General features: G+C 32.9%; 116 protein-coding genes and 4 tRNA genes (2 of these 120 cut by a window edge). 59 read left to right on the top strand and 61 right to left on the bottom strand.

What is annotated here, in order from left to right:
* The 4 genes from DPN68_RS05720 to DPN68_RS05705 all read left to right on the top strand — a co-directional run.
* Positions 1-243 carry the 3' portion of an L-threonylcarbamoyladenylate synthase gene (locus tag DPN68_RS05720; protein ID WP_113988684.1) on the top strand. Its footprint begins 732 nt before the window's first position, so the window shows 243 of its 975 coding nt (coding positions 733-975); the start codon falls outside the window, past its left edge; its stop codon occupies positions 241-243.
* Between the two features lie 3 nt (positions 244-246).
* Complete coding sequence (locus DPN68_RS05715) at positions 247-1,209, top strand: sodium-dependent bicarbonate transport family permease (protein ID WP_113988683.1); 963 nt, start codon at positions 247-249, stop codon at positions 1,207-1,209.
* Between the two features lie 203 nt (positions 1,210-1,412).
* Positions 1,413-2,939: an NACHT domain-containing protein gene (locus DPN68_RS05710; RefSeq protein WP_113988682.1), complete on the top strand. Its 1,527-nt coding sequence runs from the start codon at positions 1,413-1,415 to the stop codon at positions 2,937-2,939.
* A 53-nt stretch (positions 2,940-2,992) separates the two neighbouring features.
* Complete coding sequence (locus DPN68_RS05705) at positions 2,993-3,355, top strand: DUF2200 domain-containing protein (RefSeq protein WP_113988681.1); 363 nt, start codon at positions 2,993-2,995, stop codon at positions 3,353-3,355.
* Positions 3,356-3,385: 30 nt separating this feature from the next.
* On the opposite strand, the gene DPN68_RS05700 is transcribed toward DPN68_RS05705, so the two are convergent.
* Both DPN68_RS05700 and DPN68_RS05695 read right to left on the bottom strand, forming a co-directional pair.
* The gene (locus DPN68_RS05700; protein WP_113988680.1) at positions 3,386-3,622 is read right to left on the bottom strand and encodes a hypothetical protein; all 237 of its coding nucleotides are present in this window, start codon (positions 3,620-3,622) and stop codon (positions 3,386-3,388) included.
* A gap of 11 nt (positions 3,623-3,633) precedes the next feature.
* On the bottom strand, positions 3,634-4,800 hold the full coding sequence (locus DPN68_RS05695) for a THUMP domain-containing class I SAM-dependent RNA methyltransferase (RefSeq protein ID WP_113988679.1): 1,167 nt from the start codon (positions 4,798-4,800) through the stop codon (positions 3,634-3,636).
* A gap of 109 nt (positions 4,801-4,909) precedes the next feature.
* Here DPN68_RS05695 and DPN68_RS05690 point away from each other — a divergent pair, with 109 nt between their 5' ends.
* The 7 genes from DPN68_RS05690 (at position 4,910) to DPN68_RS05660 (ending at position 9,403) form a co-directional block, all read left to right on the top strand.
* Entirely contained in the window at positions 4,910-5,674 is a 765-nt protein-coding gene (locus DPN68_RS05690) for an SAM-dependent methyltransferase (protein WP_113988678.1), read from the top strand.
* Positions 5,674-6,405, top strand: coding sequence for a ZIP family metal transporter (locus DPN68_RS05685; protein WP_113988677.1), 732 nt, complete (start codon positions 5,674-5,676; stop codon positions 6,403-6,405). Before DPN68_RS05690 ends, DPN68_RS05685 begins: the two co-directional genes overlap by 1 nt.
* Before the next feature lie 128 nt (positions 6,406-6,533).
* Complete coding sequence (gene murQ, locus DPN68_RS05680; protein WP_113988676.1) at positions 6,534-7,349, top strand: N-acetylmuramic acid 6-phosphate etherase; 816 nt, start codon at positions 6,534-6,536, stop codon at positions 7,347-7,349.
* Positions 7,350-7,368: 19 nt separating this feature from the next.
* A complete protein-coding gene (locus DPN68_RS05675) occupies positions 7,369-7,836 on the top strand; it encodes a hypothetical protein (protein WP_113988675.1) in 468 nt (155 codons plus the stop codon).
* A complete protein-coding gene (locus DPN68_RS05670; protein WP_113988674.1) occupies positions 7,837-8,067 on the top strand; it encodes a DUF6095 family protein in 231 nt (76 codons plus the stop codon).
* Between the two features lie 157 nt (positions 8,068-8,224).
* Positions 8,225-8,611: a DNA topoisomerase IV gene (locus DPN68_RS05665; protein ID WP_113988673.1), complete on the top strand. Its 387-nt coding sequence runs from the start codon at positions 8,225-8,227 to the stop codon at positions 8,609-8,611.
* Between the two features lie 15 nt (positions 8,612-8,626).
* A complete protein-coding gene (locus DPN68_RS05660) occupies positions 8,627-9,403 on the top strand; it encodes a TerC family protein (protein WP_113988672.1) in 777 nt (258 codons plus the stop codon).
* A gap of 39 nt (positions 9,404-9,442) precedes the next feature.
* On the opposite strand, the gene DPN68_RS05655 is transcribed toward DPN68_RS05660, so the two are convergent.
* From DPN68_RS05655 to ychF, 6 genes are all read right to left on the bottom strand, one after another.
* The gene (locus tag DPN68_RS05655) at positions 9,443-12,148 is read right to left on the bottom strand and encodes a DNA gyrase/topoisomerase IV subunit A (protein ID WP_113988671.1); all 2,706 of its coding nucleotides are present in this window, start codon (positions 12,146-12,148) and stop codon (positions 9,443-9,445) included.
* A 57-nt stretch (positions 12,149-12,205) separates the two neighbouring features.
* The gene (locus DPN68_RS05650; protein ID WP_113988670.1) at positions 12,206-12,826 is read right to left on the bottom strand and encodes a hypothetical protein; all 621 of its coding nucleotides are present in this window, start codon (positions 12,824-12,826) and stop codon (positions 12,206-12,208) included.
* Position 12,827: 1 nt separating this feature from the next.
* Positions 12,828-13,898, bottom strand: coding sequence for a PDDEXK nuclease domain-containing protein (locus tag DPN68_RS05645; RefSeq protein WP_113988669.1), 1,071 nt, complete (start codon positions 13,896-13,898; stop codon positions 12,828-12,830).
* 11 nt (positions 13,899-13,909) lie between these two features.
* Complete coding sequence (locus DPN68_RS05640; RefSeq protein WP_113988668.1) at positions 13,910-15,766, bottom strand: DNA topoisomerase IV subunit B; 1,857 nt, start codon at positions 15,764-15,766, stop codon at positions 13,910-13,912.
* A 168-nt stretch (positions 15,767-15,934) separates the two neighbouring features.
* Positions 15,935-16,612 carry a hypothetical protein gene (locus DPN68_RS05635; RefSeq protein WP_113988667.1) on the bottom strand — a complete coding sequence of 226 codons (678 nt, stop codon included), beginning with the start codon at positions 16,610-16,612 and terminating at the stop codon, positions 15,935-15,937.
* A gap of 275 nt (positions 16,613-16,887) precedes the next feature.
* Complete coding sequence (gene ychF / locus DPN68_RS05630) at positions 16,888-17,982, bottom strand: redox-regulated ATPase YchF (RefSeq protein WP_113988666.1); 1,095 nt, start codon at positions 17,980-17,982, stop codon at positions 16,888-16,890.
* Between the two features lie 249 nt (positions 17,983-18,231).
* Here ychF and DPN68_RS05625 point away from each other — a divergent pair, with 249 nt between their 5' ends.
* Positions 18,232-18,768 carry a hypothetical protein gene (locus DPN68_RS05625; RefSeq protein WP_113988665.1) on the top strand — a complete coding sequence of 179 codons (537 nt, stop codon included), beginning with the start codon at positions 18,232-18,234 and terminating at the stop codon, positions 18,766-18,768.
* 70 nt (positions 18,769-18,838) lie between these two features.
* On the opposite strand, the gene DPN68_RS05620 is transcribed toward DPN68_RS05625, so the two are convergent.
* The 3 genes from DPN68_RS05620 to DPN68_RS05610 all read right to left on the bottom strand — a co-directional run bounded on the left by DPN68_RS05620 (position 18,839) and on the right by DPN68_RS05610 (position 20,976).
* Positions 18,839-20,011 carry a hypothetical protein gene (locus DPN68_RS05620; RefSeq protein ID WP_113988664.1) on the bottom strand — a complete coding sequence of 391 codons (1,173 nt, stop codon included), beginning with the start codon at positions 20,009-20,011 and terminating at the stop codon, positions 18,839-18,841.
* Between the two features lie 97 nt (positions 20,012-20,108).
* On the bottom strand, positions 20,109-20,564 hold the full coding sequence (locus DPN68_RS05615; RefSeq protein WP_113988663.1) for a hypothetical protein: 456 nt from the start codon (positions 20,562-20,564) through the stop codon (positions 20,109-20,111).
* Positions 20,565-20,625: 61 nt separating this feature from the next.
* The gene (locus DPN68_RS05610; protein ID WP_113988662.1) at positions 20,626-20,976 is read right to left on the bottom strand and encodes a 4Fe-4S dicluster domain-containing protein; all 351 of its coding nucleotides are present in this window, start codon (positions 20,974-20,976) and stop codon (positions 20,626-20,628) included.
* A 137-nt stretch (positions 20,977-21,113) separates the two neighbouring features.
* Here DPN68_RS05610 and DPN68_RS05605 point away from each other — a divergent pair, with 137 nt between their 5' ends.
* From DPN68_RS05605 to DPN68_RS05580, 6 genes are all read left to right on the top strand, one after another.
* Positions 21,114-22,169 (top strand): acyl-CoA reductase, encoded by a 1,056-nt coding sequence (locus tag DPN68_RS05605; RefSeq protein WP_113988661.1) that lies wholly within the window; start codon positions 21,114-21,116, stop codon positions 22,167-22,169.
* Between the two features lie 138 nt (positions 22,170-22,307).
* Positions 22,308-23,381 (top strand): 3-phosphoserine/phosphohydroxythreonine transaminase, encoded by a 1,074-nt coding sequence (gene serC, locus DPN68_RS05600; RefSeq protein ID WP_113988660.1) that lies wholly within the window; start codon positions 22,308-22,310, stop codon positions 23,379-23,381.
* Between the two features lie 63 nt (positions 23,382-23,444).
* Positions 23,445-24,401 carry a D-2-hydroxyacid dehydrogenase gene (locus DPN68_RS05595; protein ID WP_113988659.1) on the top strand — a complete coding sequence of 319 codons (957 nt, stop codon included), beginning with the start codon at positions 23,445-23,447 and terminating at the stop codon, positions 24,399-24,401.
* 36 nt (positions 24,402-24,437) lie between these two features.
* On the top strand, positions 24,438-25,010 hold the full coding sequence (locus DPN68_RS05590; protein ID WP_113988658.1) for a hypothetical protein: 573 nt from the start codon (positions 24,438-24,440) through the stop codon (positions 25,008-25,010).
* A gap of 110 nt (positions 25,011-25,120) precedes the next feature.
* Complete coding sequence (locus DPN68_RS05585; protein WP_113988657.1) at positions 25,121-25,522, top strand: DUF6146 family protein; 402 nt, start codon at positions 25,121-25,123, stop codon at positions 25,520-25,522.
* Positions 25,523-25,526: 4 nt separating this feature from the next.
* Positions 25,527-25,856 (top strand): DUF6787 family protein, encoded by a 330-nt coding sequence (locus DPN68_RS05580; RefSeq protein WP_113988656.1) that lies wholly within the window; start codon positions 25,527-25,529, stop codon positions 25,854-25,856.
* Between the two features lie 13 nt (positions 25,857-25,869).
* Here DPN68_RS05580 and DPN68_RS05575 read toward each other — a convergent pair whose 3' ends face one another.
* From DPN68_RS05575 to msrA, 3 genes are read right to left on the bottom strand one after another with little or no spacing between them, the layout of a single operon-like run.
* Complete coding sequence (locus tag DPN68_RS05575) at positions 25,870-26,169, bottom strand: hypothetical protein (protein ID WP_113988655.1); 300 nt, start codon at positions 26,167-26,169, stop codon at positions 25,870-25,872.
* Between the two features lie 44 nt (positions 26,170-26,213).
* Positions 26,214-26,882: a GTP cyclohydrolase I FolE gene (gene folE, locus DPN68_RS05570; RefSeq protein WP_113988654.1), complete on the bottom strand. Its 669-nt coding sequence runs from the start codon at positions 26,880-26,882 to the stop codon at positions 26,214-26,216.
* A 15-nt stretch (positions 26,883-26,897) separates the two neighbouring features.
* Positions 26,898-27,437 (bottom strand): peptide-methionine (S)-S-oxide reductase MsrA, encoded by a 540-nt coding sequence (msrA, locus tag DPN68_RS05565; RefSeq protein ID WP_204673660.1) that lies wholly within the window; start codon positions 27,435-27,437, stop codon positions 26,898-26,900.
* A 252-nt stretch (positions 27,438-27,689) separates the two neighbouring features.
* Between msrA and DPN68_RS05560 the strand changes: the two genes are divergently transcribed.
* The 3 genes from DPN68_RS05560 to DPN68_RS05550 all read left to right on the top strand — a co-directional run bounded on the left by DPN68_RS05560 (position 27,690) and on the right by DPN68_RS05550 (position 29,811).
* Complete coding sequence (locus DPN68_RS05560; protein ID WP_113988652.1) at positions 27,690-28,355, top strand: ABC transporter ATP-binding protein; 666 nt, start codon at positions 27,690-27,692, stop codon at positions 28,353-28,355.
* Positions 28,356-28,377: 22 nt separating this feature from the next.
* Positions 28,378-28,977 (top strand): hypothetical protein, encoded by a 600-nt coding sequence (locus DPN68_RS05555; protein ID WP_133256570.1) that lies wholly within the window; start codon positions 28,378-28,380, stop codon positions 28,975-28,977.
* Positions 28,978-29,052: 75 nt separating this feature from the next.
* Entirely contained in the window at positions 29,053-29,811 is a 759-nt protein-coding gene (locus DPN68_RS05550) for a TIGR02757 family protein (protein ID WP_113988650.1), read from the top strand.
* A 30-nt stretch (positions 29,812-29,841) separates the two neighbouring features.
* Here the strand turns inward: DPN68_RS05550 and DPN68_RS05545 are convergent.
* Together DPN68_RS05545 and DPN68_RS05540 are read right to left on the bottom strand one after the other, a co-directional pair.
* Positions 29,842-29,915, bottom strand: a tRNA-Ala gene (locus DPN68_RS05545).
* A 33-nt stretch (positions 29,916-29,948) separates the two neighbouring features.
* Positions 29,949-30,021 (bottom strand) — tRNA-Pro (locus DPN68_RS05540).
* A 106-nt stretch (positions 30,022-30,127) separates the two neighbouring features.
* Between DPN68_RS05540 and DPN68_RS05535 the strand changes: the two genes are divergently transcribed.
* The 8 genes from DPN68_RS05535 (at position 30,128) to DPN68_RS05500 (ending at position 38,839) form a co-directional block, all read left to right on the top strand.
* Complete coding sequence (locus tag DPN68_RS05535) at positions 30,128-31,027, top strand: ABC transporter ATP-binding protein (RefSeq protein ID WP_113988649.1); 900 nt, start codon at positions 30,128-30,130, stop codon at positions 31,025-31,027.
* A 4-nt stretch (positions 31,028-31,031) separates the two neighbouring features.
* A complete protein-coding gene (locus DPN68_RS05530) occupies positions 31,032-31,883 on the top strand; it encodes an ABC transporter permease (RefSeq protein ID WP_113988648.1) in 852 nt (283 codons plus the stop codon).
* Between the two features lie 16 nt (positions 31,884-31,899).
* A complete protein-coding gene (locus tag DPN68_RS05525; protein ID WP_113988647.1) occupies positions 31,900-33,930 on the top strand; it encodes a T9SS type B sorting domain-containing protein in 2,031 nt (676 codons plus the stop codon).
* A gap of 63 nt (positions 33,931-33,993) precedes the next feature.
* Positions 33,994-35,010, top strand: coding sequence for a DHH family phosphoesterase (locus tag DPN68_RS05520; RefSeq protein ID WP_113988646.1), 1,017 nt, complete (start codon positions 33,994-33,996; stop codon positions 35,008-35,010).
* Positions 35,007-35,558 (top strand): gliding motility-associated peptidyl-prolyl isomerase GldI, encoded by a 552-nt coding sequence (gene gldI / locus DPN68_RS05515; protein ID WP_113988645.1) that lies wholly within the window; start codon positions 35,007-35,009, stop codon positions 35,556-35,558. Before DPN68_RS05520 ends, gldI begins: the two co-directional genes overlap by 4 nt.
* 6 nt (positions 35,559-35,564) lie before the next feature.
* The gene (locus tag DPN68_RS05510; protein ID WP_113988644.1) at positions 35,565-36,656 is read left to right on the top strand and encodes a peptidylprolyl isomerase; all 1,092 of its coding nucleotides are present in this window, start codon (positions 35,565-35,567) and stop codon (positions 36,654-36,656) included.
* Between the two features lie 4 nt (positions 36,657-36,660).
* Positions 36,661-37,746, top strand: coding sequence for a peptidylprolyl isomerase (locus tag DPN68_RS05505; RefSeq protein ID WP_113988643.1), 1,086 nt, complete (start codon positions 36,661-36,663; stop codon positions 37,744-37,746).
* A 4-nt stretch (positions 37,747-37,750) separates the two neighbouring features.
* Positions 37,751-38,839 (top strand): peptidylprolyl isomerase, encoded by a 1,089-nt coding sequence (locus DPN68_RS05500; protein WP_113988642.1) that lies wholly within the window; start codon positions 37,751-37,753, stop codon positions 38,837-38,839.
* A 32-nt stretch (positions 38,840-38,871) separates the two neighbouring features.
* On the opposite strand, the gene DPN68_RS05495 is transcribed toward DPN68_RS05500, so the two are convergent.
* The 7 genes from DPN68_RS05495 to proS all read right to left on the bottom strand — a co-directional run bounded on the left by DPN68_RS05495 (position 38,872) and on the right by proS (position 43,928).
* Complete coding sequence (locus DPN68_RS05495) at positions 38,872-39,303, bottom strand: hypothetical protein (RefSeq protein ID WP_113988641.1); 432 nt, start codon at positions 39,301-39,303, stop codon at positions 38,872-38,874.
* A 42-nt stretch (positions 39,304-39,345) separates the two neighbouring features.
* Complete coding sequence (locus DPN68_RS05490; protein ID WP_239987023.1) at positions 39,346-39,783, bottom strand: hypothetical protein; 438 nt, start codon at positions 39,781-39,783, stop codon at positions 39,346-39,348.
* A gap of 44 nt (positions 39,784-39,827) precedes the next feature.
* The gene (gene typA, locus DPN68_RS05485) at positions 39,828-41,624 is read right to left on the bottom strand and encodes a translational GTPase TypA (RefSeq protein ID WP_113988640.1); all 1,797 of its coding nucleotides are present in this window, start codon (positions 41,622-41,624) and stop codon (positions 39,828-39,830) included.
* 144 nt (positions 41,625-41,768) lie between these two features.
* Entirely contained in the window at positions 41,769-42,020 is a 252-nt protein-coding gene (rpsT, locus tag DPN68_RS05480) for a 30S ribosomal protein S20 (protein WP_113988639.1), read from the bottom strand.
* A gap of 155 nt (positions 42,021-42,175) precedes the next feature.
* A tRNA-Glu gene (locus DPN68_RS05475) sits at positions 42,176-42,247 on the bottom strand.
* 33 nt (positions 42,248-42,280) lie between these two features.
* Positions 42,281-42,352, bottom strand: a tRNA-Glu gene (locus DPN68_RS05470).
* Between the two features lie 97 nt (positions 42,353-42,449).
* Positions 42,450-43,928: a proline--tRNA ligase gene (proS, locus tag DPN68_RS05465; protein WP_113988638.1), complete on the bottom strand. Its 1,479-nt coding sequence runs from the start codon at positions 43,926-43,928 to the stop codon at positions 42,450-42,452.
* A 99-nt stretch (positions 43,929-44,027) separates the two neighbouring features.
* Between proS and DPN68_RS13095 the strand changes: the two genes are divergently transcribed.
* From DPN68_RS13095 to DPN68_RS05440, 5 genes are all read left to right on the top strand, one after another.
* The gene (locus DPN68_RS13095) at positions 44,028-44,987 is read left to right on the top strand and encodes a hypothetical protein (protein WP_133256569.1); all 960 of its coding nucleotides are present in this window, start codon (positions 44,028-44,030) and stop codon (positions 44,985-44,987) included.
* Between the two features lie 46 nt (positions 44,988-45,033).
* Entirely contained in the window at positions 45,034-46,533 is a 1,500-nt protein-coding gene (locus DPN68_RS05455) for an OmpP1/FadL family transporter (RefSeq protein ID WP_113988636.1), read from the top strand.
* A gap of 209 nt (positions 46,534-46,742) precedes the next feature.
* Positions 46,743-48,047: a 30S ribosomal protein S12 methylthiotransferase RimO gene (rimO, locus tag DPN68_RS05450; protein WP_113988635.1), complete on the top strand. Its 1,305-nt coding sequence runs from the start codon at positions 46,743-46,745 to the stop codon at positions 48,045-48,047.
* 5 nt (positions 48,048-48,052) lie between these two features.
* Positions 48,053-48,439, top strand: coding sequence for a hypothetical protein (locus DPN68_RS05445; RefSeq protein WP_113988634.1), 387 nt, complete (start codon positions 48,053-48,055; stop codon positions 48,437-48,439).
* Between the two features lie 77 nt (positions 48,440-48,516).
* Positions 48,517-48,753, top strand: a complete 237-nt coding sequence (locus tag DPN68_RS05440) for a YdcH family protein (protein ID WP_113988633.1) — start codon at positions 48,517-48,519, stop codon at positions 48,751-48,753.
* 35 nt (positions 48,754-48,788) lie between these two features.
* Here DPN68_RS05440 and DPN68_RS05435 read toward each other — a convergent pair whose 3' ends face one another.
* The 5 genes from DPN68_RS05435 to DPN68_RS05415 form a co-directional block, all read right to left on the bottom strand.
* Positions 48,789-49,913, bottom strand: a complete 1,125-nt coding sequence (locus DPN68_RS05435) for a C40 family peptidase (protein WP_113988632.1) — start codon at positions 49,911-49,913, stop codon at positions 48,789-48,791.
* 80 nt (positions 49,914-49,993) lie between these two features.
* Positions 49,994-51,535, bottom strand: a complete 1,542-nt coding sequence (locus tag DPN68_RS05430; RefSeq protein WP_113988631.1) for an acyl-CoA carboxylase subunit beta — start codon at positions 51,533-51,535, stop codon at positions 49,994-49,996.
* Positions 51,536-51,650: 115 nt separating this feature from the next.
* Entirely contained in the window at positions 51,651-53,090 is a 1,440-nt protein-coding gene (locus DPN68_RS05425) for an acetyl-CoA carboxylase biotin carboxylase subunit (protein WP_113988704.1), read from the bottom strand.
* Between the two features lie 155 nt (positions 53,091-53,245).
* A complete protein-coding gene (locus DPN68_RS05420; RefSeq protein WP_113988703.1) occupies positions 53,246-53,731 on the bottom strand; it encodes an acetyl-CoA carboxylase biotin carboxyl carrier protein subunit in 486 nt (161 codons plus the stop codon).
* Between the two features lie 500 nt (positions 53,732-54,231).
* Positions 54,232-56,439, bottom strand: coding sequence for a B12-binding domain-containing radical SAM protein (locus DPN68_RS05415; RefSeq protein ID WP_113988630.1), 2,208 nt, complete (start codon positions 56,437-56,439; stop codon positions 54,232-54,234).
* A 109-nt stretch (positions 56,440-56,548) separates the two neighbouring features.
* Here DPN68_RS05415 and DPN68_RS05410 point away from each other — a divergent pair, with 109 nt between their 5' ends.
* The 4 genes from DPN68_RS05410 to DPN68_RS05395 all read left to right on the top strand — a co-directional run bounded on the left by DPN68_RS05410 (position 56,549) and on the right by DPN68_RS05395 (position 63,777).
* Entirely contained in the window at positions 56,549-60,637 is a 4,089-nt protein-coding gene (locus tag DPN68_RS05410) for a DUF7948 domain-containing protein (protein ID WP_113988629.1), read from the top strand.
* An 81-nt stretch (positions 60,638-60,718) separates the two neighbouring features.
* The gene (gene bshC / locus DPN68_RS05405) at positions 60,719-62,317 is read left to right on the top strand and encodes a bacillithiol biosynthesis cysteine-adding enzyme BshC (protein WP_113988628.1); all 1,599 of its coding nucleotides are present in this window, start codon (positions 60,719-60,721) and stop codon (positions 62,315-62,317) included.
* A 151-nt stretch (positions 62,318-62,468) separates the two neighbouring features.
* The gene (locus DPN68_RS05400; protein WP_113988627.1) at positions 62,469-63,299 is read left to right on the top strand and encodes a formylglycine-generating enzyme family protein; all 831 of its coding nucleotides are present in this window, start codon (positions 62,469-62,471) and stop codon (positions 63,297-63,299) included.
* 58 nt (positions 63,300-63,357) lie between these two features.
* Positions 63,358-63,777 (top strand): nucleoside-diphosphate kinase, encoded by a 420-nt coding sequence (locus DPN68_RS05395; protein ID WP_113988626.1) that lies wholly within the window; start codon positions 63,358-63,360, stop codon positions 63,775-63,777.
* 67 nt (positions 63,778-63,844) lie between these two features.
* Here DPN68_RS05395 and DPN68_RS05390 read toward each other — a convergent pair whose 3' ends face one another.
* Together DPN68_RS05390 and DPN68_RS05385 are read right to left on the bottom strand one after the other, a co-directional pair.
* Complete coding sequence (locus DPN68_RS05390) at positions 63,845-64,141, bottom strand: DUF721 domain-containing protein (RefSeq protein ID WP_113988625.1); 297 nt, start codon at positions 64,139-64,141, stop codon at positions 63,845-63,847.
* 1 nt (position 64,142) lies between these two features.
* Positions 64,143-64,553: a lipocalin family protein gene (locus DPN68_RS05385; RefSeq protein WP_113988624.1), complete on the bottom strand. Its 411-nt coding sequence runs from the start codon at positions 64,551-64,553 to the stop codon at positions 64,143-64,145.
* A gap of 93 nt (positions 64,554-64,646) precedes the next feature.
* Here DPN68_RS05385 and DPN68_RS05380 point away from each other — a divergent pair, with 93 nt between their 5' ends.
* Entirely contained in the window at positions 64,647-65,711 is a 1,065-nt protein-coding gene (locus tag DPN68_RS05380) for a serine hydrolase domain-containing protein (protein ID WP_113988623.1), read from the top strand.
* A 192-nt stretch (positions 65,712-65,903) separates the two neighbouring features.
* On the opposite strand, the gene ftsY is transcribed toward DPN68_RS05380, so the two are convergent.
* The 8 genes from ftsY to DPN68_RS05340 form a co-directional block, all read right to left on the bottom strand.
* The gene (gene ftsY / locus DPN68_RS05375; protein ID WP_113988622.1) at positions 65,904-66,857 is read right to left on the bottom strand and encodes a signal recognition particle-docking protein FtsY; all 954 of its coding nucleotides are present in this window, start codon (positions 66,855-66,857) and stop codon (positions 65,904-65,906) included.
* 120 nt (positions 66,858-66,977) lie between these two features.
* Complete coding sequence (locus DPN68_RS05370) at positions 66,978-67,130, bottom strand: DUF4295 domain-containing protein (protein ID WP_113988621.1); 153 nt, start codon at positions 67,128-67,130, stop codon at positions 66,978-66,980.
* 35 nt (positions 67,131-67,165) lie between these two features.
* Positions 67,166-67,348 (bottom strand): 50S ribosomal protein L33, encoded by a 183-nt coding sequence (rpmG, locus tag DPN68_RS05365; protein WP_011963553.1) that lies wholly within the window; start codon positions 67,346-67,348, stop codon positions 67,166-67,168.
* 28 nt (positions 67,349-67,376) lie between these two features.
* Complete coding sequence (gene rpmB / locus DPN68_RS05360) at positions 67,377-67,613, bottom strand: 50S ribosomal protein L28 (RefSeq protein WP_113988620.1); 237 nt, start codon at positions 67,611-67,613, stop codon at positions 67,377-67,379.
* Between the two features lie 79 nt (positions 67,614-67,692).
* Positions 67,693-68,940: a CinA family nicotinamide mononucleotide deamidase-related protein gene (locus tag DPN68_RS05355; RefSeq protein WP_113988619.1), complete on the bottom strand. Its 1,248-nt coding sequence runs from the start codon at positions 68,938-68,940 to the stop codon at positions 67,693-67,695.
* A 23-nt stretch (positions 68,941-68,963) separates the two neighbouring features.
* Positions 68,964-69,308 (bottom strand): Hpt domain-containing protein, encoded by a 345-nt coding sequence (locus DPN68_RS05350; RefSeq protein WP_113988618.1) that lies wholly within the window; start codon positions 69,306-69,308, stop codon positions 68,964-68,966.
* 1 nt (position 69,309) lies between these two features.
* Entirely contained in the window at positions 69,310-69,921 is a 612-nt protein-coding gene (locus DPN68_RS05345; protein ID WP_113988617.1) for a fumarylacetoacetate hydrolase family protein, read from the bottom strand.
* Between the two features lie 87 nt (positions 69,922-70,008).
* Positions 70,009-70,779: a 3'-5' exonuclease gene (locus DPN68_RS05340; RefSeq protein WP_113988616.1), complete on the bottom strand. Its 771-nt coding sequence runs from the start codon at positions 70,777-70,779 to the stop codon at positions 70,009-70,011.
* Between the two features lie 123 nt (positions 70,780-70,902).
* Between DPN68_RS05340 and DPN68_RS05335 the strand changes: the two genes are divergently transcribed.
* Positions 70,903-72,285, top strand: a complete 1,383-nt coding sequence (locus DPN68_RS05335; protein ID WP_113988615.1) for a Kelch repeat-containing protein — start codon at positions 70,903-70,905, stop codon at positions 72,283-72,285.
* Here the strand turns inward: DPN68_RS05335 and DPN68_RS05330 are convergent.
* The 6 genes from DPN68_RS05330 to DPN68_RS05305 all read right to left on the bottom strand — a co-directional run bounded on the left by DPN68_RS05330 (position 72,282) and on the right by DPN68_RS05305 (position 76,948).
* Complete coding sequence (locus DPN68_RS05330) at positions 72,282-72,626, bottom strand: hypothetical protein (protein ID WP_113988614.1); 345 nt, start codon at positions 72,624-72,626, stop codon at positions 72,282-72,284. The genes DPN68_RS05335 and DPN68_RS05330 overlap by 4 nt on opposite strands.
* Before the next feature lie 3 nt (positions 72,627-72,629).
* Entirely contained in the window at positions 72,630-73,580 is a 951-nt protein-coding gene (locus DPN68_RS05325) for a LamG-like jellyroll fold domain-containing protein (RefSeq protein ID WP_162298400.1), read from the bottom strand.
* Positions 73,581-73,926: 346 nt separating this feature from the next.
* A complete protein-coding gene (locus tag DPN68_RS05320) occupies positions 73,927-75,237 on the bottom strand; it encodes a dihydrolipoamide acetyltransferase family protein (RefSeq protein WP_113988612.1) in 1,311 nt (436 codons plus the stop codon).
* A gap of 84 nt (positions 75,238-75,321) precedes the next feature.
* Positions 75,322-76,446, bottom strand: coding sequence for a glycosyltransferase family 2 protein (locus DPN68_RS05315; protein WP_113988611.1), 1,125 nt, complete (start codon positions 76,444-76,446; stop codon positions 75,322-75,324).
* On the bottom strand, positions 76,446-76,748 hold the full coding sequence (locus DPN68_RS05310; RefSeq protein ID WP_113988610.1) for a type II toxin-antitoxin system RelE/ParE family toxin: 303 nt from the start codon (positions 76,746-76,748) through the stop codon (positions 76,446-76,448). Before DPN68_RS05310 ends, DPN68_RS05315 begins: the two co-directional genes overlap by 1 nt.
* On the bottom strand, positions 76,745-76,948 hold the full coding sequence (locus DPN68_RS05305; protein ID WP_113988609.1) for a hypothetical protein: 204 nt from the start codon (positions 76,946-76,948) through the stop codon (positions 76,745-76,747). Before DPN68_RS05305 ends, DPN68_RS05310 begins: the two co-directional genes overlap by 4 nt.
* 80 nt (positions 76,949-77,028) lie before the next feature.
* Here DPN68_RS05305 and DPN68_RS05300 point away from each other — a divergent pair, with 80 nt between their 5' ends.
* The 9 genes from DPN68_RS05300 (at position 77,029) to DPN68_RS05255 (ending at position 88,385) form a co-directional block, all read left to right on the top strand.
* Positions 77,029-78,891, top strand: coding sequence for an ABC-F family ATP-binding cassette domain-containing protein (locus tag DPN68_RS05300; protein WP_113988608.1), 1,863 nt, complete (start codon positions 77,029-77,031; stop codon positions 78,889-78,891).
* Between the two features lie 93 nt (positions 78,892-78,984).
* On the top strand, positions 78,985-79,833 hold the full coding sequence (locus DPN68_RS05295) for an O-methyltransferase (RefSeq protein WP_113988607.1): 849 nt from the start codon (positions 78,985-78,987) through the stop codon (positions 79,831-79,833).
* A gap of 96 nt (positions 79,834-79,929) precedes the next feature.
* Positions 79,930-80,619 (top strand): ABC transporter ATP-binding protein, encoded by a 690-nt coding sequence (locus tag DPN68_RS05290; protein WP_113988606.1) that lies wholly within the window; start codon positions 79,930-79,932, stop codon positions 80,617-80,619.
* 473 nt (positions 80,620-81,092) lie between these two features.
* Positions 81,093-81,662 (top strand): cob(I)yrinic acid a,c-diamide adenosyltransferase, encoded by a 570-nt coding sequence (locus DPN68_RS05285; RefSeq protein ID WP_113988605.1) that lies wholly within the window; start codon positions 81,093-81,095, stop codon positions 81,660-81,662.
* A gap of 178 nt (positions 81,663-81,840) precedes the next feature.
* A complete protein-coding gene (locus tag DPN68_RS05280; RefSeq protein WP_113988604.1) occupies positions 81,841-82,062 on the top strand; it encodes a DUF2795 domain-containing protein in 222 nt (73 codons plus the stop codon).
* 94 nt (positions 82,063-82,156) lie between these two features.
* Positions 82,157-85,516 (top strand): preprotein translocase subunit SecA, encoded by a 3,360-nt coding sequence (gene secA / locus DPN68_RS05275; protein WP_113988603.1) that lies wholly within the window; start codon positions 82,157-82,159, stop codon positions 85,514-85,516.
* Positions 85,517-86,363: 847 nt separating this feature from the next.
* Positions 86,364-86,936 (top strand): hypothetical protein, encoded by a 573-nt coding sequence (locus tag DPN68_RS05265; RefSeq protein ID WP_113988601.1) that lies wholly within the window; start codon positions 86,364-86,366, stop codon positions 86,934-86,936.
* Between the two features lies 1 nt (position 86,937).
* Positions 86,938-87,339 carry a hypothetical protein gene (locus DPN68_RS05260; protein ID WP_113988600.1) on the top strand — a complete coding sequence of 134 codons (402 nt, stop codon included), beginning with the start codon at positions 86,938-86,940 and terminating at the stop codon, positions 87,337-87,339.
* A gap of 71 nt (positions 87,340-87,410) precedes the next feature.
* Positions 87,411-88,385, top strand: coding sequence for a hypothetical protein (locus tag DPN68_RS05255; RefSeq protein WP_113988599.1), 975 nt, complete (start codon positions 87,411-87,413; stop codon positions 88,383-88,385).
* A 5-nt stretch (positions 88,386-88,390) separates the two neighbouring features.
* On the opposite strand, the gene DPN68_RS05250 is transcribed toward DPN68_RS05255, so the two are convergent.
* Together DPN68_RS05250 and DPN68_RS05245 are read right to left on the bottom strand one after the other, a co-directional pair.
* Positions 88,391-89,788, bottom strand: coding sequence for an FAD-binding oxidoreductase (locus DPN68_RS05250; protein ID WP_113988598.1), 1,398 nt, complete (start codon positions 89,786-89,788; stop codon positions 88,391-88,393).
* A 286-nt stretch (positions 89,789-90,074) separates the two neighbouring features.
* The gene (locus DPN68_RS05245) at positions 90,075-90,983 is read right to left on the bottom strand and encodes an AEC family transporter (RefSeq protein ID WP_113988597.1); all 909 of its coding nucleotides are present in this window, start codon (positions 90,981-90,983) and stop codon (positions 90,075-90,077) included.
* Positions 90,984-91,078: 95 nt separating this feature from the next.
* Between DPN68_RS05245 and meaB the strand changes: the two genes are divergently transcribed.
* A complete protein-coding gene (gene meaB / locus DPN68_RS05240; protein ID WP_113988596.1) occupies positions 91,079-92,164 on the top strand; it encodes a methylmalonyl Co-A mutase-associated GTPase MeaB in 1,086 nt (361 codons plus the stop codon).
* 51 nt (positions 92,165-92,215) lie between these two features.
* Here the strand turns inward: meaB and DPN68_RS05235 are convergent, their stop codons facing one another.
* From DPN68_RS05235 to DPN68_RS05225, 3 genes are read right to left on the bottom strand one after another with little or no spacing between them, the layout of a single operon-like run.
* The gene (locus DPN68_RS05235) at positions 92,216-92,446 is read right to left on the bottom strand and encodes a hypothetical protein (RefSeq protein ID WP_113988595.1); all 231 of its coding nucleotides are present in this window, start codon (positions 92,444-92,446) and stop codon (positions 92,216-92,218) included.
* Positions 92,447-92,479: 33 nt separating this feature from the next.
* The gene (locus DPN68_RS05230; protein ID WP_113988594.1) at positions 92,480-93,901 is read right to left on the bottom strand and encodes an MATE family efflux transporter; all 1,422 of its coding nucleotides are present in this window, start codon (positions 93,899-93,901) and stop codon (positions 92,480-92,482) included.
* A gap of 52 nt (positions 93,902-93,953) precedes the next feature.
* Entirely contained in the window at positions 93,954-94,835 is an 882-nt protein-coding gene (locus DPN68_RS05225) for a PPK2 family polyphosphate kinase (RefSeq protein WP_113988702.1), read from the bottom strand.
* Between the two features lie 146 nt (positions 94,836-94,981).
* On the opposite strand from DPN68_RS05225, the gene DPN68_RS05220 reads away from it, so the two are divergent.
* The 4 genes from DPN68_RS05220 to DPN68_RS05205 all read left to right on the top strand — a co-directional run bounded on the left by DPN68_RS05220 (position 94,982) and on the right by DPN68_RS05205 (position 99,173).
* Positions 94,982-95,515, top strand: coding sequence for an RNA polymerase sigma factor (locus DPN68_RS05220; protein ID WP_113988593.1), 534 nt, complete (start codon positions 94,982-94,984; stop codon positions 95,513-95,515).
* Between the two features lie 2 nt (positions 95,516-95,517).
* Positions 95,518-96,402, top strand: coding sequence for a hypothetical protein (locus DPN68_RS05215; protein ID WP_113988592.1), 885 nt, complete (start codon positions 95,518-95,520; stop codon positions 96,400-96,402).
* 39 nt (positions 96,403-96,441) lie between these two features.
* On the top strand, positions 96,442-98,580 hold the full coding sequence (locus DPN68_RS05210; RefSeq protein WP_113988591.1) for a vWA domain-containing protein: 2,139 nt from the start codon (positions 96,442-96,444) through the stop codon (positions 98,578-98,580).
* Positions 98,581-98,666: 86 nt separating this feature from the next.
* Positions 98,667-99,173: an FEKKY domain-containing protein gene (locus DPN68_RS05205; protein WP_113988590.1), complete on the top strand. Its 507-nt coding sequence runs from the start codon at positions 98,667-98,669 to the stop codon at positions 99,171-99,173.
* 24 nt (positions 99,174-99,197) lie between these two features.
* Here the strand turns inward: DPN68_RS05205 and DPN68_RS05200 are convergent, their stop codons facing one another.
* Positions 99,198-100,838, bottom strand: a complete 1,641-nt coding sequence (locus DPN68_RS05200; protein ID WP_113988589.1) for an amidase family protein — start codon at positions 100,836-100,838, stop codon at positions 99,198-99,200.
* 96 nt (positions 100,839-100,934) lie between these two features.
* Entirely contained in the window at positions 100,935-102,569 is a 1,635-nt protein-coding gene (locus DPN68_RS05195) for an ABC-F family ATP-binding cassette domain-containing protein (protein ID WP_113988588.1), read from the bottom strand.
* A 212-nt stretch (positions 102,570-102,781) separates the two neighbouring features.
* Between DPN68_RS05195 and DPN68_RS05190 the strand changes: the two genes are divergently transcribed.
* Positions 102,782-103,381 (top strand): YceI family protein, encoded by a 600-nt coding sequence (locus tag DPN68_RS05190; RefSeq protein WP_113988587.1) that lies wholly within the window; start codon positions 102,782-102,784, stop codon positions 103,379-103,381.
* 36 nt (positions 103,382-103,417) lie between these two features.
* On the opposite strand, the gene DPN68_RS05185 is transcribed toward DPN68_RS05190, so the two are convergent.
* The 8 genes from DPN68_RS05185 to DPN68_RS05150 all read right to left on the bottom strand — a co-directional run bounded on the left by DPN68_RS05185 (position 103,418) and on the right by DPN68_RS05150 (position 110,688).
* Positions 103,418-103,636, bottom strand: coding sequence for a DUF2007 domain-containing protein (locus tag DPN68_RS05185; protein ID WP_113988701.1), 219 nt, complete (start codon positions 103,634-103,636; stop codon positions 103,418-103,420).
* 10 nt (positions 103,637-103,646) lie between these two features.
* On the bottom strand, positions 103,647-104,279 hold the full coding sequence (locus DPN68_RS05180; RefSeq protein WP_113988586.1) for a DEAD/DEAH box helicase: 633 nt from the start codon (positions 104,277-104,279) through the stop codon (positions 103,647-103,649).
* A 67-nt stretch (positions 104,280-104,346) separates the two neighbouring features.
* Positions 104,347-105,510, bottom strand: coding sequence for a sigma-54-dependent transcriptional regulator (locus DPN68_RS05175; protein ID WP_113988585.1), 1,164 nt, complete (start codon positions 105,508-105,510; stop codon positions 104,347-104,349).
* Between the two features lie 99 nt (positions 105,511-105,609).
* Complete coding sequence (locus tag DPN68_RS05170) at positions 105,610-106,443, bottom strand: mechanosensitive ion channel family protein (RefSeq protein WP_113988584.1); 834 nt, start codon at positions 106,441-106,443, stop codon at positions 105,610-105,612.
* 99 nt (positions 106,444-106,542) lie between these two features.
* The gene (locus DPN68_RS05165) at positions 106,543-107,856 is read right to left on the bottom strand and encodes an ABC transporter permease (protein ID WP_113988583.1); all 1,314 of its coding nucleotides are present in this window, start codon (positions 107,854-107,856) and stop codon (positions 106,543-106,545) included.
* Between the two features lie 2 nt (positions 107,857-107,858).
* Positions 107,859-108,779: an ABC transporter ATP-binding protein gene (locus DPN68_RS05160; RefSeq protein WP_113988700.1), complete on the bottom strand. Its 921-nt coding sequence runs from the start codon at positions 108,777-108,779 to the stop codon at positions 107,859-107,861.
* A 162-nt stretch (positions 108,780-108,941) separates the two neighbouring features.
* Positions 108,942-110,057: a molecular chaperone DnaJ gene (gene dnaJ, locus DPN68_RS05155; RefSeq protein WP_113988582.1), complete on the bottom strand. Its 1,116-nt coding sequence runs from the start codon at positions 110,055-110,057 to the stop codon at positions 108,942-108,944.
* 67 nt (positions 110,058-110,124) lie between these two features.
* Complete coding sequence (locus DPN68_RS05150; protein ID WP_113988581.1) at positions 110,125-110,688, bottom strand: nucleotide exchange factor GrpE; 564 nt, start codon at positions 110,686-110,688, stop codon at positions 110,125-110,127.
* A gap of 208 nt (positions 110,689-110,896) precedes the next feature.
* On the opposite strand from DPN68_RS05150, the gene DPN68_RS05145 reads away from it, so the two are divergent.
* Positions 110,897-111,553 carry a YceI family protein gene (locus tag DPN68_RS05145; RefSeq protein WP_113988580.1) on the top strand — a complete coding sequence of 219 codons (657 nt, stop codon included), beginning with the start codon at positions 110,897-110,899 and terminating at the stop codon, positions 111,551-111,553.
* A gap of 43 nt (positions 111,554-111,596) precedes the next feature.
* Here DPN68_RS05145 and DPN68_RS05140 read toward each other — a convergent pair whose 3' ends face one another.
* The gene (locus DPN68_RS05140) at positions 111,597-112,502 is read right to left on the bottom strand and encodes a TIGR01777 family oxidoreductase (RefSeq protein ID WP_113988579.1); all 906 of its coding nucleotides are present in this window, start codon (positions 112,500-112,502) and stop codon (positions 111,597-111,599) included.
* 82 nt (positions 112,503-112,584) lie between these two features.
* Positions 112,585-113,040, bottom strand: coding sequence for a DUF4442 domain-containing protein (locus DPN68_RS05135; RefSeq protein ID WP_113988578.1), 456 nt, complete (start codon positions 113,038-113,040; stop codon positions 112,585-112,587).
* Positions 113,041-113,205: 165 nt separating this feature from the next.
* On the opposite strand from DPN68_RS05135, the gene DPN68_RS05130 reads away from it, so the two are divergent.
* The 3 genes in view from DPN68_RS05130 to DPN68_RS05120 are tightly spaced (at most 26 nt apart) and all read left to right on the top strand, a layout consistent with a single transcriptional unit that may run on beyond the window.
* Entirely contained in the window at positions 113,206-113,535 is a 330-nt protein-coding gene (locus tag DPN68_RS05130) for a PadR family transcriptional regulator (protein ID WP_113988577.1), read from the top strand.
* A 5-nt stretch (positions 113,536-113,540) separates the two neighbouring features.
* Complete coding sequence (locus DPN68_RS05125; protein ID WP_113988576.1) at positions 113,541-115,208, top strand: PspC domain-containing protein; 1,668 nt, start codon at positions 113,541-113,543, stop codon at positions 115,206-115,208.
* Positions 115,209-115,234: 26 nt separating this feature from the next.
* A protein-coding gene (locus tag DPN68_RS05120; protein WP_113988575.1) for a head GIN domain-containing protein crosses the window boundary here: on the top strand, positions 115,235-115,343 show its 5' portion. 632 nt of this gene lie beyond the right edge of the window; only the first 109 of its 741 coding nucleotides appear in the window; the start codon lies at positions 115,235-115,237; its stop codon lies beyond the right edge, outside the window.

The following is a 115,343-nucleotide window of genomic DNA, read 5'->3' as shown; positions in this document are numbered from 1 at the left end:
ATTGGTGTACTACTTTTCAATCAACCTATTTCTGATTTTGAAGTAACTCACCAAATTGTATTGGCTGCAAACGGAGATTTTGAAACCGCTGCCACTAATTTATATGCTGCCATGCACGAACTCGACAGCTTAAATTTAGACATCATCATAGCCGAACGTTTTCCGGATTACGGATTGGGTTGCACCATCAACGACCGACTAGAACACGCCACACACAAAACAACAACACACTTAAAATTGTAATTCATGAATTTTGATCTTTTACTAGAAAATTTAACCAATCCTGCTTTATTGTATTTTATTTTAGGAATTTTAGCCGTTTATCTGAAAAGTGATTTAGAAATTCCACAAAATTCTTCCAAATTCATATCATTATATTTATTATTTGCCATTGGATTCAAAGGCGGACAAGAACTTTCGCACGAACCCATAACAGGAGAAATTATTTGGGCGATGCTTTTCGGAATCTTCATTTCTGTTGCTATTCCAGTGTATACTTTTTTCATCTTAAAACGCAGATTGCCTGTTTACGATGCTGGAGCTATTGCCGCTGCCTACGGTTCTATTAGCGCGGTGACATTTGTAACAGCAGTTTCTTATTTGGAATCGCACGACATGGTGTTGCACGGTTATATGGTTGCCATCATGGCATTGATGGAATCACCAGCAATTATTGTGGGATTGATTTTGATTTCGATTTTCAATAAAGAAAAAACTACCAAAATAAAGAAAAGCACCATTTTAAAACATTCTTTTACCAATGGTAGTGTATTGTTAATTCTAGGAAGTTTAATCATTGGTTATTTAGCTAGCGCCAAACAAGCGCAAGGCATTGAACCGTTCACCAATGATTTATTCAAAGGATTTTTAGCCATTTTCCTTTTAGACATGGGAATTACCAGCGGAAAAAAACTAAAATCGTTCTTTGCTCACGGTTGGTTTCCGTTTTTGTTTGCCATGATCATTCCGTTAGTCAATGGAAGTGTGTTCACTTGGTTGAGTTCGTATGTAACAGACGACATTTCCAACCGATTCATCTTTGGAATATTAGCGGCTAGTGCTTCGTACATTGCCGTACCAGCTGCGATGAAAATTACCGTTCCCAAAGCCAATCCAGGGTTGTTTTTACCCATGGCGTTAGCGGTAACGTTCCCCATCAACATCACTTTAGGAATGCCTATTTATTTCCTAATTGCCGAATCCCTTTGAGGTTAATGTTTTCTTTTTATAATTTTTTGGTTAGTCAAAGTCGGTTAGTTACAGCTGCCGACTTTGTTTTTTTATGGTGTTGGGATTTTTGTTATATTTGAGGAATGAGATTTTGTTATGCATAAAGACCTAAATTGGGTAGATTTGAATAATAATGTCATATATGAACATATACCTACAAACTTGTCACTATAACTTTATAAATGGAAATACTTAGCACACTTTGGAACTGGTTTTTGAATCAAGGAAACATACTTTTTCAAGGCTTGACAATTACTACAATTATAGCAACAGCTTATAAATTATCTATCACAGTAAAAAACTTTATCAAAGAAAAAAAGGAAGGTCAGGATTTATTCCCATTTTATAATCAACAAACGATTAGCGATGCAAAGAAAAATTATATCAGAACAAAGTGCCAAAATATTGATCCTGCTAATGACCTAAATTACAAAAACTCACATGCTTTTTCAACAAAAGAAGACCTTCTAAACTTCTTTCTAAAAAAGGTTTTCAAAATAAAAGACAACGAAACTAGATTCTATTTAATTCTGGGAGATTCAGGTATGGGAAAGTCAACATTTATGCTTAATTTATTCTCTCGTCATAGTTCAATTTTTCGAATTAGTTTTCACCGCCGTCCAATTAAATTATTACCATTGGGTGAAAATTATAATGTAATTAAAGATTATATTTTAAAAATTGAGAATCCGAGTAAGACAATTTTATTGTTAGATGGATTTGATGAAGTACCATTAGTTGATAATGAAACAATAAAGGAGAAGTTCGACGAAATCATCAATCTCGTTAAAGATTTTCACCTTATAATAATAACTTGTAGAACACAGTTCTTTACTTCTGAAAAAGACGAACCATTTGAACTTAAAATAAAAAAATTTAATACTGATGGAAATGGATATCACATTGTGAAAAAATTATATATTTCTCCGTTCGACAAAAGAAACATTCGGCAATACATTAATAAGACATTTCATTTTTATGAGATTTCTAAAAAGAGAAAAGCGTTTAAAATTATTAACGAAACAAACGATTTAATGGTTAGACCAATGCTTCTATCCTACATCAAAGATATCATCGAAACCGATAAAAAGAATCTAACCACAATATTTGATGTATATGAAGCACTAATTATAAATTGGCTTAAACGGGAATCTAATAAATATGAACAAGAGAAGAGAATTGATTTCAGAATGAATTTAATATTCTTTTCATATGAAGTAGCAAACTATATTTACAATAACTACGAAAGTAATGGAATATATATTCCGCTTGAAGTGGCTCAGAAAATATCCAGTGATTTTAAAATTAATTTAAATGACATCGAAATCAAAAGTCGCTCATTACTAAATAGAAATTCCTTAGGTAACTATAAGTTTTCGCACAAATCAATTTATGAATTTTTCCTTGCATATTTGGCATATCGTGATCGAAAATTAAAAGGTGATATTTACATAATGGAATATAATTTTGAAAACTATGATCAAGCAAAAAAATTTATTAGTGATATAGTTCATTCAAATCGAGTTAAGTTTGCTTTACCAAGACCCGATGAACGCGAAGAACGATATAATGTCGAACTTTATTCAGAAATTGTGAAGAAAAGAAACTTAAAAGGAACAATAGAATTAAAATGGCTAAAAGGAAACTCTTTTATAATCTTAAAAAAAACTGCTGATAATCAACTAGACGACTCTTCAAGCAACCAATAAATTACACCTATAAAATATTCAAACTTAAAACAACAACTACAACCATAAACCAAATGAAACCCACTCCAGAACACAACGAAAGAATAGCAAAAATGACGTTTGCCGCTGTATATCCGCATTATGTTAAAAAAGTGGAAAGCAAAGGCAGAACCGTTGAAGAATTACATGAAGTGATGCATTGGTTAACCGGTTTTGATACCAAAAAACTTCAAGAATTGATTGACGAAAATGCCACTTTTGAAGCCTTTTTCAAAAACGCCAACATAAACCCAAACGCAACGCTAATTACTGGTGTGATTTGTGGTTACCGCATTGAAGAAATCGAAAATCCATTAACCAAGCAAGTGCGCTATTTAGATAAACTTGTAGACGAACTAACAAAAGGCAAAAAAATGGAAAAAATTTTAAGAAAGTAAAGTTTTACCAATTTAAATTTCAACACCATTTCACCCCACTTCCTTTATCCCTTTAGTAAAAAGCCATTTCATGAAAATCTTTTCGCCATCAGCGGTTTTCATGTATTGAAATTTTGGTGATAAAAGTAAGGACACTACAAATGAAGTTCCAGCAATCCAAAATCCTTGTAAATGTGTGAAATTCATAATCAACAGGTACGAAGGGATATAAAAAGCAGAAAATCCGAAAAAGTTGTATAAAAAGGCTTTGGTTTTTTTAGCTAACATAAGGCAATAGTTTAGTTGTCAGTATGAGTTTGAAATTTAGTACGTTTGCTACCGGCATACATTTCGTATTTCACGAATCGGGCTTCTAGTTTTCCATTGAATAACTTAATTTTTCTGCTTGGTTTTAACCCAACAAACTTCAAAGCTTCCAAATTGGCAGTAATAAACCAGGCATTTGTATTCGGGTAACTTTGTTTTAAAGTATCTCCAATTTCTCTGTAAAAACGTTCCAAGTCAATATCCAAACGCTCACCATACGGCGGATTGAACACCACGTGCAACGAACCTTCGGTAGTTTTTTCGGTTTCGAAGAAATTGGCTTGTTTTATCGTAATGTATTCGTCTAAATTAGCATTTTTAATATTGTCTTTCGCTTTGGTAACAGCACTTGGCGCTTTGTCATAACCTGTAATGGTGTAATGAAATTCACGCGTTTTCTTCAATAACGATTCCAAAACCTTATCGAACAATTCACTATCCCAATCGCTCCATTTTTCAAAAGCAAATTCTTTTCGGTTAATATTGGCTGGAATATTACAAGCAATCATTGCTGCTTCTGCCAAAATAGTACCACTACCGCACATTGGATCTAAGAAATGACTGTTGCCATCCCAACCTGATAAAAGTAGCATTCCTGCTGCCAAAACTTCATTGATAGGGGCAATATTGGTAGCCGATTTATAACCTCTTCTATGCAACGATTCTCCCGAAGAATCTAGAGAAACCGTACAAACATCACGATCAATGTGAATGTGAAAACGCACATCTGGAAAATCTTTGTCAATATTCGGACGTTTGCCTGTTTTATCACGAAATTGATCCACTACAGCATCTTTAGATTTCAAAGCCACAAACTGACTATGATTAAAATGTTCCGAATGCAACGTAGTTTCAAAAACAAACGTTTGGTGTTCGTTCATGTATTCCGACCAATCAATTCGCATCATACCGTCATACAAACTTTTGTCGTTAAACGCTTTGAAAGTATGAATAGGTTTTAATATTTTAATAGCAGTTCGTAAAGCTAAATTGGCTTTGTACATAAAACCTTTATCGCCTACGAATGTAACCACTCGCGTTCCCATTTCCACATTTTGAGCGCCCAATTGTCTCAATTCTTTGGCTAATATTTCTTCAAAGCCAAAAAAAGTTTTGGCTACCATTTTAAAGTTCTCCATCGTTCTAATTCAAGTTCAATCGCAAAAATGAATTGCAATTGTAATAATTAAGTATTCTTGTGCAAAAATACATTAAATTTGCAAGTTCAAAGAATTCAATCGCTTTTAAATGTTAGAAAACCAAAAACCTATTACTCAAAACCAATCACCCAACCAAACAAACTGGTTTGCTTCTTGGTTTGACACACCTTATTATCACATTTTGTACAAAGACCGCGATTATACGGAAGCACAATTGTTTATGGACAATATAACGCAGTATTTGAACTTACCCGAAGAAGCTAAAATTTTAGATTTGGCTTGCGGTAAAGGTAGACATGCAATATATTTGAATTCGTTAGGTTATGAGGTTACAGGTGCTGATTTATCTGAAAACAGTATTAAAGAAGCAAGTCAGTTTGCCAATGAAAAACTGCATTTCAAAGTGCACGATATGCGCGAAACTTGCGATGAAAAATACGATGCTATTTTCAATTTGTTCACCAGTTTTGGTTACTTCGAAAATGACGCCGATAACTTAACGACATTAAAAGCGATTCACAACAGTTTGACAGAAACCGGATTTGCTTGTATCGATTTTATGAATGTGGATTATGTGTTGGAAAATTTGGTTCCTGAAGAAACAAAAACGGTTGATGGCATTGATTTTCACTTAAAACGCTATTTAAAAGACGGACATATTTTCAAAGAAATTGCGTTTGAAGCTGATGGACAAAATTTTCATTTCACCGAAAAAGTGCAAGCTTTACGATTGGAAGATTTTGAACAAATGATGGAAGAAGCAGGCATTTATTTATTGGATATTTTTGGCGATTACAAATTGCGAAAATTCTACAAAAACCAATCCGAACGTTTAATCATGATATTCAAATAATGCAATATATCATTACTTTTTTCGCCGTAATTGCAGGTTTTTTGATTGCTTTGTTCTTAAAACCTCAGAAAAAGAAAAACATCAAATTGCTTTTGGCATTTAGTGGTGCTTTCTTATTGTCGTTGACGGTTTTGCACTTATTACCTGAATTATTCCAAGAAGGTCATCACCACCATCACGAAGGCGAACACGAACACCGATTACCTGTTGGTTTGTTTATCATGATTGGAATTTTATTCCAAATTGTTTTAGAATTCTTTTCCAAAGGCGCCGAACACGGTCACGTTCATATTCATACCGATAAAAACGACGAATTGCATCACATTCCTTGGTTGTTGTTCGTTAGCTTGTGTTTGCATGCATTATTAGAAGGGTTTCCTATTCAAGAAAATACGAATTTAGCCTATGGAATTGCCGTGCATCACTTTCCAATTGCCATCATATTGACTTTATTTTTTGTGAATGCCAAAATGGAAAAGAAAATGATTTTCGGTTTTATGTTTGCTTTTGCTTTAATGACGCCACTAGGAACTTTTTTAGCCGAACAAATGCATTTTGCCCAACATTATTCCAAAGAAATTTCAGCAGTTGTAGTAGGGATTTTGTTTCATATTTCTTCCACCATTATTTTTGAAAGCAACGAAGGGCATAAATTTAATTTGGCAAAAATTACCATGATTGTATTGGGATTTTTATTGGCTTTTTTCATGGAAATGGGACATTCGCATTAGTGAAACCAATTTCGAACATAAAAATTTAAGCTATTAAGAATTCTTGATTTTCAACTTTCTTTTTTTCTGAAAAATTCACTTTGTGAGGAACTTTTTTTCCTTTATCTTTGGTTGAGAATTTACAACCCATGAACTTCATTAAAACCACCGAACAAGCTTCCAAATACGAACATTTAGAACAAATGTCGGTTACGGATTTGTTGGCGAATATCAACAACGAAGACAAAAGCGTTCCATTGGCAGTAGAAAAAGCGTTACCGCAAATTGAAGCGGTTGTTACAGCTGTTGTGGAAAAAATGAAATTAGGCGGTCGTTTGTTTTACATTGGCGCGGGAACATCGGGTCGATTAGGAATTGTAGATGCTTCGGAATGTCCGCCCACGTTTGGTGTTCCATTTGATTTAGTCATTGGAATTATTGCTGGTGGCGATACTGCTATAAGAAAAGCCGTAGAATTTGCCGAAGACGACACCCAACAAGCTTGGAAAGATTTACAAGAATGGAATATTAACGAAAATGACGTTGTCATTGGAATTGCCGCTTCGGGAACAACGCCATACGTAATTGGTGGTTTGGAAACTTGCAATTCAAAAGGAATCACAACCGCTTGCATCACTTGCAATACTGGAAGTCCGTTAGCTTTAACTGCAAAATACCCAATTGAAGTCGTTGTGGGACCAGAATTTGTAACAGGAAGTTCGCGAATGAAAGCGGGAACGGCTCAAAAATTAGTATTGAACATGATTTCAACAGCAACCATGATACAATTGGGTAAAGTAAAAGGCAACAAAATGGTAGATATGCAATTAAGCAACACCAAATTAATCGATCGCGGCACCAAAATGATTATGGAGGAAACTGGAATTTCCTATGAAGCAGCCGAACAACTTTTAAAAGAAAAAGGTAGCGTGAGAGCTGCCGTCAATTATTATAAAAACCAATAAACTAACCAAAACATCCAATATGAAAACATTATTTTTTACTATCAGCTTACTTTTTACAAGTTTACTTTTTTCGCAACAAATTAAAATTGAAGACAATAAATTTTATGTGAACGATTCTTTGGTTTACAAACACGATGTAAAGAAAATTTTAATGGCAAACCCAGAAGCTTTGAATATGTATAACAAAGCGAAATCAAGACAATCTTGGGGCGGAATTTTACTTGCAACAGGAATTGGTTTGTGCGTTGCTGATGCCGCTATGGGCTTAACTACTGAAAACAAAACGTATCCAACTGTTATTTCATTAGCAGGAGTTGTTGTAGCTGGAATTTCTATTCCAATTTTAAGCGGAAATCGCGATCGTGTTGCCAAAAGTATTGACTTGTACAACGAAACAGCTCCAAAAGACAAGAATAAATTGGGCTACAATTACGATATGAAAATCATCACCAATCAAAATGGAGTTGGCGTAAACATCCGATTTTAAATGGCTACCAATAGAAAAATACTTTTAAAAGGAATTCAATATTTGGCAGGCGCTTTACCTACGTTATTTATTGGTCCAATTATTATTAATAGTGCTTTTAAGAACAAAGAAAATCCTTTATATCCTTATATTTTAGGATTAGGAATTATGATTTGTGGTTTTGCTATATTCCTAATTTTCAAAGGAATAAATACCATTATTAAAAGTTTGTTTGATGGAGATAAGCAATAGCAAAGTTCAAGTTCAAGTACATGTTCAAAAATCAAATTTCAACATTTAAATAACTTTAAAAGTGAAATTTCTTAGAAGGATTGTCCCCTTGAGGGGACTTTAGGGGTGTAAAATGTTTCTATTTTAAAATTAAAATTCGCTATCAAATAAAGCAACTATGAAAATCAACTTACAACATACATTTTACATTATACTTACAACTTTGCTACTAACTTCCTGCTACAACCAAGAACGCAATTGCAAGGATTATAAAACAGGGAAATTTTCTTTCGATCTAGAAATTGATGAAAAGCTAGAAACTTCCATTTTTGAACGAAATGATTCCTTACAAATTGAAACATTTAGAGGAAAAACTGATTCTTCTTCTGTGCGTTGGGTAAACGATTGTGAATTTATTTTGCAAAACATCAAGCCTAAAAACAGAGAAGAGAAAAAAGGAATACACATTAAAATTTTGACTACAACTGCTGATTCCTATACGTTTGAATACTCATTTGTTGGGGATTTAAACAAACAAAAAGGAATAGCGAAACGCGTGCAATAAACTAATTTAATTTTTATGGAAGTATTTTTAAGCGTTGATGCTTGGGTAGCACTTCTTACCCTAACTTTTCTAGAAATTGTTCTAGGAATTGATAACATTATTTTCATTTCAATTGTTACTGGAAAACTTCCTGAAGAAAAACGCAAAAAAGCAACCCGAATTGGTTTATTCCTGGCGATGTTCATGCGAATTGCATTGCTATTTGGAATTACGTTGCTAATTGCCATGAAAGCACCATTTTTCAGTGTAGATTGGGGTTGGTTCAAAGCAAGTTTTACCGGACAAGCTATGATTTTGCTACTTGGTGGAATTTTCTTAATCTATAAAAGCACCAAAGAAATTCACGAAAAAGTAGACCATAAAGGCGATGAAGAACTTGCTTTAAAGCCTAGTGCTGCAAAAACATTTGGAAGTGTATTATTCCAAATTTTGATGATTGATATCATTTTTTCTGTAGATAGTATTTTAACTGCCGTTGGTATGACAAACGGAGTAAATGGCGCACTTACCATTATGATTACCGCGGTTGTCATTTCAGTTTTTGTTATGATGCTATTTGCGGTTCCCGTTGGTAATTTCGTTAATAAAAATCCTTCGATTCAAATTTTAGGATTGGCATTTTTAATTTTAATTGGTTTTATGTTAACTACCGAAAGTATGCACTTGTCACATGCGGTATTGGCTGGAGAAGAAATTGGTGCTGTACCAAAAGGCTATTTGTATTTTGCCATAGCATTTTCACTCGGTGTGGAATTTTTGAATATGAAAATGCGTAAGAAAAAAATAGATTAAACAAAAAACCTGACAAATTTAAATCTGTCAGGTTTCTTTTTATTCTAAACTCAAAGTAATTTGTCCGTCTTCTTCTAAATCTGTTTTGATGTCATCAGAAAGATTTTCTTCATTATTTACTTCCATTTTTTCTGGCTCAATTTCTTCAGGTTCTTCAAAAGGTAACGGATCTAATAAATTGATTTGCTTAATTTTATCTGCCGTTAATTGGTTTCCTAAAGCTTTTATTCCTTTTACTGAAATGAATTGCTCCAAATCAATTATTTGGTTTTCTTTTTGAACACCTTTCACTTTGGCATAAATTACCTCAGCAATCGGTCGCCAATCAGTTGAAACAATTTCCAATTGCGATTTATCGTGCTCTGAAATAAAAATCTCTTCCTTATTTTCATTTTCAATCAGGAAGCGTTTCACATAATAACGTTCCTTTTCTCCATCAAAATAAATAGCTGAAATTGGTTTGTTTGGTTTCCATTTTTCTAACACTATCATGTCTTCCTCAAAATGCGTAGTTAACTCGGGAATTATAGTCTTTAGTTTTCCTGATTGATTGATTACCAATAAACGATCATTAGGTTTAAATTCGCCTAGCAACTCCCCTCTTCCATCTACATTCAAACGTTGCACCGTATCATCAAACCAAATTTTTCTCGGACGTAAAGTTGAAATTCCTTTTTCTTTTAGCTCGATTTTCTTGATAGGATATTTGGTAACCGTATTTCCTTTGGAAGCTCGACCTTTAATCATGATGTCTGCAAAATCAACATCCCACTTCAGTTTTTTCACACTTCCTACTTGACGTAGTAAAATAGTAACCACTTCAGCTTCTCCATTTGGATTTGCTGAAAAATACAAGACTTGAGAACCTGGTTTTTCTTGCGTTAAATCATATTCTTTGTCTCTTGTAACTCCTGAAACATTAAAACGTTTGATAAATGTGGCACCATTTTTACCATCACGATACATCATGTTGTAAATGGTTCGTTTGTCATTTTTATCAAAAACGGCAATGTGAATAATATCTTTTCCAATGAATTTTTTATCATCTACTTTCGTGATGACCATTTTTCCATCACGTAAAAACACAATTACATCATCAATATCGGAACAATCTGCAACATATTCGTCTTTCTTTAAGCTAGTTCCAATAAATCCTTCTTCTTTATTTACATATAATTTGGTATTACGTAGAACCACTTTGGTAGCTTCAATGGTATCGAAACTTCTTAATTCGGTTTGACGTTCGCGACCTTTTCCATATTTGTCTTTTAGTTTTTGGAAGAAATCAATCGTATAATCAATGATATGATCCAAATGATATTTCACTTGTTCCATTTCAGCTTCCAATTTTGCAATGGCATCATCCGCTTTATCCGAGTCGAAACGCGTAATACGAATCATTGGAATTTGGGTTAATTTTTGCAAATCGTCATCATTAATTTCACGAACAAACGACTTTTTGAATGGTTCAAATCGGTCGTACATGTATTTGTTCAACGATTCTCTGTCGGAATACAATTTGAAGTCGATATACATTTCTTCACGAATAAAAATCTTTTCTAACGTGGAGAAATGCCATTTATTTTCTAATTCGTCCAACTGAATTTCTAATTCACGTTTCAGCAAATCAACCGTTCTGTTGGTCGAAATTTTCAACATATCAGAAACCCCAATAAACAATGGCTTGTGATTTGCAATCACACAACCTAGAGGCGCTACCGAAGTTTCACAAGCCGTGAATGCATACAACGCATCAATAGTTTTATCAGGCGAAACACCAGCTGGCAAATGAATTAAAATTTCAACCTCAGCAGCCGTGTTGTCTTCAATTTTCTTGATTTTTATTTTTCCCTTTTCGTTGGCTTTCAAAATACTATCTATCAAGGTTGACGTATTGGTTGAAAACGGAATTTGGGTAATTACTAAAGTCGATTTATCCAATTGACTAATTTTGGCACGAACTCTAACGCGTCCGCCGCGCATTCCATCGTTATAATTGGAAACATCAGCAATACCAGCGGTTGGAAAATCAGGAAATAAAGTAAAAGGTTTTCCTTTTAATATTTTGATAGACGAGTCTATTAACTCGTTAAAATTGTGTGGTAAAACTTTTGTTGATAAACCTACGGCAATACCTTCAGCACCTTGGGCTAACAACAATGGAAACTTCACTGGAAGATTAATTGGTTCGGCACGACGACCATCGTATGACATTCCCCATTCGGTGATTTTTGGCGAATACAACACATCGTGACCAAACTTTGAAATTCGGGCTTCGATGTAACGGGAAGCTGCGGCACTATCTCCTGTTAAGATATTTCCCCAGTTTCCTTGCATGTCGATAATGAGGTCTTTTTGCCCAATTTGCACCATGGCGTCACCAATACTCGCATCTCCATGAGGGTGATACTGCATGGTGTGTCCAACGATATTAGCTACTTTATTGTAACGCCCATCATCTAGCTCTTTCATGGAGTGCATAATACGACGTTGTACTGGTTTAAAACCGTCTTCAATCGCCGGAACTGCACGTTCCAAAATTACATACGAAGCGTAGTCCAAAAACCAATCTTTGTACATTCCTGTAACTTTGGTAATGGTGTCTTCTGGGTTTTCGTTGTTTTCGTAAAAATGATGTCCTGTAGAAACACGAATATCTTCAAAACCTTCCTCGTTAGTGGATTGGTCTTGGTTATCGAAATTTTCGTCTTCGTTTGGAATGATGTTATCTTCTTCGTCTTTCATATTTTTGTAGCACTATGTTACTCAAAGTTTTAAACTAAGTTTCACAATGTTATAATATTAATCTTTTAACTTAGGTAATGTTCTATGAATTCGTTCTATTTCAGAATATTCTTCTTCTGTTTTATTTCCTCTATGATCGTCATTTATAAAATATCTAATTCCCACATTATATAAAAAAATTCTCATATCATCATAGCAATAAAATGTTGCGTTTCCTAAACTCTCGGAATGATTAAAAACATCACAATCTAAACAAATTTCGATAGAACCTAAAACTTTATTTTTGTTGTCTTTAAAAAAAATTGCATGTCTTGGATTATAACATTCCGAAGGATTTTGTTCCGTTTTACAAGAATCTTTTGTTATCAGATTAAATAATTCTAATTTTTGTTTGTCATTTAACTTTATTTTTTCTTTAATAAAATCATTTGACATCTGAACATCTGAATTAAAATTAATATCTTTTCTATAATTTTTATATATTTCAACCATTGCCTTATTCAAAAAAGAATAAACTTCAATCGAAGCAATCTCCTCAAATTTAAATTGCATTGAATCTGAAAAATCATATTCTTTTGTTACAATTTTTGATTCTTTTTTTTTGGTATTCTTTTTAGTTTTTGATTCCTGACATGAAACAAAAAATAAAAACAATAATATGAATTTGATATATTTCATCTTATCCTTCAATCACGCGTTTAAAATCTTCTTTACTTGGTAAAATAGTTTTGTATTTGCTAGCGAAAATTTGTTCGTTATCTTCTGGTAATGTGTATTCTACCAATAAATCGCTCTTGTTTTGGCAAAGTACAATTCCAATGGTTTTATTTTCGCCTTCCAAACGCATTTCTCGATCGTAATAATTTACATACATTTGCATTTGACCCAAATCTTGATGTTTCAATTCGCCAATTTTTAAATCGATGAGAACAAAACTTCTTAAAACTCGATTGTAAAAAACTAAATCAATATGAAAATGTTTTTCGTCAAATGTTATTCTCTTCTGACGAGCTACAAATGCAAATCCTTCGCCCAATTCTAAAAGAAAATGTTCTAATTTATTAATGATTTGCTGTTCTAATTCAGATTCCGAATACTGATGTAATTCGGGCAAACCTAAAAATTCCAAAATATATGGATCTTTAATAATATCTTTAGGTTTCTCTATAATTTGACCTTCTTCTGATAGTTTCAAAATTCCTTCTTTATCTCTGCTTAAAGCCAATCTTGTATATAATGCCGAATTGTATTGACGCTTTAATTCTCTTAAACTCCATCGATTTTTAATCGACTCTATTTCATAAAATTTTCTTTCTTTAGCATCGTCGATATTCATCAAAAAAGTATAATGCGACCAAGTGAGTATAAAATGTAAAGCTACTACAGGAGATTCTTTTTTCTCGGAAATACTAGACGGTGTCTCGGATTTTGTTTTTACATCTTCAGAAATACTAGACAGTGTCTCGTAATTTGAATATATTAAATATAATTTTCTCATATTCTGCAAATTATCAACAGAAAAACCTTTTCCAAATTCCTTTGTCAATTGCTCCGAAAGTCCCTTCAAAACTTGTTTTCCGTAATCCGCTCTTTCTTTTCCGTTTTGTTCTTCTTCAACAATCATTCTTCCTATCTCAAAATAGGTATAAACCATCGTTGAATTTACGGCACGCAAGACTTGTTGCTTTGCATTTTTTAATAAAACAGCAACTTGTTGGAATAAATTGGTATTTTGAACTTCTTTTGACAAATTAATGTTTTCTAATTTTTCCCCACCACATCCAACTCAACTTTCAAATTATTAATGATAAACTCTTGTCGGTCTGGAGTGTTTTTACCCATGTAGAACTCTAACAAGGTTTCAATAGAAGTGGCTTTGTCTAACATTACTGGATCTAAACGTATGCTTTCGCCAATGAAGTGCTTGAACTCATCTGGCGAAATTTCCCCTAATCCTTTGAATCGGGTGATCTCTGGTTTTGGCTTTAACTTTTCAATTGCGTCCACTCGTTCTTGGTCGGAATAGCAATAAATTGTTTCTTTTTTATTTCGCACACGGAACAAAGGCGTTTGCAAAATATACAAATGTCCGTCTTTAATTAACTCAGGGAAAAATTGCAAGAAAAATGTAATCAACAACAAGCGAATGTGCATACCATCGACATCGGCATCGGTTGCAATTACGATATTGTTGTAACGCAAATCGCCCATGTCTTCCTCGATGTTTAATGCGGCTTGTAATAAATTAAATTCTTCGTTTTCATACACAATTTTCTTAGTCATTCCGTATGAATTCAAAGGCTTACCACGTAAACTGAACACCGCTTGTGTATTTACATCACGACTTTTAGTAATGGAACCCGAAGCCGAATCTCCCTCGGTAATAAAAAGCGTACTTTCTAAACTTCTTGGGTTTTTTGCATCGGTTAAATGCACACGACAATCGCGTAACTTTTTATTGTGCAGACTGGCTTTTTTAGCTCGGTCTTTGGCTAATTTCCGAATTCCTGAAAGCTCTTTACGTTCGCGCTCAGCTTGTAAAATTTTGCGCAGTAAAGCATCAGCAACTTCTGGATTTTTATGTAAAAAATTATCTAACTTAGTTTTAATAAAATCATTGACAAACGAACGTACTGAAGGACCATTCGGACCAATATCAGTAGAACCTAATTTGGTTTTGGTTTGTGATTCGAAAACAGGTTCTTCCACTTTAACCGAAACCGCCGAAACAATCGATTTACGAATATCGGAAGCTTCAAAAGGTTTATTGTAAAACTCTTTGATGGTTTTTACAATCGCCTCACGAAAAGCACCTAAATGCGTTCCTCCTTGCGTGGTATTTTGTCCGTTAACAAACGAATGATATTCTTCTGAATATTGCGATTTACTGTGTGTAATAGCCACTTCGATATCATCGCCCAACAAATGAATCGTTGGATACACCATATCGTCTTGGTGAATCGCTTCTTCCAATAAATCTTTTAAACCGTTATCTGAAAAATACTTTTCGCCATTGTAATAAATGACTAATCCAGTATTTAAATAACAGTAATTTTTGAGCATCTTGATGATGTACTCATTTCGGTATTTGTAGTTCTTGAAAATCGCTTCATCGGCAATAAACGAAACTTTGGTTCCTTTACGCTTTGTAGATTCTTGAACGTCTTCTTCTAAAGTTAGATTTCCAGCAGAGAATTCCGCTGCTTTTTGTTGGTTATCACGCACCGATTCTACTCGAAAATAATTAGAAAGTGCATTTACAGCTTTAGTACCAACACCATTTAAACCTACTGATTTTTTGAAGGCTTTGGAATCGTATTTTCCACCGGTATTCATTTTGGAAACTACATCGACTACTTTTCCTAAAGGAATGCCTCGACCATAATCGCGCACCGTAACGAGTTTATCTTTGATGGTAACTTCGATTGTTTTTCCTGCACCCATGACAAATTCATCGATACAGTTATCCAATACTTCTTTTAATAAAATATAAATACCATCATCGGGCGACGAACCATCACCGAGTTTTCCGATATACATACCAGGACGCATACGAATGTGTTCTTTCCAATCGAGGGAACGTATATTGTCTTCGGTATATTGATTTTGCTCTAACATAGACAGAATTTGGATTTTGTGCAATATAGCATTTATCTCCAAAGAATGAAAGTGAGAAAAGAAGAAGTTATTGACAAAATGTGGTTAAGAAGATAGAAAAAAGAGGAAAGAAAAAAGACAAACCGTATCTAAAATTTCGCTATAAAAAACTAACTGAAAAAAAAGCTTTTACTTTTTAACTTTTCTATATTTTGATTCGTATCCAAGATTTTTAATTTCAAAAAAACGTTTGAATTCAGCCCTTGAAGGAGAAATCAAATAAGAAGTTGAATCCAGTTGTTTGGATTTAATTTTAGTTATAGAATCCATTTTTCTTAAATCATCATCAGAATATAAATATTTGATTACCAAATTTTCTTTATCCAAATAAACTAATTTAGATTGCCAATAAATAGAATCTTTCTCACTCAAAACCAACTTACCACTAATCCGTTTTGCCTTTTGATTATTTGAAAAAACAAAAAAAGTATCAACTCTCTTATCAGTAAATTCTATTGAATCACCAATTCTTTTTTGCTGATGAAAAGTTTCATTATTATTAAAAATATATTTTCCATTAATTTGAACTAATTCGTCTGCAACAATTTCTAAACTATCTACATGAATTCTAAATTTAAAATAACTTTCTTTTAGAATATACTTTTTTGAAATATTCACATAAATGGAATCTTCATTAACATATAATCCTACAAACTTGTTAGGAATGGAATAAATTTCAGAGTCATTTATTGGTTGTGGTTCAGAAAAATAAAAAGTGTTTCCTTCAGGAAATGCTTCTGATTCCTTGCAAGAATAAATTAAACTTAAAAACACTAATAAAACAAGTACGCTTTTAATGATTTTCATTGAAATTGATTAAAGTAAAATTTGCTATTATAACGTGATTTATTGCCCCAGATTGCAATGGAAAGCTTTTTTTGCTTTTGTGCTAATTTTTCTTGTTTTTGAAGAGCGACCCAAGAAGCTCCTTTGAAAACTTAGAAAAATAGTGCAAAAACAAAAAAACTTGCAATGAAAAGCTGGAAATAGGCCCAAAAAAACCGCCAAAATCAATCAGCGGTTCCTTCTATTTTCTAACTTCTAATCGCTATTTTCTGAGATTGCTTCGTTCCTCGCAATGACTATACGTTAAAACGGAAATGCATCACATCACCATCTTTTACAATGTATTCTTTACCTTCTACTCTCAATTTTCCGGCTTCTTTTACTTTTGCTTCCGAACCAAAAGTTGAATAATCTTCGAATGCGATAACTTCGGCACGGATGAATCCTTTTTCAAAATCGGTATGGATTACTCCTGCTGCTTTTGGTGCAGTATCTCCAATTTTGATAGTCCAAGCGCGCACTTCTTTAACGCCAGCTGTGAAATAGGTTTGTAAGTTCAATAATTTGTAAGCCGCACGAATTAATACTGCCGAACCTGGCTCGGTTAATCCCATATCTTCTAAGAATACTTGGCGCTCTTCGTAGCTTTCTAATTCAGTAATATCGGCTTCTGCTCCTACTGAAAGGATGATTACTTCAGCATTTTCATCTTTTACTAATTCACGCACTTGGTCTACATATTTGTTTCCGTTTACAGCCGAAGCTTCGTCTACGTTACAAACATATAGAACCGGTTTTGTTGTAATTAATTGGAATTCTTCCATCATATCCACCTCATCTTGGTTTTGAGGAACAACCGTACGAGCGGATTTCGCTTCCATTAAAGTCTCACGAATTCTATCTAACAATGCTTTTTCAGCTTGTGCTTCTTTGTTTCCTGTTTTTGCGGCACGATTGGTTTTTTCCAAACGTTTATCAACGGTTTCTAAATCTTTTAATTGCAATTCGATATCGATGGTTTCTTTATCACGAATTGGGTTTACATTACCATCAACGTGCACAATATTATCGTTATCAAAACAACGCAAAACGTGAATAATGGCGTTACATTCTCTAATGTTTCCTAAGAATTGATTTCCTAATCCCTCTCCTTTACTTGCTCCTTTTACCAAACCTGCAATATCTACGATATCCACCGTTGCCATTTGAACACGCTCTGGCTTAACCAATTCCTCCAAGCGATTAATACGCGGATCTGGAACGTTTACCACACCAATATTAGGCTCAATTGTACAAAACGGGAAGTTTGCACTTTGCGCCTTAGCATTTGATAAACAATTAAATAAAGTTGATTTTCCTACATTGGGTAATCCTACAATTCCTGCTTTCATATCTATTTGATATTTTTTATTAAGTGATATGTAACGCAAAGCGTTTCATTATGAATGTATTTTTAAAAGTGTGCAAATATAGTTTAAAAGTTGGAAAGCAACAAAGCAGAATACTAGCAAAATACGTTTAAAGTTCTGTAATAGAATTAATTTATCAAAGGGAATTATATAACAACTGACTTTTATTATATAACATCACTGAAATAGCAATTCCTACCTTTATGGATTATTAATATTAATAAATAAATTATGAAAGCAACAATAATTGGGTTACTATTTCTTTTCGTTACAAGTACTACGTTCGGTCAAAACAAAAACGTAAAAGACGAAACAAAAACAACAACTACAACAATCAAAGACTCTAAAGGAGAGAAAACGTATGTAAAAAAAGAGAATACGAGAGAAGTCCAAAACATTGAACTAAAAGAACAAGATCCAAAAAACATCAACATGGATATGAAAGCTTCTCCTGTAAATGTTAAAACGACAACTACAATAACTAACCCAGATGGTTCTACCAGAACGGTTGATATTGATCGTTCTTCACATTATTTATTAAATGGAAAAAAATACAATGTTTCATTAGACAGTAAAGGATATCGAATATTATCTGAAGATAAAAAGGAAGAAGCCTTTTTGAGAAAAACATCTACTAATAATTTCATTTATAGAAACAAAAACAAAATAGCTATTGGTTATTTTGATGTAGAAGGGAATCTAATTTTGGAAACTTATGATCCAAATACAGATTCTATTACTTACGAAAAATATGATGTAAGCAAATAAAAAAATAGAATTTGCTAAAACTGCTTCTTGAAGAAATTTAGGAAGCAGTTTTTTTTATTTGATTTTTGCCTTAGTCAGAATCATCCGTTTTGGATAGATAATCAATAACTGCTTTCTCTTCTGCTGTTGCTAGCAAGCCCGAATCATTATCCCAATAGTTACTAAAAACCATTGTTTTCTTATTAATCAGGGATTTATCTTTGAAAATATTATGTGAATCGTATTCGAATAATTTTTTGTCGAAATTAGTTACAACCATGTGATTCCTTACTTCAATTCTTCGGTTTTGTTTTTTGTATTTCTTCTCAAAACCAATAACTTCTTTGGAATTAGCTAGGTAATAAATCCCATCTTCCATGCGAAAAACATTGCGAAATTCTAATTTAAAAACCTTGCTACTAGATAAAAAAGCAGCTTTCCATTCATCTAAACGACTTGGAGTAACTACTGAAGTTATTTCCATAATTAACCTTTTTTCGGTGTCGTAAACCACATTAAATTCAGATAAAATTCCTTTTACTTCATCCAACGGAACTATTCGTATACGCAAATAAGCATCATTAGGAAGATACGTTTTTACCTGAAAATCATAATTTTTCTTCGCTCTATTGGTTAAAACCTCGTCCAAATAGTTGAATTGGTAATAATTTTCGATGATGTTATTCAAATCATAACCTAATAAATTAGCATCTATATCTGCATCTAATAAACCAACAGCACGATTTTGTTCTACCAATATATCTGACTTTACGTTCTTTACATTTCCCAAAACTTGAAAATTCAACAAACCATCATTGAAATAAACCATTTTGTCATTTTTCTTGTAAAACTCACGCAAATAAATTTTTAAGTTTATAGGAATAGTGAGTTGACTTTTTGATTTCTCTACCAATTGCTTCAAAATTTCCTGAGGATGTTCTCGCGTTAGAATGACTTCTTCTAATTGTTGGGTTACAGGTTCTAAGTAAACGACGTTTTCTTTTTTATTCAACGTTGAAAACTTCACGATATAAGTTCTATAAGAAGAATGCACAAACTCTAAATCAGATGGTTTTGTGAGATGTAAAATGGCTTTTCCTTCGGCATTGGTAAGAAAACCTTGTTTGGTTTTAATTGCTGTTATAGTAACTTCATCAATAGGTAAATCCGTTTCAAAATCTTTGACAATAATGATGATGTCCAAATTTTGCGCTACTGCAATTTGAAGAGTAAAAAAGAATAATAGGATAAGTTTATTTATCATAAAACCAAGCTATTATACTTCAAATGTATGAAAATTATTCCAAATTAACAATTTGATTAATAAATAAAAGGGATTAACTATAACACTAAAAGGATTTTTACTTACCAAAATTAATGAAGTGAATTACAATTTCAATAAAAACAGTAAGTATAATTGAAACTCCTAAAAGTTTAATAACTTTTTCTATTTCCAACCAAAAGGTAAATAAGCTGTAAATGTATACCTCATCATTTTTAGTTACTAAAACCTTTATTTTCTCATCAAGTTCGAACGGAACAGCTTCTTCCCAACCTACTTGAGAATAGTTCCTAACTTCTCCTGTTTTATCAGTAAATTCAATTTTTGGAGGAAAAACGTATGTTTTATAATGTTTCCTTGTGTAACTAGAATATTTTTCTACTTTAAATTGTTTTTTACCGATTACTTTTCCATCATAAATATTACCATTAACATATTGTGTGATTTTAAAAAAGAAAAAGAAAATAAGCAAAACAATGTATGTAGTTAGAAAAACAGTTAACATTTCGTTTTTCTTGTATAGTTTTTTTATCATAGCAAAAAAAATTCCCAACTAACTTTTATCGTTATTGGGAATAATGTTATTAATCTAAATTTTATTCGTTATGCAAAAACGCTTGTCTGTTTAGTAAAGTTTCTTCGCTTTCTACATGATTATCGTCTGGAACACAACAATCTACCGGACAAACCGCAGCACATTGTGGTTCTTCATGGAAACCTTTACATTCGGTACATTTTCCAGGAACAATATAATAAATATCATCAGAAACTGGTGTTTGAGCTGCATCAGCATCCACTTCAGTTCCGTCAGGTAAAATAATTTTTCCACTCAAACGTGTGCCGTCTTTCCAGCGCCAATCGTCAGCACCTTCATAAATTGCCGTGTTTGGACATTCCGGTTCGCAAGCGCCACAGTTAATGCATTCGTCTGTTATAATAATTGCCATTTCTTTAAGTTTAATTGTTTAAAAGTTTAATTGTTTAAAAGTTGAGACTTTAATTAATTTAAACTTTTGGCTAATGCCTTTTCACTTCATATCTTTGTGCAAAAATACAACGTATACTAAATATAAACAAGATACAAATGTTACAAAGTGAAATAAAATCGAGTTTTGTTGAATTAGGCAACTTCTTGCGCCAATTTTCTTCTGAAAACTATACCAAAAATACTTCGGTTTTATACAACGATTTGTATTTTGAGCCAATGGCAAATTTAATCGAACTTTCGCAATCGCATAACGGTTGGTTCACACCTGAAAATGTAACTTTTTCATTAAAATCTTGGGCTGATGCTTTAACAGAATCCAACTTAAACACTTGGTTGGAGCCGTATTCATTCGTAGAAAAAGAAAAAAATATCGGGCTGATTTTAGCAGGAAATATTCCGCTAGTTGGTTTTCATGATCTACTTTCAGTTTTGATTTCTGGACATAAAGCTTTGGTAAAAACATCTTCTAATGACCAACATTTATTGAAATTTTTAGTTCAATATCTAATCACTTTAGACCAAAGATTTAGCGAAAAAATAACATTTGTTGAAGGAAAATTAGAAGGTTTTGATGCAGTTATTGCCACTGGAAGCAACAACACAGCTCGCTATTTTGAGTATTATCTCAGTTCAAAACCAAATATCATTCGTAAAAACAGAAATTCTGTTGCTATTTTAACTGGAAATGAATCGCATGAAGATTTAGTGCTTTTAGGAGAAGATATTTTACGTTATTTTGGATTAGGTTGCAGAAATGTATCCAAACTTTTCGTGCCAAAAAATTACAATTTTGATGCTTTTTTTCAAGCCATTTTTGAATACCAAGACATAGTCAAATACGAAAAATACGCCAATAATTACGACTACAACAAAGCCGTTTATTTGATGAGTAATTACAAATTATTAGATAACGGTTTTTTGACGCTTCGAGAAGATGTAAGTTATTCATCGCCCATTTCTAGTGTGTTTTATGAATTTTATGAAGATGTAGCAGCATTGAAAAATCGACTTCAAACCGAACACGAACAAATTCAATGTATTGTTTCCAATGGACTAACCGAAAATAGTGTTGGGTTTGGGCAAACCCAACAACCCAAACTTTGGGATTATGCCGATAATGTGGATACTTTGGCGTTTTTAACCAAAATCTAAGTTGGATTTCAAAAAAATAAAGCCGAAAAAATATACAATTGTTAATAACATGCCTTAATTATTAATAAATTCTAACTGAATTTTCCTGAAAGAATTACGAAATTTGCGGTTTAAACAACACACTAACAACCTTTCGTAATGAAAAAACACAACTACAGTGCTGGTCCTTGTATTCTTCCTCAAGAAGTTTTTGAAAAATCAGCACAAGCAATTTTAAATTTTAATGATTCAGGATTATCACTTCTAGAAATCTCACACAGAAGTAAAGATTTTGTCGCGGTTATGGAAGAAGCACGAGCTTTGGTGCTAGAATTATTAGGTTTAGAAGGAAAAGGCTACCAAGCTTTATTTTTATCGGGCGGCGCCAGTTTGGAATTTTTAATGGTTCCTTATAACTTAATGAAAGTCAACGGAAAAGCAGCCTATTTAGACACAGGAACTTGGGCTAGCGGCGCTATAAAAGAAGCCAAACACTTTGGAGAAACGCTTGTAGTAGCTTCATCAAAACCAGAAAATTACAATTTTATTCCAAAGGAATACAGCATTCCAATAGATGCAGATTATTTTCATTGCACCAGTAACAACACCATTTTTGGAACGCAAATGCAATCGTTTCCAAAGACTACTATTCCACTAGTTTGCGACATGAGTTCGGATATTTTTTCACGAGTATTAGATTTTTCGCAATTTGATTTGATTTATGCCGGTGCTCAGAAAAATATGGGTCCAGCTGGAACAACATTGGTAGTAATCAAAGAAGAAATTCTAGGAAAAACAGGAAGAACTATTCCTAACATGTTAGATTACCAACAACATATTGCTAAAGAAAGCATGTACAATACACCACCTGTATTTCCTGTTTATGCTTCATTGTTAACATTACAATGGTTGAAAAACTTAGGCGGAATTGCAGCCATAGAAAAAATCAATAACCAAAAAGCGGCATTATTATACAACGAAATCGACAGCAATCCTCTATTTGAAGGAACAGCAGCAAAAGAAGATAGAAGTAAAATGAATGCTACTTTTGTACTAAAAGATGAGTCACATCAAGAACAATTTGATAAAATGTGGAAAGAAGCAGGCATTTCAGGTTTAACTGGACATCGCTCTGTCGGTGGCTATAGAGCTTCTATGTATAATGCTTTGCCATTGGAAAGTGTACAAGTTTTAGTTGATGTAATGCAAGAATTGAAAAATAGAGTTCAGTAAACAATCGCAGTGAACAACAAACAACAAACCATAAACAACAAACCATAAACAATAAATTCAAAAATGAAAGTATTAGCAAACGACGGCATTTCAAAAAGCGGCATTAAAGCTTTAGAAAAAGGCGGTTTTGAAGTTATAACAACCAAAGTAGCACAAGAACAAGTAGCCAATTTTATCAATACACATAAAGTAGCCGTACTTTTAGTGCGAAGCGCAACCAAAGTAAGACAAGACATCATCGACAATTGTCCAAGTTTAAAGATTATTGGTCGCGGCGGTGTTGGAATGGACAATATTGATGTAGAATATGCTAGAAAACAAGGTATTCACGTAATTAATACACCAGCGGCTTCTTCTGAAAGTGTTGCGGAATTGGTTTTTGCGCATTTGTTTTCTGGTGTTCGCTTTTTACATGATGCCAATAGAAACATGCCGTTAGAAGGTGATTCTAATTTTGAAGGATTGAAAAAAGCGTATGCCAATGGAATTGAATTGCGAGGAAAAACATTGGGAATCATTGGATTTGGAAGAATTGGGCAGGCTGTTGCTAAAATGGCATTAGGATTAGGTATGAAAGTAATTGCAGCTGATAAATATGTAAGTGAGGCTGTAATTCGAGTAGATTTTTATAACGGTCAGTTCATCAATGTAGATATTGTTACCGAATCTTTAGAAGACGTTTTCAAACATTCGGATTTTATTACTTTGCATGTTCCTTCTCAAGACGGTTACATCATTGGAAGAGAAGAATTTGACATTATGAAAGATGAAGTTGGAATCGTCAATTGTGCGCGTGGCGGTGTTATTGACGAAGTAGCATTAGTAGCTGCATTAGATGCTGGAAAAGTACTTTTTGCAGGTTTAGATGTTTTCGAAAACGAGCCTAATCCAGAAATTCAAATCTTGATGCATCCAAAAATTTCATTAACGCCTCATATTGGAGCAGCAACTTTAGAAGCACAAGATAGAATTGGTACAGAATTAGCAAATCAAATCATTAGTTTGCTTAAAAACAATTAATTTATTATTTTTAGCAAAACAAAAAACAATAAAATCATGTTTGACCAACTATTAGATTTAGCAAAACAGTATGGAACAGATGCAGTTGTAAAAAACAACGCCATCCCGAATGAAAAAAATGAAGAAGTAATTAAAGAAACTAGCAATTCAATGTTATCAGGTTTACAAGAAATGGCAACTGGCGGTAATTTAGGCGATTTGGCCGGATTATTGTCTGGTAAATCAAAATTAGATAGCAACAATCCTGTAATTAAACAATTAACAGAAAAAGTTTCGGGGAGTTTAGGTTCAAAATTTAATTTGCCACAAGAAACTTCAAACGGGGTAGCTAACAATATGATACCTCAAATTTTAGGAAGCCTAATTAATAAAGCCAAAGATCCAAAAGAAAAAGGATTCAACATTGAAGATTTAGTGGGTTCTATTTCTAGCGGAAAAGGTGGCGATTTAATGGAAATGGTTACTAAATACGGTGGCGCTTTCGGTTTAGACCAAAATGGTGATGGAAAAGTTGACTTACAGGATGCTATTTCAGCTTTAAGTGGTAATGCCAAATCTAAAAAAGGCGGACTTGGCGGTTTACTAGGTGGACTTTTCGGAAAAAAGTAATTCTAAAAAACATAAAATTCGTTAAAGCATCGGCAAATGTCGGTGCTTTTTTTTATCTTTACTTTTTGAAAATCTGGTAAAAATGAAGTGGTATTTTTTGGATAGTAGGATTGATATTTGGTTTGCTCTTGAGTTGTAATGCTTCGCAAGGAAACAAAACTTTTTCCGATACTAAAAATCCAAATAATGATACCATTCGTATATCAAATGAAGAGTTGGAGTACGAAATAATTATTTTCGATCCTAGTTTTAACGCTTGGCTTATGAGTCACGCAAGACCAAGAGGTTATTATTCACAGTCGTATTTAGAAGCTCGAAATCGAGTTTGGGTTTTGGAATGGAATACAAGAGCTAATTTACCACTACAAAACCGCAATTTATACGAAATGCGAATTGACTATGATTCTCATACTAATTATGGCTATGAAGTTAATTACTTACTTTTTAACTATTTGGTCTATTTTCAACAAAAAAACAATGTAAACTTAGGAGGTTTTTCTCCCCGAATTTAATACCATGAATAAATTAAAACAACGTTGGAACATTACTTCTAACTGGCAACTTACGATAATATTAATTGTATTTGCAATTACTGGTTCAACAGCTGCTTATTTATCAAAACCCGTAACGTCACTATTAGGAATTACAAAAGAAAATTTATCACTTTGGTTGTATTGGCCGTTTCGTTTGTTGATTATTTTTCCTGCCTATCAAGTACTTTTGGTAGTAATTGGAGCCATTTTTGGTCAGTTTGAGTTCTTTTGGAACTTTGAAAAGAAAATGTTAGACCGAATGAAACTGGGTTTTATTTCTAATTATGTAGATTCAAAATTAAAAAGGGAGTAATAAACTCCCTTTTTTAGTCTTCTTTTTTGAAGATATATTGGTAAATCCAGGTTAATGTGAATGTTGGAATAACATCCGTAAACGGAAGGATTTCCTCAAGAAAACCAATAATACCAGCTACTTTTCCCGTATAACCTTTGTACATTGCTACCAAAAGAAAACCTGAGATAGGTGCCCAAACTATATCTAAAGTTTCTGCAATTCCAGGAATCAAATACGATAACATTCCTATAAAATCAAACAGAATTCCTAAAATTAATTTAGCTGTTTTGTTACTAGTTTGTTTTTTGGCAAGCACTTTATTGGTATTCATTTTATTCAATTTAGTACTTCAAATAATGCAAAAGTAGTGCCAAATTAAGTGCGTTGAATCAATTTATAGAAATCGTCTCTGAATTCTTTTTGGTTGAAAACACCACCATATTGTAAGGTAGAAGTAAAACTAGATTCGTCTTTAATTCCTCTACTAGAAACACACAAATGCTCGGCTTCCATTACAATCATTACATTTTCGGTTTCCAAAACCGTTTTTAACTCGTTGAAAATTTGCATCACCATACGTTCTTGTACTTGTGGTCTTCTAGCATAATAATCTACAATACGATTCAACTTGGATAACCCAATAACTTTTCCAGAAGAAACATAACCTACGTGGGCTTTTCCAACAATTGGTAAAAAATGATGTTCGCACGTTGAATTGAAACTTATATTAGCTTCTACCAACATTTTATCATAATGGTACGAATTGTCGAAAACAGATACTTTTGGTTTATTCGCAGGATTCAATCCCGAGAAGATTTCTTTTACAAACATTTTAGCAACACGATGTGGCGTTCCTTTCAAACTATCATCGGTTAAATCTAAACCTAATTCCTTCATGATAATTTCAAAATGGTGCTCAATAACTTCCATTTTTTGATTATCCGTTCGATCAAAAGCATCTGCTCGTAATGGTGTTTCCGCAGAAGTCATTTGATGGTTGTCACCAATAATATCAAATATTTCTTTTTCAATAGTAGTATTCATAGCAATTTTCCCCTTCTATTTTAATTTGGTTTTGTAGTATTTTCTCAGCTTCTCTAATTTTGGAGCAATCACCATTCGGCAATATCCCTGACTCGAATTCAAATTATAGTAATTTTGGTGGTAATCTTCCGCTAAATAAAATTGGGTAGCCGAAGACACTTTAGTCACTATAACTCGGTCGTATAATTTTTCTTTTTCTAGCAATTGAATGTATTTTTCTGCACTTTCTTTTTGCGCAATTGAATGATAAAATATTTCGCTACGGTATTGTGTTCCAACATCAGCACCTTGACGATTTAATGTCGTTGGATCATGGGTACCAAAGAATATTTCCAATAAATCTTCGTAGGCAATTTCACTAGGATTATAAGTAATTTGAATGGCTTCAGCATGACCCGTTGTTCCAGAAGAAATGTCTTTGTAAGTTGGATTAGCAGTTTTTCCACCAATGTATCCTGATACTACTTTTTCAACGCCTTTAACTTCTAAAAATACCGCTTCTGTACACCAGAAACAGCCACCAGCAAATGTGGCAATCGCTTTATTTTGCTCCATAACTATTGGAATTGGTTCTTGATAAGGTTCTGATACAAATTTTAGCTCTTTGGCCGTACAAGCCGAAAAGAAAAAAACCGAAAAAAACAAATGGACTATTCTCATGTGTTTATTTTTTTTGTTTAACAAATATACAAAATAATTAAACAAAATAGCTTTTTTAACTATTTATTATCATTTATAAACGATTTTAAAAAGAGAAAGGATTTAAAAATAACCAAAAACTTTGTTTCTTTGTACAAATTGTTAAAGATGATACGGGTAACGAATTTACACAAACACTACGGAGAACTTGAAGTTTTAAAGGGAATCAACTTACACATTCAGAAAGGGGAAATTGTGGCAATAGTGGGTGCTTCTGGTGCTGGAAAAACAACTTTGTTGCAAATTTTAGGCACGTTAGATCATCCAACTCCTTCAACAAACACCGCTTTAACAATCAACGGAACTAATATTTTAGAATTAAAAGACAGCGCGCTTTCTAAGTTTCGTAACTTAAATTTGGGATTTATTTTCCAATTTCATCAATTATTACCAGAATTTACAGCTTTAGAAAATGTTTGTATTCCTGGTTTTATTGCTAACCGACCAAAAGATGAAGTAGAAGCAGAAGCCATCAAACTATTGGAATATTTAGGATTAGGACATCGCATTGGACACAAACCTAACGAACTTTCTGGTGGTGAACAACAACGTGTGGCAGTGGCAAGAGCTTTAATCAATAAGCCAGCTGTAATTTTTGCCGATGAACCTTCAGGAAATTTAGATACTGCTTCTGCAGAAAACTTACACCAATTATTTTTCAAACTACGAGAGGAACTAGGTCATACTTTTGTAATTGTTACGCATAACGAAACTTTTGCTAATATGGCAGATAGAAAGTTAGTTATGAAAGATGGAAATATAGTAAGTCTATAAATTGACAAGTGATTAAAACAAAATGAAAATAATTTCTATAATATTTCTAACAACGCTTCTCTCATTCATTTATGAAAGTAAAAAATATTCATATTCAAATAATCATTTTTCAGAGACTATTGAGTTAGGAGAAAACAATAAATTTCAATATTCTGCAAAGATACATATGAGATCAAAAATGAAAATTAATGGTTCATATTATATTGTAAATGATAGTTTATTTTTAAATAGTATTCCACAACGTGACAAATTAATAGTGAATGAACAATTTAATAGTAAAAGAAAAAAAGAAAATTGTTTTAATGTTATTGACAAAGATTATTCACTTTTAACATATCACCTTTATATTGAACTAGAGAACGGTAAGAATTTAGTTTTTAGAGATCAATTTGAAAAAACAATTTTCCCGAGAGAGAAAATTAAATCATTTTATTTAATCGATACAAAAGGATTAAAATCATCAACTTATAAAATTAAAGGTCAGAATACTAATTCTTTTCATGTCATTTTTGAAACAAAACGCATATTTGAAAATGAAAGCTGGTTAATTAAAGGAGATTCTATAAAACCCAAAGGATTTGATGGAGTTTTTCAAGAATATTTTTTAAGTAAAATTGATTAATTTCATAAAATCTACAATAACTAATTATTATAATATTTTTGAATTTAAACACCAAAACTAGCTTTTAAAACAAAAATGACACAATCTGAGTTAAAAGAATTTCTAGACGAAAAGGTAGAATTATACAACCATCCCAATTTCATTGAGAGTGATCCAATTCAAATTCCGCATCAGTTTTCTAGTAGGGAAGATATTGAAATTGCTGGCTTTTTGGCAGCAACTATTGCTTGGGGCAATCGTAAAATGATAATCAACAATGCCAAAAAAATGATGGATTTGATGGGAAGTTCGCCTTATGATTTTGTGATGTCGCATTCTGATATACAATTGGAATCATTGGAAAATTTTGTTCATCGTACTTTTAATGGGAAAGATTTTGTAGGATTTATTAAAGGATTACAACACATTTATAAAAATCACAACGGTTTAGAAGCGGTTTTCTCGAGAGAAAATCCCACAATGCAACACACTATTTCCGAATTTAAACAGTTATTTTTTGAAATTCCACATTTAGCACGAACAGAAAAACACATTTCTGATCCTATGAACGGTTCGGCAGCTAAACGCATCAACATGTATTTGCGTTGGATGGTAAGAAATGATAATAAAGGTGTTGATTTAGGTATTTGGAAAAGTATTACTCCTTCAAAGTTATCTTGTCCACTAGATGTACATTCAGGAAATGTAGCTCGAAAATTACTATTGCTAACACGAAAACAAAATGATGCCAAAGCCTTAGCAGAATTAGACCAAAACCTAAGAAACTTAGACCCAAATGATCCTGTAAAATATGATTTTGCTTTATTTGGATTGGGCGTTTTTGAAGGGTTTTAAACAAAAAATCCTGTCGAAACAGGAATTTTGTGGAGAAGATGGGGCTCGAACCCACGACCTCTTGACTGCCAGTCAAGCACTCTAGCCAACTGAGCTACATCCCCGATATAAAGCAAAGATAAACATTTTTTTCAAAGTCGGGATGACTGGACTCGAACCAGCGACCCCTAACACCCCATGCTAGTGCGCTACCAACTGCGCCACATCCCGAATTCGGAAGCAAATGTATACTTTTTACCTCTTAAAAAAAATAGTTTAACACCTATTTTTGTAACATTTTTCTTCGCATGGCGTCTAGTATTAAAAACAAACTATTTTGGAAACTATACTAACCATTCGCAAACTCAACAAAAGATTCAACAAATACGTTCATGCTGTGAAAGATGTTTCTTTTGAAATTCACAGAGGCAACGTATATGGCATTTTAGGACCCAATGGCTCTGGAAAATCAACTACTTTAGGAATTGTTCTTAACGTAGTAAACAAAACTTCAGGTGATTTTGAATGGTTTGGAGGAAAAGTAGCGACTCACGATGCTTTGAAAAAAGTGGGCGCCATCATTGAGCGTCCTAATTTTTATCCGTACATGACTGCCAAAGAAAATTTGGAATTGGTTTGTAAAATCAAAGGAACTTCATTTGAAAAAGTAGATGAAAAATTAGATCTCGTTGGACTTTTAGAACGAAAAAACGATAAATTCAGAACCTATTCATTAGGAATGAAACAACGTTTGGCTATTGCTTCTGCCCTACTCAATGATCCAGAAATTCTAATTTTGGACGAACCTACAAATGGTTTAGATCCACAAGGAATTCGTCAAATTCGTGATATTATTAAAGTAATTGCTTCACAAGGAACAACTATTTTATTAGCTTCTCACTTACTAGATGAAGTGGAAAAAGTATGTAGTCATGTGGTAGTGCTTCGCAAAGGAGAAATGCTCTATCAAGGAACCGTTCATAATATGTTAGACCAAAACAGTTTCTTTGAACTACAAGCGTCTGACTTGTCTCAATTGAAATCAGTACTTTCAAATCATGCAGAAATTGACCGATTAGAGGAACAAGATGGGAAATTATTGGTATATCCAAAAAAAGAAATGGCCGCTAGTGAACTAAATGCTTATTTATTCCAAAATAACATTGTTCTAGAACATTTGGTCAAAAGAAAAAACAGTTTGGAAGAGCAATTCCTAGAACTAACCAACAACAACTAAAAACATGAAACGATTACTTTCTATAGAATTTCAGAAAATTTGGAAAAACAAAGCCAGCAGAGTTTTAGTACTCACCTATTTTGTATTGCTAAGTTTTATCGCTTTAATTTCATCTATTAAATTTAGCATTGGTACTTTCGAAATTCGAATTGCAGACCAAGGGATTTTTAACTTCCCATACATTTGGCATTTTAACACCTATGTTGCCGCGTTTTTTAAGATTTTTTTAGCCATAGTTATTGTTTCTATGATGGCAAATGAATATACGTATGGCACACTGAAACAAAACTTGATTGATGGTTTAAGTAAAAAAGAATTCATCCTTTCAAAATTTTTGGTAGTCGGAACTTTCGCATTAGCATCAACATTTTTTGTGTTTGTAATGTCTTTAATCTTAGGTTATTCTTTTTCTTCCTATAATGAATTAAGCATCGTTTTCTCTGATTTAGAGTATATTTTTGCTTTTTTCATCAAATTGTTTGCCTTTTTCTCTTTCTGCTTATTTTTAGGGATTTTAGTCAAGAGAAGTGCTTTTGCTTTAGGATTTTTATTTGTTTGGTTTGTAGCTGAAAACATCTTTTATTGGATAGTAAAATTTGTAATTCTTGGTGGTAATGATAAAACCAAAAACTTCGGAGATACTATTATTCAGTATTTCCCAATTGAATCAATGAGCAATTTAATCAAAGAACCTGTAACCAGACTAAATGCAATCAAAACAATTGAAAATGCAATGGGTGGCGCTCAAAATGTAAAAGATTATAGCATTCATTTTTCCCAAATTAGCATTGTATTGGTTTGGACAATTATATTTATTTTAACATCTTATTACATCCTAAAAAAGCGAGATTTGTAGTACCTTTGCGGTCGCTATGAAGTTTTTAAAACAATTTTTATTTCTATTAATCGCTCTTTCATTTTCAAATCGTGCTTTTGCGCAATACATAACCGTTGATGAAGGATTTACAGCTCAACAATTAGTTGAAAATGTTCTAATTAATAGTACTTGCGCTTCCGTTTCTAATGTAACAGTTGCTGGAGGAAATTTTGCTGATGGCTCAAAATCCTGGGGTTTTTTTAATGGAAATGGCTCTAGTTTCCCTTTTCAAAACGGAATTATATTAGCCACTGGAAAAATTAGTAATGCTCCTGGACCCAACACTTCCCTATCAGACGATGGCGGCAATATGGGTTGGGAAGGCGACCAAGATTTGAATCAAGCACTAAACTTTAGCAATACTTTCAATGCAACTGTTTTAGAATTTGACTTTATTCCTTTGGGAAACAAGATTAGTTTTGAGTTCATTTTTTCTTCTGAGCAATATTTATCCAATCCAAATTCAAACCAATGTAACTTTACGGATGGATTTGCTTTCCTTTTGAAGGAAACAGGAACGTCGCAACCCTATCAAAATTTAGCTGTAATTCCGGGAACCAATATTCCTGTAAAAGTGAATACGGTTCGCGGTCCAGGAACCATTTGTCCGCAAGCCAATGCGCAATACTTTGATGCTTTTAATGGCGATGAACATCCAACAAATTACAACGGACAAACAAAAGTACTAATTGCACAATCAGACGTAACTCCAGGCGTACAATATCATATCAAATTAGTTATTGCTGATGAAGGCAATCACAGATTTGACTCCGCCATTTTCCTTGGCGGTGGAAGTTTTAATTTTGGAATTAATCTAGGAGAAGACAGATTAATTGCTAGTGGAAATCCAGTTTGCGAAAATGAAACTGTAGTTTTGAATGCAACCTCAATTGGCGCACAAAGCTACCAATGGAAATTAAACGGAATTCCTTTAGCTGATGAAACTAATGCAACATTAACATTAAGTCCTCCATTTAATCCAGCTTTACAAGAAGGAAGTTATTCGGTAGATATTATTTTTAGTCCAACTTGCACAACTTCAGCAGCAATTGAAATAGAATTTGCACCAGAGTTACTAATTAATCAATCCTTGTTTCAAGAATGTGATACTTTAGGAGAACAAGACGGTTTTACTGCTTTTAATCTTGCATCAATTGCGCCTGAAATTTTCCAAAATTTACCTAGTAATTATCAAATTCAATTTTTCGATAGCCCAACTAGTACAACACCTTTAAATCCTAATTTCATCAACACAGTTGTTAACCTTCAAACCATTTACGCCAAAATTACAAATGTTCAAGGTTGTTACCCTGTTTTTCCTATTCAATTACAAGTAAATAGTTTTAGTCAAGATATCAGCGATGTAACATTGGAAATTTGTAATGGAAACACCATCCAATTAAATGCGGGAAGTGGTTTTGCCTCATACAATTGGACTACCAATGAAAATTCGCAAATAATAAGCGTTAATTCACCAGGAATTTACACCGTAACTTTAGAAAACAATCTTAATTGTACGGTAACAAGAACATTCACGGTTGTTGGTTCAGGAATAGCAACAATTGAAAACATTGAAGTTACAGATTTTTCTTCATCCAATTCAGCAGTAATTGAAGTGAGCGGTATTGGAAGTTATGAATATTCTTTGGACGGAATTAATTACCAAGACCAACCCTTATTTACCAATTTAGAACCAGGTGAATACACCGTTTACGTTAATGATAAAAACGTCTGCGGATTAGTCACTGAAACATTTTACATACTTGATTATCCCAAGTTTTTTACTCCAAATGGTGACGGTTATAATGATATTTGGCAAATAAAAAATTTAGATAAAAGAGGTTTCGAAAATGCTAAAATTACTATCTTTGACCGTTATGGAAACCTGATTAAACAAATCAATAATCCAAATGATTTTTGGGACGGAACACTAAGAGGAAACAACTTGCCTTCTCAAGATTATTGGTTTGTATTAGCACTTCCAAATGGAAAAACAATACGAGGACATTTTTCCTTAATTCGATAACTACATTAGACTAAAAATCGGAATTCGGTATGGCTTTTGTAGTTGCTAAAAAAACTAAAAAGCATGTTACAACAGAACGATTTAAATGCCATTCAAAAGCTTTTAGAATCACCAAAAAAAATCACAATAATTTCGCACCGAAATCCCGATGGCGATGCCATGGGTTCGTCTTTAGCATTGTTGCATTTTTTAAAACAACTTCAACACGAAGTAACGTTTATTTCTCCTAACGAATTTCCCGATTTTTTAGCTTGGTTGCCTGGCACTAATGAAGTAGTTATTTTTGAAAGAGAATTTGAAAAAGCATTTAAAATACTTACTACGAGTGATTTAATTTTTACTCTGGATTTTAATGCTTTACATCGCACAGGTGATGCCATGCAAAAAACATTGGAAACCCTTGAAGTACCAATGATAATGATTGACCATCATCAAGCACCAGATGCTTATCCTATTTTTACTTTTTCTGATACTAGTTATGGTTCTACTTGTGAAATGATCTATGATTTCATTAATGCATTGGATTACAATAATTTAATCAATAAAGAAGTAGCTACCTGCATTTACACAGGCATTGTTACTGATTCGGGCAGTTTTAGATTTCCAAAAACAACGGCAAAAACACATCAATGTGTAGCCAACTTAATTGAAAAAGGCATTAATAATAGTGAAATTCACAATTTATTATTTGACAACGCTAATTACAATCGTTTGCAATTATTGGGTAGAGCTTTACAAAACATGGTTGTGCTTCCTGAATACCAAACATCCTATATTTCCTTATCTCAAGAAGAACTCAACACATTCAAACATGAAAAAGGAGATACAGAAGGCATTGTAAATTATGGCTTAAGTATTAAAGGAATTGATTTCACCGCTATTTTTATTGAAAATAAAGACGAAGGTATCGTAAAGATATCGTTTCGCTCACAAGGCAGTTTTGATGTGAATCAATTTGCGAGAAATTATTTCAACGGAGGTGGTCACATCAATGCAGCAGGTGGAAAATCTTTTTTATCTTTGGAAGAAACTATCCAACAATTTATTAGTATTTTAGCGAAAGAAAAAACAAGAAAATGAGAGTAATTATTGCCATTATACTTCTAGGAATTACCATCGTAAGTTGTTCAAAACAACAACCAAGAAAACCAAAATCGAAAACGGACAATACCTTTATAAAAGAATCCATTGAACGTAACAAAATTCTTATTGCTGAAGAAGAAAAACTAATTGAAGCGATTATAGAAAAAGACACCTTACAACAATACATAGCATCTACTAAAGGATATTGGTACAAATACGAAAACAAAGTCGAAGCCGAATCACCACTTGCTCAAAAAGGGGATATTGCTTATTTTGAATATGAAGTTCGCGACTTGGACAACAAAATTATTTATACCAAAGAAGAATTAAAGCCCCAAGAGTATTATGTAGATAAGGAAAACATAATGATGGGACTTAGAGATGGCATTAAACTAATGAAAAAAGGAGAAAGCATCACTTTTATTTTTCCTTCTCATATGGGGTATGGCTATCATGGCGACAACAATAAAATAAGCACAAACGAACCCTTAATTTGTACAGTAACTTTAACCGATTTAAAAAAAAATCCAAAACCTAAAAACTAATTTCACATGAAAAAAAATGCTTTTTTAATACTTTTATTCAGTTTTATTTTAGTCTCTTGTAATGAAGAATATAAAAATCTTGAAGATGGTATTTACGCAGACATTCTTACTTCAAAAGGGAATATTATACTAAAATTGGAATATGAAAAAACGCCAATTACTGTTGCAAATTTTATCAGTTTAGCAGAAGGAAAAAACGATTTTGTAACTGATGAATTTAAAAATAAACCTTTTTATGATGGTTTAAAGTTTCACCGTGTAATCGAAGACTTTATGATTCAAGGTGGTGATCCAATGGGCGACGGTACTGGAGGACCAGGTTATAAGTTTAATGACGAAATTCACCCTGATTTAACTCATAATAAAGCAGGAATTTTATCAATGGCTAACGCTGGCCCTGGAACCAATGGAAGTCAATTTTTTATCACACACAAAGAGGTTCAAAAATTAGATGGAAGACATACCGTTTTTGGGGAAGTTATTGAAGGAATGAATGTGGTAAACGCTATCGTTCAAGATGATAGTATTGAAAAAATTACAATCATTAGAAAAGGCAGCAAAGCTAAAAAATTTGATGCTGTTAAAACTTTAAAAGAGTATTATAGTAAAGAAGCTGCAATTCAAAAAGAAAACGAAAAAAAAGCAGCAGCTGCTAAAGAAACTAAAAGTAAAGAAATTCAAGAGCTAATTGCCTCTGGAACTAAAACCAAATCAGGTTTACTATACAAATACATCAACAAAGGTGAAGGAAAAAAACCTGCAAATGGAACAGAAGTTTATATACATTATGCAGGATTTTTAGAAACTGGGGAGTTGTTTGACACTAGTTTTGAAGCTATAGCTAATCAACATGGAAAGTTAGACAGAAACAAAGCTGCTGCCAATGCTTATCGTCCTTTTCCATTTCCTTATGGTAACAAACAAGGTTTAATTCCTGGATTCATTGAAGCTTTGGATATGATGAATTTTGGTGACCGAATATTAGTTTTTATTCCCTCTAGTTTAGGCTACGGTAGTCAAGGTGCTGGAAACGTAATTCCGCCTAATACCAATATTATTTTTGAAATTGAATTACTAGAAACCATGCCAAATCAATAATCCCATGAATAAAATCTTGACTCTACTTGCTTTGATTTGTGTTTTCTCTGTAAACGCACAAAAAAAGAAACAAGTAGACGGTTTATACTGTCAAATTGAAACTTCTAAAGGAACAATAACTTTAACTTTAACTTTTGAAAAAACTCCTATTACTGTTGCTAATTTCATTAGTTTAGTCGAAGGAAAAAACGATTTTGTTGCCGCAGAATTTAAAAACAAACCTTTTTATGATGGCTTGAAGTTTCACCGTGTCATCGAAGACTTTATGATTCAAGGTGGTGATCCGTTAGGAGATGGAAAAGGCGGACCTGGTTATAAGTTTAATGACGAAATTCATCCTGAATTAAAACATAGCAAGGGCGGAATTTTATCAATGGCTAATGCTGGCCCTGGCACCAATGGCAGTCAATTTTTTATCACACACAAAGCAACACCTTGGCTAGATGGAAAACATACCGTTTTTGGAGAAGTTGTAGAAGGAATGGATATAGTAAACACTATAGCTCAAGGTGACAGCATTGAAAAAATTATAATTATTAGAAAAGGTAGCGAAGCTAAAAAATTTAACGCTTTTAAAACTTTCAAAGAATATTACAGTAAAGAAACTGAAATTCAGAAAGAAAACGAAAAGAAAATAGCAGTTGCAAAGGAAATTAAAAGTAAAGAAATTAAAGACCTGATTACGTCTGGAACTAAAACTAAATCAGGTTTAATTTACAAATACATCAACAAAGGTGAAGAAAAAAAACCTGCTAATGGAATAGAAGTTTACGTACATTATGCAGGATTTCTAGAAACCGGAGAGTTATTTGACACTAGTTTTGAAGCTATCGCAAATCAACATGGGAAATTAAACCCAAACAAAGCTGCTGCCAATGCTTATCGTCCATTTCCATTTTCTTATGGTAACAAACAAGGTTTAATTCCTGGATTCATTGAAGCTTTGGATATGATGAATTTTGGTGACCGAATATTAGTTTTTATTCCCTCTAGTTTAGGCTACGGTAGCCAAGGCGCTGGAAATGTAATTCCACCTAATGCCAATATTATTTTTGAAATTGAATTGTTAGAAACCATGCCAAACCAATAATCCCATGAAAAAAATCTTATCTATAATTGCGCTAACTTGTGTTTTCTCTGTAAACGCTCAAAAAAAGAAACAAGCTGACGGTTTATATTGCCAAATTGAAACTTCTAAAGGATCAATAACTTTAGCCTTAACTTTTGAAGAAACTCCAATAACTGTAGCAAATTTTGTTTCCTTAATTGAAGGAAAAAATACGCAAGTTGATGAAAAATTCAAAGGAAAACCTTTTTATAACGGATTGAAATTTCACCGTGTAATTGCTAACTTCATGATTCAAGGTGGTTGTCCAGAAGGTAATGGAACTAGTGGCCCAGGTTATAAATTTGTTGATGAATTTCATCCCAACTTAATCCACAATAAAGCTGGTGTTTTGTCAATGGCGAATTCAGGTGTAGGAACAAATGGAAGTCAGTTTTTTATTACTCATAAAGACACTCCTTGGCTAGATGGAAAACATACCGTTTTTGGTCACGTTGTTTCTGGACAAGAAGTAGTTGATAAAATAGCCCAAGATGATGTAATTAATTCCATGACTATCATTAGAAAAGGAAAAGCTGCCAAAAAATTCAAAGCCGAAAAAGTATTCGCTGCTTATTTTTCTGCCAAAGAAAAAAATGATCAAGCACAAGTAGAAAAAAACAAAGTTGCTGTTGAAAAAATGAACGCTTTAAAAGAAGCTGAAAAGAAAAAACAAGCCGAAATTGAAGCCCAAAAAGAAAAAGAAAGACAGGCAGCTATCGAGAAAGAATTTGCCAATGCTTCAACCACTCCAAGTGGATTAAAATATATCGTGATCCAAGAAGGAACAGGAAACTATCCTGTAGCAACAAGCAATGTAAAAGTACATTATACAGGAATGCTACTAAATGGGAAAATTTTCGATAGTAGTGTACAAAGAAGAAATCAAACCATAGATTTTGGATTAAACCAAGTAATTCCAGGTTGGACAGAAGGTGTGCAATTAATGAAAGAAGGAGCCAAATATAAATTTTTAATTCCATCCAATTTGGCTTATGGAGAAAGAGGCGCTGGCGGCGTAATTCCTCCTAATGCGGATTTAATTTTTGAAATTGAATTGATTAAAATAAACCAATAAAAAATGCCTCAATTGAGGCATTTTTTATTTTATTAACTATTCACTTCTTGATATTTCTTATTGATAAATTTTATAATGTAAAATAAAAACAAATAACCAAAAATCAATAAAAACATACTCAGTATTAAATATTCATGAATTAATGCATATTTCTTTATGTATCTCTCCAAAAAAACAAATAGAATTATTCCTAACAAACCTGATATTCCAACAACTATTTTATCAAATATTTGTATTTTTTGATATATCATGAATAGTATATAGATAATAATCAAAATTAACGGCACATAAACTGTAAACCAAAAATATTTTACTATTTTCTGATGAAAGTTTTCCTCAGCAAAATCCAAATACCTAAAATAAGAATCAGAAAAAACTAAAATTACCAAAAATAAATTGCTCAAAATACCTCCTAAAAAAAACAACTTAAGAGAATTTGAAATTATATTAATTACTAATTTCATTTTTAATCAATAATCTAAAGTTAGAAACAATAACAAAAGTACTTAAAACTTCCAATCAAAGTCATCGTCTTTTTCTTTGAAAACAGCACCTAGCTCAATTTTAAAAACCTGTCCATAATCAACATTTACGAACATCCAATTCTCTTCAGAAAAATAATTTTCAGTTCCTTCAACCAACTCAGTTTCTAACTTAGTTATCTTATTTGTAGCTAATAACGATTTAACTTCTTCCCAAGTTTTTCCAATAAATGTTTCACCAAATAAAGTCAAATTTGGATGTTGCGCTATGATATATCCCAAACGCATTTCCTCTTCATCATAAAAAGTCAAACGCATTTTTTGTTGGTTATAAACATAAACAATATTATCTTCCTCATCTACATATTGGGAACTTGGCTTGCCATAAAGAGCTTCTACATCCTTTTGCTTCATTCCAAAAAGCAATTGGTCAATTCCGAATTTTAATTTTACTTCCATCATACTATTTTATAAAAAATCCCGACTTTCATCGGGATTCAAATTAATTATATTTTAAAACGTTTTCTGTCGTTTTCTGTCAAATAAATTTTTCTTAAACGAATAGATTTTGGGGTTACCTCAACATATTCATCTTTTTGAATGTATTCTAAAGCTTCTTCCAATGAGAAAATAATCGGCGGAATAATTCTTGCTTTTTCATCATTTCCAGATGAACGTACGTTAGACTGTTTTTTAGCCTTAGTTACGTTAATACACATATCATCACTTCTGCTGTTCTCTCCAATTACTTGACCTTCGTAAATTTCAGCATTCGGTTCAATGAAGAATTTACCACGATCTTGCAATTTATCGATAGAATAAGGAATTGCTTTTCCATTTTCCATAGAAATTAACGAACCGTTGTTACGTCCTGGAATTGCTCCTTTGAAAGGTTCGTATCCAATGTAACGGTGCGACATAATAGCTTCACCTGCAGTAGCTGTTAACAATTGATTTCTCAAACCAATGATTCCACGAGATGGAATATTGAATTTGATAATCATACGATCGCCTTTAGCTTCCATTGACAACATTTCTCCTTTACGGATTGTTACGAATTCAACCGCTCTACCTGAAAGATTTTCTGGTAAATCGATCGTTAATTCTTCAATTGGTTCACATTTTTGACCATCAATTTCTTTGATAATTACCTGTGGCTGACCAATTTGTAACTCATAACCTTCTCTTCTCATTGTTTCAATAAGAACCGACAAGTGAAGAACTCCACGACCAAAAACCATGAATTTATCAGCAGAATCCGTTTCACCTAACTTCATCGCTAAGTTTTTCTCTAATTCTTTATTCAGACGATCTCTAATGTGACGTGATGTTACAAATTTACCTTCTTTACCAAAGAAAGGCGAATCGTTAATGGTGAACAACATACTCATCGTAGGCTCATCAATAGCAATAGTTTGTAACGCTTCTGGATTTTCAAAATCAGCGATAGTATCACCAATTTCAAAACCTTCAATTCCGATAATTGCACAAATATCTCCAGCAACTACTTCATCTACTTTTTTACGTCCAAGACCTTCAAAAGTATGTAATTCTTTAATTCTTGATTTAATTACTTTACCATCTCTTTTTACCAAAGATATTGGCATTCCTTCTTTTAAAACACCTCTTTCTAAACGACCAATCGCAATACGACCTGTGAATGAAGAGAAATCTAAAGAAGTAATTAACATTTGAGGTGTTCCTTCAGATACTTTAGGAGCTGGTACATTTGCCAAAACCATATCTAATAAAGGCTCAATATTATCTGTTTGGTTTCTGAAATCATCAGACATCCAGTTATTTTTAGCCGAACCATAAACCGTTGGGAAATCCAATTGCTCTTCTGTAGCACCTAATTCAAACATTAAGTCGAAAACTTTTTCATGAACTTCTTCTGGCGTACAGTTTTCTTTATCTACTTTATTGATTACAACGCAAGGTTTTAATCCTAAGTCAATTGCTTTTTGTAATACGAAACGTGTTTGAGGCATTGGTCCTTCAAAAGCATCTACTAACAAACAAACACCATCAGCCATATTCAATACACGCTCTACTTCTCCACCAAAATCGGCGTGACCTGGAGTGTCGATAATGTTGATTTTTGTTCCTTTATAAGTTACAGAAACGTTTTTAGAAGTAATTGTAATTCCTCTTTCACGCTCTAAGTCATTATTATCTAAGATTAAATCTCCTGTGTTTTCGTTTTCACGAAACAACTGACAATGGTACATAATTTTATCAACCAAAGTAGTTTTACCGTGGTCAACGTGTGCAATAATTGCGATGTTTCTAATAGAAGTCATTTATTAATTTTTTGAAGGTGCAAAGGTAATCTTTATTTTGATAAAAACACTATAGTAATCAACACTTTAGTTAAAATAATGATTATTTAATGTAAAAAAAAAAAGCCCTCATAATGAGAGCTTTAAAATATTTTAAACATTGACTTACAAAGAAGCAACATGTTTAGTTAATTTAGATTTTAAATTTGAAGCTTTATTATCATGAATGATATTTTTCTTAGCTAATTTATCAATCATAGAAATTACAGTTGATAATTTAGCAGCCGCTTCAGCTTTGTCAGTAGCTAAACGAATAGCTTTGATTGCGTTACGAGTAGTTTTGTGTTGGTATCTATTTAACACTCTTTTTTTCTCGTTACTTCTAATTCTTTTTAAAGCAGATTTATGATTTGCCATTTTGTTCTTTTTTTAATTGTAATAATTGTTATAAACTACTAGTTAAAAAAGAAAAACCTCCCACATTCGCCTAGGCGAACACTTTGGTTTTAACTAATAAAACAATAACCGAGACACCAATCATTATTTTATAAAACTTATTTACAACTAATTTGTAGCCCGTAGGGGAATCGAACCCCTCTTACCAGGATGAAAACCTGGCGTCCTAACCGATAGACGAACGGGCCATTAAGCTTTTTTATTCAGTATTTCAAAAATTGTAGCCCGTAGGGGAATCGAACCCCTCTTACCAGGATGAAAACCTGGCGTCCTAACCGATAGACGAACGGGCCATCACATATCATTTCTGTAATGCGAGTGCAAAGATAAACACATTTTTTATTTCTGCAACACCTTCAATAATTTTTTTTATCTTTTTTTTGGTCTTTTTTAATAAGCCTTTGCAAATAAGACTCTTCCAATAGAAGATTTCCCTGAAAATACGCAACTTCCAGCCTCTTCTACTCTATCTAAAGCGATGCATCGAATAGTTGCTTTGGTCAATTCTTTAATTTTTTCCTCCGTTTCGGCTGTACCATCCCAATGAGCAGCAATAAAACCACCTTTCGTTTCCAATACTTCTTTGAATTCTTCAAATGAATTTACTTCAGTTATATGTGAATCTCTATATTTCAAAGCTTTTGTAAACAAGTCGTGTTGAATAGTTTCCAATAAATTTTGAATGTAATTCACAACGCCATCTTTAGCAATAATTTCTTTAGTCAACGTATCTCTTCTTGCTACTTCATAAGTTCCATTTTCTAAATCTTTAGGCCCAACAGCAATTCGAACTGGAACTCCTTTTAATTCCCATTCCGCAAATTTGAATCCTGGTTTTTGAGTAGTTCTATTATCGAATTTAACAGAAATTCCAATTTTTCTAAACGCAGCTACCAATTCACTCACTTGGTTTGAAATTGTATTAAATTCGTCTTCAGTCTTGTAAATTGGCACTACCACAACTTGGATAGGTGCTAAATTTGGAGGTAATACCAACCCATTATCATCTGAATGTGTCATTACCAACGCTCCCATTAATCGTGTAGAAACCCCCCAAGATGTTCCCCAAACATATTCTTGTTTCCCTTCTTGGTTAGCAAATTTTACATCAAAAGCTTTAGCAAAATTTTGACCTAAAAAGTGTGAAGTTCCCGCTTGTAAAGCTTTTCCATCTTGCATTAAAGCCTCAATACAATAGGTTTCATCTGCTCCAGCAAAACGTTCTGTCTCCGTTTTTAATCCCTTAATAACTGGAATTGCCATAAAATTTTGAGCAAAATCAGCATACACATTCATCATTTTTTCAGATTCCTCAATCGCTTCCTGACGTGTGGCATGTGCCGTGTGTCCTTCTTGCCATAAAAATTCTGCTGTTCTTAAAAACAAACGTGTTCGCATCTCCCAACGAACCACGTTAGCCCATTGGTTAATTAATAATGGTAAATCTCTATAGGATTGCACCCAACCTTTATAAGTTGACCAAATAATTGCCTCACTAGTTGGACGAACAATCAACTCTTCTTCTAATTTTGCATTAGGATCAACCATTAGCTTTCCTTTGTTATCTGGATCGTTTTTCAATCTATAGTGCGTAACAATTGCGCACTCCTTTGCAAAACCTTCTGCATTCTTTTCTTCTGCTTCAAACATACTTTTAGGTACAAAAAGAGGAAAATAAGCATTGCTATGTCCGGTTTCTTTAAACATTCGATCTAATTCTGCTTGCATTTTTTCCCAAATTGCATAACCGTACGGCTTAATAACCATACATCCTCTAACTCCTGAATTCTCCGCTAAATCAGCCTTTACGACCAATTCGTTATACCACTTCGAATAATCTTCTGCTCTTTTTGTTAAGTTCTTGCTCATTTTTAAGGTTTTGGCACAAAAATTGTTTAATTTTATTTTAACTAAATAGTTCGACAAAACTAACTATTTTTGTAATGTCCAACAATAAAAAAACGCGTTATGAATTCGAAACTAACATTTTTAAGCAAATTTAGCCAATTTCCACTACTTGGAATTTTAGGCTTCTTCGTCGTTTCATGCGGATCCTATCAAAATTCATCTTATTACGATAACGATGGTGTTTATGGCTCTCCTGAAAGACCAATTAATAGAAATAACAATCAAACTCCAGAACAAACTGCTTCAGGTGAAAGATATGCAAGTCAATTTAGAAGTATGCAAAATGATTTTGGATACTTCACCGATGTTGATAATTACACCTCTGAAAGTGACACTGTTGTTACCGTTTATGACCGCAACTACAACGAAAACACCAATAATTATGCGGGTTGGGGAAACAATGCTAGCAATGTAACCATCAATTATTATGACAATTGGGGATGGAATGGCTGGGGTGGAGCTGGCTGGGGAATGGGCTGGGGAATGGGTTGGAACTCATGGAATAGTCCTTGGGGCTGGAATGGCTGGGGAATGGGCTGGGGTGGCGCTGGCTGGGGAATGGGCTGGAACAATTGGTACGGAGCCGGTTGGGGCTGGAATAACTGGTATGGCGGCGGTTGGGGTTGGAATAATTGGAATCATCCTTATGGTAATGGAAGAAATGTAGCCTACAACAATGGACCTAGAGGTAACAACTCTGGTTACAACGGAAACAGAAATAACCACAGAAATAGCAACAATGTAAACTTCAATAGAAGTAATACTAGAAACAACAACACCAATACTACAAACAATACAGGAAATAACAGACCAAGAAATACGTATTCTAATCCTAATAACACTAGCACGCCTCGCAACAATAATAATGCAACTCCAAGAAACCAAAACAATCCTTCACCAAGGAGTTCTGGTGGAACAATTTCTACACCAAGAAGTTCTGGAGGTGGAAGTTTTGGAGGTAGCTCTGGTGGAGGTGGCGGTCGCTCTGGTGGCGGTGGCGGAAGAGGCGGAAGAGGATAATTATTCGTTGATTACATTTTAATTTTTTTGATTTAAAATTATACATATGAAAAAAATATATATAACTATTTTAGCTTTATGTGGTTCTTTTTCTTTTGCCCAAGAATTAACCTCACAAGACGCACTTCGTTACGCCATTGATGACATGAATGGGACGGCAAGATTTAGAGGAATGAGTGGGGCTTTTGGTGCATTGGGCGGAGATTTATCCTCTATTGCAATTAATCCTGCTGGGTCGTTATTTTTTAACAACAATTTTGCCAGTTTTACGGCTACCAACAACAATAAAAGAACTAATTCTAATTACTTTGGAACTAACACTAAAGATAATTTCAGCACATTAGACCTTAACCAAGTTGGAGTTGTTTTTATTTTTAATGATACAAGAGAAGAAAGTAATTGGAAAAAATTAAGCTTTGCATTAAATTATGAAAACACCAATAATTTTGACAATTCTATTTTTAGTGCTGGTGTAAATTCAAACAACAGCATTGGACAATACTTTTTAAACTTCGCTCAAGGTGTTCCGTTAAATGTATTAGATAACGGAAATTACGGCAATCTTGGTTTTAATGCGCAACAAGCTTTTTTAGGCTATCAAGCCTACCTTTTTGACCCTGTAGACAATAGTGACCCTGGTAATACTGCTTATGTCTCAAATGTACCTGCAGGAGGTAATTATTATCAAGAATATTTTCAAACAACCAATGGTTTTAACGGAAAAGTAAGCGCCAATTTTGCCTCGGCTTATAAAGACAAAATCTTTTTAGGAATGAACTTAAATGTGCATTTTACAGATTATGTTAAAAATTCATCAGTATATGAAAGCAACAACAATAATCCCGATTTAGGTGTTCAACAAATGGTGTTTAATAACCAAATTTACACTTATGGCAGAGGATTTTCATTTAACTTAGGTGCGATTGCCAAAGTTACTGAAGAATTTAGAGTTGGTTTAGCCTACGAATCCCCTACTTGGTACCGATTAAATGACGAGTTAAGTCAGTCTATTTCTGCCTATTCTACTGATGGAGCTGATGAGTTTTTCGACAGGTTTAACCCAAATGTTTTGAATCTTTATCCAACTTATCGCTTACAAACCCCAAGTAAATGGACTGGAAGTGCAGCTTATATTTTTGGAAACAAAGGCTTAATAAGTGCTGATATTGCATCCAAAGATTATAGCACAACAAAATTTAACCCTTCTAATGAACCGTTATACAGAAATTTGAACAACCAAATGAATCAAGAACTTGCAAATGCCGTTGAAGTAAGAATTGGAGGAGAGTATAGAATTAAACAAACAAGTTTAAGAGCTGGATACAGATACGAACAAAGTCCTTATAAAACTTCAAATTATATAAGTGATTTAACCGGATTTTCACTTGGAGCAGGCTACAATTTTGGTGAAAGTCGATTAGATTTATCTTTTGCAAACAGTCAGCGCTTTTTCAACCAAAGCTTAATTAGCTCAGGAATGAACGATACTGCAAGAATTAAAAACACGAACAACAATATTACAGTTACGTATTCAATTAATTTTTAAAAGAATATTTTTTTTTATAAGAACCACTTTGTAATCGAAGTGGTTTTTTTATGCCCAAACCTCAACTTCTAACCCCGATGGGAGCAACACCTTGTAAAGCAGACAGCGGCCTTTCAACATAGCCCTAGATGACGAACAATTAAAAAAACGCCTAGTACTGGTGCTTCTACTAATAATTTTGTGTAATTTTGCACCTCAAATTTAAAAGCATGAGAACCAAATCGTTAAAGAAAAATAAAATCAATGTAATTACTCTGGGCTGTTCTAAAAATGTTTACGACAGCGAAGTCTTAATGGGGCAATTAAAGGCGAATGGCAAAGAAGTTGTACATGAACAAGAAGGCAACATTATTGTAATTAACACCTGTGGTTTTATTGATAATGCAAAGGAAGAATCGGTAAATACTATTTTAGAATATGCTGATAAAAAAGAACAAGGTTTGGTAGACAAGGTTTTTGTAACTGGCTGTTTAAGCGAGCGTTACAGACCTGATTTAGAAAAAGAAATTCCGAATATTGATCAATATTTTGGCACAACTGAGTTACCACTTTTGTTAAAAGCATTAGGCGCTGACTACAAACATGAATTGATTGGGGAACGCTTAACCACAACCCCGAAAAACTATGCCTATTTAAAAATTTCTGAAGGATGTGACAGGCCATGTAGTTTTTGCGCCATTCCTTTAATGCGAGGAAAACATGTTTCTACTCCGATTGAAAATTTGGTTATTGAGGCAGCAAAATTAGCTAAAAATGGTGTAAAAGAATTGATTCTTATTGCCCAAGATTTAACCTATTATGGATTAGATATATACAAAAAAAGAAATTTAGCCGAGTTATTAGAAGCTTTAGTAAAGGTGGATGGCATCGAGTGGATTCGTTTGCATTATGCATTCCCAACTGGATTCCCTATGGAAGTATTGGAATTAATGAAAAACGAGCCTAAAATTTGTAATTATATTGATATTCCGTTACAACATATTTCAGATAGTGTTTTAAAATCAATGCGAAGAGGAACAACGTATGAAAAAACCACTACTTTATTAAAAGATTTTAGAAAAGCAGTTCCTGAAATGGCTATTCGAACAACTTTAATTGTAGGCTATCCTGGAGAAACCGAAGAAGATTTTCAAATTTTAAAAAATTGGGTTCAAGAAATGCGTTTTGAGCGTTTAGGCTGCTTTGCTTATTCGCATGAAGAAAATACACATGCTTATTCTTTAGTTGACGATGTTCCAAGTGAAGTAAAACAACAACGTGCTATGGAAATTATGGACATTCAAGCACAAATTTCATGGGATCTGAATCAAGAAAAAATTGGCAAAGTTTTCAAATGCGTAATTGACAGAAAAGAAGGCACGCATTTTGTAGGTAGAACAGAGTTCGATAGTCCAGATGTAGATAATGAAGTCTTAATTGACGCCACAAAGTTTTATTTAAAAACTGGAGATTTCGTAAATTTAAAAATCATTGACGCAACAGAGTTTGATTTGTATGCGGAACCAATAAATTAATCATTATGAAGACATTACTTTTACTTTTAGTTACTTTATTTTCATTATCATCCTATTCTCAGGTCGATAGAAGAGTTGGACAAGGGCAATACAAAAGACATTATAAGCAGAAAAATATTGAAGAAATAAATGATGAAACGCTAACAAAACTTAATAAAGAATTGAATTTAGATGGCTTTCAAGAAGCTGTAGCAAAAAATTTAATTGCTGACTTTAATAAGTCTGCTAAAGAGGTAAAAGAAGCAGAATCTTTAAAAAATGAAGAGAAATCGGAATTGTTAATTGGACTAGCCGAAAAATTTAAATTCAAACTTTTTGAAATCTTAACTGAAGAACAAAAAAGCAAATACAATGCAATGCTTTCAGGTGAGAACAAAAAAAAGAAAAAATAGCAAACTTCACATGATATAAGTCATAAAATAAACGGTAATCTATTGGTAATTTTGAGAAACATTAAAACCAATTCAATATGATTACCAGACACAATTTAACTAAAGATTTTCCAGAATTTACAGAAAAAATTCATGATTTGAAAATGAACAATGCGCACTTCAAAAAACTTTTTGAAAGTTACGACGAATTGGATCATGAAATCTACAGAATTGAAACTGACACAGAACCTTCTTCTGATGCAACGCTGAATCAATTAAGAACAGAAAGAGTGCGATTAAAGGATGAAATTTTCAACTTTCTATCGAACAATTAAAAATAAAATAACCGCTACTAAAGCGGTTATTTTATTTAATTCAAAACTCTATTTATTTGAACAAATCTTTTCTTGTAATATTCCTCATTGATGGATGAAATTATTACTCCAGAAGAAGTTGAGGAATGAATAAACTTAATATCGTTTTCGGTTATTTCAGTAATTAAACCTACATGGCTAATTCTACTTCCTCTAGTTCTAAAGAAAATCAAATCGCCTTTCTGTGCTTTTGATTTGTGAATTTTAATACCAACATTTGCCATTTCATGAGAAGATCTTGGCAATTTCACATTCGCTTTCTCAAAAGTGGTACATACCAATCCTGAGCAATCAAAACCATTTGAACTTGTTCCGCCACTTCTGTATGGCGTTCCTAAATTTTGAGAAGCCGTTGATATAATAAAATCCGCTTTAAAGGTATTATCTAAAGACATTGGAGTCACATCAACAATTTCTTTTGTATCTGTTTCTTCAACAAAAACGGCTAAAGAATCATCTTCTGATTCTTCTTCACTTACCAAATTCTCATTTTGAACAACTATTTCATTTGGTTTTGAATTAGCAATTCCTGTTTTTAGCACCAATTGAAAACCAACAGGTAAATTAGAAACAATCTCAGGATTCAACGCTTCCAATTCTGTAATTGTTAAACCATATTTTTTTGCAATACCAAACTTAGTTTCTTTGGGTTGAACTATATGAAAATCAACATCATTACCAATTGAATTCGTTGTTGAAGCTACTGCGACTTGAGAAGATTCAATTGGTTTTAAATTAATTTTTGCACCAATTTGCAATCCTCTATCATTTAAATTCGGATTTCTTTCTTTTAGTTTACCAATACTGATATTGTGCTTTTTTGAAATGCTAAAAAGTGTTTCTCCTTTTTGAACAATGTGCTCTTCTACTCCTACAACATCTTTCGCTTTTTGCTTGTTATTTTTGCTCTTATTCGGAATAAGTATTATTGAATTCAACTGTAAAACAGCATCTTTAACCTTAGGGTTTAATTGGTAAATATCAGCTTCCGTAACTTTATATTTTTTCGCAATTGCATAAATTGATTCCCCAGAAACCACTTTGTGTTTGATAGTTTCTTGAGAAAAAACGAATGTAACTGAAAAGAAAAAAAGAAAAAATAACTGTTTTTTAAAAATCATAATGAATGGCTTAACCTATATGAAAGTGCAAGATAAAAAAAACTCCCTATTTTACTAGAGAGTTTAACATTATTTTATTTTTACAATGGAATATTTCCATGTTTCCTCTTTGGCGTATCAACTACTTTGCTTTCTAGCATACTAAACGCTTTTATTAATTTTCTTCTTGTATCTTTTGGTAAAATAACCTCATCAATAAATCCACGTTGTGCTGCTGTGTATGGATTAGCAAACAACTCCGCATATTCTGCTTCTTTTTCTGCCAATTTAGCTACTGGGTCAGCCGCTTCGCTAATTTCTTTTTTGAAAATAATTTCCGAAGCTCCTTTTGCTCCCATTACGGCAATTTCAGCACTTGGCCAAGCGAAATTTAAATCTGCACCAATGTGTTTTGAATTCATTACGTCATAAGCACCACCATATGCTTTTCTCGTAATTACAGTAACTCTTGGCACAGTAGCTTCACTGAAAGCATATAACAATTTAGCTCCATGTGTGATGATTCCATTCCATTCTTGATCGGTTCCTGGCAAGAAACCTGGAACGTCTTCCAATACCAATAAAGGAATATTGAAACAATCGCAAAAACGAACAAATCGTGCAGCTTTAATGGAACTATTTACATCCAAACAACCCGCTAAAACCATAGGTTGGTTAGCAACAATTCCAATACTTCTTCCACCTAAACGAGCGAAACCTACAATAATATTTTCAGCGAAATCTTTATGAATTTCGAAGAACGAATCTTCATCAATTATTCCGCTGATAACTTCGTGCATATCGTAAGGTTTGTTGGCACTATCAGGAACGATTGTATCTAACTTTTCACGAACCTCATCTTGCAATACAAAAGGTAATTTTGGTGTAGTTTCTCTATTATTTTGAGGCATATAACTCAACAAACGTTTGATGTCTTCTAAACATTCAATACCATTTGGAGACGTAATATGACAAACTCCTGATTTTGATGCATGAGTCGCTGCTCCGCCTAATTCTTCTGAAGTTACTTCTTCATTAGTAACGGTTTTTACAACATTTGGTCCCGTTACGAACATATAACTGTTGTTTTCTACCATCATGGTAAAATCGGTCATAGCTGGAGAATAAACCGCTCCACCAGCACATGGTCCCATAATCGCAGAAATCTGTGGAATTACTCCAGAAGCTTGAACATTTCTATAGAAAATATCAGCATATCCACCTAGGGAACGAACACCTTCTTGAATACGAGCACCGCCAGAATCGTTTAATCCAATCATTGGTGCTCCATTTTTAACCGCCATATCCATTACTTTACAGATTTTTTCAGCATGCGTTTCAGATAACGAACCACCAAAAACCGTAAAATCTTGTGCAAAAATATAAACCAATCTTCCGTTGATAGTTCCGTAGCCGGTTACAACTCCATCACCATAAATGATTTCTTTTTCCATTCCAAAATCGGTAGTACGGTGAGTCACCAACATTCCAATTTCTTCAAACGAACCTTCGTCTAATAAATATTCGACACGTTCTCTTGCTGTTAATCGTTTCTTAGCATGAAGTGCTGCTATTCTTTTTTCGCCTCCACCTAATTTGGCCAAAGCTATTTTATCGTTTAATATTTTGATTTTATCTTCCATATTATATATTTTTTGCCACTAAGGCGCAAAGACACAAAATTTTATTAATCTATAAAGTTATAGTAAAAACTAAAACTTCGAGTCTTAGTGACTTTGTGGCTATATTTTGAGACTCTTAATTTGGTAATCGTAACACTTTTTGATCTTCTACGTATTGTTGAAACGCTAGCATTGCTGCTATTTCGGCTTCGGTATCTAATTTTGATTTTAGTTTTTCAGCATCGTAATAGGCTTTCACGAAACCAGTATCAAAATCTCCTGAACGGAATGCTTCATGCTCCATTACAAATTTTCCGAAAGGCAATGTTGTTTGCACACCTTCAACCAAATAATTATCAATAGCTTTGATCATCAATTCGATGGCTTCTTCACGCGTTTCACCATACGTGATTAATTTGGAAAGCATTGGATCGTAGTAAATTGGCACATCCATTCCTTCTTCGATGCCGTTATCTACTCGAATACCTTCACCAACAGGTAATTGGTATTTAATTAAATTACCAACATTAGGCAAGAAATCATTCATTGGATCTTCAGCATATACACGAAGTTCCATGGCGTGTCCTTTGATTTGTAAGTCTTCTTGTTTGATTGGTAACACTTCGCCACGAGCCACACGAATTTGCAATTCTACCAAATCTAATCCAGAAATTAATTCCGAAACTGGATGTTCTACTTGCAAACGCGTATTCATTTCCAAGAAATAAAAATTGTGATGTTCGTCAATCAAAAATTCTACAGTTCCAGCACCTAAATAGTCACAAGCTTTTGCTACTTTGATAGCCGCTTCACCCATTTCCTTGCGCTTTTCTGGGGTCAAAACTGCTGATGGCGCTTCCTCAACTACTTTCTGATGACGACGTTGAATACTACATTCTCTTTCAAAAACATAGACAATATTTCCATGACTATCTGCCATTACTTGAATTTCGATATGACGTGGTTTGGTCACATATTTTTCAATGAAAACCGAACCGTCTCCAAAGGCATTAGTTGCTTCCGAAATCGCTCTATCCATTTGTGAAATGAAATCTTCTGCTTTCTCAACTACTCGCATTCCTTTTCCACCACCACCAGCAGACGCTTTAATTAAAATTGGAAAACCAATTTCTGTTGCAATTTTCTTTGCTGCTTCGATATCGGTGATTGCATCTTCTGTTCCAGGAACCATTGGAATTCCGTAAGCTTTAACAGCATCTTTTGCTGCCAATTTACTTCCCATCATTTCAATCGCTTTCGATTTTGGTCCGATAAAAATGATGTTGTTTTTTTCACAAGCTTCTGCGAAAGTGGAATTTTCACTTAAAAATCCGTATCCTGGATGAACGGCATCAACTCCCAATTCTTTACAAACTTCGATGATTTTATCACCACGTAAATACGATTGATTCGAAGCTGCTTCACCAATTAAAACGGCTTCATCCGCATATTTAACATGCAACGCATTTCTATCGGCTGAAGAATACACCGCAACCGTTCTGATTCCCATTTTTTTCGCAGTTTTCATTACTCTGATGGCAATTTCCCCACGATTGGCAACTAATATTTTTTTAATTTCTTTCATCTTGATTTTTGTTTCAAGTTTGAGGTTTCAGGTTGAAGAAGTTTGTGCACAAGTTTAAATTTATATTTACATATAATGTAACCCACAACTTTAAACTTTAAACTTTAAACTTTAAACTTTAAACTTTAAACCTGAAACTAAACTATTTATTCGAATTCAATTAACAATTGTCCTTTGTCTACTGCATTTCCTTTTTCGACTGCGATAGATTTGATGATTCCGTCTCGAGGTGAAAGGAACGAATTTTCCATTTTCATGGCTTCTAAAATTAATAAAGGATCGTTTTCTTTTACTTCTTGTCCAACTGAAACGTTGATTTCTAGAATTAAACCTGGCATTGGTGCTTTGATGGCATTTACCACTTTTGTTCTACCGCGTTCAATTCCCATGCTTTTGATTAATTCATCTAGAGCATCAGAAATCGCCACTTCGTAGGTGTTATTGTTTACTTTAACGGTATATTTTTTGGAAATAAAATCGGCCGAAATAATTTCAGCTTTGTAGGGTTTGTTGTCTTTGAGTACATGAAATTGCGTTTCCGCTACTGGCATGGCATCAAAATTTTGAAGGTCTTGAGTTGAAACTTCAAACGTGGGTCCATTGGCAACTAAAAGCTTGTAATTTACATTCATATTCATTTTTTTAAGTCCGTAAATTTACAAAAAGGAACTGTTTTAAAAGAGTAAAATCTAGATAAATTTGGAAAATAAATATAGTTAGCTGGGAAAATTAAGAACAAGGTCAAGGACAAATTCAAGTTCAAGTTCAAACACAAAAATCAAATTTCAATAATTAAAATTCCAAATTCCAACGTTAAAAATCTGTTTCAATCTGCTTCCGCTTTAGCGGACAAAAAAATAAAATCAGTGCAAATCCGTTAAATCCGTTTTATCGGCGTTCCAAAAAATTTAAACATATAAGTCATAGAAGTGTTTTCAAAGTTTAATTTTATTACGTTGAAAAGTTCATAAAAGATTTTAACAATTTATAGAATTTCTCTAATCTGTGTTCCTGAAAATAAAATTCCAATATCTGAAATTCCAAATTCCAAAAAACTAAACAAATTAAATCATTTAAGTTTTTTAAAATTCTATTTGATTATGTTGATAATTTTGATAATTATAAAATAAAATTACAATACCAACAACATACTACTTCTTAGCGTTTGCATTGGTTTGGAATACCAAAACAACTCAAAATCTTCTAATTCTTGTTCAAAATCAGCTTTTAATTGGGAGAAAATCACTTTACTATTGGAATAAACCGAAACTTTTTCTAACATTTCAACCAACCATTTACCTTCATTCGCATTGACTGTAATATCAAAGTTTTGAGTTTTGCTGTGAAACGTTACTTTCATCATTTCCCATGAATTTCCTTTTTTGGATTTGGTAAAAATTTCTGTTTGTGGCTTTCCTCCTAACCAAACGATTTTCGCATTAGGTTTTGTATTGAAATTTTGTTCTTTTTGAAGGCAATTATAGATGTAATCCGAAGGAATTTTAGTTTTTGGAATTTTAAAATCGAACCAATCTTGTAAATCGTAATCGAAACAGATGCCGTGCATATAATTGAACAGCGATTTTTTCAATCCGTAACTGAACTTATCGTGGTTAATTCCGGTTTTGTCTGTGAAATTGATGTCGTTATTGGCAAACGTAATTTCATTTTGTTCTGGAATTACGCCAAATTCTTCAGGAAACATTCCAACAGGAGAATGCGCGGTCATGGCAAATTGGTGCCAAAAACCACTTTGTAAAACACCCAATTCAAACAATTGACGCACCATTTCCAAACTATCAACCGTTTCTTGAATGGTTTGAGTTGGATAACCGTACATCAAATACGCGTGAACCATAATTCCAGATTCGGTAAAATTTCGGGTTACTTGTGCTACTTGCTCAACGGTTACTCCTTTTTTTATAAGTTCTAAAAGTCGGTCCGAAGCCACTTCTAATCCACCAGAAACTGCAATACAACCCGATTCTTTTAGCAATAAACACAAATCAGCCGTAAAACTTTTCTCAAAACGAATATTGGTCCACCAAGTAACTACTAATTTTCGTTTGATAATTTCCAAAGCTACTTCACGCATTAAAGCTGGTGGCGCAGCTTCATCTACAAAATGGAAACCGTTTTCGCCTGTTTGAGCGATTAGTTCTTCCATTCGATCGACCAAAATTTTGGCAGCAATGGGTTCATATATTTTAATGTAATCTAAAGAAATATCACAAAACGTACATTTTCCCCAATAACAACCGTGTGCCATGGTGAGTTTGTTCCAACGACCATCGCTCCATAAACTATGCATGGGATTGGCTACTTCGATTACAGAAATGTATTTATCTAATAGTAAATCCGAGTAATCTGGAGTTCCTACTTCACTTTGTTTGTAATCGTGGCGAGTGGAGTTGTTTTTGTAAATGACTTGGTTGTTTTCTAGAAGAAATGTCCTTTTTAAAGGCATCTCGACTTCGCTCGATGTGACAAAATCGTAAACTAATTCAACAGGTAATTCTCCATCATCTAAAGTGATATAATCGAAGAATTCAAAAACTCTATTATCTTTTAATTCTCTGAGTTCGGTATTTGGGAAACCGCCGCCCATTGCTGTTTTTATATTCGGAAAATTAGCTTTTAAAAATTGGGCACAACGGAAAGCGCTATATAAATTACCTGGAAATGGAACAGAAATTAAAACTAGCTTTGGTTGTATTTCTTCAATTCTCTGTTTCAGAATTTTGATTGTGATTTTGTCTATAAAAGTCAATTCGTTTTGTAAATTTTGGTATAATTCATCAAACGAATTCGCACTTCTTCCCAAACGTTCCGCATAGCGACTAAATCCGAAATTTTCATCGACACACTCTACAATAAAATCAGATAAATCTTCCAAGTATAAAGTGGCTAAATGTTTGGCTTTGTCTTGCATTCCCATCGAACCAAAAGCAAACTCCATATCATCTAATTGTTCAAAACGAGAAGCTTCGGGCAAAAAATTTCCAGAGCAAATTTGACGTGCTAAAGATGGATTTTTCCCTTGAAGAAAAGCGATTGTGGAATCAATGGTTTTGATGTAATCGTCTTTGAGGGAATAAATTCTTTGGGTATTTGGTGATAGGTGATGGGTGATGGGTGAAGCATCTCGACTTCGCTCGATGTGACAGAAAATCTCGGCTAAACCTTTTTTGGAAAATAGTTCTAAAATCACTTCGATACCTAAATCCATTTGGAATGCCGAAATATTTTTGGTATTCAAAAAACCTTTCAAATAAGCCGTTGCTGGATACGGTGTATTCAGTTGGGTAAAAGGTGGTGTGATTAAGAGAATATCTTTCAAGGTTGATTTGTTTTTGCAAAAGTAAAATTAAAAATCATTTCAAGCTAATTTGTAATAATTTGAATACAATGTCTTTTAAATTATTATTTTTGTGGAAATATTTTTCTGCATGAGAATTTTATCATTACTCTTTTTTTCATTTTTCTTTACATTAACATTTGGTCAGGTTAAAGACAACTCGATTGGTTTCATTGAAAACAAAGGACAAATCGTTGACCAAAAAGGTAAGCCTAATACCTCTGTAAAATATCTTTTAAACACAAATGGTTTAAATGTTCAATTACGAGAAAAAGGTTTTTCTTATGATGTTTACGAAAGCAAAAAGCATCCAAAGAAAGTAATTAAAGAAACAAATTCTTTTGTCAATCTAGTAAATATTAACCAAGAACCTGAATTTGAAATTGAATACAAATTTCATCGAATCGATTTTGCTTTTTTAAATGCAAATGCAAGTGCAAAACTAATTCCCGAAGAGAAATCTACAGATTACGACAACTATTATAATGTCATTCATGCACCTGAAGGTATTACAAATGTTCATAAATATAAAAGAGTCACCTATAAAAATATCTACAATAATATTGATGCTGTCTTTTTTATCCCAAGTGATTCTACAAAAGTAGTTGAATATAATTTTATTATAAAACCAGGAGGAAAAATTTCTGATATTCAACTTAAAATTGAAGGTGGAAAAACAGACTTAATTGATAACAAAATAAGAATGAATCTTCGATTTGGTCAAATGGAAGAAACCATTCCTATGAGTTGGACTGAAAAAGGAAATGACAAAAGTGAAATCAAAGTCAATTATAAAAAAATAAAAAAGAATGTTTATGGTTTTGAAGGAGATTTCAATTCTTCTAATGAAACTATTGTAATTGATCCAGTACCAATTAGGCTGTGGGGAACTTATTATGGAGGGAGTAATACATTAGGTAAATCATTAACATCAGATTACTTAAATTTTATTTACTTTTCTGGTGAAACAAAAAGTTCTAATAATATTGCTACAGCTGGATCTTTTCAAAATCAAATTCAGGGACAAACAGATGGTTTTATTTTTAAGTTTTCTCCTCAAGGTATAAGAATATGGGGAACTTATTTAGGGGGTGAATATCATGATTATATTATGACTTCAGATATTAATGACAATCATTTAGTTGTTGGAGGAATAACCCAAAGTTACTATAATATTGCCACGCTAGGCACGCATAATCAAATATACAATCCAGGAAATGGAGTAGATACTGGAAGTGGCTCTTCTAAAAATGATTGTTTTATTAACAAATTTGATTTAAATGGTTTTAGAATATGGGGAACTTATTATGGAGGAGAAAGCAATGAATATCCACTTGATTTAGCTATTGACAAAAACGACAATGTAATTATTGTTGGTGTGACATATAGTATTCAAGGTATTTCAACATCTGGTAGTTTCAAGGAAACAAGAACTCAACCGGTTAATCCTAATACCGTAGGAGAGGGTTACATTGCAAAATTTAATTCAAATGGTAATTTAATATGGGGGACTTATTATGGGCTAAATGAAGTAAGAGCAGTAGATACTGACTCCAATTTAAATATTTTTATATCAGGTGATACTGATGGAAATGGATATATTTCTACACAAGGCACACATCAGTTTAATTTAAGTTATAATATTTCTACAGGTGTGAGGTATAAAGATTCTTTTATTGGAAAATTTGACACCAATGGGAATAGAATTTGGGGGACTTATTATGGAGGCTACGGATATGAATTTAATAACGATTTAAAGATAGATTCTGAAGATAATATTTATATCTCTGGTTACACCTACAGTAATAATTTTATTTCTACTCCTAATTCACATCAAGAAAATTTTGGAGGCGGTGTTAATGATTCATATTTAGCAAAATTCAATCAAAATGGTTTAATCATTTGGGGCACCTATTATGGAGGTTCAAATTTAGAGAATAGGAAAAGTAATATATCTATTAACAACAATAATGAAATTTATTTATCTGGATCTACTTGGAGTACAAATAACATTTCTACCATTGGTTCATATTCTGAATTTTTAAACTCAACTGCAGATGTTTTTATAAGTAAATTTAACAAAAATGGATTAAGAATTTGGGGAACCTATTTTGGAGGAAATAGTACTGACTATTGTGAAGGAATTAATGTTGATAAAATTGGTGGAATCAATATTTATGGATATTCTTATAGTACAAATGGGATATCAACACAAAATTCGTTTCAAGAATTCCCAAATTCATCACCAGGTAGATTTCTAGTAAGATTTCTAGACTGCCAATCATCTACTTTTGCCTTATCAAATTCGCCCGTTTGCATTGGTAATAATCTAGAACTTACCGCTAATGGAGGAACCACTTATTCATGGACAGGTCCAAACGGATTTACTTCGTCAGAGCAAAATCCTATTATTTTAAATGCAAATACTATTCACAGTGGACAGTATTCTTGTGCTATAACTGGAACATCTAATGGTTGTGATAATACTGTGACTTTAAATGTTGTTGTTGGAGATTTTGAAGCGCCTATACCAACAATTTCAAATCTACCTTTAATTACTGGAGATTGTAATACCATAATTTCAACAATACCAACCGCTATTGATAATTGTTCTGGCACTATAATCGGAACCACAACAAATCCATTAAGCTATACTAATCCTGGAAATTACACCATTACTTGGAACTATGATGATGGAAACGGAAATTCAAGTTCTCAAACACAAAATGTTACGATTTCATCAGTTGCATTACCATCTTATACATCTCCCCAACAATTCTGCATCCAGCAAAACGCAACATTAAACGATATTGTTATAACAGGACAAAATATTACTTGGTACAATGCTTTAACAGATGGAACAGTCTTACCAACTAATACATTATTACTTGATGGAGTAACGTATTATGCCTCACAAACAATAAACGGTTGTGAAAGCGCTAGAGTTCCTGTTTTAGTGAATATTCAAAATACTCCTGCTCCAACAGGAAACCAAAATCAAAGTTTTTGTAGTGCCGAAAATGCTACTTTAAATAGTATAGCCATTACTGGAACAGATATTATTTGGTATGATAGTTTGACTGGAAATACAATTTTACCAACTTCTACTCTATTACAAAATGGAGTTACTTACTACGCTTCTCAAACTATAAATGGTTGTGAAAGTCCGGCAAGACTTGCTATTTCAATGCAATTAATCAATACATTAAATGCTATCAATTATTCAGAAACTATTTGTGATGATTTAAATAATGGAATTGAAACAGTTAACCTTTCCAATTACAATTCATTTCTAATATCTTCAACTGGAAATGTTTTTAAATATTACTATTCTTTAAACGGCGCTCAAAACCAATTAGTCTCAGATGAAGTGCAAAATAGTTCCAATTATAATTTATCTATTGGAAATAATCTATTTTATGTTCGAATTGAATCGCCAAACACTTGCTTCCAAATTGTAACATTAGAATTACAGTTAGTAAGTAAACCATTTTTGAATATAAATGATATTATGCCAATTTGCGAAGGTGAAACTATAACAATAAATGCTGGCAATGGTTTTGATACTTATTTATGGTCAACAAATGAAGTAAGTTCCTCAATTACTATTTCACAATCAGGAAATCACTCAGTAACCGTTTCAAAAAATCATGGAACCACTACATGTTCATCAACCAAAAACTTTACCGTTATAAACTCGAACATTGGGACCATTTCTGAAATCATAACTTCTGATTGGACTCAAAATGAAAATACGATTTCTGTTTTACTGGGTTCTAATAGCTTTGGCAACTATGAATATTCTTTAAACGGAATTGATTTTCAAGACAACAATACTTTTTACGGATTAGAAAATGGAGAATATACCGTTTATGTTAGAGATAAAAATGGATGTGGAATTTCATCTGAAGACATCTATTTATTGATGTATCCAAAATTCTTCACTCCAAACGGTGATGGTTATAATGATTTTTGGAAAATCAAATTTTCTGAGAACGAACCTAATTTAAAAGTTAAAATTTTTGATCGATACGGTAAATTCCTTTTCGAATTTTACCCAAATTCAATGGGTTGGGATGGAAAATTTAACAATATTGATTCACCTTCAACGGATTATTGGTTTGTTGTAATCAGGGAAAATGGAAAAGAATATAAAGGTCATTTTAGTCTAATAAGATAATCATCATCAAATCCTAACCCTTTGTTAAAGGCAATTAATAAACAAAGATTTTTAGTATTTTAGCAGAAAATAATTGCTAATATGCCAAGCGACTGTGTGACTTATCAAAAATCTGGATATTTTTCTAATCTTATTGTGGACTATTTAGATGAAAAATCTGAAATAAAGTCGTTATACAACCGATTTCCAACAATTGAAAATTTTAAATTACAGTTGGAGGAGAAGAATAAAAATTTTCCTAGTGAAAATCGCGAAGTTTTGGCAAGCTCTTTAGAACTTCAGTATAAGAATTTTGAAATTTCGGAAGCAACTGCAACTAATATCCAACTTTTAAAAGAGGCTAAAACCTTTACAATCACTACTGGACATCAATTAAATTTATTTACTGGGCCTTTATACTTTATTTACAAAATTGTTTCGGGAATTAACCTTTGTAAGGAATTAAAGAACGCTTATCCAGAGCATAATTTTGTCCCTGTTTATTGGATGGCAACTGAAGATCATGATTTTGATGAAATTAACTTTTTTAAATTTAAAGGAAAAAAAATCCAATGGAGAAAGGAAAGTCATGGTCCTGTTGGTAGATTAAATACTTCAGGATTAGAAACTGTTTTTAATATAATTGAACAAGAATTTGGAATTGGAAATAATAGCACAGCACTCAAAGAATTATATCAAAATGGATATCTAAAACATTCCAATTTAGCTGATGCAACCCGATTTTTAGCCAACGAATTGTTTAAAAATGATGGTTTAGTAATACTTGATGGTGATGATACAAACTTGAAAAAACTATTTGTTCCTTTTGCAAAAAAAGAGTTATTAAAGCAAACTTCTTTTGAATTGGTAACCAAAACCAATGCTGTTTTGGCAGAAAAAAATTATGAGGTTCAAGTCAACCCAAGAGAAATCAATTTATTTTATATCCAAGAAAATTTAAGAGAACGAATTGTTTTTGAAAATGGATTGTACAAAGTCAATAATTCAAAACTTAGCTTTTCAGAAAGTGAAATTTTAACCGAATTAGATAAAAATCCACAAAATTTTAGTCCGAATGTAATTTTACGTCCGTTATACCAAGAAGTGATTTTACCTAATTTGTGTTACATCGGTGGCGGTGGCGAATTGGCATATTGGTTACAACTAAAAATAAACTTTGAGGCGAATGCGATTTCCTTTCCAATGTTATTATTGAGGAATTCAGTAGTCATTTATTCCGAAAAGCAAGAGCGAAAATTAAACAAACTTGGTTTACAATGGAGTGATTTGTTCTTAAAACAAAACGAATTACTCAATAAAAAAACCAAAGAATTATCTGCTTTTGAAATTGATTTTTCGAAGCAAAAAGAACAACTAAGCCATCAATTTAAAGAATTATATCAAATTGCAAATGCAACTGATAAATCGTTTATTGGAGCCGTAAAAGCACAAGAAGTGAAACAAATCAAAGGTTTAGAAAACTTAGAAAAAAGATTGCTAAAGGCTGAAAAACGAAAACTAAAAGAACAATTGGAAAAAATTATCTTAATTCAAAGTGAATTATTTCCAAACAATAGCTTACAAGAACGTCAAATAAACTTTTCTGAGATTGCAATGGAAATTGGCACTGATGAATTATTAAGAAAAATAAAACAAGAGACATTACCGTTTTCGCAAATTTTCACATTTATCAAACAATAAAAATCGACGAAATACCTAAATATTCGATAAAATACATATTAAGATTCATTATTCTTAAAAAACATAGATTTTTTTTATAAAATTCACAAAAAAGAGTCAAAATGTTAAAAAATAATTATCTTTGCACCAAATTTTAAACAGCTTGATAATTATGAAGAAAATTACTTTATTATTAGTAGTAACTACTTTAAGTATTGTTTCACTTAGTGCTTTTAAAACTGCTTTACAAATGAATCGCATGGTTCGCGTTGAAGGTGGCACTTACAAAATGGGTTCCAAAGACAGCGATAAAACAGCTGACAATGACGAACAAAAAGAACATGATGTGACAATAAAAACTTTTGAAATTAGCAAGTTTGAAGTTACTGTTTGGGAATGGAAACAATACACTAAAGCTAATAAATTTAAAATGCCTTTAAAACCTGAATGGGGTTGGCAAGATAATTATCCAATTAACGGAATCACTTGGGAAGAAGCTATAGCTTACTGTAATTGGTTAAGTAAAAAAGAAAAACTTCAACCGGTTTACAGCAAACAAGGTCCAAACTATGTTTGTAATTTTAAAGCAAACGGCTATAGATTACCTACAGAAGCAGAATGGGAATTCGCTGCAAAAGGTGGTGTAAAATCAAAAGGTTATAAATTTAGCGGTGGTAATAACGCTAATGAAGTAGCTTGGCATAAAGCGATTAGTAAAAATTCTCCTCATACTGTAGGTACAAAATTACCAAACGAATTAGGCTTATACGATATGAGTGGTAATGTTTGGGAATGGTGTTGGGATTGGTACAACAAAGATTACTACAAAATTGAAAAAGGGGATAATCCAAAAGGACCAGAAATGGGAGAAAGAAGAACGGTTAGAGGCGGTTCTTGGGATAGCCAAGTAAATTACTTAAGACCAGCTAATAGAATTTCAACTCCACCAAATAAAACACACGAATTTTACGGATTTAGAGTAGCAAGAACGATTACAGAATAATTTCAATTTGTAGTTGTTTTTAACTGCCAAAATAATACCTTTGCAAAAAATTTAAAAAATGGCAAGTAACAGAACTTTTACAATGATTAAACCAGATGCGGTTGAAAACGGTCACATCGGTGGAATTTTAAATATGATTACTGAAGGTGGTTTCAGAATTGTAGCAATGAAATTAACACAATTAACTGTAGCTGATGCTCAAAAATTCTATGCTGTTCACAGTGAAAGACCTTTCTTTGGTGAATTAGTTGAATTTATGACAAGAGGTCCAATCGTAGCGGCTATCTTAGAAAAAGAAAATGCTGTTGAAGATTTCAGAACCTTAATTGGTGCTACTAATCCTGCTGATGCAGCTGAAGGAACTATCCGTAAAAAATATGCAACTTCTATTGGAGAAAATGCAGTTCACGGTTCTGATTCTGATGAAAACGCAGCTATTGAAGGTGCTTTCCACTTTGCAGGAAGAGAACAGTTCTAGTATTCAGTTTTCAGTCTCAGTTCACATAAAATACAAAAAATCCCGTTTCTTAATTGAAGCGGGATTTTTATCTTAATACCAACGCTTTTACAACTTCTTCACCTATTTCCTCATTAATCATTTTTATGATTTTCTCTTTTCCATATCCCAATTCATCACGAAGCACAGATGAAGTTAGCTTTATATAAAGCGTATTGTTTTTCAGAACAACTTCTTCTGTATAATTGGTAACTCCATTTCCCATCAACTTAAACCAAGCCGTTTTAGCATCTACTTTCACAATGCCATCGTGCAATTTATAAGTAGCTACAAACTCCTTTAAAACATCTGAAATCGTATTTTCTTCATTCAATCGTTTTGCCATCTTATTCGGTTTTAATTTTTTTATAATGATAAACCAAGTTATTCGACAAACTCTTTAAGACCAATTTTTCAGCCGTTAAATCAACAACTTCTTCTTGCCAAGAAGCAAAATCTGTTTTATAATTCAATAAACAGTCCCCATTTTCAAAGCTCACTTTCACTGTTTCTTCTACATCATTGGTAAGATACGTTCCATCCAATTGTGGTAAAACTTTCTTTCTAAAACCCGATTGATTTTCAATAAAAAAGTAATCTAAATTTTCATTAATTTTATAATCTTTGGTTTCCCCGTTAGGTAAAACAACTTTTTCAATTTCCCAATAGCCATTAATATGTACTAAATCTGTTTCAGCAATTGATTTTGAACAAGCCGTAAAAAGTAACAATGTAAAAATCAGGATACTATTTCTCATTTTTTAATTTCATTTGAAAGTTTAAAAATACAAATTTTAGCATCAGCAATTAAACTATTTTGTACATTTAATATCTAATTAAGAAAAACTCTTATGAAGTCACTATTTTTCTTATTCGCTTGCTTTGCTATTTTTAGTTGTAGCTCTTCCGATGAAGCTAATGAACAACCTATAAATGAAGTCATGTATTTTCCTCCTAACGATGCTACAACATGGGAAACCAAAACTCCAGGTTCATTGGAATGGAATGAGAACAATGTTCCAGCTTTATTAGACTATTTGGAACAAAAAAATTCAAAAAGCTTCATTGTACTTCATAATGGAGAAATTGTGATGGAATATTATTTCAATGGACACACTGCAACTACTCCGTGGTATTGGGCTAGTGCTGGAAAAACATTAACAACAGCAGTTGTTGGAATTGCTGAACAAGAAAACTTTATCAATACCAACAACAAAGTTTCCGATTACATTGGAACAGGTTGGACAAGTGCGCCATTGGCAAAAGAAAATTTGATTACTTGCAAACATCTATTATCGATGACTTCAGGATTAGATGACTCGAATGGTGATGGTGTTGCTCCTTCTAATTTAGAATATATTGCTGATGCAGGAACTCGTTGGGCATATCATAATGTATATGTGAAACTACAAGATGTTGTTGCTTCTGCTACAAATCAAACGTGGGACACTTATTTTAACACCAAACTAAAAAACCCCATTGGAATGACTGGAGGCTGGTTTCAAATTGAAAGTAATAGAGTCTATAGAAGTACAACTAGAAGCATGGCAAGGTTCGGCTTACTAGCATTAAATCAAGGGAATTGGAATGGAACTCAAATTGTAAATAGCGCTTATTTTAATTTATCTACCAATACCTCTCAAAATTTAAACTTAGCTTATGGCTACATGTGGTGGCTAAATGGAAAAAGTAGCTATAGATTACCACAAACCCAATTTCAGTTTAATGGAAAATTAATTCCAAATGCTCCAAATGATATGTATTGCGGTCTAGGAAAAGACGACCAAAAATTATATGTCATTCCAAGTAAAAAACTTGTAATTATAAGAATGGGGGATGAAGCAGATAGTGCAACATTTGGATTATCTGATTTTGATAATACCCTTTGGGGAAAAATAAATGCAGTGATTAATTAAAACTTTTTATTCAAAAATTTAATAATTGCATAGAAAACCAGGATGAAAACCAAAAGCCTTGAAAAAATAAAAATAGTAGGAAATGGTTTTTCAATAAAAAAAGTCAAAATACTGATAACTACAGCAATTATTAGCAATTTTAACGAGGTTAGGTTTTTTAAAGATTGTAACATTTTGGGAAAAATGAATTAATTATTTAAAAAAAGAATCAACAAACTCGAATTTATTGAAAACCTGTAAGTCTTCAATACCTTCACCAACACCAATATATTTCACTGGAATTTTAAACTGATCTGAAATTCCAATTACGACTCCGCCTTTGGCAGTTCCATCTAATTTCGTAACTGCTAGACAATTTACTTCTGTAGCAGCAGTGAATTGTTTGGCTTGTTCAAATGCATTTTGTCCAGTTGAGCCATCTAAAACTAATAAAACGTCGTTTGGTGCATCAGCAATAACTTTCTGCATTACTTTTTTAACTTTGGCCAACTCATTCATTAAGCCCACTTTATTATGTAAACGACCTGCAGTATCAATGATTACAATATCTGCATTTTGAGCTACGGCACTTTGTAAAGTATCAAATGCAACAGAAGCTGGATCACTTCCCATTTGTTGTTTTACAAGAGGAACACCTACTCTATCCGCCCAAATTTGCAACTGGTCGATTGCAGCAGCTCTAAAAGTGTCGGCAGCACCAAGTACAACATTGTAACCCGCTTTTTTAAATTGAAATGCTAACTTACCAATTGTTGTAGTCTTTCCAACACCGTTTACACCAACCACCATAATTACATAAGGTTTCTTATTTATTGGTACTTCAAACTCAGTGGCGTTACCTAAATTATTTTCAGATAATAATCCTGCAATTTCTTCTCTTAGAATTTGATTCAACTCTTCAGTTCCAAGAAATTTATCAACGGCAACACGCTTTTCAATTCGTTCTATAATTTTAAGTGTCGTTGATACACCAACATCAGAAGAAACCAAAATCTCCTCTAAATTATCTAAAACTTCATCGTCAACTTTAGATTTACCAGCAACTGCTTTCGACAGTTTAGTAAAAAATGAGGTTTTAGATTTTTCTAATCCTTTATCTAAAGATTCTTTTTTGTCTGATGTAAATAACTTTTTGAAAAAACTCATATTCCAATTGATTAAAAATAATTACAGTATTTATAAAAACACTAATAATGGAGCAAATGTAAAAATAAAAAAGCTACTTTCAAACGAAAGTAGCTTTTCTATATATAGTTGTAAACTAAATTATTTCTTTTTTAAGAACTCATCTACTAATTCAGGAGCCATTACTGATTCTACGAATGTGTAAGCACCTGTTTTTGGAGATTTAACCATTTTAATAGCTTTGGTTAATCTTTTAGAAGCTGTCTGTAAAGTTGCTACGGTTTTCTTTGCCATGACTTATGATTTTTATTTGAAATTTAAAATTTCAATTATTTGATTTCTTTGTGAACTGTTACTCTTTTTAAAACTGGATTAAATTTCTTAATCTCTAATCTATCTGGAGTGTTTTTTTTGTTTTTAGTAGTAATGTAACGAGAAGTTCCTGCTACACCAGATGCTTTATGCTCTGTGCACTCTAAAATTACTTGGATTCTATTTCCTTTCTTTGCCATTTTAATCTATTTTTTAAGGATTACCGAATTATTTTATAAATCCGTTTGCTTTAGCCTGTTTTAACACAGCAGCAATACCATTTTTATTAATTGTCTTTAACGCAGCAGTAGATACTTTTAAAGTAACCCATCTATCTTCCTCAGAAATATAGAAACGTTTCTTAAATAAGTTAACAGAGAATTTTCTCTTTGTTTTATTCATAGCGTGAGAAACATTGTTTCCTACCATTGCTCTTTTACCTGTAAGTTCACAAACTCTTGACATTATTCTAATCTTTTATTTCGTTATTCAAAATCAGGGTGCAAAGAAACAAAATTGAATCGAATTACACAACAATCTTTTATTAATTTTTTAAAATTTCTTTATAAAGCAATTCCAAACCTTTACTCACCGCTCTATCAATGACTTTTTCACGCGGTTGACCAAAGTTAAATTCTTCAACGATAACCGTTTTTGGCGTAGCTAAAGCTATAAAAACAGTTCCTATTTCTGCATCAGCATCTCCTTTTGACGGACCAGCATTTCCTGTTGTAGCAATTGCATAATCGGAATGCATCATTTTTTGTACTGCCAACGCCATTGCTTTTGCTACTGCTTCACTCACTACTGAATGCGTTGCAATTAATTCTGAAGGAATTCCTAAAACTTCGATTTTAGCATCCGTAGCGTAGCTAACAACACTTCCTTTAAAGTAAGCCGAACAACCCGAAACGGAAGTTATTTGTTGAGCAATTTTTCCGCCAGTACAACTTTCAGCCGTAGCTAAAGTACGTTTTTTCGACTTCAATAAATCCCCTAAAACCACTTCAATAGATTGATCTTCTTCAAATCCTACAATAATATCTCCTATCAAATTAGTCAATTTACTTACTTCATCTGCAATTGCATCTTGCAAGATTTTTTCATCTATTCCTTTGGCAGTTAATCGCAAACGGACTCTTCCAGGACTAGGTAAATAAGCTAATTTAATAAATGAAGGTAAATTATCTTCCCAATCTTCAATTTGTTCTGCTATTAGACTTTCACCTCTTCCATAAGTCATAATCGTTTTATGAACAATGAACGGTCGTTTGAATTTCGCAATCAAATTGGGCACTACTTCATTGTCCATCAAATATTTCATTTCATAAGGCACTCCTGGTAACGAAATAAAAACAGTATCGTTTTTTTCCATCCACATTCCGGGTGCAGTTCCCATTTTATTGAAAAGAATTTTAGCTTTTGACGGCACTTGAGCTTGCTCTATATTGATTGCCGTAATTGGTCTTTTGTAGATTCCTTCAATTAATTCTTTGACGTGCGCCAAAACCAAAGGATTTTCAACCAACTCATCTTCAAAATAATCACAAAATGTTTTTTTGGTGATATCATCTTTTGTTGGACCTAATCCGCCCGTTACAATAACAACATCTACTTGATTTTGTAATTTTTCTAATGTATTTAAAATATGCATTCTATCATCTGAAACCGAACGCATTTCGTAAGTCCCGATGCCAATTTTATCTAATGCTTTAGCGATATAAGAAGAATTTGTATCTAATATTTGACCAATGAGAATTTCATCACCAATGGTAACAATTGCAGCTTTCATTTTAGGTTTATTTGGGGATAAATTTAAATTTTAAAATCTTTTTTGATTTCTTTTACAGCTAAATCAACACGCTCTTTTAAAGACTTGTAGGTTTCTTTAATTTCTTTTTTCTTGCCTTCCGATTTTGACCATGCCATAATTTGTAAGTTTTCATCATAAGCCAAATCCATTCCTAACAAATCTAATGAAGGTTTAATCTTATGTGCTGCTGAATAGACTCTAGAATAGTCTTTTTCATCGATACCCACTTTTATTGATTTCAATTCATCTGGAACTTCTTGCAGAAATAAATTCACAATTTGCAAAGCAAACTCGATATCATTTTCTGATATTTCATAAACCTTCGCTAAATTGTATTGCAATGCCATTTTATTTTACTTTTACTTTAAACATTGATTTTCCTTCCAAAAAACCTTCTAAAACATCGCCTTCTTTTACTGCTGCAACTCCTTTTGGGGTTCCGGTGAAGATAATATCACCTTTTTTAAGCGTAAAATATTGGGAAACATAAGCAATAATCTCATCAATTTTCCAAAGCATTAAATTCGTATTGCCGCTTTGAACTATTTGACCATTGTTTGTTAACTCAAAATTAATGTTTTCCATGGAAGAAAAATCTTTTTTCGGTAAAAAGTCACTAATAATCGCTGAACCGTCAAATGCTTTGGCTTTTTCCCAAGGTAAACCCTTTTCTTTCAGACGACTTTGTACATCGCGAGCCGTAAAATCGATTCCTAAACCAATTTCATCGTAATATTTGTGAGCAAATTTGGGTTCGATATACTTCCCAACTTTATTTATTTTCACTAAAACTTCCACTTCATGGTGCACATCTTGACTAAATTCAGGAATTACAAAAGGGAATTTCTTCAAAACAACAGCGGTCTCTGGCTTTAAAAAAATTACGGGCTCTGATGGTCTTTCGTTGCTTAATTCAGTAATATGATCGGCGTAATTTCGCCCTATGCAGATTATTTTCATTTTTCTAAGATGATGGATGTTTGATGATGGGTGATGGATGTTTGGTGGTGAACAAAACCTATTACCTATAACCCATTACCTATTACCTTATTTCGTGTTTAACTTTCTCAATTTAATAGCTGTCAGTACTTTTTTGGTATATAACGGAAAATCCGCGTTTTGAATCCAACCGAAATAACCAGGTTCTTTATCAAAAACATCGTCTACCAAAGCACCTTTGTGTTTTCCGAAGGTAAAAATTTCTTTTCCCTCATTATTTAATGCGATAAATCCAGCAAAATCAACAGATTTTTTACGCGTGGTGAATTCAGATAACGATTTCATATCATTTTCTAAATTCTCATATCGATCCAATTGTGATTTTAAGATTTCATAGGTTGCCATCGTATCAGCTTCGGCACTGTGGGCGTTTTCTAAACTTTGTCCGCAATAGAATTTATATGCTGCACTTAAAGTACGTTCTTCCATTTTATGAAAAATTGTTTGTACATCGACAGAAACTCGGTTTTTCATATCAAAATCAACTTCAGCACGCAATAATTCTTCGGCTAAAAGCGGAATATCAAATCGATCCGAATTAAATCCAGCCAAATCAGAATCTTTAATCATGTTATGAACTTGAGTAGCTAATTCTTTGAATGTTGGTTCATTGGCTACTTTTTCATCGGTAATTCCATGCACAGCAGTGGTTTGTGGCGGAATTGGAATGGTAGGGTTTACCAACCAAGTTTTACTTTCTTTATTTCCGTTTGGATATACTTTAAATATTGAGATCTCTACAATTCGATCTCTGGCAACATCAATTCCTGTAGTTTCAAGGTCGAAAAAGCAGATTGGGCGTGTTAATTTTAATTCCATAGCGATTTTATATAAGGCAAAGATACTTTATACAAAGCATTTTACAAAAGCTTTATTTTGTCTTAAATAAAAAGTAAATATTCAACAACAAAAACTATTTTTGTATCAAATAGATTTAAAAAAATGAATAAATTCCTTTTTATAATACTACTAACAAATTTCTTATTTAGTCAAGAAAAATTAGTGATTGATGAAAAATACCTACAAACAGGAATTGACTTTAAAGAAAAGCAATATTTAGTTTTTAATGATCCAGATTTTTATTATTCAAAAAAGTTTGACTCAAAATCTTGGAATAAAAACACTTTAAAATTTAACGAAACGCCTAAAGAAGATAATTTTCCTTACAACTTCTTCCACATAAAAGGAAAAAATTATTTAGTTCATAATGGATGCGGGACAGTTTATGAATTTAAAAATGATTCCATAATTCGAATTGATAATTCATTTGAACACAAGAATCAATTCATGGCTTCGCCTTTTGTTTATAAAGATGAAATTTATTATTTTGGTGGTTATGGTTTATTCACTTTTAAAAACATTTTAACAAAGTTTGATTTTAAAACCAAAGAATGGGAATTAGTAAAATATTCCAATTATAAAAAATTACCTGAACCAAGGGCAAATTCACTAATCTTTCAAAAGAATGACAAACTATACTTAATTGGTGGATTGACTGATAATTTTGAAACTAATTTAACTACAACAAAAAATATCAAATTAAATGATATTTGGGAATTGAATCTTAACACAAAAGAATGGATTAATTTAGGAGAACTAAAAGACAAAAACTCAATCAATTTTGAATATTACAACAGTTTCATAAATAACAAAAACATTTATGATTATGGAAAATTAATCGAATTTGACTTTGATAATAATATTCTAAAATCTACCGATCCAAGAGATAAATATTCATTTTCATATTTTGAAAAATTTAATCCAAAAACAAACGAAATATTTTATGCTTTAGGAAATTCAAATGATGGGAATAGAAAATTAGAAATTATTGTTGAAGATTTTGAAAGTTATAAAAGTGATTTTACAAATGAAGAAGAATTATTTGAAACTCAAAATTCATATCTTTTATATGCAACAATTTTATTCTCACTTGTGTCGTTTGGATTTCTGCTTTTCTACTTGAAGAAAAGAATAAAACCAACTTATGAAAACAAAATAACTTTAAAAGATTCTAATTTTTATTTTAGAGATAAATTGATAAATAACTTATCGAGTGAAGAAAACGATTTATTACATTTTTTCTTAAAGAATAAAAATAAATCATTACCTATGAATGAAGTTGTTGACTTTTTCTCTAAAAATGACAACACACCTTACAACACTCTAACTAAGAAAAAGGATTTAGTATTGAATGGATTAAAGCAAAAATTGGCTTTTATTTTAGAAATCGATGAAGATGATTTATTTATAACACAAAAAAATACCGAAGACAAGCGTATTAAAGAAATACAATTAAATCCTCGGTATTTTAGTTCATTAAATTAATTTTTTTTCGAAATTGTATTGATTAATCCCTGAACAACAGAATAATTACAAGGTCTTGATTTATATTCATATTTTAATATTTCATGAGCTTCGTACCAACCTCTACTTGGAAAAGTGTCTTTATGTTGAACATAATACTCATAAGTTAATTCAATAAAAAGTGATGTGATTTTCTTGGTATTTACATCGCTTATTCTGTAATGAATTGATCTGTCATAGAAAATTTCATTAACAATAGTTGTTGTCGTTTCAATGAAAGTATAATATTTTCCTTTTCTTATTAAAGGAATTTCCATTCCTTTCTTAAATTTTTGAATTATTAAATCGTAAATCTTTTCCATAATTTAATTCTTTACAAATTTAAAAACTCTATTTACTTCTCCTTTAATTGAAAGAATATAAACTCCTTTAGACAATGAACTAACATTAATTATTGAAGTTTCCTTATCTAATTTCCCGTTCATTATTTCTTTCCCAATTAAATCAACAATTACATATTCATCATCAAAGCTAAAATCTAAATTTTCAACAATAAGCTTATCAATAGTTGGATTTGGGTAAATTTTAAAATTAATTAATTTTTGTTCATTTACACTTAATGAACCTTGTTGATAGATGTGTAAAATTTCTGTTGGTGTCAAAACTCTATCCCAAACCCCTATATCATCAATATTCCCAATCATTGTGTTATTACCGCCTGATTGCAATCCACCAACTCTCCAATATCCAATGTAATTTTCAGCACTTGTAACAGAATTATTTTGAGCAGAAAGAACACCATCAATATAAACTTTCATTCCATCAGAAGACAAAACAGAAACAACATTATGCCAATTATTATCTTTATAATTTCCAGTTGTAATACAAAATTGTTCACTACCATTAAAAGCATATAATACTAAATTTCCTGATGCATTTATAAAAGTATATCTATCCCATTGACCTCCATGGATACATTGACCACTATCCAATCCAAAAAGAAAACCTTCATTTTGAGTTTTGAACCAAATAGAAGTAGAAAAAACTTGAATATTATTAAAGCTATTAGTAGTACAAACAATATCTGATCCTGATACAAATGAATATGAATTACCAACATTCCCAAATCTATCAACTACATAATTACTTGAACCAACAATGGTTCCATCGTTATTATTACTTGTATAATCATTTGTTGTGTTTTCAAATCCCCAATAACTAACCAAACCATTAGTTGGCAAATAAGATGGAACTGTTTGAGCGAATGAATAAAAAAAAGGCAACACAAAGACGAAAAAGAGTAACTTGTTTTTCATATTAATTAGTTTAAAATTATATAATCCAAACTTAAAACCATTACAACTTTTATAAGAAAAATATATAAGAAACAATAATTTCATATATTTTTAATTCTGAATATCAATGAAATACAAAAATTCAAGAATGAAGATTAAAATGAATTTTCAAATATATTTTGATTCAAAATCAATACAAATCCAACCTAGCCCTGATGGTAGAGAAAATCCTTTTTAAACTTTTTGGAGTTTAAAAAGATTGCAACGAACAGCAGGAAAATGGTAACCAAGAAAGCCCAAACAATTCGCTCCAAAACAAAAAACCCGACACTTTTCAGTATCGGGTTAATTTATAATTTATTTCAAATTAGAAATCTCTATTTACATCAAAAGCTTCTAAGTAATCTGCAACACGTTTTACGAAACTTCCTCCTAACGCTCCATCTACTACTCTGTGGTCATATGAATGCGATAAGAACATTTTTTGACGGATTCCAATGAAATCACCTTCTGGAGTTTCAATAACTGCTGGTACTTTTCTAATAGCACCTAAAGCTAAAATACCTACTTGTGGTTGGTTGATAATTGGCGTTCCAAAAACAGAACCAAAAGTTCCCACATTCGTAACTGTATAAGTTCCACCTTGCGTATCGTCTGGTTTTAATTTTCCTGCTTTAGCTCGGTTTCCTAAATCGTTAACCGCTTTCGCCATTCCAACTAAGTTTAATTGATCAGCATTTTTAATTACAGGAACAATTAAGTTTCCGTTTGGTAACGCAGCTGCCATTCCTAAGTTGATATTTTTACGTTTGATGATATAATCTCCATCAACTGAAATATTCATTCCTGGGAAATCTTTCAAAGCTTTTGCAACCGCTTCCATCATAATTGGTGTAAAAGTTAACTTCTCACCTTCTCTCTTTTCGAAAGCAGCTTTAACTTTATCTCTCCATTTTACGATGTTTGTTACATCCACTTCAATGAAAGACTGAACGTGAGCCGAAGTTTGTACCGAAGCTACCATGTAACCCGAAATCAACTTACGCATTCTGTCCATTTCAACAATCTCGTCACCACCATTTACAGAAACCGGAACAGCTTGAGCTACTGGAGCTGGAGCTGCTTTTGGAGCCACCACGGATCCCGAAGTTTCGGGAGCAACAACTGCAGGCTGACTTCCTCTATTTTTGATATAATTTAATAAATCTTCTTTGTTTACACGACCATCTTTACCAGAACCAGCAATTGCTTCTAATTCAGCTAATGAAATTCCTTCTTCTTTTGCGATATTTTTAACTAATGGCGAAAAGAATTTTTCTGATGCTGAAAAATCAGCTGGAGCAACAGTTTCTTTTGCTACTTCAACCGCTTTTGCTACTTCTGCAACTGCAACTGGAGCGTCTGCTTTAACTTCTGGAGTTGATGCAACAGCACCACCTTCCGTTTCGATAATAGCGATAGTTTGTCCAACTTGAACTACATCATCGGTATTAAATAAAATTTCAACAAGTGTTCCTGCAACTTCCGAAGGCACTTCGCTATCTACTTTATCAGTAGCAATTTCAAGTACTGCTTCGTCCATTTCAATTTTATCGCCAACTTTTTTTAACCAGTTGGTAACTGTTGCTTCTGCAACACTTTCACCCATTTTAGGTAATTTCAATTCAAACTTTGCCATATCTTTAAACTAAAGTTGTGTTTTTGTATTTGGTTTGCAAAAATACTAATTTTTCGTTCGTTTTATAAAGAAATCAATAATTTTTTACAACAAAATTATTTGTCCTCTATCGTTCGAATTATTACTTCCAATTAGGTAATTCGAACTCGAAATGTAATTCTTTAAACTTAGATTTTTACTCTTATTTAACTGCATAAAAGTAATAATTTCGACAAAACTAAATGTCGTCGTATCAAATATTATTTCAATGTTTTTTTGCGGTTGATTCTCAAATTGATTAAAATCAGGTAAATAAGTTGCTTTTTTTGACAGGTTTAACTCTAAATTTCCTCTTGAAAAAACGACATATTCATCAATAATTCTAACTTCATTCTTTTGTTGATTCTTCTTTAGAAGACTAAAAACAAAACTTCCCACTTGCATCATCACATCAAAAAACCAAGATTTTTTAAAGTGTTTTTTGTAGAAAAATTGCATCGCTTCGCGGAAACGTTTCATATAGGTTCCATCACGAACGGTGCTTTCTCCTTTATAATGAATCACAGAAGTTTCATGAAAGTAATAATTCGATTTTCCTGTTTTCAAAACCAAATAACTCAAATCGATATCATCAGAATACATAAAGCAATTTTCATCAAAACCACCAAATTCTAGATACAATTCGCGTTTCATCATCATAAAAGCACCAACTAAAATATCAACTTTCCCAGATTCGTTTTCAGATAAATGTTGGGCGTAATATTTTCCGAAATAATTCGAAATTTTATACAATCCGAAGATTTTTGTAAAAGCTACCCAAGGCGTTGGAACGCCACGTTTACTTTCGGGAAGAAAATTTCCTACACCGTCGATTAATTTACAACCGATAATTCCAAGTTGCGAGTTATGAGTTATGAGTTGCGAGTTTAAAATTTTTGAAAAAGTATCTTCTGCAACCACAGTATCAGGATTCAAAATACAAATGTATTCGCCTTTTGCTTGAGCGACACCGATGTTATTTCCTTTTGGAAAACCTAAATTTGCTTCGTTTTCAATGAGTTTTATGTGTGGAAATTTGGTTTTCATCATTTCACAACTAGCATCAGACGAAGCGTTGTCAATAACAATAATTTCTCCATCAATGCCTTCCAATGCTTTTTGAACACTGAGAACGCATTGCTCTAAAAAATAGCGTACGTTGTAGTTGAGAATGATTATGGATAGCTGCATTATAATAGTTTGATTAAATCATCTGGATTTCTTAAATTATTCCAAAACAATAATAACTCAATCAGACTTAAATCTTTATTTATTTTGTAAAACAATGTTGTCTGTTCGGATATTGACAAAGAATAAATATTATCTACTTTGAAATTTCCAATCATTGGATGAATTGACAATCTTTTTAACTCATTTTCAACTAAACTTTCAAATTTATTTACCTCATAAATATTCCACTTTTGTAAAATAAATTGAGCTTCCTCGAAAAAGGAAATTTCAGCACGAAAAGTCCATTCAATTTTGTAAATCATTTCTGCAATGGAAATTTTTCTCTAAATCGTTTCATTACTTCTTCGTGCGTGGATGTCTTCCCTTCTTCAATTTCTTTGATGGATTTTTCTAATAATTGAACTAAAACAGGATGCAAATTCTCAGAAGTTAACTCACTTTTCGGAGTTACTTCGTAAGCTTCTGTTGGCTCTTCAATTTTATTTTTCTTTTTGGAAGTCATAAAATACATTTTAACAAAGTTAGGAAATAATCTATAATCTTTAGATACAATAAACTATTTTTGCATTTCTAAATTGTATTATGAATTACTTATCAGTCGAAAATATCTCCAAATCTTATGGCGAACGTATTCTTTTTAAAGACGTTTCGTTTGGAATTAACAAAGATCAAAAAATAGCTTTTATTGCTAAAAACGGTTCGGGAAAAACCACCATTATGAACATGATTAATGGTTTGGATGAACCCGATACCGGTCAAGTAGTGATTCGAAAAGACATCAACATGGCCTTTTTGTCGCAAAACAATAATTTGCAAGACGAATTAACCATTGAGGAAAATATTTTTGCTTCGGATAACGAAATTCTGAAAGTAATTGAACGCTACGAAAAAGCCTTAGAAAACCCGAATGACGAAGAAGCGTATCAAAGAGCTTTTGACGATATGGACCGCCACAATGCTTGGGATTTTGAAACGCAATTCAAGCAAATTTTGACTAAATTGAAGTTGGAAGACTTAAAAATGAAAGTTAAAAACATGTCGGGTGGACAAAAAAAGCGTCTATCATTAGCGATTATTTTAATTAGCAAACCTGATTTATTGATTTTGGATGAACCAACCAATCACTTAGATTTAGAAATGATTGAATGGTTAGAAGATTATTTTGCAAAAGAAAATATCACGTTGTTTATGGTAACACACGACCGTTTCTTTTTGGAACGTGTTTGTAACGAAATTATCGAATTAGACAACGGAAAAATATACCAATACAAAGGCAATTATTCGTATTATTTAGAGAAAAAAGAAGAACGTCAAATTTCTGAAAATTCTAGTATTGACAAAGCTCAAAACCTTTTCATCAAAGAATTGGCTTGGATGCGTCGTCAACCAAAAGCTAGAACTACCAAATCAAAATCGCGCCAGGATGATTTTTACGTAATTAAAGAAAAAGCAGAAAGCCGAAGAAAAGAAAATGTAGTAGAGCTCGAAATCAACATGGAGCGCATGGGAAGTAAAATTATCGAATTAGTAAAATTAAACAAAGACTTTCCTGACAGAACCATTTTAAAAGATTTTAGTTATTCGTTTCAACGTGGCGAACGCATTGGAATTATTGGTAAAAACGGAACAGGGAAATCGACCTTTTTAAATATTTTAACCCAAACGATGCAACCAGATTCGGGTAAAGTGATTATTGGTGATACGATTAAAATCGGCTATTACACGCAAAGTGGCATCAATCCAAAACCGGGACAAAAAGTAATCGACATCATCAAAGAATATGGCGAATACATTCCGTTGACAAAAGGCAAAATTATTTCGGCTACGCAGTTATTGGAACGCTTTTTATTTGATGCAAAAAAACAATACGATTTCGTAGAAAAATTAAGTGGTGGCGAATTGAAACGTTTGTATTTATGTACGGTTTTAATTCAGAATCCAAATTTCTTGATTTTGGATGAACCTACGAATGACTTAGATATTGTAACATTAAATGTATTGGAAAGTTTCTTATTGGATTTTCCAGGATGTTTGTTAGTAGTGAGTCACGACCGTTATTTTATGGATAAAATTGTGGATCACTTGTTTGTTTTTAGAGGCGAAGGTCAAATTGAAGATTTCCCAGGAAATTATTCTGATTTTAGAAGTTATGAAGATTCGGCCGAACCTAAAATACTTTCAAGTGTTAGTACGGAAAAAGTAAGTTGGAAAGAAAAAAGCACCGCTTCTGCAGGTTTGAATTTCAACGATCAAAAGGAATTCAATAAATTAGAACGTGAAATCAAAGATTTAGAATACAATAAAAAACAAATCGAACAAGAATTCGCCGACGGAAAAGTTGCCGATGATAAAATTGAAGCAAAAGCAAACGAATTGCAAAAAATCATTCAAACTTTAGAAGAAAAAGAAGAGCGTTGGTTTGAACTTTCAAGTAAAATGGAATAATTATTACACAAAGATTCACAAAGAAAAACGCAGAGTTTCGCCAAGCTTTCTTTTTTCCTTTGTGTAGCTTTGTGAAAAACTTTGTGAATCTCTGTGTTACAACAAATAAAATCATACCTGAAATTTCTTTTACATTCCAAAAACGAACATGGAGTGCATTCGCCATTTGTATTTGATTTGGTCACGAAATGCTTTTACGACAACACAAAATATCCTGAATTCGAAGCATTAAAATCCTACCGAAAATCGCTTTTAGAAAACAAAAATACAATTGAAGTAACGGATTTTGGTGCAGGTTCACGAGTTTTTAAATCGAATACTAGAGAAATTTCAAAAATCGCACAAACCGCTGGAATTACACCAAAAAATGCGGAATTGCTTTTTAGAATAGTTCATTATTTTCAACCCAAAAACATTTTAGAAATTGGAACTTCTTTAGGATTAACCACTTCGGCTCTTTCGTTAGGAAATTCAAATGCAAAAATCATCACTTTAGAAGGTTGTCCAAACACAATGGCTACCGCTAAAGAAATGTTTCAAGTTTCAAGTTTCAAGTTTCCCAATAATATTGTTGAGTTTGTTAACACAGAATTTAATTTATTTTTTGAAAACCTGAAACTTGAAACCTTAAACTCGAAACCCCAAATCTTCGATTTGATCTATTTCGATGGCAATCATTCCAAAAAAGCGACTTTAGAGTATTTTGAAGCGTTACTTCAAACCATTTCTAATGATTCTGTTTGGATTTTTGATGATATTCATTGGTCGGCCGATATGGAAGAAGCTTGGGAGATCATAAAAAATCATCCAAAAGTTTCAGTGACAATTGACACCTTTCAATGGGGAATTGTGTTTTTTAGAATCGAACAAGAAAAAGAACATTTCATCATCAATCCGAATAAAACGATTAGTTCGCATTTGTTTGAAAGAATTCGCTTTTAGTTGTAACAAATTCATTCCTTTTTCTACTTATTATAGTGTTACATCAATAATATTGTCATCTCGAGCGAAGTCGAGAGACTAAATTCTAATTTCATTATGGCAAATCCGTTAATCAAAATAACCAATATCAAAAGAGATTTTCCTTTAGGAAACGAAATCGTGTATGTGTTAAAAGGCATCGATTTGGAAATCAATAAAGGCGAATATGTAGCTTTGATGGGACCTTCAGGTTCTGGAAAATCAACATTGATGAATATTTTAGGTTGTTTAGATACACCAACATCAGGAACTTACATTTTGAACGGAAAATACGTAAGTGAAATGCAAGACGATGAATTGGCAGGAATACGTAATATAGAAATTGGATTCGTTTTTCAAACCTTCAACTTAATGCCAAGAACAACGGCTTTGGATAATGTGGCTTTACCAATGGTATATGCCGGGCATTCCAAATCGGAACGTATGGAACGTGCTACTGAAGTGCTAACACAAGTTGGATTAGACGATAGAATGGATCACAAACCCAACCAACTTTCAGGTGGTCAACGCCAACGTGTAGCAGTCGCTAGAGCATTGGTTAACAAACCTTCTATCATTTTAGCCGATGAGCCAACCGGAAACTTAGACAGTAAAACTTCAGTAGAAATCATGAATCTTTTTGACGAAATTCATGCCAATGGAAACACAGTTATTTTGGTTACGCATGAGGAAGATATTGCCAAACACGCGCATCGAATCATTCGCCTTCGTGACGGTGTTATTGAGAGTGATGTGAAGAATAGGTAATCTTTAGAAAATAGAAGATAGAGGTTAGAAGATAGACTTTAGATTTTCGAATTTTCAGATTTAAAGTTGACTTTTTTGAAAACAGATTAGAGAAATCGAAATAATCTTTGAAATCTTATATGGACTTATAAACGTAACCAGATTAAAGTTAAAAAACTTTATGACTTATATGTTTAATTTTGGTTTCAAGTTCATTGGAATTTGGAATTTGTTTTTTTCTATTTGTTCTTGAACTTGTTCTTGATTTTTGCCCTTGACTTTTTTCAGTTATCTTTACGAAAATTTAAAAAAATGTATTTCCTAATTGCGATTTTAACTTTTTTGTACCTTGTTTTGCGTTTAGTCAAAAGGAAAGAGTCAAGAAATTTGAATCATAGAAAATCATTCAAACTAAAATCTTACAAAAAGAAACAAGAGGATTAGACATTGAGTCAAAATCCAAAATTTATATAAAAACGCATTAAACATAAAAAATGAAAGTTTATACCAAAACAGGAGACAAAGGAACCACAGCACTTTTTGGTGGTACACGTGTTCCAAAACACCATATTCGTATTGAAAGCTACGGAACCGTTGATGAATTGAACTCACACATTGGGTTAATTCGTGATCAAGATATCAATCCGCTATACAAAGCTGTTTTAATTGAAGTACAAGATCGTTTGTTTACTGTTGGTGCTATTTTAGCCACTCCACCAGAAAAAGAAACACTTAAAAATGGTCAACCACGATTAAATATAAACCGAATTTCTGACGAAGACATCACGTATTTAGAAACAGAAATCGATAAAATGGATGCCGAATTACCTCAAATGACGCACTTTGTATTGCCCGGTGGTCATACTACCGTGTCATATTGTCATATTGCGCGCTGTGTTTGCCGTAGAGCCGAGCGTTTGTCAGTGCATTTACATGAAATAGAACCGACAGATATTCAGGTATTAACTTATTTAAACCGACTTTCTGACTACCTTTTTGTGTTGGCACGAAAGTTGTCCCACGATTTGAACGCAGATGAAGTAAAGTGGATTCCAAGAAAATAGTTTACAATCACAGTTAACAGCTTACAACAAAAGATTTAAACTGAAAATTCACTGAAAACTGAGACTGAAAACTGCGACTAAAAACACGTTCTTAAAAATAATAGTAAAATAAATCAAAAAAAACTTGACTTTTTAAGTTAAAAATTTATTTTTGCATAAAACTAAAATCAGTATAAAGATGTATTGGACATTAGAATTAGCATCCTATTTAAGCGATGCCCCTTGGCCAGCTACCAAAGATGAACTTATCGATTATGCTATTAGAACTGGTGCTCCACTTGAAGTAGTAGAGAACTTGCAGTCAATAGAAGATGAAGGTGAAGTTTATGAGTTGATGGAAGAAATTTGGCCTGACTATCCTACAGACGAAGACTATCTTTGGAACGAGGATGAGTATTAAAAAAAGATAAAAAACACAACCTTAGAAAAGTCTCACCTAGAGGCTTTTTTTTTGTAATTTTGTCGATATTTACACTATAAATAACAATAAACTAATGAGTTTAATTAATTCCATATTAAAAGCATTTGTAGGCGATAAATCTGAAAAAGATATCAAAGCTATCAAACCGCTTATTAACAAAGTAAAAACTTTTGAATCGGCTTTACAAGCGCTTTCTCACGATGAGTTAAGAGCTAAAACCGAATTTTTCAAAAAAACGATAAAAGATGCTCGTGCTGAAAAAGATGCAAAAATTGCTTCTTTAAAACAAGATGCCGAACAAACGTCAGATATTGATTTGCGTGAAGATATTTACACCCAAATCGACACAATTGAAAAAGAAGCATACGAAATTTCTGAAAAAGTATTAGATACTATTCTTCCAGAAGCTTTTGCCGTTTTAAAAGAAACAGCACGTCGTTTCAAAGAAAACACGCATATCACTGTAACGGCTTCTCCAAAAGACCGTGAACTATCTGCATCAAAATCATACATCACTATCGAAGGTGATAACGCGGTTTGGGCAAACTCTTGGGACGCTGCTGGAAAAGCGATCACTTGGGATATGATTCACTACGACGTACAGTTAATTGGTGGTGTGGTTTTGCACCAAGGTAAAATTGCTGAAATGCAAACGGGTGAAGGAAAAACATTGGTAGCAACACTTCCATTATACTTAAATGCATTGACAGGAAATGGCGTTCACTTAGTAACCGTGAATGATTATTTAGCGCGTCGTGATAGCACATGGAAAGCTCCAATTTTCGAATTCCATGGCTTAACGGTTGATTGTATTGATAATCACCAACCAAACACCGCAGCAAGAAGAAAAGCTTACGAAGCTGATATCACGTACGGAACCAATAACGAATTTGGTTTTGACTATTTACGTGATAATATGGCACATTCGCCAGAAGATTTGGTTCAAAGAAAACACAATTATGCAATTGTGGATGAAGTTGACTCCGTTTTAATTGATGATGCTCGTACACCATTAATCATTTCTGGTCCAGTTCCTCAAGGCGATCGTCATGAGTTTAATGAACTAAAACCAAAAGTAGACAACCTAGTTACGTTACAACGTAAAATAGCTACGGAATGTTTAACAGAAGCTAAACGCTTAATCAAAGAAGGAAATACCAAAGACGGTGGATTTTATTTGTTGCGTTCGCACAGAGCATTACCAAAAAGCAAAGCGTTAATCAAATTTTTATCGGAAGAAGGAATTAAGCAATTGTTGCAAAAAACCGAAAACTTCTACATGCAAGATAACAACAGAGAAATGCCAAAAATTGATGAGGCACTATACTTTGTTATCGAAGAAAAAAACAATCAAGTAGAATTGACAGATAACGGAATTAAATTCCTTTCTCAAGATACTGACGAAAGTTTCTTTGTTTTACCAGACATTGGAACAGAAATCGCTAAAATTGAAAAATTAAACCTTGCTACAGAGGAAGAAGCTGAAAAGAGAGAAGAATTATACAAAGATTTCTCAATCAAAGCAGAAAGAATTCATACGTTAACGCAATTACTGAAAGCGTATACTTTGTTTGAAAAAGATACGGAATACGTAATCATGGATAACAAAGTCATGATTGTAGACGAGCAAACCGGTCGTATCATGGATGGTCGTCGTTATTCAGACGGTTTACACCAAGCGATTGAAGCTAAAGAAAACGTAAAAATTGAAGCAGCTACACAAACTTTTGCTACTGTAACACTTCAGAATTATTTCCGTATGTACCGAAAATTATCAGGTATGACGGGAACTGCTGTTACAGAAGCGGGTGAGTTTTGGGAAATTTACAAATTAGATGTTGTTGAAATTCCAACGAACCGCCCAATGGCTCGTAAAGACAAAGAAGATTTGATTTACAGAACTGTTCGTGAAAAATTTAACGCAGTTATTGAAGATGTTGTACAATTATCGAACTCAGGTCGTCCTGTTTTAATTGGTACTACTTCGGTTGAAATATCTGAGTTATTAAGTCGAATGTTGAAAATTCGCAATATCCCTCACAATGTTTTGAATGCTAAAATGCATAAGAGCGAAGCAGAAATTGTTGCCGAAGCTGGAAAACCTGGCGTAGTAACAATCGCAACGAATATGGCTGGTCGTGGTACCGATATCAAACTTTCTGACGAAGTGAAAAAAGCAGGTGGTTTGGCCATTATTGGAACAGAACGTCACGATTCGCGTCGTGTGGATCGCCAGTTGCGTGGTCGTGCAGGTCGTCAAGGTGATGTGGGAAGTTCGCAGTTCTATGTGTCATTGGAAGATAACTTGATGCGTTTATTTGGTTCGGATAGAGTAGCAAAAGTAATGGATAGAATGGGCTTGAAAGAAGGCGAAGTTATCCAACACTCGATGATGACTAAATCTATCGAAAGAGCGCAGAAAAAAGTAGAAGAAAACAACTTTGGAGTTCGTAAACGTTTGTTAGAATACGATGACGTGATGAATGCGCAACGTGAAGTCGTTTACAAGCGTCGTCGTCATGCTTTACATGGGGAACGTTTGAAAGTGGATATCGCGAATATGATGTACGACACTTGCGAATTAATCGTTCAAAACAACAAATTAGCAGGTGATTACAAAAACTACGAATTCGAATTGATTCGTTATTTCTCAATTAGCGCACCAGTTACGGAAGCGGAATTTGGAAAATTACCAGAAAAAGAAATCGTTGGAAAAACATACAAAGCCGTTTTAGCACATTACGAAGATAAAACTGCTAGAAATGCTGCCGAAGCCTTCCCTATTATCAAAAATGTATACGTAAACAACAACGGCCAATACGAGCGAATTGTAGTTCCGTTTACTGATGGCATCAAATCGTTGAATATTGTTACCAATTTAGAAAAAGCGTACCAAACTGAAGCTAAATCGTTAATTACCGATTTCGAGAAAAACGTTTCTTTAGCAATTATTGACGAAGCTTGGAAAAAACACTTACGTAAAATGGACGAATTGAAACAATCGGTTCAGTTGGCGGTTCATGAGCAAAAAGATCCTTTGTTGATTTACAAGTTTGAAGCTTTCAATTTATTCAAACGTATGATGGATGGCGTAAATAAAGAAGTAATTTCGTTCTTGTTTAAAGGTGATTTGCCTTCACAAAATCCAAATGAAATTAGCGAAGCCAAAGAAGTAAAACAAAAAGTAAATTACACTGAAACTAAAGAAGACGCTTTAAATTCAGATGAATTAGCATCACGCAACAGAGAAGCTGGAGCACAAACGCAAAATCGTCCGCAAGTAACAGAAACGATTACTCGTGAAATGCCAAAAATCAATCGTAATGATTCCGTTACTATTAAACACGTAATGAGCGGCAAAAGCGAAACTATGAAATACAAAAAAGCCGAAAGCATGATTGCTTCTGGCGAATGGGTTTTGGTGAACGAATAAACTAAAACTTACTAATCATATAAATCCTCAATCCTAAACCGATTGAGGATTTTTTTATGAAATTTAGTCAAGAACAAAAATAAACTTCAAAATTCAAACTTGAAGCATAACACCGCAACACCCCTAAAGTCCCCTCAAGGGGACAATCCCTTCTAAGAACTTTAGCATAAATAAGTTTCAATAAGAAAATCCGTAATCATCAGCAAAATCAGAGTCATCAGCGTTCTAATAACAAAGTGAAATGCCTCTGTGTAACTCTCTCAACACAATCCAATTCAAAAAAACTCCGTGCAACTCTGTGTGAACTTTGTGAAACTTTGTGTTACAATCCTAAAACTTCAAACAAAAATAAAGTGAAACGCCTCTGTGCAACTCTTTACAACACAATCCAATTCAAAAAACTTCGTGAAACTCTGTGTGAACTTTGTGAAACTTTGTGAAACTTTTTGTTACAACATTTCAAGCTCAAAACTTAACTTCAAAAAATCCGTTATCATCTGCGCTTCGAAGAACCCGCTTCATCCGCGTTCCGATCTCAATACAATACTATTCAAAAAACTCCGTGAAACTCTGTGTAAACTTCGTGAAACTTTGCGTTACAAACCCGAAACAAAAAATAAACAAATAAAATTCCCTATATTTACTAAAATAAATCATAGAAAATATGGCAAAAAGTCAAGATGCTAAGAAAACAGCAAAAAAAGAACCGTTAAAAACGGCCAAAGAAAAGAAAGAAGACAAACGACAAAAGAAAAATACGCCTAAAAGAGATTAAATATTTCTCCTCAACTATGATAAGTAGTTGGGGATTTTTTATCTTTGGTAATTCTACAAAAAAATAAACACTATGAAATTGAAATCCCTTATTATTGTATGCTTTCTAGCTATTAGCTCCGTTGTGGCGCAAGATATGAATGTATTGAAAGTAGAGGCTTTAAAAGCCTACAAAGCTGGAGCAAGCATGAATTATGACGCTATTTTTGAAACTACGTATCCAAAAGTTTTCGATATTATTCCAAGAGAGCAAATGAAACAAATGATGGAGCAAATGATGGAAACCGAGCAATTTGCTATCAAAATGGTGGAAACAACTCCTAACTTTACTTTTGGCGAAATTAAAAAAATTGGTAAAAAAAGCTTTTGTATGATTGATCACGACAATGTAATGCGAATGACTTTTGTAGAACCTATGGGTGAAGATGTGAACATGATGATAGACATTTTCAAAACCTCAATGGAAGCAACCGAGGTTACGTTTGACGAAGCGACCAATTCTTTTACCATTAAAATTCGCGCAACATTAATTGCTGTAGCGGATGAAGTGACCAACAACAAATGGAAATTTCTAAACAAAGACAAAGAAAATCGTTTGTTCGCAATGATTTTTGATGAAGAAACCAAAAAAGCTTTAGGATTATAACATGAACGAAAACAACATCACCTATACCGAGTTTTTTAACCACGTTAGAGCTAGTATTGCCAATGGAACTTTTGCCAAATTAACACTAGCCAAAACCGTGGGAAAACCCGAATTACAAAACATTTACGTAAAAACGATAGTAGAAGACAACGTGCTAAAGTTGACCATGACGTATAAAATTTACACCACCGAAAAACAGGAATTGGTAAAAATTTGCGATTTAGCCGATTTAGAAGCTGAGCTAATTCCGCACATCAACAACCCGTTTTTAACCGCTTTGTTATTTACTACGGAAGCTGATATTACCATGAAATTAAACAAAAAACGTGTTGCCAGCATCATTGAACAACCACCAACGTTCAAAAATGCGGATGCGAATTTGGTGGAGTTTTTGGGGAAGTAGTCATATATGATTTAAAGTAAATAATTGACATTGATTTTAAAAAAAAAGTTATTATATAAAAAATATAGTTATTGGATACTGATAAAGAAAAAAACGAAATTTTTGCTCATATAAAATATGAAGGCGAATTAGTGAAAGATGGCTTTCTTGATGCTAGAAAAGCTGGCGAAGCTCTTATTGGAATTGACGAATCTTTAAGATATTTCCTTTATCAAGAAGATAAAAAATTCAGAAAAGTTGAATTTGAAATTCCAGTTCGAATAAGAAAAGGAAGCTGGGAAACAATTTTTTTAGAAAATTTTGACGCAATCTTAATAAAAACAGCACTTGCATGGGGAGCTTCCAAATATTTTGGAAGTGCTTTAAGTGAAATGGCAAAAAATGATTTTAAAGATATTGGTTTCAAAGATGTTTTTAAGAAGTCATTTGTTGCAATGACTTGGGTTTTAAAAATTTCTAAACATTTAGGTACATTAACTAAGAAAAAATTTGAAAACCTAAAATTTACAAAAAACAATACAGAAGTTTTAATTACAAATTATAAAGGAGAAATATTAACTGTTCCATATCAATATTTGGAAATATTTTCGAATTGTCCAGATAAATTATTTTCAAATTTAGCAAAAGTTATAGATGAAGAAAGAGAACTAGTTATAGGATATAATGATACTGTAAGTAATAAATTTGAATTTGTAAGAATTAACAATATTGAAAAACAAATTTTTATTCCCACAGAAGAATCTGATGAGACACTTTTCCCCGAATTAATTCATAATTCTTATATTGAACTTGAAGGACACATAACACGAGGAAATGAAAAATCAAATACTATTGGATTTTTATATGAAGGACACATTTTAACTTCTTATCCAACAACTGGAAATGTAAAAGAATTTAAAAATGTACTTTTCACAAATTGTATAATAAAAGGATACATTGACAGATTAGATAAAAAAACAGGTGAATTTATAGAAAAGCGTCCAAGGATAAAATTTATTGAAATTTTATCAAACGAACCTGAAAACAGACAAACTAAATTATTCTAAATAAGCTATTCCCCATCAGGAAAAATCTTCCCTGGATTCAATACATTATTGGGGTCAAAAATAGCTTTGATGCGTTCCATTAATTCCAAATGCACTTTGGAAAAAGCAATATCCATATAGTTTTTTTGTACCAAACCAATGCCGTGTTCGCCAGATAACGTTCCTTTCAATTGCACGGTCAATTCAAAAATCTCGCGAATGCCTTTGGGAACTTCGGTATTCCAATTGGCATCGCTCATTTCACCTTTGATGATGTTTACATGCAAATTGCCATCGCCCGCATGACCATAACATACGGAGTGAAAACCGTATTTCTTGCCAATTGCTTTAATTCCGTGTAATAATTTTGGCAATTCATATCTTGGAACCACCGTATCTTCTTCCTTATAAACCGAATTCGATTTTACAGCTTCACCCACTGCCCTACGCATTTTCCACAAAGCGTTTTTCTGTTCTTCAGTATCGGCGAATAAAACCTCATCAATTTCAAATTGTTCTACCACATTTAAAATTTGTTCCGCTTCTTGCATCAAAATTTCAGGATAATTCCCATCCACTTCAATTAACAAATGAGCCGCAATATTTTCCTTAATTTCTATATTTACGCCGTCAATGTAACGCAACGTCCAATCAATCGCATCGCGTTCCATGAATTCCAAAGCACTTGGCGTAATTCCTGCTCTAAAAATAGCCGAAACCGCTTCACATGCTTGCTCCGCTTTATAAAATGGAACTAAAAGCAATACATTATGTTTGTTTTGAGGCAATAATTTCAAGACAATTTTAGTAACAATTCCCAAAGTTCCTTCACTTCCAACAAGCAATTGTGTCAAATTATAACCGGTTGAGTTTTTCAATGTATTGGCTCCTGTCCAAATGATATCGCCTGTTGGTAAAACAACTTCTAAATTCAGCACATAATCTTTGGTTACACCATATTTCAAAGCTCTAGCGCCACCCGAATTTTCCGCAATATTTCCGCCAATAAAACAACTTCCCATACTACTAGGATCAACAGGATAAAACAAGCCTTTTTCGGCAACAGCTTCGCGAAGAACTTGCGTAATTACACCAGGTTCGGTAGTAACTTGAAGATTTTTCTCGTCAACTTCCAAAATCTTATTGAATCGTTCCATTGAAATCGCAATGCCACCATAAATGGCTAAAGCACCACCGCTCAAACCCGTTCTTCCACCAATAGGAACTGTTGGAATTTTATACGTATTGGAAATCTTTAGGATTTGTGCGACTTCTTCCGTTGTTGCTGGTTTCACCACGACTTGCGGCGGAAAGTTCAAATCTTCCGTTTCGTCATGTCCGTAATCCGTTCTTGTGGCAACGTCAGTAAAAATATAATTCGATCCAACAATAGCTTGTAGTTGGTTGATAATTTCAGGATTCATAGTATGGAATTGATGTGTAAAGATAACTAATTTTTGTTTTTTGGAACACAGATTTTTTAGCCACAAAGGCGCTAAACCGCAAAGGATTCAAAAAACTTAGTGTGACTTTGTGTTAAACTTTGAGCAACTTTGAGCAACAAAACACAAACTTGTCACGCTGAAAGCGTCTCTTTTATGAACTTTAAAACACAATCAATACAATTTTAACTTATATGACTTTTATGTTTTAAAAACTTAGCGCAACTTCGTGCTAAACTTTGTGAAACTTTGTGTTACAAACAATAAACTACAACTTCAAAATAAAATACCAAAAAGCAACAGTAATCAAAGACAACGGAATTCCAACACCCACCATCATGCTACTTAGTTTAGGTTTTAAACCGTAATTGGCAGCTAAAATAGTTCCTGTAATCATTGGTGCCATCGCTGATTCTAGAATGGAAACGTTGATTTCTAAACCATTTCCTCCTAAAATTATTTTGTATAACAGATAGAAAAATGCGGGCATTATGAGCAGTTTGAAAAACAATCCCAAACCTAAAAAAGACCAATGTTTACTCTTCTTGTCAATTTTCAATTGCAAACCAACAGCTACCAATGCTACTGGCGTTACCGTATTTCCAATTCGTAAGAAAGCGTTTTGTAAAGCATTGGGAAATTCAAAAGAAAAAATCGTAAAAAATAATGCAATTGTGAAAGCGATAAAAGGTGGAAACTTTACAATTTTCATCAGAATTTCAGACGTACTTAAATTGCCTCTTGAAAAACTGGCAGCCACTAAAATTCCTAATGTGGTTACCACTACAAATGAACCCGGTTGGTCAACAATTATGGCGGTTTTCAAACCTTCCGCTCCATATAAAGCTTCAATAATGGGAAATCCTACGAAAGACGTATTGCTCAAACCAGCGGTTAAAATCAAACAACCTGTTAATTTTTTCGACCATTTGAAATAGGTTCCTAAAGCGTAAAAAAACACAAAAGATAGTCCAAATCCCAGCCAAGCAATTCCTAACGGATAAAGCAAAGCTAATGAAATGGTAATTTTTGGAATGTAATACAACGCCAAAGCCGGAAGCGAAACATAAATGACGTATTGGTTCAAACTTTGGTAAGCGTTTTTTGGAAATTGTGGCACTTTTTGAAGCGCAACACCCAAAAGCAAACACAAAAATAAAAGTAGGATGTTTTCCATGTACTGAAATCAAGAATACAAAGGTAATTAAACCTTGAGATTTCGATGTTTTATATTCCTACAATTTTTGTATTTTTACACAAAGTAATTGTCTTTTGAAAACACCAAAGAAAAAATCCGCACTTTCAGAAATTCACGGCGTGGAACAACCCGAAACTTTGAGTAGCGTTGTAGCTAGCCAAATTCAGCAATTCCGAAGAAAACAACCTTCGGCCGAAGAATTAGTAGCTGGAATTTTGAAAGGTGATAAAACGGCTTTGAGTCGCGCTATAACTTTGGTAGAAAGTACGAATCCTGAACATTTAGCCAAAGCCAATGAAGTAATTAAAGGTTGCTTGCCGCATGCCAATCAATCGGTTCGTATTGGAATTACTGGTGTTCCTGGCGTTGGGAAAAGTACGTTTATTGAAGCTTTTGGTAAATATTTGACTTCCATTGGAAAGAAAGTCGCTGTTTTGGCGGTTGACCCAAGTTCATCGATTAGTCACGGCAGTATTTTGGGCGATAAAACCCGAATGGAAGAATTGGTAAAAGATGAAAATGCTTATATCCGACCAAGTGCTTCGGGCGATACATTAGGCGGAGTTGCAAGAAAAACGCGTGAAACTATCATTCTTTGTGAAGCTTGCGGATTTGATACGATTATTATTGAAACAGTTGGTGTGGGTCAAAGCGAAACTGCCGTCCACAGTATGGTAGATTTCTTTTTGTTGTTGAAAATTTCAGGCGCTGGCGATGAATTACAAGGGATCAAGCGCGGCATCATGGAAATGGCGGATACTATCGTAATCAACAAAGCCGATGGCGATAACATTGCCAAAGCCAAATTAGCCAAAACCGAATTCAATAGAGCATTGCATTTATTTCCAGCCAAATCTTCAGGTTGGATTCCAAAAGTAACGACTTGTAGCGCTTTCGAAAAAACAGGAATTGACAACGTTTGGGAAATTATTTCGGAGTATTTCGAATTGGTAAAATCCAATCACTATTTCGAAGAAAAAAGACAAAATCAAAACCAATTTTGGATGATGGAAACGATAAACGAACAATTGAAATCGCATTTTTACAATCATCCGAACATCATACAATCATTGGAAGAAAACAAAAAAGCCGTGCAAAACAATGAAATTTCACCTTTTGCAGCGGCTGTAAATTTATTGGAAGAATATTTTAATAAATGATATTAGTACGGATAAGTCAATGACTTGTCGCTACGGGAACGTAATCTTTGATTACTCTTGTTCGTAACGCTCCATTTCTCTATCGTAGAATTCTCCAGCAATGGTAATTAAATGTTCCATTTCTGATTCTAATTCTTTTTCGTCTTCTTCTTCGATGTCTTCTAAAAATTCTACTTCGTCATCTTTCAAATTGATTACGAATCTTGGAAATTCTAAATGAATAATAAAAATATCATCAGGAAAATCGGTATTGTCTCCGATTACAAATTTTGGTAAATCCATTTTATTTAATGTTTATAGTTTTTTGTTTGTTGTTTATTGTTTTTGAACTTGAAATTGTACTTGTTCTTGTTCTTGTTCTAGTACTTGTTCTTGAATCATTTTTTTCGTTAGATAATTAAAGCGAATATACAAAAATATTGCGGCGGCTGTTAATCCAGCCAATAATCCTATCCAAATTCCCACGGCTTTCAAATCAGTATACAATCCTAAATAGATTGAAATTGGAAATCCTATTACCCAATACGCCACAAAAGTCATGTACATTGGAATTTTTACATCTTGCAATCCTCTCAAGGCTCCTAAAACTACAACTTGTAATCCATCTGAAATTTGAAATACTGCCGCAACTAATAATAAATTGGCAGCAATAGCCATTACTTCCTGACTTTCTACCAAAGTAGTCGCATCGTTTAGGTTTACAAAAAGTTGGGGTAAATATTGGTGAAACAAAACGAAAATCAGAGCAAAAATTATTTCTAGAAATGTGGCCAATAAAAAAATCGATAGCGCTACAATTCTAAGTTTCTTATAATCTTCCAAACCTTTTTGATTTCCTACACGAATCATCGCTGCTACACTCAATCCCATGGCAAACATAAACGTAAACGACGCCAAACTCAAGGCAATTTGATTCGCCGCTTGACTAGTAGTTCCCAATCGACCCGAAAGCCAGATTGCTCCTGTAAAAAGTGCGACTTCAAAAAACATTTGCATAGCGGATGGCGTTCCTAATCGAATGATGGTTAGATTCACTTCGCGTTTAATTTCTTTGAATGAGAATCCTTTGAAATACGGATGAAATTTCTTTTTCAAATTCATCATATAATGCATGTAGCCCAACATCACAAAACGGGAAGCGATAGTTCCAATAGCTGCACCAATAATTCCTAATTCAGGAAAAATCCAAATACCATAAATTAGTAAATAATTCAAAACTACATTCACAATATTTGCTAAAATGGTTGCCCACATGGAATATTTAGTTTCGCTCATTCCATCAGCAAACTGTTTGTAAGCCTGAAACATAATTAACGGAATCAACGAAAAAGCAACAATATCTAAATACGGTTTTGCCAATGTTACCACATGTTCTGGTTGTCCCATATAAGCGATTAATGGCTTTGAAAAATAGATAATCCCAAATAGTACAATACCTAAAATCGTACATAAATACAATCCGTGATGGAAAGCACTTCTCCCCTTTTCTACATCATTTTTCCCATCGGCTTCTGCAACTAATGGTGTGATTGCTGTTGAAAAACCAATTCCTAATGACATCGCAATAAATACAAAGCTATTTCCCAAAGAAACCGCTGCCAATTCCGCTGGACCTAATTTCCCAACCATGATGTTATCAACAATTCCCACAACCGTATGACCTAACATTCCCAAAATAATAGGATAGGCCAATCGAAGGTTATATGAAAACTCTTTGGTGTAAGTCGCTAAGGTCATTTTGCAATTTTGGTGCAAATATACAGAATAAACCTAGAGATAAATCGTTAAATTATTGCTCTGATAATAGGGAATCGCGATAATGTGCAATATTCTCTTTAATGTTAGCGTCCAATTCTGGATAACAAATATCGGTGTATTTGGCTAGTTCTTCCCAAATGGTTTTGGCAACTAAATAACGAGCCGTTTCTTTGTTATCTGCTGGAATTACATACCAAGGTGCATATTCTTTTGACGTTTTATTTAAAATATCTTCATAACATTCTTGATACGTAGACCAAAGTGTTCGTTCTTTCAAATCGGCTGGAGAAAATTTCCAGTTGTGTTTTTCTTCATCCAATCTCCTTACTAAACGCAATCTTTGTTCCTCTTTACTCAAATGCAAGAAAAATTTAAGTACAATTACGCCGTTGTTAGTAATATGTTTTTCAAAGCTATTGATACTTTCAAAACGGTTTTCCCAAAATTCATCCGTAATATCATCAACGGAATTTATACCTGGAATATTTTCGTTTAAGATATAGTTAGGTCGCACTTTTGTTATCAAAACATTTTCATAATGCGTGCGATTAAAAACTGAAAACTTTCCTTTTTCTGGAAGTGCTAAATAATGGCGCCACAAGTAATCATGCTCTAATTCGGCTCCATTGGGTGCTTTAAAACTGTAAACATTAACTCCACGTGCATTGAACTCTTTAAAAACCTCACGAATCAAACTGTCTTTTCCTGCTGTATCCATTCCTTGTAAGCAAATCAAAACACCATATTTGTTATGGGCGTACATTTTGTCTTGCAGTTTGCTCAATTTCTCCCGAATTTTTTGTAGCTCCTTTTCTTTCTTCTTTTCTGAAGTCGCAACGTCAATAAAAGTTGGTATTTCGGCTAAAGTTATGGGTTGCGTAACTTTTAAAGATTCAACTGCAATGTTTTTCATTGGATTGGAATTAAAATTATTCCTAAATTTAAAAAATATTTTACTATCGTCCCAACCTTTTCCAACTTTTAGTACTCTATATAAAAAAGCAAATGCAAGAACAAGTTCAAAAGTCAAGGACAAGTTGAAATTGAAATTAAAAAAATATGGATATAACCATCATACAAGCCTGTAAAAAGCAACAACGGGAAGCCCAGCGGCTCGTCTATGAAAAAATGGCGACCAAGTTGTACTATGTGTGCAAACGCTATTTGAAAAAAGAGGAAGAGATTGAAGAAGTTTTGGCCGATACTTTTTTCATCATCTTCACTAAAATTGATCAATTAAAGGAGTTACATGCTTTTGAGGCTTGGGCAAAAAAAATAGCCGTGAACCAATGTTTGTTGCAATTGCGTAAAAATTTGAATTTCAATTTGTATTTGGAAGACATGAGTTATGCCAATCAACCTTTAGCAGATGAAGTGACCGATTTAGAAGAAGCCGATTTGATGAATTTACTCAATTATCTTCCCGAAGGTTGTAAAGCGATTTTTAATTTGTTTGTTGTAGAAGGTTATTCGCATAAAGAAATTGCCCAACAACTTCAAATATCGGAAGGAACGTCGAAATCACAATTGAATGCTGCTAAAACCAAATTGAAAGAATTAGTCACAACTTTTTATTACCAAAAAGCACGATAATCATGAACACTGAAGATAAAATACACAAAAAAATACAACAAGCATCTGAAAAGCTGCCCAATGATAGCTTTCCTGGTATGGATAAAGTTTGGTCGCGAGTAGAAGAAAAACTCGATACCAATGTCTTGAAAAAAGAAAATAACCGTTGGAAGAAATTTAGCGTAGCGGCTGCGTTAGCAATTGTTGGAACATTAATTTATCAATTTTCACAACCTGAAAATATCATAACAACAAACGAAACTGTAGTTACTATTGATACTTTACAACCGATTTTAACTGAACCAGAAGAAGCAATTGTTACAGCTGAAAAAACAGAAATAGTAGAAGAAAAAGAAATTATTTTGCAAAAAGCCATTGAAAAACCAACACTTGTGATGGCTGAAGAAGTTATTGTAAACAAAAATAATGAGATTATAGTTTCTGAAAAAGCTACACAAGGTTTCTACAATGCCAAGGAAATTTCTCCTGCTGCTGCTGATTTTGAGAATAAAGCAGTATCTAGTTTCGCTCCAACAACTAAAGCTAAAAAAAGTGAAGCTTATTCCAATTTTATTGCTTCAGATACAGATGATGTTGGGAAAAAATTACCACCATTAGTTGTTATTGATGGAAAAGCTTCGAAAACCAGTGATATTAAAAATATTGCTAACGAAGATTTGGAAGCCGTTATTATACTCAACGATCCCATTTACATTATTAACGGAGTGATGTATACCGAACAGGAACTTTTTGGACCTAACCCAACGAGTCCGTATGCGCCCTTGCAAAAGCAAGATATTATTTCCACCACCATATTACAAGAAGAGGACGCTCTGAAAGCCTATGGCGAAAAAGGAAAAAAAGGAGTAGTTATCATTAAAACCAAAGAGGGCAAACCCAAAAAGTAACGCCTTCTAATTCAATCGTTTCATTTAAAAATTAGAATCATGAAAAATGTAAAAATTATTTCATTAGGGATTATTATGCTTATAACTTTCCTTAATCTGACCACCGTAAAATTCACCGAACAAAAGATTTCTGGAGTAGTTTCAGATGCTCTTGGTCCGTTACCTGGCGTTTCTGTAACCATCAAAGGAACCAACAAAAAAACCACAACCGATTTTGATGGAAAATATGCCATAATTGCCAATGAGAAAGATGTTTTATTGTTCTCTTACATTGGTTATAAAACGCAATCTATTACTGTTGGTAAAAAAACTACAGTCAATATTACAATGAAAGAAGACATTTTGACTGGAAGTGAAGTTGTAGTTCAAGGATATATAAAAGAAGAAAGAGTTGTTTTTGACGACAACGCACCAAAAGTAAAAAGCACAATGTTGCAAGGTCAAGGTAATGGTCTTCAAATTGGCACAAGTTCTGGTGCACCAGGAAATTCCAATGTTGTAATCAGAGGTGTTTCCTCTTTAGATAAAAAGCAGGAACCCATATATATTATCGATGGAAAACCCGCAAGGGCTGAAGATTTTAGAAAGTTAAATCCCAATGATATTGAAAAAGTAGTAGTATTAAAAGATGAAAAATCAACAGCATTATACGGAAGTCGAGGCAAAAATGGAGCCGTTACTATTATAACTAAAAATGGATTACCAACCGAAAAAAAAGACATTTTAATAAAAGAAATTGCACCTTTTGATAACTCAATTCCATCAATTGAACCTAATCAAGAAGATTATGAATTGTTTGTTGAAAACCAATTTACAAGTCCAAAAAGCGAACCTTTATCCACGTTTTCTATTGATGTTGACAATGCTTCTTATACCAATGTTCGTCGTTTTATTAACCAAGGACAAACCGTTCCAAAAGATGCTGTTCGTGTGGAAGAAATGGTCAATTTTTTCAAATACAATTACGAAAAACCAACAGGAAATTATCCGTTTGCCATTGCTACAGAATACGGCGATTGTCCTTGGAACGAAAAACATAAATTGGTTAAAATTGGTTTACAAGGAAAAGAAATTCCAAATGATAAATTACCTAATTCTAATTTTGTTTTCTTGATTGATGTTTCGGGTTCTATGAATTCACAAAACAAATTGCCTTTACTGAAAGAATCGATGAAAGTTTTGGTCAATCAATTGCGTAAAAATGATAAAGTAGCCATCGTCGTTTATGCTGGAGCAGCTGGAATGGTTTTACCTCCAACATCAGGCGACGAAAAAGAAACTATCATAAAAGCATTAGACAAATTATCGGCTGGTGGAAGTACGGCTGGTGGTGCTGGAATTGAATTGGCATACAAAATGGCAATCGAAAATTTCATCAAAGGCGGCAATAATCGAGTAATTTTAGCAACTGATGGCGATTTTAATGTTGGCGCTTCTTCTAATAAAGACATGGAAACCTTAATCGAAGAAAAAAGAAAATCGGGTGTTTTCTTAACGTGTTTGGGTTTTGGAATGGGCAATTACAAAGACAGCAAAATGGAAATTTTAGCCAATAAAGGCAATGGAAATTATGCTTATATTGATAACATTCAAGAAGCGAATCGTTTTCTTGGAAAAGAATTTAAAGGAAGTATGTTTGCGATTGCGAAAGATGTAAAAATTCAAATTGAATTCAATCCAAAACACGTGCAAAGTTACCGTTTAATTGGCTACGAAAACCGAAAATTACGTCCAGAAGATTTTAAAAATGATGCTATTGATGCGGGTGAGTTAGGCAGCGGTCACTCGGTTACAGCATTGTATGAAATTATCCCAACCGGAGTGGAAAGCTCATTCAATCAAGATATTGCCGATTTGAAATATTCTGAAATAAAAATTGCTCCAAAAGACTATTCGGATGAATTGGCAACGATAAAATTCAGATATAAAAAACCTGATGGCGAGAAAAGTATTGAAATGGTTGAAACCATCAAAAATAGTGTACTTTCGCTAGCAAAAACTTCTGAAGATTTCAAATTTAGCGCTGCTGTTGCTTGGTTTGGATTAAAATTGCGCGATTCAAAATTGGTCACCAATAAAACTTCCAAAGACATCAAAGCATTGGCATTACAAGGAAAATCAAAAGATGAAGACGGTTATCGGGCAGAATTCATTCGATTGGTTGAAGCGGTTAATTAGTTGGCTGTCGCAGTTTTCAGTCTCAGTTTAAAATAATAATTCATCCTGCAAGGTGTAATAGCCTTGTGGGATTTTAAAAACAAATTATGAAAAAATTCATCGTAATATTCACTTTATTCACCTTTAGCTTTGGGATAAGCCAAAATAAAAAAACTTCCAAAGAGAAACCTTTAATCGTATTAAATCAGAAAATAATTTCTTATTCCCAATTCGAACAAATTAATCCTAATTTAGTAGATAGTATTTCCGTTTTAAAAGATAAAAAAGCCATTGATAAATATGGAGAAAAAGGAGAAAACGGCGTAATCGAAGTTTATACCAAAAAGCCAATATTTCAACCCATTATGAAAACTAAAACCATCTATTTATTGGGCGGAATTGCAGCTTCTATAACCAAAGAAGATATGGAATTTGCCAAGAAATATGGTTTTATATTCCATAATTTTGGTTGTATTGCTCCAGTAGATTTTGAAAAATATGAAACCAAAAATGCCCAAGTTTTTGATTGGCTTAATGAAACCTATGGAACCGATTGGCAAAAAGAAATGAAGTCAAGTGCTTTTGGTTTTGAGAAATGGAAAATGAAAGAATAAGGCGTAAACTACTCTTAATCTTTTTTAGTTAAAACCCTTCGGTGACATTCTAACTGGAAATTCTTTTTCAAAAGCACAACCTATTTGCAATAATTTTTCCTCTTCAAATGGTCGAGCTATAAATGTAATACCAACGGGTTCTCCTAAATCAGTATATCCCATAGGAACAGTTAAACAAGGATATTTAGCCATTGCTGCATGACCAGAATTATAATTATTTATAGATAAAATAGCATCTAATTTATGCTCTTGAATAGGAGTTTCAAAAAAAGAAACGGCTTCTTTATTAAATTTAATTTTCAATTGCTCGAAATCATTTTCGGAAATAGTTTCTGCCACAATTCCTTCAAATAAAGCTTGTCCGTAGGGAATTCTTAAAAGTGAATCTTGTTTGTTAAAGTTGACAATATCATTAACCGTTTTAAAACTAACTGAAACAGAAGAATGTGTTTCTAAATATTTAGGCAAATCTACTTTCATATCAGCGTTTAAAAAAGTAACAAAGGAACCAAAATCCATATTTTGAGGTTGAATTTCGATAATTTCAACTCCTTGTTGCTTCAAATTTTCTATTGTTTTTTTGTAAATAGGATTATTCAAATGCGACTTAAATACACCAAAACGTTTTCCTTTTAAAGGAGAATTTGAAAGATTAGTCCAAAAATTAGTAACAGTTCCAGAAACAGTCGACACATCATTTTTATCATATCCTGAAATGGCAGATAAAAGTATAGCTGCATCAATTGTATTTTTAGCCATTGGACCTGCAGTATCTAGAGTAGAAGAAATTGGGATTATACCTGTTCTACTAACTAAACCAATAGTAGGTTTTAATCCGACTAAGGAGTTTTGACTTGAAGGTGAAATAATTGAACCTGATGTTTCAGAACCAACAGCCACTGCCGCATAATTTGCCGCTACCGCTACTCCACTACCAGAACTTGATCCGCCTGTATCGAAAATTGTTCGCCCGTAAGGATTTAAAGTTTGTCCACCCAAAGCGCTATAACCGCTAGGACAACCGTTACAAAGAAAGTAAGCCCATTCACTTAGATTTACTTTTCCTAAAATTATACCTCCTTTGGCAATAAGTTGTTCCGCAATAAATGCATTTTCTGTTGTATTATTTTTTAATGCTACAGCGCCAGCAGTAGTTGGCATTCCTTTTGTATTTATGTTGTCTTTGAGTAAAATTGGCATTCCAAAAATAGGATGTGATTTGTTTTTACTTCTTTTACTATCGCATTGTCTTGCTTCTTCAACGGCGTTCTCATTTATGGAAAGAATTGCATTTAAAAAAGTTTCTTTATTGCTTTCAAATTTCAAAATTCTATACAAATACCATTTAGTTAATTTTTCGTAATTCAATTTTTTTGCATCAATACTACTTTGAATACCTAAAATGTCTTTATCTAAAATATAAGGTAATAATTCACTGTAATCATTTTCATTGAAGTTACCAATCTGTTTTTGGATTGATTTAAGAATTAAATTCTTATCTAAGTTTTTGGATTGAATGAGTTTAAAACGCATTCTTTCATTCTCTTTAGTAGCAAAACTTTCTATTTGAGAAGTTTCATCATAAGGAGTCCAAGTTTTATTGGTTGTAATATTTTTAGAACAAGATAAAAAAGCAAAAACTATAAATAAGTAACTGTATTTCATTTTATTTTCTATTGATTAACAAATATATCAAATATTGGAATACTTTTAAAAACAAAAAAGCCCCAAAATTTGGAGCTTTATTTGAATTAAATATTTTTACTTCTCAATCTCTTTCAACGAATTCATTTTTTTGATTTCTAAGAAACCTTTTAAATCTTCGAAATGTTCTTTTACACGTTTGTTACCAAATTCGAACACTTTTTCAGCTAAACCGTCAAGGAAATCACGGTCGTGGGAAACTAAGATTAGAGTTCCGTCGAAATCTCTTAAAGCATCTTTAATGATGTCTTTGGTTTTCATATCCAAGTGATTCGAAGGTTCATCCAAAATCAACAAATTCACTGGTTCTAACAACAATTTAATCATCGCCAAACGCGTTTTTTCTCCTCCAGAAAGTACTTTTACTTTCTTCTGAATATCATCACCTTGAAACATGAATGCGCCAAGAATATTTTTTATTTGGGTACGAACATCTCCAACAGCAATTCTATCAATAGTCTCAAAAATAGTGGCATTTTCATCTAATAACGACGCTTGATTTTGGGCAAAATAACCAATTTGCGCATTGTGACCAATTTCAACGCTTCCGCCATCAATTTCGATTTCTTTCATGATGGCTTTAATCATAGTTGATTTTCCTTCACCATTTTTTCCTACGAAAGCCACTTTTTGTCCGCGTTCGATAACGATATTGGCATCTTTGAAAATTACTTTATCGCCATAACTTTTGCACAAATCTTTTACTATAACTGGATATTGTCCAGAACGAGCCGAAGGTGGAAATTTCAATTTTAAAGCCGAATTATCTACTTCGTCCACTTCAATTGGAACAATTTTTTCTAACATTTTAACACGCGATTGCACCGATTCTGTTTTTGAAAAAGTTCCTCTAAAACGATCAATAAACGCTTGATTTTCGGCAATGAACTTTTGTTGCTCTTCGTATGCTTTTTGTTGGTGTATTCTTCTATCTTTTCGAAGTTCTAAATAGTGCGAATATTTGGCTTTGTAATCGTAAATTCGTCCCATTGTTACTTCGATAGTTCTATTGGTAATATTATCTACAAAAGCTCTATCGTGCGAAATTACCATAACTGCTTTGGCTTGGTTTACCAAAAAATCTTCCAACCATTGAATACTGTCCATATCCAAGTGATTGGTTGGCTCATCCAATAAAATCAAATCGGGTTTTTTTAGAAGAATTTTTGCCAATTCAATACGCATTCTCCAACCTCCAGAAAATTCAGAAGTTTGACGAGTAAAATCAGCTCTTTCAAAACCTAAACCTTTTAATACCTTTTCAACTTCTGCTTCATAATTCACTTCTTCAATAGCATAATATTTTTCAGAAAGTTCCGAAACCCTTTCAATCAACTTCATGTAAGCATCACTCTCATAATCCGTACGAATAGTCAATTGCTCATTGATTTCTTCAATTTCAGCTTTCATATCTAAAACATCAGCAAAAGCTTTTGAAGTTTCTTCCATGACCGTACAATTGTCATTTGACAACAAATGCTGAGGCAAATAGGCAATCACTGCTTCTTTTGGTGCCGAGATATTTCCGCGAGTTGGTTTGTTTTGTCCTGCAACAATTTTTAAAAGTGTAGATTTTCCAGCTCCATTTTTACCCATTAAGGCAATTTTATCGGTTTCATTGATGGCAAAAGTAACTTCGCTAAAAAGTGTAGTTCCGCCAAATTCTACGGCAATGTCGTTAACTGTAATCATAATTATACTATTGGAAGTCAGAAGTTGGAAGTTGGAAGACTAAAAAACTGCTGATTTTTTTTGATGGGCAAAGATAATTCAATAAACCAATTGCGCAATTATAATAAGAAAGTTAAAACCAAAAATAATTGAAAATAAACATTCTTTTAACTTTCGTATGTTGATTCAACTTACAATTCTTAGTATCTTTGGAATAAATTAAAACAATTGAAATGAAAAAAATAGCAGTATTAGCTTTGGCAACCTTATTTTTGGTTAGCTGTAAAAAAGAAGAAAAAACAGCAGTTGTAGTTGAAGAACCAACAGGCTTACAAATTATTTCAGATTCTACACAAGTCAATTGGACTGCTTATAAAACAACGGATAAAGTGGGCGTTAATGGAAAATTCAACCAAATTGAATTAAAAAACACGCAATCGGGTGATACTCCAGAAGCCGTTTTAGAAGGCGCAAGTTTTTCTATTCCTGTCAGCAGTTTGTTCACCAATGACTCGGATAGAGATAGCAAATTAAAACAATTCTTTTTTGGAGTTTTGAAAAACACAGAAATGATTGGTGGTACATTCAATTTTAGAGACGGAAAATGTTTTATGACATTAACTTTAAATGACGTAACCAAACAATTAGAAGTTGCACATACTTTTTCAAATAATAAATTTACAGTGAATCATACTTTGAATTTGGAAGATTTTGGCGCTCTTGACGCTGTTGAATCTATTAATAAAGCTTGTTTTGACTTACATAAAGGTCCAGATGGTGTTAGTAAAACTTGGAGTGAAGTTGCAATTTCAGGATCCGTACTATTTAAATAAAAAACTAAAAAGTCCCGATTTTTATCGGGACTTTTTTTATAAATTCATTTTGAAATCTTCAATTACTTTTTCGGCTTTTAGTAAATCGCGTTCTTCTATAAAAAGTTCTACCGCTAAACCCATATTTCCAAAACCTGAAACGCGTGCTGCTTGAAGATTGTTTTTCACTATTGGAAAAATTGAAATCTCTTCTAGTTTTTGTTTTAATCCCATTGCCATAATTTCGCTTCCGGAAAAAATCTTTTTTAATGCCATTCTCTTTATTTTAGTTAGTTTCGTCGTCTGTTTCATCCATTTCGAAAAACAAGGGCTCAATCATAATTTTTTCGGCAAGAAATTCTACTTTTTCTGTTATTTCACTGCAAAAGAAAAGGCGTTGTACTTTAGCAATACTATCCGAAATTCTTTTAATTACAGCATCTAATCTGTATTTCAATAAAATGTCTGCATCGTCAACTATTACCATTTGCAATCGGTTAACATTATAACCAGCAGTTGAAAACATTACGTTTAATTTACTTGGTGTACCAATCAAAACGTCAATTCCTAATGAAATTTGGTTTTTATCTTCGTCTAAATCGGTTTTATCGTGAACACCATAAACACGCAAATCATTGTTTTTCCCTAATTGGTTGAACAAATCGAGCATTTCTAGAACTTGAGGTTTATCCTCAACCATGATTAAAGCTCGTGGTGATTCTTCCGTTGGTTTTACTAAGCGTTGAATAACATTAATCACTATAGTTGTGGTTTTTCCAGTTCCTTTTGGCGATTGAATTACCGCATCTGCACCACTTTTAATCGTTGAAAAAGTTTCTCGTTGCAATTCATTAGCTTCTGTTAAACCTTGAGCTATTAGGCGTTGTTGTAAACCTTCGTTTATTTTTTTTAACTGCATTGTATCATCTAAAAATTGAAAAATCTAAAAAATCTAAAACATTAATTGTTTTCAAATTTAGATTTAGTTATTTGCTTGCGAATAGTTGTACATCTTGTTCCGAAATCTCATTTCCACCCAAAATGATCAATCGCTCTATCACGTTGCGAAGTTCGCGAATATTTCCGGTCCAATCGTACTCTTGGAGTAATTTTATTGCTGCTTTCGAAAATTGTTTTGTAGAGTTCCCTTGTTCTAATGCAATTTTTGCAGCAAAATGCACTATCAATTCAGGAATATCTTCTCTCCTTTCATTCAAAGCAGGAACTTTTATTAAAATAACCGCTAATCGATGATACAAATCTTCACGAAAACGACCTTCTTCTATTTCCTTTTTTAAATCTTTATTGGTTGCTGCAATCACACGAACATCCACTTTAATATCTTTATCAGCACCAACACGTTGAATTAAATTTTCTTGTAATGCTCGTAAAACTTTAGCTTGCGCTGGCAAACTCATATCACCAATTTCATCTAAAAAAATAGTTCCGTTATGGGCTGCTTCAAATTTTCCCGCTCTATCTTTAACGGCAGAAGTAAAAGCGCCTTTAACATGACCAAACAATTCACTTTCAATAAGTTCTGATGGAATTGCTGCGCAGTTTACTTCAATAATTGGCGCATTGCAACGCTCGCTTTTTTCGTGTAATTGGTGTGCTACTAATTCTTTTCCCGTTCCATTTGGCCCTGTGATTAACACTCTGGCATCTGTTGGCGCTACTTTTTCAATCATTGTTTTGATATGATTGATGGCTTCGCTGTTTCCTATCATCTCGTAGTTTTTAGAAACTTTCTTTTTCAAGATTTTATTCTCAACTACCAATTGTTTTCTGTCCAATGCATTACGAACCGTATTCAATAAACGATTCAAATCAGGTGGCTTTGAAATATAATCGAAAGCACCTAATCGCATGGTATTTACGGCTGTTTCCAAATCACCATGACCGGAAATCATCACCATTGGAATTTCAGGTTTTATCTTTTTTACCGCTTCCAAAACCTCAACACCGTCCATTTTTGGCATTTTGATGTCGCACAACACCAAATCATAATCTTCATTTTTTATTTTCTCTACACCTTGTAAACCATCTTCCGCTTCTTCTACTTGATAGGTATCATTTTCTTCGGAAAGAATTTTATTTAGTACTCTTCTGATGGCTGCTTCGTCTTCAATGATTAAAATTTTTGGCATTTTTTATTGGTATTTGGTAATAGGTTTCAGGTAATTGGTATTGGCAAAGTTAACAAAAATATAGAATTTCTTTTTTTGTAAAGCAAGAATCAGACCAATTTACTTTGAAATGATGTGAATATCGCGTTGTGGAAAAGGAATACTAACTTTGTTGGCACGAAATTCTTGGTCAATTGCAAAACGAATTTCACTTTTGGTTTTTGGAACAGTAAAAGCATCATTGATAAAGAAAAACAATTCAAAATCTAAGGAAGAATCACCAAAATCTTGAAACAACGCTACAATTGGACGATCTTTTAAAACCGCTGAATGTTGTTTGGCGCAATTCTCTAGAATGGTTTGTACCAATTTGGTATCGGAACCATAAGCAACGCCAACCCTAATATTTTCTCTAATTTCAGGACTATTCTGTGTCCAATTGAATAAAATGTCACTTAAAAACTTGTGATTGGGAATTACCATAACACGATCGTTTCTGGTAACGGCTTTGGTAGAACGCAAACTTATTTTTTCAACTCGACACACTTTCCCATCAATTTCAATAATATCGCCTACATGAAGGGATTGGTCAAGAATAATTAATACTCCAGAAATCAAATCTTGAAACAACTGCTGCAAAGCAAAACCCAAACCAATAAAAATTGCCGCAGATGCGGTTAACAAAACACTTACGTCTACTCCGGAAGTTCGTAAGGTAAACATTATCACAAAAACATACACAATGTATTGTATGAATTGAAAAACACTTACAAACTTGTTTTTGTCTTCGTTGGGAAGATTACGAGTAACCACTTTACGAACAATTTTAAGAACATAAGAAGTTATCAAAAAAGCAATTACCAATGCAATTATTGCGCCTAATGTGATGTTTATTTCTTCTGTCTTAATAAGACTAAAACCAAAAAGCTCCTTTATTTGATCTATTATTTCCATGTGTTTTAAAATTGAATTGTAAGTTACAAAAAAAAGAGTTCAAAAGAAAAACTTCTGAACTCTTTACTTTAAACTTTGTACTTTAAACTTTGCACTTTATTAATATTTCATCCATTTGTATAATTCCTTCCAAGTTGGTTTTTTGCCGTACATCAAAATACCTACGCGATAAATTTTAGAAGCAAACCAAACTACAAAAGCAAAGGTAGCAAACAAAAGAATAATCGAAACTATCAGTTGCCAATAATGACTTGAATCTAAAAACGGAATTCGCATCAACATTACAATTGGCGAAGTAAACGGAATAATGGAAAAAACAGTTGCTACAGTCCCATGTGGATCATTGATTACGGTAAAAAATCCAATGTAAACCGCTAACATCAATGGCATTATGATTGGCAATAAAAACTGTTGCGAATCGGTTTCTGAGTCCACTGCTGCTCCAATGGCTGCATACAACGAACTATATAAAAAGTAACCACCAATGAAAAAGATTACGAATGAAACCAACATTAAGGTTAATGGTAAATTTAAAATTTCATTGATATACAATTGCACTTTTGACAAACCAGCCGCTTGTTGCGCTTGTTCCATCATTTCTGGGGAAACTGCGGAAGATGCTCCCATTTGTAATCCAAAAAATGAGGAAGCAATAAAGAATAATAATGCTCCTACAACTGCCCAAATCATAAACTGTAAAATTCCAGCCAATGAATTTCCAATGATTTTTCCCATCATCAATTGGAATGGTTTTACTGATGAAATGATGATTTCGATAATACGATTGGTTTTTTCTTCAATTACGCTTCGCATTACGAAATTTCCATAAATGATAATAAACATCATAATCATATATCCCATGAAACCGCCAATTGCTACTTTGATTTCGTTCAATCCTTTTAGGCTTTCTTCACCTGAAAATTTGGATAATTTTAAAGATGTTTTTGCTTTTGCTTTTTCTATTTTTTCGGTATCAAAACCTAGAACGTCTAAATTTTCTTTAGTGATTTTGGCATTAATTACACGTTCTACATTGGTAATAAATTCCATACTTGGACTGTCATCGGAAATGTATTCTACTTTTCCATCCAATTCTGGTAAAGCCGCTACTTTTGGAATAAAAAGCAAACCTTTGTAGTTTTTCCCAGCCGTATCTTTGGCAATTGCAAATGGCATTTCTGACAAATCAACATATTGTGTATGCTTGTCGCTTTTAAAATCGTTTTTTAAATAACCCGCTTCATCATGAATGGCAATTTGGGTTACCGAATCTTTATTCATTGACGCTAAAAAGCCAATCAAAACCGCCATTCCCACAAACAATAACGGACTCAAAAACGTCATTACGATGAATGATTTATTACGCACTTTGGCAATAAATTCTCTTTTTATAATTAAAGTTAATTTGCTCATAATTATTGGCTTACTGTTTGAATAAAAATATCATTAACACTCGGGATTTTTTCTACGAAATGCGTTACTTGACCAAATTCGGTTAAAATTGACAACAATTCATTTGAGTTGTGATTTCCTAATTGTACTTCTAACTTCAAATCTTCATTAAGAGATTTAAAATTAGTTTGTCCAACAGTGAATTTTTGCGTCAATTGATACATCAAACCTTCTACATTATTGGTTAAAATACCAACTTGGAAAGAATTACTTCTGTATTGACGTTTTACATCGTTTAATTTTCCTTCGATTAATTTATTGGATTTGTGAATTAACGCAATATGATCACACATTTCTTCTACAGATTCCATTCGGTGTGTAGAAAAAATTACGGAAGTTCCTTTTTTATTTAGTTCAATGATTTCGTCTTTGATTAAATTGGCATTTACTGGGTCAAATCCTGAGAACGGTTCGTCTAAAATTAATAATTTGGGTTGGTGTAAAACCGTTACTACAAACTGGATTTTTTGCGCCATTCCTTTAGAAAGTTCTTGTATTTTTTTGTCCCACCAACTTTCGATCTCGAATTTTTCGAACCAATATTTCAATTGTTTTTTAGCTTCTTGCTGACTTAATCCTTTTAATTGTGCCAAATACAAACATTGTTCGCCTACTTTCATGGTTTTGTACAAACCGCGTTCCTCTGGCAAGTAACCAATGGCACTCACGTGTTCTGGTTTTAAAACTTCACCATCAAATAAAACGGTTCCACTATCAGGAATAGTAATTTGGTTAATAATTCTGATTAGCGATGTTTTCCCAGCCCCATTTGGTCCCAATAAACCATAAATACTTCCTTTTGGAATGGTTAATGACACATTATTTAGCGCTGTATAATCACCGTATTGTTTGATGACGTTTTGAACTTCTAAAATAGCACTCATTGAATAAGTTTTAGTGATTTTTGTTTTATTAGTAGTAAAAATAAGGATTTTGTTACAAAAAAAACCCACCCTATCTTTGACAACAGGATGGGAAAAATTGCTATGAAAAAGAAAATCACTTTCCTAAAAAAGTGAAGTTCAAATGTATATATTTTTATTTAATTATGAAAACATATCTTTTACTTTTTCAAAAAAAGATTTATCTGTCTTTTCTGGAGAAGGAATAAAGTTTTCATCATTTAGCATTTTTTCGAAAAATTGCTTTTGTTCTTTGTTTAATGTTTTTGGAGTCCAAACATTTACATGAACTAATAAATCGCCATTTCCGTAGCCGTTTATATTTGGAATTCCTTTTCCTTTTAGTCTTAAAATTTTACCCGATTGAATGCCTTCATCTAATTTGATTCGGACTTTTCCACCAACAGCTTCAATTTCTTTAGAAACTCCTAGTGCTGCTTCTGGAAAACTGATATATAAATCGTAATGAAGATTTTCTCCTTCACGTTTTAAAAACTCATGCTCAACTTCTTCTATAGCTACAATTAAATCTCCGGGAATACTATTGGTTCCAGGCGCTTCATTTCCTTTGCCAGCCACTTTTAATTGCATTCCATCCACTACTCCAGCTGGAATTTTGATTGAAACCGTATCTTCATCCATAATCATACCTTGTGCATCGGCACCTGCAGGTTTTTGATCTAAGATTTGTCCGGAACCACTACAAACATGACAAGTCGTCGCAGTTTGCATTCTTCCTAGAATCGTATTGGCCACTTTCATTATTTGTCCAGAACCGTTACACGTTGGACACGTTCTGTAAGTTACACCTTTAGCTTGTACTTTACGTTTTACTTTTACTTTCTTTTCTACACCGTTAACGATGTCTTCCAAAGTAAGTTTCACTTTGATTCTTAAGTTGCTTCCTTTTACACGTCTTTGACCGCCACCGCCGCCGAATCCGCCGAATCCACCACCAAAAGCACTTCCAAAAATATCACCAAATTGACTAAAAATATCATCCATATTCATGTGATGACCACCACCAAATCCGCCATTTTCAAAAGCTTGATGACCGTATTGATCGTACTTCGCTTTCTTGTTAGGATCGCTTAATACTTCGTAAGCTTCAGCTGCCAATTTAAAATTTTCTTCCGCTTCTTTATCGCCTGGATTTTTATCAGGATGGTATTGAATCGCTTTTTTTCGGTAGGCTTTTTTAATTTCTTCAGCCGTTGCGCTTTTGCCAATACCTAATATTTCGTAAAAATCTTTTTTCATTTTTAAATACTATAATAATGATTATAAACGCGATGAATCGCATTTCTACAAATGGTTGTAATTGAAATTAATTTCCAATTACAACCTTTGGAAAACGAATAATTCTATCGCCTAACTTGTATCCTTTTTCAATTACATCCACAATTTTTCCTTTCAATTCTGCAGTTGGCGCTGGAATTTGTGTAATAGCTTCTGCAAAGTCAGCATCAAAAGCATCTCCTGGCTTTACATCAATTTGTTCCAAACCTTTACCTACCAAAGTTGATTTTAGTTTTTCATGAATCAATGCCACACCTTGTACTAATGCTTCGTCTTCCGATTTTTCAATTTGAACCCAAGCTCTATCAAAATCATCTAAAACTGGTAATATGGCTTGTAAAACCTCTTGATTAGCTGTCTTAAACAAATCTATACGCTCTTTTGAAGTACGTTTTTTGAAATTTTCAAACTCAGCAAAAAGTCGCAAAAAACGATCTTTTTCCTTTGCTAAATCTTCTTGCAATTGTTCTTCAATAGTTAATTCTGGTTGTTGTATTTCTTGATTTTCTGAAACATTTTCCTCTTGAATGTTATCTTTTTCGATGTTTTCAGTAGTATCTTGACTCATATTTTTAAATATTTTTTTGAACATTTTTTTATTTTAATTTGAATTGCAAATGTATTGCCAAACCTGAATAAATGTCAAATTGTCATACTCATTTTGTGAAATTATTTAAATTTTATAGTTTTTAGGAATAATTTTACACTTTTTTATGTTTATTGTATCATTAAATTTAATTATATTTGAAGGTGACTTTTGAGAGTCATAAAAAAATTAAACCAATAAAATTTATTTTACTATGAAAAAATCTTTATTAAGTTTTGCTATTATTGCGTTGATTAGTTTTACAAGTTGCAAAAAAGAATCAACTGAAGATGCTACAAAAACAGATGAAGCATCTGAATCAAGTGCCTCAGGATCTTATACTGTAGATGCTGCTAGTTCTGTGATTAATTGGGTAGGCTCTAAACCAGCCGGAAAACATACCGGAACTATTTCACTAGCTGATGGAAGTTTTGATGTTACTGATGGAAATGTAACAGGTGGTAATTTTACTATCGCCATGAATAGTATCACTGTGACAGATTTAGAAGGTGAAGACAAAATGAATTTGGAAACACATTTAAAAGGAACTGGAGACAAAGAGTCTGAAGATCACTTTTTCAATGTTACTAAATATCCTACTGGAAACTTTAAAATGCTAAGTGCAGAACCAGAAAGCGGAGCTTATTTTGTAAAAGGAATTTTAACATTAAAAGGAATTTCAAAAGAAGTAAATTTTTCAGCTGAAATCATCATGACAGACACAGAAATTAAACTTACTTCTGATCCGTTCAAAATCAATAGAACAACTTGGAATGTAAACTATGCTTCAAAATCACTTTTTGATAATCTTAAAGATAAATTTATTGATGACGATATTGAATTAGTTGTAAAAGTTATAGCAAAGAAATAATATTCCAGACAAAAAAATTAAAGCACCTTAATTGGTGCTTTTTTTATTTTAACAAATTTAGCAATGCTTTATCTAAAGCAGCAAATTGAAATTGAAAACCTTTGTCTAATAATTTTCTAGCACTAACATGCTGGCTTGAAAACAATATTTCATGCATTTCACCTAACAGTATTTTCATAACAAATTTAGGAATATTAGGAAGAAAAAGAGGCTTTCCTAACACTTTCCCAATTGCTTTAGTCATTTCATTATTGGTAACTGGGTAAGGAGAAACACCATTAAAAACACCTTCGTATTGGTATTGCATAATAAAATAGAAAATCTGAGCTAAATCCTGTACATGAATCCATGATTGGTATTGTTCGCCAGAGCCAAAAGCAGCACCAACTCCCATACTTATGGGTTTTACCATTTCTTGCAGTGCACCACCTTTTTTAGCGAGTACAATTCCTATTCGTACTTTGGAAACTTTTATTCCCAAACGTTCAAAAGCGTTTATTTCATCTTCCCATTTAGCTACTACACTTCCTAGAAAGGAATCATCAACCTCTAAATTAGATTCGTTGTAAATGGCATCAAAGCTATGCGGATAAATCCCAATTGCTGATGCACTTATAACGTGAGTTACTTGATGTGAATTTTTAGCAAGATATTGAAATAATAATTTGGTACTCAAAACCCTACTTTCAATAATTTCTTGTTTGTGTGATTTAGTCCAACGTTTAGCAACCGAAGCTCCTGCTAAATGAATAATAGTAGTGACGCCTTCAAATGCATTGGTATCCATTTCTGAAGTTGCAGGATTCCAATAAAAACCTTTGTAATTTTCTTTTTGTTCTAACTTACGTTTAGAAGATGACAAATAATGAATTTGAACTCCATTTTGAAGAAACAATTTCACAATTTCACTTCCAACTAACCCAGTTGCTCCTGTAATTAAAACTTTCATTTTCAGATATTTTATTCAAATTTACGAACGAAATTCTGGAAAAGGATGACAATTAACTTATATTAACAAAAGTTAGGGAACCTTATTGTCTTACTTTGATTGTCCATTCAAACTTAAACTCGGAAACTTGCTCTCCTTTTGAATTGAAACCTAATGATGTTAACCAAATTGTTTGCCCTTCTTGAGTTGCAATAGCTTTTGCAATGGTTTCCTTTACAAGTAAGCCTTCTTTACAGGTGAAAATTATTTTTCCAGTGGCTTTTTTAGTAAAAGTAGCTTTGTTTTTTGCTACCAACATAGAAATATTTTTATCTGTTTGTTTAATTTGATACATAACCAAAGCTCCTGTTGTAAATTCAGCTGCCATTGCTTGTACTGCAAAATACATAGAATTAAAAGGATTCTGATTGAACCAACGGTGCGTAACTTTAGTACTACACTCGTCCGCCGTAATACTTTTTACTCGCACTCCAGCCCAAAATGCCGATGGCAATTTGAAAAACATATAAAGATTCAATTTAAAAGGTGTAAATTTCATAAGGCCTTTATTTTCGGTAAAAATACAAAAAATAGTATGCACTCATATAAAATTAAAAATGTTAAATTTATGTTAAATATTAGTACTATGCGTAACATAATACTTGCTTTTAGACTTATCTTTGTATAAGAAATTAATAGGTTATAAATCTTTAATGAAAAAACCATGAACATAGAAAACACTAAAGCACAAATGAGAAAAGGAGTTTTGGAGTTTTGCATCTTATCAGTCTTAAGAAACAGTGATGCATACACTTCAGAAATTCTAGAAACACTCAAAGATGCAAAATTACTAGTGGTAGAAGGAACAGTATACCCACTACTAACGCGATTGAAAAACGACGGATTACTTCATTACCGATGGGAAGAATCCACTTCTGGACCGCCAAGAAAATACTATGGCTTAACAGATGAAGGCAAAGAATTTTTATTAGAACTAAACAACACTTGGACTGAATTGTCTGACGCTGTAAACATTATAACCCAACAAAACTAGAAATCATGAACAAAACAGTTAGTATAAATTTAGGTGGATTTTTCTTTCACATTGATGAAGATGCGTACCAAAAGTTAAGTCGCTATTTTGAAGCGGTTAAGCGTTCACTTTCTTCTGAAGGAAGAGATGAAATCATGAAAGACATTGAAAGTAGAGTGGCTGAAATTTTTCAAGATAAATTGAAAAACGAAAAAACGGTGATTGGTCTTTCTGAAGTTGAAGAAGTAATTAGTATCATGGGACAACCGGAAGACTATAAAATTGATGAAGAACCAAATTATAAAGAAAGTTCTAAAAACTATTATAACATACCACAAAGCAAGAAATTATATAGAGATAAAGACAATGCTATTTTAGGTGGAGTTTTATCAGGTATTGGACATTATGTAGGTGTAGATCCATTATGGTTACGTTTATTGATGGTGGTTTTAATATTTGGTTTTGGAACAGGAATTTTAGTATATCTTATTTTATGGATATTAATTCCAGCTGCCGAAACAACTGCGCAAAAATTAGAAATGCGTGGTGAACCTATAACCATTTCAAGTATCGAAAAAAAAGTAAAGGAAGGATTTGATGAAATTTCAGGGAAAATCAACAATTTAGACCATCAAAAAATTGCAGCTGGCGCAAAAACAGGTGCAGATAAAGTAGCTTCTGCAATAGGTGAAATTCTAACTGCTATATTTAAAGCTATTGGAAAGATAATTGGAGCTTTTGTCTTCTTTTTTGCAGCAATGAGTTTAATTGGAATTCTTGTTGGATCGCTTTTTATGATTTTTTCAGCAACCATGCCAGATACTTTTATTTTCAATCATATTAGTAGTCCGTTTAACACTGATGTTCCGCTATGGCTGCAAGGTATTTTATTGTTATTGAGTATTGGAATTCCACTTTTCTTTTTCTTGATATTGGGTTTAAAATTATTAATTAGCAACATGAAATCCATTGGAAATTATGTAAAATATACACTTTTGGCCATTTGGATTATATCTTTAGCAAGCTGTATTTATTTAGGAATCAAACAGTTCAATGAAATTGGTTACAATGGAAAAACCACGCAAAAAGAACAAGTTAGTGTACAACCAACAGACACCTTATATGTAAAAATGCGTTTTAATGATTTTTTTGCCAAAAACGTGAACCAAAGAGAAAGAAACAAGTTAGTGCAAGATGAAAACAATAATGAAGTTATTTATTCCAATAGCGTACGAATTCATTTAATGCATACTGACGAAACCGTTCCTTTTGTTCAAATCGAAAAAGATGCTGATGGTAAATCGTATAAAGATGCTAAAAGCAGAGCCGAAAAAATAAACTATAATTTTGATATTCAAGGAAATAGAATTAATTTAGACAACTATTTTACCACAGCCTTCGAAAATAAATTTAGAAACCAAGAAGTGCATGTTTATTTGTATTTACCAGAAGGAACGGTTCTTTATCCAGATGAAAGTATCAGCAAATTTTTGAGTTCACACAACTCCGATATTGATATTTATTATGGAAAAGAGAATTATTATTACAAAGTAAACAACAAAGAAATGGAATGCTTAAATTGTCCTGACAATGTCAATGACGAGCCATTAGACGAAAATCTATCCATCAGACTTAACAATAAAGAAATTCAAATTAACGTTAAAGAAGATGGAGTAAACATTCAAACAAAATAAAAACACAACAACTATAAAAAACTATCATGATTAAGCTAATTATTCAAATTACGAGAATTATTATTGCCGCGATAGCAAGTCTACTCTTTCAATCGTGTGTCAATTTTGATGGAAATTTCGAAATTGTTAATGGCA

Source organism: Flavobacterium tibetense, assembly GCF_003293845.1.
Taxonomy (GTDB): Bacteria; Bacteroidota; Bacteroidia; order Flavobacteriales; family Flavobacteriaceae; genus Flavobacterium; species Flavobacterium tibetense.
The sequence above is the reverse complement of the archived record's forward strand: the minus strand, read 5'-3'. Positions and strand labels throughout refer to the sequence as shown.

Coding starts and splice junctions, on each gene's coding strand:
- DPN68_RS05285 (WP_113988605.1), top strand. CDS start 81,093: ATGAAAGTTTATACCAAAACAGGAGACAAAGGAACCACAGCACTTTTT.
- DPN68_RS05660 (WP_113988672.1), top strand. CDS start 8,627: ATGGAAGTATTTTTAAGCGTTGATGCTTGGGTAGCACTTCTTACCCTA.
- DPN68_RS05435 (WP_113988632.1), bottom strand. CDS start 49,913: ATGATTTTTAAAAAACAGTTATTTTTTCTTTTTTTCTTTTCAGTTACA.
- DPN68_RS05665 (WP_113988673.1), top strand. CDS start 8,225: ATGAAAATCAACTTACAACATACATTTTACATTATACTTACAACTTTG.
- DPN68_RS05400 (WP_113988627.1), top strand. CDS start 62,469: ATGAAGAAAATTACTTTATTATTAGTAGTAACTACTTTAAGTATTGTT.
- secA (WP_113988603.1), top strand. CDS start 82,157: ATGAGTTTAATTAATTCCATATTAAAAGCATTTGTAGGCGATAAATCT.
- DPN68_RS05685 (WP_113988677.1), top strand. CDS start 5,674: ATGCAATATATCATTACTTTTTTCGCCGTAATTGCAGGTTTTTTGATT.
- DPN68_RS05705 (WP_113988681.1), top strand. CDS start 2,993: ATGAAACCCACTCCAGAACACAACGAAAGAATAGCAAAAATGACGTTT.
- DPN68_RS05640 (WP_113988668.1), bottom strand. CDS start 15,766: ATGTTAGAGCAAAATCAATATACCGAAGACAATATACGTTCCCTCGAT.
- DPN68_RS05315 (WP_113988611.1), bottom strand. CDS start 76,446: ATGCAGCTATCCATAATCATTCTCAACTACAACGTACGCTATTTTTTA.
- DPN68_RS05635 (WP_113988667.1), bottom strand. CDS start 16,612: ATGAAAATCATTAAAAGCGTACTTGTTTTATTAGTGTTTTTAAGTTTA.
- DPN68_RS05550 (WP_113988650.1), top strand. CDS start 29,053: ATGACACAATCTGAGTTAAAAGAATTTCTAGACGAAAAGGTAGAATTA.
- DPN68_RS05690 (WP_113988678.1), top strand. CDS start 4,910: ATGTTAGAAAACCAAAAACCTATTACTCAAAACCAATCACCCAACCAA.
- DPN68_RS05525 (WP_113988647.1), top strand. CDS start 31,900: ATGAAGTTTTTAAAACAATTTTTATTTCTATTAATCGCTCTTTCATTT.
- DPN68_RS05335 (WP_113988615.1), top strand. CDS start 70,903: ATGAATAAATTCCTTTTTATAATACTACTAACAAATTTCTTATTTAGT.
- DPN68_RS05390 (WP_113988625.1), bottom strand. CDS start 64,141: ATGGCAAAACGATTGAATGAAGAAAATACGATTTCAGATGTTTTAAAG.
- DPN68_RS05500 (WP_113988642.1), top strand. CDS start 37,751: ATGAAAAAAATCTTATCTATAATTGCGCTAACTTGTGTTTTCTCTGTA.
- DPN68_RS05280 (WP_113988604.1), top strand. CDS start 81,841: ATGTATTGGACATTAGAATTAGCATCCTATTTAAGCGATGCCCCTTGG.
- DPN68_RS05420 (WP_113988703.1), bottom strand. CDS start 53,731: ATGAATGTAAATTACAAGCTTTTAGTTGCCAATGGACCCACGTTTGAA.
- proS (WP_113988638.1), bottom strand. CDS start 43,928: ATGAGCAAGAACTTAACAAAAAGAGCAGAAGATTATTCGAAGTGGTAT.
- DPN68_RS05245 (WP_113988597.1), bottom strand. CDS start 90,983: ATGGAAAACATCCTACTTTTATTTTTGTGTTTGCTTTTGGGTGTTGCG.
- murQ (WP_113988676.1), top strand. CDS start 6,534: ATGAACTTCATTAAAACCACCGAACAAGCTTCCAAATACGAACATTTA.
- DPN68_RS13095 (WP_133256569.1), top strand. CDS start 44,028: ATGAATTCGAAACTAACATTTTTAAGCAAATTTAGCCAATTTCCACTA.
- DPN68_RS05130 (WP_113988577.1), top strand. CDS start 113,206: ATGAACATAGAAAACACTAAAGCACAAATGAGAAAAGGAGTTTTGGAG.
- DPN68_RS05250 (WP_113988598.1), bottom strand. CDS start 89,788: ATGAATCCTGAAATTATCAACCAACTACAAGCTATTGTTGGATCGAAT.
- rpsT (WP_113988639.1), bottom strand. CDS start 42,020: ATGGCAAATCATAAATCTGCTTTAAAAAGAATTAGAAGTAACGAGAAA.
- DPN68_RS05290 (WP_113988606.1), top strand. CDS start 79,930: ATGGCAAATCCGTTAATCAAAATAACCAATATCAAAAGAGATTTTCCT.
- dnaJ (WP_113988582.1), bottom strand. CDS start 110,057: ATGAAAAAAGATTTTTACGAAATATTAGGTATTGGCAAAAGCGCAACG.
- DPN68_RS05620 (WP_113988664.1), bottom strand. CDS start 20,011: ATGATAAATAAACTTATCCTATTATTCTTTTTTACTCTTCAAATTGCA.
- DPN68_RS05615 (WP_113988663.1), bottom strand. CDS start 20,564: ATGATAAAAAAACTATACAAGAAAAACGAAATGTTAACTGTTTTTCTA.
- DPN68_RS05340 (WP_113988616.1), bottom strand. CDS start 70,779: ATGGAATTAAAATTAACACGCCCAATCTGCTTTTTCGACCTTGAAACT.
- DPN68_RS05195 (WP_113988588.1), bottom strand. CDS start 102,569: ATGATTACAGTTAACGACATTGCCGTAGAATTTGGCGGAACTACACTT.
- DPN68_RS05260 (WP_113988600.1), top strand. CDS start 86,938: ATGAACGAAAACAACATCACCTATACCGAGTTTTTTAACCACGTTAGA.
- DPN68_RS05135 (WP_113988578.1), bottom strand. CDS start 113,040: ATGAAATTTACACCTTTTAAATTGAATCTTTATATGTTTTTCAAATTG.
- DPN68_RS05165 (WP_113988583.1), bottom strand. CDS start 107,856: ATGAGCAAATTAACTTTAATTATAAAAAGAGAATTTATTGCCAAAGTG.
- DPN68_RS05495 (WP_113988641.1), bottom strand. CDS start 39,303: ATGAAATTAGTAATTAATATAATTTCAAATTCTCTTAAGTTGTTTTTT.
- DPN68_RS05710 (WP_113988682.1), top strand. CDS start 1,413: ATGGAAATACTTAGCACACTTTGGAACTGGTTTTTGAATCAAGGAAAC.
- DPN68_RS05520 (WP_113988646.1), top strand. CDS start 33,994: ATGTTACAACAGAACGATTTAAATGCCATTCAAAAGCTTTTAGAATCA.
- DPN68_RS05345 (WP_113988617.1), bottom strand. CDS start 69,921: ATGAAAATAATCTGCATAGGGCGAAATTACGCCGATCATATTACTGAA.
- DPN68_RS05145 (WP_113988580.1), top strand. CDS start 110,897: ATGAAAAAATCTTTATTAAGTTTTGCTATTATTGCGTTGATTAGTTTT.
- DPN68_RS05205 (WP_113988590.1), top strand. CDS start 98,667: ATGAAAAAATTCATCGTAATATTCACTTTATTCACCTTTAGCTTTGGG.
- DPN68_RS05215 (WP_113988592.1), top strand. CDS start 95,518: ATGAACACTGAAGATAAAATACACAAAAAAATACAACAAGCATCTGAA.
- DPN68_RS05655 (WP_113988671.1), bottom strand. CDS start 12,148: ATGAAAGACGAAGAAGATAACATCATTCCAAACGAAGACGAAAATTTC.
- DPN68_RS05185 (WP_113988701.1), bottom strand. CDS start 103,636: ATGGCATTAAAAAAGATTTTTTCCGGAAGCGAAATTATGGCAATGGGA.
- bshC (WP_113988628.1), top strand. CDS start 60,719: ATGCCAAGCGACTGTGTGACTTATCAAAAATCTGGATATTTTTCTAAT.
- ftsY (WP_113988622.1), bottom strand. CDS start 66,857: ATGAGTTTTTTCAAAAAGTTATTTACATCAGACAAAAAAGAATCTTTA.
- DPN68_RS05575 (WP_113988655.1), bottom strand. CDS start 26,169: ATGAATACCAATAAAGTGCTTGCCAAAAAACAAACTAGTAACAAAACA.
- DPN68_RS05225 (WP_113988702.1), bottom strand. CDS start 94,835: ATGAAAAACATTGCAGTTGAATCTTTAAAAGTTACGCAACCCATAACT.
- DPN68_RS05700 (WP_113988680.1), bottom strand. CDS start 3,622: ATGTTAGCTAAAAAAACCAAAGCCTTTTTATACAACTTTTTCGGATTT.
- DPN68_RS05595 (WP_113988659.1), top strand. CDS start 23,445: ATGAAAGTATTAGCAAACGACGGCATTTCAAAAAGCGGCATTAAAGCT.
- rimO (WP_113988635.1), top strand. CDS start 46,743: ATGAGAACCAAATCGTTAAAGAAAAATAAAATCAATGTAATTACTCTG.
- DPN68_RS05140 (WP_113988579.1), bottom strand. CDS start 112,502: ATGAAAGTTTTAATTACAGGAGCAACTGGGTTAGTTGGAAGTGAAATT.
- DPN68_RS05560 (WP_113988652.1), top strand. CDS start 27,690: ATGATACGGGTAACGAATTTACACAAACACTACGGAGAACTTGAAGTT.
- DPN68_RS05675 (WP_113988675.1), top strand. CDS start 7,369: ATGAAAACATTATTTTTTACTATCAGCTTACTTTTTACAAGTTTACTT.
- rpmG (WP_011963553.1), bottom strand. CDS start 67,348: ATGGCAAAGAAAGGAAATAGAATCCAAGTAATTTTAGAGTGCACAGAG.
- DPN68_RS05125 (WP_113988576.1), top strand. CDS start 113,541: ATGAACAAAACAGTTAGTATAAATTTAGGTGGATTTTTCTTTCACATT.
- DPN68_RS05455 (WP_113988636.1), top strand. CDS start 45,034: ATGAAAAAAATATATATAACTATTTTAGCTTTATGTGGTTCTTTTTCT.
- DPN68_RS05305 (WP_113988609.1), bottom strand. CDS start 76,948: ATGACTTCCAAAAAGAAAAATAAAATTGAAGAGCCAACAGAAGCTTAC.
- folE (WP_113988654.1), bottom strand. CDS start 26,882: ATGAATACTACTATTGAAAAAGAAATATTTGATATTATTGGTGACAAC.
- rpmB (WP_113988620.1), bottom strand. CDS start 67,613: ATGTCAAGAGTTTGTGAACTTACAGGTAAAAGAGCAATGGTAGGAAAC.
- DPN68_RS05490 (WP_239987023.1), bottom strand. CDS start 39,783: ATGATGGAAGTAAAATTAAAATTCGGAATTGACCAATTGCTTTTTGGA.
- DPN68_RS05410 (WP_113988629.1), top strand. CDS start 56,549: ATGAGAATTTTATCATTACTCTTTTTTTCATTTTTCTTTACATTAACA.
- DPN68_RS05265 (WP_113988601.1), top strand. CDS start 86,364: ATGAAATTGAAATCCCTTATTATTGTATGCTTTCTAGCTATTAGCTCC.
- gldI (WP_113988645.1), top strand. CDS start 35,007: ATGAGAGTAATTATTGCCATTATACTTCTAGGAATTACCATCGTAAGT.
- DPN68_RS05310 (WP_113988610.1), bottom strand. CDS start 76,748: ATGATTTACAAAATTGAATGGACTTTTCGTGCTGAAATTTCCTTTTTC.
- DPN68_RS05440 (WP_113988633.1), top strand. CDS start 48,517: ATGATTACCAGACACAATTTAACTAAAGATTTTCCAGAATTTACAGAA.
- DPN68_RS05170 (WP_113988584.1), bottom strand. CDS start 106,443: ATGGAAATAATAGATCAAATAAAGGAGCTTTTTGGTTTTAGTCTTATT.
- DPN68_RS05580 (WP_113988656.1), top strand. CDS start 25,527: ATGAATAAATTAAAACAACGTTGGAACATTACTTCTAACTGGCAACTT.
- DPN68_RS05695 (WP_113988679.1), bottom strand. CDS start 4,800: ATGGAGAACTTTAAAATGGTAGCCAAAACTTTTTTTGGCTTTGAAGAA.
- DPN68_RS05350 (WP_113988618.1), bottom strand. CDS start 69,308: ATGGCATTGCAATACAATTTAGCGAAGGTTTATGAAATATCAGAAAAT.
- msrA (WP_204673660.1), bottom strand. CDS start 27,437: ATGGAGCAAAATAAAGCGATTGCCACATTTGCTGGTGGCTGTTTCTGG.
- DPN68_RS05650 (WP_113988670.1), bottom strand. CDS start 12,826: ATGAAATATATCAAATTCATATTATTGTTTTTATTTTTTGTTTCATGT.
- DPN68_RS05190 (WP_113988587.1), top strand. CDS start 102,782: ATGAAAAAAATAGCAGTATTAGCTTTGGCAACCTTATTTTTGGTTAGC.
- DPN68_RS05510 (WP_113988644.1), top strand. CDS start 35,565: ATGAAAAAAAATGCTTTTTTAATACTTTTATTCAGTTTTATTTTAGTC.
- DPN68_RS05325 (WP_162298400.1), bottom strand. CDS start 73,580: ATGAAAAACAAGTTACTCTTTTTCGTCTTTGTGTTGCCTTTTTTTTAT.
- DPN68_RS05235 (WP_113988595.1), bottom strand. CDS start 92,446: ATGGATTTACCAAAATTTGTAATCGGAGACAATACCGATTTTCCTGAT.
- DPN68_RS05445 (WP_113988634.1), top strand. CDS start 48,053: ATGAAGACATTACTTTTACTTTTAGTTACTTTATTTTCATTATCATCC.
- DPN68_RS05180 (WP_113988586.1), bottom strand. CDS start 104,279: ATGCAGTTAAAAAAAATAAACGAAGGTTTACAACAACGCCTAATAGCT.
- DPN68_RS05670 (WP_113988674.1), top strand. CDS start 7,837: ATGGCTACCAATAGAAAAATACTTTTAAAAGGAATTCAATATTTGGCA.
- DPN68_RS05555 (WP_133256570.1), top strand. CDS start 28,378: ATGAAAATAATTTCTATAATATTTCTAACAACGCTTCTCTCATTCATT.
- DPN68_RS05590 (WP_113988658.1), top strand. CDS start 24,438: ATGTTTGACCAACTATTAGATTTAGCAAAACAGTATGGAACAGATGCA.
- typA (WP_113988640.1), bottom strand. CDS start 41,624: ATGACTTCTATTAGAAACATCGCAATTATTGCACACGTTGACCACGGT.
- DPN68_RS05385 (WP_113988624.1), bottom strand. CDS start 64,553: ATGAGAAATAGTATCCTGATTTTTACATTGTTACTTTTTACGGCTTGT.
- DPN68_RS05230 (WP_113988594.1), bottom strand. CDS start 93,901: ATGACCTTAGCGACTTACACCAAAGAGTTTTCATATAACCTTCGATTG.
- DPN68_RS05530 (WP_113988648.1), top strand. CDS start 31,032: ATGAAACGATTACTTTCTATAGAATTTCAGAAAATTTGGAAAAACAAA.
- DPN68_RS05320 (WP_113988612.1), bottom strand. CDS start 75,237: ATGGCAAAGTTTGAATTGAAATTACCTAAAATGGGTGAAAGTGTTGCA.
- DPN68_RS05610 (WP_113988662.1), bottom strand. CDS start 20,976: ATGGCAATTATTATAACAGACGAATGCATTAACTGTGGCGCTTGCGAA.
- DPN68_RS05300 (WP_113988608.1), top strand. CDS start 77,029: ATGAATTACTTATCAGTCGAAAATATCTCCAAATCTTATGGCGAACGT.
- DPN68_RS05370 (WP_113988621.1), bottom strand. CDS start 67,130: ATGGCAAAGAAAACCGTAGCAACTTTACAGACAGCTTCTAAAAGATTA.
- DPN68_RS05355 (WP_113988619.1), bottom strand. CDS start 68,940: ATGAAAGCTGCAATTGTTACCATTGGTGATGAAATTCTCATTGGTCAA.
- DPN68_RS05160 (WP_113988700.1), bottom strand. CDS start 108,779: ATGAGTGCTATTTTAGAAGTTCAAAACGTCATCAAACAATACGGTGAT.
- DPN68_RS05715 (WP_113988683.1), top strand. CDS start 247: ATGAATTTTGATCTTTTACTAGAAAATTTAACCAATCCTGCTTTATTG.
- ychF (WP_113988666.1), bottom strand. CDS start 17,982: ATGAAAGCAGGAATTGTAGGATTACCCAATGTAGGAAAATCAACTTTA.
- DPN68_RS05150 (WP_113988581.1), bottom strand. CDS start 110,688: ATGTTCAAAAAAATATTTAAAAATATGAGTCAAGATACTACTGAAAAC.
- DPN68_RS05625 (WP_113988665.1), top strand. CDS start 18,232: ATGAAAGCAACAATAATTGGGTTACTATTTCTTTTCGTTACAAGTACT.
- DPN68_RS05175 (WP_113988585.1), bottom strand. CDS start 105,510: ATGCCAAAAATTTTAATCATTGAAGACGAAGCAGCCATCAGAAGAGTA.
- serC (WP_113988660.1), top strand. CDS start 22,308: ATGAAAAAACACAACTACAGTGCTGGTCCTTGTATTCTTCCTCAAGAA.
- DPN68_RS05505 (WP_113988643.1), top strand. CDS start 36,661: ATGAATAAAATCTTGACTCTACTTGCTTTGATTTGTGTTTTCTCTGTA.
- DPN68_RS05605 (WP_113988661.1), top strand. CDS start 21,114: ATGTTACAAAGTGAAATAAAATCGAGTTTTGTTGAATTAGGCAACTTC.
- DPN68_RS05200 (WP_113988589.1), bottom strand. CDS start 100,838: ATGAAATACAGTTACTTATTTATAGTTTTTGCTTTTTTATCTTGTTCT.
- DPN68_RS05330 (WP_113988614.1), bottom strand. CDS start 72,626: ATGGAAAAGATTTACGATTTAATAATTCAAAAATTTAAGAAAGGAATG.
- DPN68_RS05220 (WP_113988593.1), top strand. CDS start 94,982: ATGGATATAACCATCATACAAGCCTGTAAAAAGCAACAACGGGAAGCC.
- DPN68_RS05430 (WP_113988631.1), bottom strand. CDS start 51,535: ATGGAAGATAAAATCAAAATATTAAACGATAAAATAGCTTTGGCCAAA.
- DPN68_RS05380 (WP_113988623.1), top strand. CDS start 64,647: ATGAAGTCACTATTTTTCTTATTCGCTTGCTTTGCTATTTTTAGTTGT.
- DPN68_RS05210 (WP_113988591.1), top strand. CDS start 96,442: ATGAAAAATGTAAAAATTATTTCATTAGGGATTATTATGCTTATAACT.
- DPN68_RS05395 (WP_113988626.1), top strand. CDS start 63,358: ATGGCAAGTAACAGAACTTTTACAATGATTAAACCAGATGCGGTTGAA.